Raw genomic sequence first — 115343 nt, 5'->3', positions numbered from 1 at the left:
TGAAAGGAATGTCCAAATATTCATAGGTTATCCCATCCGTAACATTCTTTAAGATATATTTATATAACTCTCCATCTGCCTCCAAGGCAGCTTGCTCTATCATTTGAATTTCGGCAGACAGTTTAGCTCTTTTCATAGCGATATTTGCTGTTCTATCAGAAAAAATGTCACCACCCTTTCCTCCAAATTTTGGGGAAGACAATTCCGTCATGGAAAGCAGTCCCTTCTTCTTTTCCCTGTACTGTCTGCAAAAATATTTTAATTCCCGATAACGATTATTGGAGATATCATACTCCGAAAGCTGTAAATCCCTTTCCTTTGCCAATGGCTTCACCTCTTAACTTTATTTAACTTCTGTCTTTTATAGAGCTCAACTTCATCATTATGAGCAATACGAGCCTCCCGAAGCTTATCCAGCTTTTCCCGTTCTTCTTTATAGCGACAGCAACTGATATGACAAAGCGGATGACGCTCTTGGCAATGGTAACAGCAAGTAATTTTATAACACATTTTAACCCCTCCCTATTGCAAAATACGCTCGAACCAACCTTTGTAGACCTCAGAAACCATGAAAAAAGAAACGACTGTCAATTTGTATGAAAAAGCTTCCCAAAAGACTTTAATTTCTACGCATAATAATTCTCTAAAATTACATCCCTGATATACCCTTAGCTAAGCCCCCTTAACTCTTTAACCTTACGAATTTCCCTTTTTACCCTGTTTCCCCAGAAGGTGTTATAACTTATAAAAGGGAAAATAGATACGCTTTATACATTGATCGCAGGCTACCCAATTATGATTAAGGACATACATCACCTCGTAATTTGTTTCACCACAGTTTGGACAAAAGGCAGTTTTTTCTTTGCAGTCCCCGCACCCATCGCATTCCTTATCCCTCAATGTACATTGATAAGACAACTTCAGCCCTCCTCACTCCGTTGGTTAGCAGTACCTTTTATATTGCTTCTACAGCCATACCACACAACTTTATTACTAGTTTCTTGTGTCTTATGTCCTCATCTTCTCTGTAAAAAAAGCGAATCACTGTCGCATAATATGCGACTATTTTGCAAAAAAAATCCTTTCCGCTTCATTTCCCTCCAGCCGCAATATTTGAACCAACTTATCTACTTCTTTTATGGTAAAGCATTTGCCAATACCATTTAATTTATTATGAAAAACATGATTTTTCACCCCCAACATTTCAGCTATTTTAGCTTCCGTGAGACCTTTCTTCTGAATTTTCTCTTTTAATTTGTTTGCATCCACCATTCTACCACCTCCTCATGTCGCATATTATGCGACAATTTAATACTAGCGAAGAATTGTAGAAAAGTCAACCTTTTTTGTAAAATTTTGTACATTCGCATTTTGCGCAACATTTTTGTCGCGTTCTATTGCATATATGCGATTTTCTGCTATACTTAACTTATGTTCCAAAAGGAAGGAGGTTACAAAATGAATGTTGGACAAAGAATTAAAGAATGTAGAATTAGAAGGGGGCTCACCGTAGATGAACTAGCGGAAAAATTGAAGAAAAATAGGGCTACTGTTTACCGTTACGAAAAAGGCGATATCGAGAACTTACCAATTACCATACTGGAACCAATTGCAGAAGCTTTGGGAACCTCTCCCGCCTTCTTAATGGGCTGGACGGAGAACAGTACACCTTTGACAGAAAAAAAGAACGTCCATGAAGTTGGAGAAATAAGAGAGGTCTTCCACCCTACCGCCCACGAGCTTGAAGTTTTGAAGGCCTACCGTAATCAACCTAATATGCAGCCCGCTGTTGATCGCATTTTAGGTGTTACCTCCAGAAATAATGTTCGTTTGGACGGCAAAGTTGCCGCAAGAGGCTTTAAGGAAACCACAGTTTCGAAAAGGATTGATAAAACACCGGAAACAATAAAATATCTTCTTGACAATGCTTCTGAAGAAGTTGATTTTTAGTCTTTTTACCTTAGTTGCACATCTCGCTTTTTACTTCCAAAATAATCCTTTATTCACTTGCTTTTATAAACATTATACTTTGATACAAAACCATAAAGGGAGTGTTATCAATGAAGTATCGTTTATATCAGCAAGCAAGAAATCTTTCATGGAAGGTTCTCCAAGACTGTGGGATTAAGCAGTTTCCTGTTAATCTTGGAGAAATCTGTAGGTTTTATAAAATTAAAACCATTCCCTATTCCAAATTCACCCTATGGGATATGGTGGATTCCCAAGCAAAAAATGGGGATGGCTTTTCTTTTCAGATGGAAAATCAGTATTATATCGTTTTTAATGACAGCATCAATTATCTTGGGCGAATCCGTTTCACATTGGCGCACGAAATCGGTCATATTTTGTTAGGCCACGTTGAGACCATCACTTTTTACCGTAACAGCGAAATAGATTCTCAAGCTGCAGAAAAAGAAACTCAGGCGAATATTTTTGCTAGAGATTTGCTCATGCCTGCTGTTGTTCTTTCTGCTCTTAATGTTCATTCAGCCACAGAAATAGCTAAGCTTTGCAATATCAGCCTGCAATCAGCCAAAATTAGAGCCAAACGAATGGAAGAGTTGTACCAACGGAACTGCTTTCAGCTACATCCCCTTGAGAGAGACGTAATACTACTATTTAAGGATTATATTGAAAATAACAATACAAAATAATTTATCCCCTGAAGATAATTAAATCATCTTCAGGGGATTTTTAAACTTTTTTGTATTAATATTTGCCCTCGGAACTATCTGCTATAGGGTCAATAAACGTGGGGGGAGTAATACTCTCCACTATAGTATCCCCTCTGCCATTGAAACCCTTTAGTCTAAATTTACCAATCAGCTCTTTTAACATCAGCGATTGCCCTGAAAGCTCTTCACTTGCTGCTGCACTTTCCTCAGCGGTTGCTGAGTTTGTTTGTACAACAACTGCTATTTGCTCTACACCCAGGTTTACCTGTGCGATTGAAGAGGCCTGTTCTTCGCTGGCATTTGCAATATACTGAATAATTTGAGTACTCTTTTCCGCATTTTTTACAACATCAGCCAACGCTGCCGCTGCTTCATTCACATGATCTGCACCTTGTTCTACCGCCCTAACTGATTTTTCAATCAAATCAGCAGTATTCTTTGCGCTTTCGGCTGATTTTCCTGCCAAGTTACGCACCTCATCCGCAACAACAGCAAAGCCTCTTCCTGCTTCTCCCGCCCTTGCAGCTTCAACAGCAGCATTAAGCGCTAAAATATTGGTTTGGAAAGCAATGTCTTCTATGGTCCTAATAATCTTTCCGATTTCTTTTGAGGTGTTACTGATTTCCTCCATAGATTGAACCATTTCATTCATTCGTTCGTTTCCTCGTTGAATGGCATTGGTGGATGCAACAGAAATTGCCTTGGCTTCTTCTGCATTTCTTGCCGTCTTACTGCTATGTTCAGAGACTTCATTTATTGATGCGGATAATTCTTGAATTGCACTGGCTTGCTCTGTTGCTCCTTGGGAAAGTGCCTGAGCACCAGCGGCAACCTGCTCAGAACCATTTGCAACTTGTTCCGAGGCAATATTAATTTGTACAAGGGTATCATTGAGCATATCCGCAGTGCCAATTAGCGCTTGCTTCACTTTCCAGAAATCCCCTTCATATGAATTTTGGAATGTTAAATTTAAATTTCCTCGTCCAATCTCTTCTAATAAATAGGAAATTTCATCAATATATAATATGTAAGTTTTCAATCTATTAATTAAAACCACCATAGATTTTGCCAACTGACCAATCTCGTCATTACTATCCATATCAACCTTTTCATCCAGATTTCCTTCGGCCAAGTTACGTGTAACCCTATTTAATCTTCCAATAGGCTTCACAATGCTTAAAACAATGTAAAACCCTAACGAACAGGAAACACCTACACAAATCAGGATGATAATAAGCAACTCTATGATAGATTCCCGAATGCTGGCTTCAACAATTTCATTTTCTTGGGCTATATAAGTATCAATAAAATCTGTATAATTACCTGTACCTAAAACCAAATCAAAAGGGGCAAAATATTCCGAATATCCTCTTTTCGGCATTGCCTCTGCTTCTCCCGGTTTTGGAAAAACAAAATCCGTATAGCCACCACCATTCAGAGCCTGCTCCTTAATGGCTTGAACAAAGGGGAAGCCTGCAGCATCTTTTGCATCCTTTCTGTTTGTTCCTTCTGTATCTTTACCCAATAGAACAACGCAGGTTCCATCTGTTTTATCGCCCCAGAAGTAACCATCCTCACCATATCTCATATTACGCAATGTTTCCAAGCCAATTTTTTCTGCCTCTTCTCGTGTATAAACGCCCTGCAAATGCGCATTATATACACTTTGTAGAACTGATACAGCACTTTCCACCTGCTCTTTAATCTTTTGGTCAAATTCTTCTCGGATTTCCTTCTCCATGGTTGCTAGAAACATATCTTTTTGTGCTTCCATTCTTAGAATAGATGTTCCTGCTACACCAATCCCCGAAAGTGCTACCAGCAACATCAAAATTGCCATTTTTGTTTTGATTTTTAGTGATTTCACTTGACCCCTCCTTTTTCTTCGTACGCATATGAATGAAATTCATACACAAATTATCCTTTTTTACCATTTTCAAGCCTTAATTTATGTAGATTAGACATATATTTAATAAAAATTATATCATGCATTCTCCATTTTGCAACATTTATTTCCAATATTTATGCAAAAATAATACTTATTTGATACTTTTAATTGTAAACATTTTATATAAAAATAAAATTTTAAAACTTTTAAAATTTGTTATGAGTTTTATTTAAAATATTTTTGTGTAAAATACTTGAAAAACAATTGAGACAAGATGAAATGAATGGATTTTAGTGGTCAACATGTTTACTATTAAATTTTCTAAGGAACAAATTTTCACTCCCTCGCATTTAATAATCATAGAGGGACATAGGAAGTCCATATTTTCACCAAAATATATTGGTTTTTATCTGTTTCTGTGATATAATTTTACAAGGTATAGTAATTTAGTATGAATAATCTCACAAAAAAGAAACACTAATTCTATACTTTCCATCTAATTTTAACATTAGATGAGCTACAAAGGCTTCGTACTATATACATATCTGAAAGAGAAGAGGTGTAACCATGCTTAGTGAATATATCGGAATCATTGGCGCAGTAGCAGGCTCTGTCAGTACACTGTTTGTTGCAGAATGCATTCGTCATATAGGAAGTGTCAAAGTCTTTCCTACGGATGTTCGAATTAAATATCATTTGAATAGTAACTTTAATAATTCAATTTATGAAGAAGTAAAACAACCTTTTCGATTGGGATATGATTTGGAAATTTATAATAGCAGTAACGTTCCCCAAATTGTGCATGAATTTAAGCTTGCATTTTATAAAGGGAATAATTTAGTATATGAAGATCGTCCAAAGTGTGACAGACATATATTAAGCATCCCTCCAAAAGGAATTCATTCTGTCACCCAGATTTATGACATGGATGATATGGATAATGTACTTGTAGGTGTAACGAAAATTGTTTTAAAATATAGAACCTTAAAAATGCGATATCGTAAATTTGTTCTTTATGAAGGTTCGGGTTTGTACCCTGACACTGGAAAAAAAGCTTAAAATGAATAAAAGAATAAGGGTGCCATCCAAGTTGGATGGCACCTCATTTTATTTAACATAGATTACTCTTTTCTTTTGAGAAAAATGTTTTCACTTAAATTTTTCTGGTTCTGCAACTCTAAAAGATAAAATATGTCCGCATTTTGTGCAAACATCAGCAATAACATTTGAACCTAGGGCAAAAAATTTATTGGTGGGTTTCATAGTGGCATAACCTGAAAATAATCCCTCGCCAATTTCATTGCATCCACAAATTGGACATTCTTTATTATTCTTCATTAAACTTTCCCCTTCCGGAAACGGTTTTTTTAAGCTACAAAATAAAAACGCTTTATCAGAAAAACCAGTCAGTTGGGACTGACTTTTCTAGAAAAAGCGTTTATGCTTATTTGCTTTCAGACCCAACAACTTAAGCCGGTGACACAGAACAGCATAATGCTATGAGGTTAAGAAATTTCATAAATAATATTGTCAATCAGTCTGGTTTTTCCAATATAAACTGCAATGGGAATCAACACAGAGCGGGTAATTTCGCCATTAATGCTATGCAAATCATCACTATCCACAACTTCCACATAATCAATTTTTGCCATTGGCTCTTGAATAATACATGAAAGCATGGCTGCTTTTAGAATAGATGCATTCCGTTCACCCTTATCCAATATACCCTTTGCCATTTCTAAGCTTCTGTTTAAAACAAGAGCGGCTTTGCGCTCTTCGTGGGATAAGTAAAGGTTTCTTGAGCTTTTAGCCAAACCATCTGACTCTCTGACAATGGGACAAGGTACAACCTCAATATCAAAATTTAAATCCTGAACCATTCTTTTAATAACAGCTACCTGTTGCGCATCCTTTTGCCCAAAGTAGGCTTTATCCGGTTGAATAATATTGAAGAATTTTGATACAACCAAACAAACACCATCGAAATGCCCGGGACGCTTGCTGCCACAAAGAACATCCGTCAAACCTGAAATGTGTACCGTGGTACTCTTATCAGGAAAATAAAGCGTCTCTGCCTGTGGGTTAAATACAACATGAACACCAACCTTTTTACACAACTGGTAATCCTTGTTTATATCTCTGGGGTATGCCTCAAAATCCTCGTTTGGACCAAACTGAGTGGGGTTCACAAAAACGCTGGTAATAACCCTATCGTTCTCCAAAACAGCCCGCTCCATTAAACTCTGGTGACCGTCATGCAATGCACCCATTGTGGGAACAAAACCCACAGAAAGCCCTTCCGACCTCCATTGCTTTATGATATTCCGTACCTCTTTTATTGATTCTACAAGCATAATTCTGTCTCCTGTTTTTTAATATAGCTTCTTTAGCTGTTCCTCATCTATTTTAAAGGTATGCTTATCCTCTGGGAAAAGGCCTTTTTCAACCTCTTCAATATACATACCAATTGCTTCCCCCATTATTTTCCCAACTGAAGCGTATTGCTTTACAAATTTAGGTACAAAATTATCAAACATGCCCAGCATGTCCTGATAAACCAAAATCTGCCCATCACACGCTCTACCTGCACCAATCCCAATGGTAGGGATAGAAACCGCTTTTGTAATCAATTCTGCAACCTTCGCAGGAATCCCTTCTAAAACAATACTAAACGCTCCGGCTTCTTCCAAGGCAACTGCATCGGCAATGAGCTGCTTTGCTGTTTCTTCACTTTTTCCTTGTACCTTAAAACCACCAAAGGCATTCACCGACTGAGGTGTCAGTCCCAAATGTCCCATAACAGGAATTTGCGCTGCTACAATTGCCCTTACCTGTGGTAAAACATTAGCGCCACCTTCCAGCTTAACTGCATGAGCACCGCCCTCCTTCACCATGCGACCTGCATGATAAATGGCATCCCCAATACTGGTATGATAGGATAAAAAAGGCATATCACTTACAATCAATGCATTTTTGGCACCTTTTTTTACTGCTTTGGTATGATAAATAATCTCATCAACCGTTACTGCCAACGTATCTTCATCCCCTTTAATAACCATTCCAAGGGAATCTCCAATTAAAATTCCATTAATTCCACTTTCATCAATGATTTTTGCCATGGAATAATCATAGGCTGTAAGCATTGTCAATTTTTTGCCTTGGGACTTTGCTTCCTTAAAAGTCAAAACCGTATTTTTCATTCTTCCAGTCCTTTCAAACAATGTTCTACCTTATCGTAACTACTCAACTTTTCCCTGTTACCCTTTGCTCTAGCCAATCTTAATAAATGAAGAGAAAGTTCTTTATAAATTCCCTGATCTTCATCCCTAACCACGTCAAGATGACGTTCTACCGTTTTCCAGTCTCCTCTGGGGACCGGGCCGGTAAGGGAGGACAGAAAGCCTTTTTCTTCAATATTTCTGATATTGCCCTTTATCAAAGGCATTGCCGCATTCACCGCTTCTTCTTCCGTTAGACCAATTTCTTGAAAATAGGACACACCTATCTCCAAAAGTGCAAGGGACAGATTGGATACAAAGACATTTGCTAGATGATACATCGCCGAAGTCTCCAGATTTCGCACAAAATAGGCATTCCCTATTTTCTTTAATATTTGCAAGACTACATCTTCATTCTCTGATGAAAACTGCCCTTCCACGGAAAAATTTACACTTTGCAGTTCCTCGAAGTCCACAGCTTTATGGGAAAATGCGTAAATTGGATGAATTGAATAAACGGTTGCTCCTGCTTCTTTGGAAAGCCGCAAAACCGTTGATGGAAGTGAGCCACTGGCGTGGCAAATTGATTTGCCTTTTACGTTCAACCTAGAAATTTCATAATCTATCTCGGGAATCGTATCATCGGGAGTTGTTATCCATAAAACATCGTTTTCTTGAACAATTTCACTCAAATTTATATATACTTTCGTATGCGTGATTTGGCAAGCTTCTTTGGTGTTTTCCAAAGTTCTACCCAAAAAACCACTTACCGTTAATCCATGATGCAAAAAATAGCGAGCAAGGTTTACACCTGCCTTGCCAGGTCCTATAAAACCAATTTTGATATCATACCACCTCCATAGGCTTCGTACAACATCCAAGTCAATCTCATTCCCGATAGATATGAGTTGAACACAAGGTAATTCGATTTTTTTACATCCTCACAGAACTTACCTTATATGACTTGATTAGGCAATTTCTATCCTGAGTTTGCAAAACATTTCACTTTGGTGCAGTTTTTTCAATACCACCCGCAGACAGAATACCACCAAAACCCTCATAACTCAACCTTTTTTTCCTTGTTGCTGGAAATTAGTAACTATTTCATAGAGAATCACCCTTAAATTTGTGCTTCAACACTCAAATACAGCTATGCCTCTACCTGGTCTGCATTGCTAATTTACTTAAAGGTAGTGGGTTTTATCTCTTCAAATTGGTTATTATAAATAGAAATCATGGCATAATCATTTGTAGCAGATGCATAAATTATTCATAAAGCTGGTTATAATCTTTAAAAAAATGCCCATAGATTATATCTATAGGCATTTCAATCATTATTTTTTATGCAATCTATTCGTTTTTCATTCAATTATAATATTTGACTATTACAAAAAAAAATAATTTTTTAAGATAGTTATGATTTGTTGTCAAAATCCATTTCACGTCATTGCTCTTTACGCTCTCGTGAATTCATTTTATTTGCTCTTTTCCGTTCCTTATCCTGATACATCAGCGCGTCTGCCAACTGAAAAGCTTCATAAATACTTTTCCCTCTCGTATCTGCCTGAAAAGCCAATCCCCAAGATGCACTTAAAAAGCTATGTTTATTAATATTTCTTTCAATAATTTCATTTCTGAGTTGATATAAATAGTTTTTTAGCTCTTCCCGCTCTCCCTTTAAAATAATTGCGAATTCGTCCCCACCAATTCGAAAGCATCTTCCGCAATTATGAAAAACTGTTTCTAAGCATTCAGACATATTACGAATCAACTGATCTCCCATCCAATGTCCATAAGAATCATTTATAAATTTTAACCCGTCTACGTCCAAAATACAAATTGCATTTTTCATGGAATCTTCAGGTGGCTCTTTTGAAATTTCTTCAAGATACATATCAAAGGCATAACGATTTTCCAATTGTGTCAGTGCATCTGTATATGCCGCTTTCTTATATGCCGCTGCTTCCATCCCAATTTTGATTAAGTCCAAATTTTTGTCCACTTCACCCTTAGCGATAATTACCAAAGCGATCAAAGTTCCACAACGAAGCAACAGGGCACTGTCAAACTGATCTGAAATATAAAAATAAATGATATTTAACAATGCGAAGAAAAGAAACACCACAAAACCAAGAAATAACAATTTATTTTTTCCAACCGATCCAACTCGGATATATTCTGCCATGGTATGCAAATATAAAATCATTGTGAGAACGATAATAATATGTGATAGCGGCATCCAATCATAAAAATCCACAAGACCCAAAGCTTGTGCAATAACCATTAAGAAAAAATTAACAATGGATACCATGGCTAATTGATCGTATATATGTTGATTTTTAGGCTTTAAAGCATTGCCGATAAATAAAATTCCCGGAATGGGCATTAAAGCAATTGAAAGAAAAACCAATTGATAAGTCAATAATACCTTGCCCAAGAAAAATTGAATGAACCTGGATTCGGCAAAAAACCATACACCCAGTAGGAATGCAAATAAGCCAAGATATAAAAAGTTTGTAGTATGTCGTATTTTGAATAAGTAAATTCCATAAAGAATTAGCATTACGGCAAATATAATGACCAATATACTCATAAAAACCGCTGGTAAGTAGTCAAATCCAATTTGAAATAAAATTGCACTCTTGCTACCCAGCATCATTTCCCCAATTTTTTCTTGATCATTATCATAGAATGGCCTGATGGAAATTTTCATGACCTGCCCAGGATTAATTTCCGGTAATGTAATGATATTCCATGCACTGCCTGGTGATTTAGGAAAGGTCAGAATCTCCATGGGTTTTTCAAAAGAATAAATTTTTACATCATCGATTGTTACAAGTACCTCTTGATGGGACGAGCGAAAAGCTAAACAAGTACCAGCTGCAACAGGTTCTTGAAAGGTTTTATATATTTGAAATGGCTTTCCTCCATCGTCGGGTATCTTACTGGGAAGAATGATATCTTTAACTTGCTTATCTTGTGTTTGATATTGCCACCCCTTGGATAAAAAAATTACATTTTCTTGATTGAAGCTTAAATCTCTAAAGTCAAATTGAATTGAAATCCCGCAAATAAATACACATAAAACCATTGCTACAGAAAATAGCAAAAGTATTACCTTTTTCATATATCACCGCCCCAACCAATCTGATTATGATTTTTCTAAACCACAAAGACAATATCACTAATTTTACCACATATTTTTATTATATTAAATATAAATTCCTTTTTTCTTACAATTTAGTCAGCGTTTTTGTAATAACATTTATCCCATATCTTTTGTATCTTTATTGAACATGTAAGAAAATGATTCATTAACATTTTCAATTCGCTTGTTATATTTTTTATTGCTAAAACCATAGCACTACATCTAAAACATAATTCGTTCTAACTATGCAAAAAAGGTGTTTTATTTAGATAATGAGCACAAAAATGCCACAGAATTTTAGATTCTGTGGCACACTGCCCTTTTTAGCTATTTAAAACTTCTAATCCTTCGTTAGTAATACCGGTAACAATATAATCGGCGCCGCAACACATATCAATTTCTATTACCTCAATAAAACCTTGATTTTCTAAAAAAGGAATCGCCTCCAAAACTTCCTTCATGGTCAAGGAAGAACTATATTTCAAAATATCCGGAACATCCATCTCTCTGCCATTTATACATTGAGATTGAATGATCTGCATAATCTCCTTTTGTTTTTCATTCATATTTTTGTCCCTCCCTGTATTCAGTATAACATAAAAGAAGGAAAAAACATATGTATCATTTAACTGTGCAATATTCTATTACGAAACGCTGAACAACAACTCACCATAAGTGGGGAATGGCCAATATTTCTCACTAACCTGCTCCTCCATGGCATCTGCAACAGCTCGTAATGCAACCATTGCTGGAATCACAGCATCTTTGTAGTGCTCTGCAACAATTTGTTCATCCTGGAAATTCTTAGCCATTGCCAATGCTTCCTCTAACGCTTTTTGCTTATCTACAAAGTCAGCACACATATCAGAAAGGGAAATCAGCAAGCCTTCTTCGCTCCTGCAGTTAATTGCAGAAGAAATTTGTTTTTTAAGTGTGATTGTTTCTGCCAGCTCTTTTACGTAAGCACTAACCCCAGGCAAAATGTTCTTTTTGGCAATTTCCAGCATGGTTAAAGCCTCAATATGAATCACCTTAATATAGTTTTCAACCAAAATTTCATAACGGGAATGAATTTCTTCTTTCGTTAAAACTCTATGTTTTGTGAATGTAGCGATATTCTTTTCTTTCAAATAATAAGGCATAACATCTACTGTTGTTTTCAGGTTCAACAAGCCTCTTTTTTCTGCTTCCACAACCCATTCATCTGCATAGTTATTGCCATTGAAAATGATGCGCTTGTGCTCAATTACAGTCTTGCGAATCAATTCATTTGCTGCCGTGGTGAAATCTTCCGCTGTTTCCAGCTCATCAGCCAACAAAGATAATTCCTCAGCAACAATGGTATTTAAAATAAAGTTAGGGCAAGCAATGGAAACAGCACTTCCTAACATACGGAATTCAAATTTATTGCCTGTAAAAGCAAAGGGTGAAGTTCTATTTCTGTCAGTTGTATCCTTGAAAAATCTAGGCAGCACATGAACGCCTACCTTCATCATTTCTCTATCCTTGCCTGCATACTCCACACCGCTCTCAATACTGTCTAATACAGCCTGCAAATCTTCTCCCACAAACATAGAAACAATGGCAGGAGGGGCTTCATTTGCGCCCAAACGATGGTCATTACCGGCGGAAGCCACAGAAAGACGCAGCATATCCTGATATTCATCTACTGCTTTAATCAAAGCTACCAAGAACAATAGAAATCTTGTGTTTTCTGCAGGAGAATCACCTGGCTCTAGCAAGTTTGCACCTTTATCTGTTGATATGGACCAGTTGTTATGTTTGCCACTACCATTTACACCGTCGAAGGGTTTTTCATGCAAAAGACAAACCAAGCCATGCCTATCCGCAACTTTTTTCATTAGTTCCATAGTAACTTGATTGTGGTCACAAGCAATATTTACCGTTGTGAAAACAGGTGCCAATTCATGTTGGGCAGGAGCAACTTCGTTATGCTCTGTTTTTGCCAAAATGCCCAGCTTCCAAAGCTCTTCATTCAAATCATGCATAAAAGCCTTTACTCTAGGCTTAATTGCACCAAAATAATGGTCATCCAATTCCTGTCCCTTAGGGGGCTTCGCACCATAAAGGGTTCTGCCACAATAGACTAAATCTTTACGTTTCAAGTAAACGTCCTTATCAATCAAGAAATATTCCTGTTCAGAACCAACTGTTGTATTCACCCGGCTTGTTTCTGTATCACCCAGCAATCTAATAATCCGCATTGCCTGCTTATTAAACGCTTCCATGGAGCGCAGCAAAGGTGTCTTTTTATCCAAGGCCTGCCCACCGTAAGAATAAAATGCCGTGGGAATGCATAATGTGTCATCTTTAATAAATGCAAAAGAGGTGGGGTCCCAAGCGGTATACCCTCTTGCTTCAAAGGTTGCACGCAAACCACCATTGGGGAAACTGGAAGCATCAGGCTCACCTTGAATCAATTCTTTTCCGGAAAACTCCATAATTACCTGCCCGTCTCCTGCAGGTGCTATAAAGCTATCGTGCTTTTCTGCGGTAATCCCTGTCATTGGCTGGAACCAGTGTGTAAAGTGGGTTACACCCTTTTCAACGGCCCAATCTTTCATAGCATTTGCAACAATATCTGCTACTTCCTTATCTAACCGTTTTCCTTCCTGCATTACCTTACACATTGTTTTATATGTGCTTTTTGGCAATCTTTCCTTCATCACATGTTCATGAAAAACCATTGATCCAAATAAATCAGGAACTTTATTTTCCATATTCTCCAGCCTCCTTTATCCTCTTTGTTAAGACACAGTTTCTTATCTAGAAGGGGCTGCAGATAAACGCTCACCCATAAGAAAAGTTTGCTAGAAACCTCTTATGGAAATGCGTTTATCCGCAGCCCCGTCGCTGTATACCACGTCATTATAGGGTTTGCGTTGTAGACTGTCAACAAAAATATTAAACTGCAAAAAAGAAAAAATGTAACGAAATTAACAGGAATGAATAAGGATTCCTTTCATTTCTTAAAATTGACTGTGCATATTTGAGCCACTAGGGGTGTACATTTGTCTTTTTTTCCTCAATTTCTGATGTATAAAATGGGATACCTTGCAAATTATTTTGTGAAATACATCTTTCTTTTGAAAAAACCATTGTCCTTTTCCAGAAAAATAACTATTGACAGCGAAATCAAGGCAGTGTAAAATACACACAAATCGAAAACGGCGTTGAGGAAGACAAGTAATATAAAAAAACCGCCCCAGTGAGCAAAGGATAGTGGAAACTTTGCGTAGGCTTTTATATGAATAACACTTCTTAGCTTCGATCTGAACCTCTATTAGGAGCAGTAGGTGAGACGGTTTGTCCCCCGTTAAGGGACACGGGTTTTATTGAACCCAGAAAGAGACTGTTTTTACAGTAATTTAGGTGGCACCGCGGATGGCAGCTATTCGTCCTAATTTTTATTATTAGGATTGTTAGCTGCATACTACATTCGGAGGTGTTTTTTTATGTGTTCAATTATGGGTTTAGAAAAAATGCAGGATTTACAAAAAGTGATGGAGTGCTTTGAACGTACTGTATCCAGAGGGCCAGATATGTCCCGTACATTAAAAGTTGGCGAAGGAATGCTTTGCTTTCATCGACTTGCCATCATGGGACTATCAGAAAGCGGCATGCAACCCTTTACCTACGAAGAGGATGCTGTGGTTTGCAACGGAGAAATTTATGGTTTTCGTAGGATAAAGGAAAGGTTGGCTGAAAAATATACCTTTGTCAGCGAATCCGACTGTGAAATCATTCTGCCTATGTATAGAGAATACGGCTTGGATATGTTTCAGCTGCTAGATGCTGAGTTTGCTTTAATTCTTTATGATGGCAAAAAGAAATCTTTCATCGCCGCAAGGGACCCCATTGGCATTCGTCCATTATTTTATGGATATTGTCAAGATGGTTCCATTGTATTCGCCAGCGAAGCAAAAAATTTAGTGGATCTTTGCGCTGAGATTATGCCTTTTCCTCCCGCACACTACTATGCGGATGGCAAATTCGTTCGCTATTGTGACTTAACAACAGTTGAATCATATTCCACTGACAGCTTAGAGGAAACCTGTACTAAAATCAGAGAATTGTTAGTAAAAGGTATTGAAAAAAGATTGGATGCCGATGCTCCTTTGGGCTTTTTATTAAGCGGCGGCTTAGACAGCAGCTTGGTTTGCTCCGTTGCGACGAAGGTTTTAAAGAAACCCATTCGTACATTTGCAATTGGTATGGCCAAGGACGCTATTGATTTGCGCTATGCAAAAGAAGTTGCAGACTATCTTCACACGGAACATACAGAAATCATTATGTCAAGAGAAGATGTATTGGAGGCCTTGGATTATGTTATTTATACCCTTGGCACCTACGATATTACCACCATCCGTGCTAGTATGGGAATGTATCTGATTTGTAAGGCAATCCACGAAAAAACAGATGTTAGAGTTTTATTGACAGGGGAAATTTCCGATGAAATTTTCGGCTATAAATATACTGATTTTGCACCTTCCCCCGGGGCATTTCAAGCAGAGGCTAAAAAGCGCTTAGAGGAGCTGTATATGTATGATGTTCTACGGGCAGACCGTTGCATTTCCGCAAACTCTTTGGAAGCAAGAGTTCCCTTTGGAGATTTAGACTTTGTACGCTATGTGATGTCCATTAACCCGGCAATGAAGCAAAACTCCTATGGCATTGGAAAATACCTTTTGCGCCATGCCTTTGAAGGAGATTGGCTGCCCCAAGCTATCCTTTATCGTGAAAAGGCCGCTTTCAGCGATGCCGTGGGCCACTCCATGGTTGATGATTTAAAAGAATATGCACAAAGCATCTGCTCCGACGAAGAATTTGATGAAAGATGCAAAAGATATGACTTTGCAACACCATTTACAAAAGAAAGCTTGATGTACCGAGAGATTTTTGAAAAGTATTATCCAGGTCAGGCAAAAATGGTGAAAGATTTCTGGATGCCAAACAAGGATTGGGAAGGTTGTAACGTAAACGACCCTTCTGCCCGTGTCCTTTCCAACTACGGCGCCAGTGGTAAATAAAAAACAATTAGGCACTTCCCTCTTTCTTGTTTAAAAGGGAAGTGCCTAAAATGCTTTTACAATTCTTATAAAAGGAAGAAACGCGTACATTTCCTTGGAAATAACTCGTAGAAAAAGCAATTTTTGATTGCCCCTGCATAGAACATTCTTTGCTTTCCAGTAAAAATCAGTCTAACAATTTAAATGTAAATTAATGACTAATGGTTATTGGTTCTTCTTCTCCACCAGCACCTCCAATATCCCTTGGGCAAAGGCAGTGGCACGTTCTGTTATTCCCTCAACTTTTAATATACTTGCTGGGTCGTTAGCCGTTTCTACCATAGAAAAACGAGGCGGTAAACGGAAGGTCTTGTTCATGCTCAAAGCACTAATCAGTTGTTCTGCAACAATATCTCCCCCACTATAGCCGGAGACCACAATGGAGAACAAATATTTTTGGTAAAACTGATTGGTGCGAAAAAGTGCAGTCAATCGGTTAATAAATGCTGTAATATTTGCGCTTAACGCATCGTTATAGTTAGGAGCGAGTATCACCATTGCATTACAAGCAAGAATTGCAGGGTAAACCTCCTTGGTAATCACGCCACCGTAATAGCAACTGGCTTTCTCACTAAAATGCATGCACATACGATAAGGACAACCACTGCAATCCTGAATGGTTCCGTTCCTTAGGGATATCTCCGTAATATCGCAATATTGCAACTGATCCTTAACCATATCCCAAAGAAGCGCTGTGTTAGAGGTGCTATAGTTGCTGGCATGAAGCACAAGAATATTCCCTCTTTTTTTAGGGTATTGCTGATACGACATTACTCGTTTTACCATTTCCTTTGCAGAAACATGATATGCAGTTAGGTTACCTGCATCCAATCTCATGGCTTGAATATTGTAGTTCAACAAATCCTTAGTGCCCTCAACCATTGCTCGCCCCGGGAAGGAACAGCCCGCTTTGTTAGCCGTAAACATCAGCCCTCTGGCCACAGATTTTGTATAAAGCTCACTTTCACCATCTATGATTATGCCCCCTACACTTCCCTCAAAAAAGGTTGGGTCTATACGCATTTTCTTTAGAAAACGAAAAAACTCTAAGTTGATACCAGAAATTCCTAACGGAATGGCGAAAATAATGCGGCAATTTTGTAATGGATGAAAGGCATCCACAGTTTCAATCACTTCCACCTCATAAGGCTCCAAAACCTCCTCCAACAGTGCAGAAAGACGCTTTGTACGAATTACATCCTCACATCGAGGATAAATTAAGGTCAGCTTTTCTTTCATTCAATCTCCTCCAGTCCATGGAAGGCATTTTCCAATCGGTGAAAAAGCTGTTTTGGTAAAGGTTGACTCTCCAATTCTAACCCCCAAGGAGTGGTGCGATTTCTACAGCCCATATACACTCCTCCTAAAAAATTGGAGCTATAATGCCATTCTCCACGTAGGGTCAAAATAAGAGAAATTGCCGCAGAGGAAATGGCAGGGGCAACATATGGCTTAAATCCCAATTCTCTGGTACGTAAATTTGCATCAATGGCAAGTTGGGTTAATTCCTTGGAAAGGGAATCATCATAAGTGAGAATGCTATTTGCGATGACCAAATCCTGCCCATGGGGACCATAGGCTCTCCCCTCCTTTAAAAAGGAAGAAAAGCGTTCCTCTTTTTTCGCATAGTAAGCGGCACGGGCATTCATGACTCCTAATCCGTAGCCTTGAATTTGCTCAGGGCGCAAGCCCTTTCCATCAAAACTCCCCTTTTCATCGATATTGCTCGCCAAAAATGCGGCCTTGCATAAAGGGTCTACAGGGTCTGAAACCACTGCAAACAAACCCTCAAATTGACACTTTCTAGCTTTTTTTGCAAAAATGGATATAATCCCCCGATTTGCCTCAAACTGCACCATACGAACATCCTTCACCTGGGAACCCACGGGAGGAATCCCTTTCGAGGCACAGAAAACGAACATATCGCAATCAAAAAGCTCATCCTCTTTTAAAATAACTACCTCTGGCAATTTATCATATTCCCAAGGGAAAGCCGCCTGATTCAACTCGCTTTCCCATCTTTTGCACACGTTTTCATTAACATCAAAAATCCCCAATGTATGAATACAGTCACCGCCTAACAGCTTTAGTGCTGTCAAAACGGTACTACCCACATCCCCAAGGGCTAAAAGATGCACTCTTTTTTTCTCTTGTTGCGGTTTTTCCAACCGCTCCTTCCATTCCTCCAACGTTCCCCAATTTAAATTCACCATGGTGGCATTGCCCTTTTCCAAATCCAATCCATATTTTTCTTTCATTTCCTCTAAAATGTCTTGACTTTTTTCCTCCAAGGCATTGCTGTCAAGGCAAAATAAGCCCTCACCTTCCGCAAGCTGACCTAAATGCGTCAATCTGCAAAAACCCTTACTGCTCTCTCGGGGAAATGATACCGGAATCATAACACCCTGTTGAAATTCACATCTCTTCATTTTGTAATCCCCCTTTTTACTTCACCAAGTGCTTCAAGCGAACCAACCGCTCAATATCGTTTTCTAAATAGACAGACGCAGGTAAATGGGTATCGTATCGGATACTACTGCCGTTATCAGGACATCTTGGCGAAATCACAACTTCGCTTAATCTGTCTAGTGTTAGACTTCGCTCAAATGCTCTTTGATATTCCATCTCCAGTGTCCGAAGAATATCTCTGGAGTTTTGCAAGCAGGTCATTGACAAATCATAAATGGCCTCCTTAGACGCATCCTGTATGAAACCTGGCATTACATAAGGCAAAATTAAGTTTACCGAATCAATCATATTACTGTTTCTACCTCTTAGCTGTTCTACACCATCCCCTCCAATAAAGGGGTACATCGTGGTTTCCACAAACCACGCCTTTAAGCAAGGAACAAAATAAGCACTTTCCACCTGTCTTCCCTGAATTTCCATTAGATCTCGACCTCGTCCGGAAAGAACACCCACAACCATGCGGTCAATATCCACTGCTTCCTCTTGAAATAAAGGATTCAGCTCCCGAATGCGATAACCTTTATGCAAAAGATCGTCCACCAAAATGACAGGGCGTCGGAAGGACTTAATCATGCGAACTTGACAATCCAGAGGCAAATACTGTGGAAATTCCTTAATCTTAAAGGACTTTATTTCTCTGTCAAATTCTTTTTCTGTATGCAAAACCTTTGTAACTGTATTGGGAATCACAATACCCTTTAAAATTTTACCAAAGGGAACACACATATTCGGGCCAAGCGTGCGTATTGCTGTTGGCTCTTTGGGAACACCATTTGCCTTTGTAATCAACTCTATCAACCGATTGTGCATCATTCCTGCATCAAAGGAAATAACCAATTCTCCCGGGTTCAGCTTTGTCAACGCTCGTTGAAAACGATGATGGGTTTCTTGAATTGTTTTTAAAACCCTTTCATTGCTGTTAAACGGCTCTTTGATTGCCGTTTGCAAATTATGATACAACGTAATTGGGCTTTTCATATCTACAACATAAATATCTCTGGTTGTATTACTAATCAGCTTTAAAAAGCCCTGCCGTTCTAAAACATCTTGAATGGTTTCACTAACAAATCCAGATCTAAGACTGAAAACACCATAGGTATAGTCCTCTTTTAAGGCTTTCGCTATGGATTCCGTAAATAAAATCTGCTCCAAATCGTCAATTTTTGAATTTTCTCTGATATAGCAGGCTTCAAACATAATGATTTTTCCTGAGGTATTCTCACGAATATAGCTTGCAGTATCAATATTTTCAAATTCACTGTAAAGCTCCGTTGTTGAGATATGGCGGTAAACCATAATACCATCAGGCTTTCCTCTACCAAACTTATCAAAAACTACAGTCATACCGCTTCCTTCACTATGGAGAGCATCCAATAAATAATTTACCATCTCCGAAGGAATGGTACTGCCAAAAATAACGCCCTCAGCCTCCTCTACGTCGGAAAAATGGGAAACCTCCACCGCTTTTGTTTCTAAAAGCTGTTTATATTGGGGTTCTCTAAGATACAAGCTATTTTCATAAATATAATTTTGGGCTACGGTATCAATGAGGTTGGTAATATCTCGATTATGGTCTATATTCTCTCGAATTCTTGTGGAGCTCACATCTTCAAAATGAGTGGGAAGTTTTAACTCCAGAACCTCATTTTGAATAGACTCATAGGTATTTTTCTTCTGTTGCACAGTGTCATCACCCGTCTCCCGTAAGAAAAGAATATGCGGGAAAGTCTGAATGGAGTCCTCCACAGGCTGAATTTTATAGGAAGATGCATTTTGCACAACGTCACTGCCTGCTACCATATAAACCTCTTTGCCAGGGAACAGTTCTCTTAAGCGCTTCAAATCTTCAGGATTTGCTATGTTTACAGGCACATTTTCGGGGAATAGATAGATATTTTCTTCGTTCGCCACAGACATATGAATAATCCGTCGTCTAACCATATGAGGCTGGGTTTTTTTCGACCAGGAAAATTCATCAATCGCCAAATAAACAATAAAGCCCAAATCCCGAATCTCTTTTGCAATTTCCTTATGCCCCAAGGAAAAGGGATCAAAGCTGCCAGGAAAGAAAGCCACCTTATTGGGCTCTTGAAAGGAAAAGCTGCCTTTTGTAAACAAATAATCGCTGATAAAACGATAGATGGCATTCCAGCTTGCGGTGTCATTAAAAAAGCCAAGCTCTGAATCCTCTGCTTTATCTGTCATAGTAACCAGCTTTTTGCTGATAAACGCAAAAATATTTTTCTTCTCCCGAAGGGTTAATCCGTTGCTTCCAAACAATTCATGGCCTACAACCCAAAAGGCTTCTCTATTTACATTGGTCTGATAGGTAGCAAAACCTCTTAAAATCATGCCCATGATTTTCTTTTTTCTTTCTTCGTAAATGGCAATATATTCAGGAAATCTAGCGCTGTATTTTTCATAATGACGCACCATGACCCCTAGGGTATCTAAAGCAACACTGGCAATACGTTCATTGGTACTGCATTGCAGGCGGCAAATTTCCAATAAGAATTCATTTAACTCCTTGGGATGCAAATACATAACATATTCCCCTAGGTATTGGGGGATATATTTAGAAAATTCAAATTCACCAATTTCAAGACCTTTGATTAACTCAATGGCAACCTCATTTCTTTGATCCCAAGATAGAAGGGGTGCAAGCTTGACCAATGTCTCCCCAGCAAAATGGCGAACCGTTACCTGTTCGCTTATCTTTAATAAATTGGATAGATGAGTGGCAACATGAAGCTTTGGCATAGATAAACCCAGATGAATACGTTCATACAAAAGCTCAATATTAATAATTTTAATTTTCCAAGGTGTGGCAGATTTTAAGTTCTCTAAAAAGATATCTGAAACCACTCGGTCATCCTCAAATATACGTCGGAAGGATACACCGCGGATAACATCTTTAATTCCGTATGCTTCCCCTATCATATAAAGCAAAAATTCTAAGCTTACATTACCCTTAATGGTCACTCTTTCCACAATTCTAATAACGCTTTCTACCAGCTTATGATTTTTCAAATAATCTGCCGCCATATCCTTCAAATTCAAGAGAATTGCTGCCCGAATTTCCAAGGACTGTTGAGCTGCATAATTCTCCATAAAGGAGAGCAGTATCCCCTGTTCCTCTTCGTTTAATAAGCCTTGAGGTATAGAAGGCAGCGTATCAATCAGAATAAACGCTGTATCCTCGCCCCAGTCTTTGCTTTTAAAATATTCCAAGAAGGAAGCAATATATTTTCCTCTTACCTCCTCCTTGCAATTTTCCAACAGAGAAGTTACCACACGCTTTAGGCCGTATCCCAGCCATCGGCGATGCCTATCTATCATTTTATGATCGGGATTAATAATCATATAGAGGTATTTTTCCCACATATCAAAGCTGGTTACCTCGTCCAAAACAATGTTTACATGGGGAGGCAGCTCCTTGGTATAGGCAATGTCATAATGGGCAATCATATTTCCCAGTAAATCTCCTGCCTGACGGCGAATATCTCCCTCTCGGTGCACCATCAATTCATAAAGAAAGCTGATGGACATCTGTTTCTGTTTTTGGTTCATATAGGTAAAGTACTCCGAGAAAATATTAAGATAAGCTCTGGAATTTTTCCAATCTCTGGCACTACGTGCTGTCTCCAAAATTGCACCAAAGGATGCCTCTCGGCTTAATCTATGCATCAAACGGATATTGTGATCCACTGCAATATTTTTAAACACATCCACTGTTTCATTGGTATCCAACAAGGCCAATTCCTTGTGGAAAACTTCGCTTAGGGTATCTTTGGTTAAATCCGTATTTACCCCAATGGAATGCATATACTGCTCAAAGTCCTCCAAACGAGAATACACATGACGATAGCGATTTTCCTTTGCCTTATCCACATTATCCAGCTTATCCAAAATCACACGGAAGGAATCCTCCAAGGAATACATTCCCATGATTTCTTTTCCATTCTCAAAGCCCTTGCTTTTTACTCGAAAATCCGCATAAATCAATATCAAAGATTCCACAGGAAGATTTTCTAATTCTAAATCCCAAGTGGAATGGTTTGCAGCGATATGCCCAATATCAGAAAGATCATTATTGTTAAACCAAATATCTGTATAGTAATAGTGCAAATACGGAATCCGTTTGACCTCATTGTCCTTACATCCATATTTTCCAAGGTCATGCCCTGCCGCCGCCCCTGAAATCAGCCCTAAATCCACAGGGACATCTGCCATGGCCAACTGCCGCCCGATATGCATGGCAATATAATGGACTCCCGCAACATGGGCAAGGGCATCAAAGGGAGTTACCTCTCGGCCAATGCGCATAATCTCGTAAATATACTGCTTATCAAAGCAATCAAGAAATCTGGCATACTGCACCTCATAAGGGCTATTATCCATTTCGACTCCAGTGGCAAAAGCAAAATCTTTATGCAAGGCAAAAGGCACGTTTTCTCTCTCGTAATTTAGAAAAAAACGCAGTACCTCCAAATAAAACGACACACTTTGTCGTTCATTGGTGTTGAGAATGATATCGTTACGATGTGGGTAAATGCCTTTAATTAAATAGCGAAATATATACGTCAGCCAGCCTTCCTCCGGCACCTCTTTTGCCAAAGAAGAAAGGATTTTTTCGCAGTAAAAAAGAACCCTTTGGCAGGATATTTCTTGGCTGTCAATGATGTCATCAATTGCCTCTAGCCAATACTCTTTTTCCAGAAACGCTATGACTGTTTTCTTTTTTAAATTAATCCTTCTTAAAAAATCTTTATTCGTAAGGACAGCAAAAAGCCCCCGATATATGGCAATCCCTCGTTTTTTCTTCATGCATAGCCTCCCTTTTTCCTCTTTTTTCAATTTTAACACCACCTTTTCACTGTTTCAATAGGGTTTCATGCTTTGTTGAAGTTGTGCGACACATTTTACATAATTTTCTCCATAAATAAAAATAACATCCCCTTTTAGGAAATGCCTTTTATAAACTAGTTTTCAAACATAGAAAAAGGGTGTAGCCTGGCTAACACCCTTTCATGCTTCATTCCTCTTAACTATTTTTATCCTCAATGGTCATCTTCAAATCGTGACCGGTCTTACCGTCTCTTACAACATGAACATCTACCGTATCCCCCACCTTTGTTTCACCAACAATTTTCACTAGGGAATCCATATCCATAACTGTGTTTCCATTAAAGCTGGTAATAATATCGCCTACCATAATGCCGGCCTTTTCCGCAGGACCGCCCTCTGCAACTTCCATAATCAAAGCACCTACAGGCAGTTTATATAGGTCTGCGTTTTCGGAAGTAATGCTGGTACCTTTGATACCGATATAAGGCCTAGGCTGTGTTCCATTCTCCAGCAAGTCTTCCACAATGGGCTTAATCACGTTGCTTGGAATTGCATAGCCCATTCCTTCAGCCATAGAAGAATTGTATTTTGCAGTATTGATACCTACTACCTCACCCGCACTGTTTACCAAGGGGCCACCGCTATTTCCGCCGTTAATTGCTGCACTTGTTTGCAAAACATTCAGCTGATTTCCTTCTACGTTTATGGTTTGTTCTGTCATACTAATCATACCATCCGTTGCGGAAAGACCCATGCCCATTGCATTTCCAATGGCAATTACGCTATCCCCAACCTGTAAGTGATCAGAATCACCAAAGCTTGCAACGCTTACATTTTTTACACCTGCACTCTTTAATGCATCCCATGATACAGTAATAACTGCAAGGTCTGATTCACTTTTCGTACCAACAACCTTTGCTGGAACGCTGGCATCGTCCTCAAAAGTAACAAAAATAGAACTTGCACCGTTAACTACATGGTTATTCGTTGCAATTGCTACTTTATCATCATCGGAGTAGAAAATTACACCACTGCCCATTCCATTGGCCTCATAAGGCACGCTAAAGGAACCAAAATAATCGGCCGCTCCTGAAACCTTCGTAGAAATACTGACAACAGAGGGTTTTACCCCTTTGATAATATCCACTGCAGAAAGCCCCGTAGTTGAAGAAACCTTTTGAGCGATAACTGGTGTGTTGCTAACAACAGGTTCATCGGCAAAATAATATTTCACCGCACCATAACCAGCCCCCATGCTTGCACCGCCAGCCACACTTACAATTAAGCATGCTGCTATAAACTTGGCCCAATTTCTTCTTTTTCTTGGAGTTTTCTTCACCTGTTCCTCATAGCGGTATTCCCGAAGGGAAGGGCCCTCTCCATTTGGAGCATTACCGCAGGAACATCCATCGGTATCCATGTCCTCTTCATCAACCTTTTGTTCCTCAGAAAGTTCATCTTCAATCACAGAGCCCTCTATTATTTCCTGCTGGGCTGCCATTTCAGATTCTTCTGCGTTCTCCGGTTCATTAGACATTTCCGGTTCGTTCAATTTAGTATCTTCTGGTTCATTATTTTTTTTATTATTTAGAATCATATCTTCAGGGTCAAACATATCATATTCCTCCGTTCATTTATTTTATGATATGAGTATAGCGCATCCTTTTGAACAAAATATGAACATGAATTAAATAATCGGTTAATATTACCGAGTTTGGAATCTATTTTTTTCAGTAAAAAACTAATTTTCACTAGAATAGACCTTTCAAAAGCCATTTTCTTTGGTTAAAAAAACCATCAGCGGATTTTTGAAGGAAAACCAACCTTCTTCTGTACTTTTGACAAAGTTTTCTCCGCAATTCTACCTGCTTTTTCAGCGCCGTTTTTAATCACGCTATCCAAGTAATCCTTATTCGCTTCCAATTCTTTTACACGCTGTTGAATTGGCTCCAATTTGGCTACAACCGCTTCACCTACAGCCATCTTAAAGTTACCATAGCCGGTATTGGCAAACTCTCTTTCTGCCTCCGCTGGAGAAACCCCTGTTACAGCACAATAAATTCCTAAAAGATTGGAAATACCAGGCTTATCTTCTCCAAAGCGCACTTGATTGTCAGAGTCTGTCATGGCACGTTTGAATTTATTCAAAATCACTGCAGGCTCATCCATCAACGCAATGGTATTATTTTTATTTTCATCAGATTTGGACATTTTTTTGGTTGGCTCCTGTAACGCCATAATTCTCGCCCCAACCTTACCGATATATGCCTCGGGTATTTTAAAGGTGTCACTATAAACACCGTTAAAACGAGCCGCAATGTCTCTGGTGATTTCCAAATGCTGACGCTGATCCTCACCCACAGGAACCAAATCCGTCTGATACAACAAAATATCTGCCGCCATCAAAACAGGATAAGTATATAATCCAGCATTGATATTGTCTGCATGCTTCGCAGACTTATCCTTAAACTGGGTCATTCTGTTCAGTTCACCCATATAAGTATAGCAATTCAAAATCCAACCCAATTCTGCATGCTGAGGTACATGAGACTGATAATAAATAATATTTTTTTCAGGATCTAACCCAACAGCAAGATATTGTGTTAATAAATCCCTTGCCTGCTTACGCAGCTTTGCAGGATCCTGACGCACCGTAATTGCATGCATGTCTACAATACAATACAAACAATCATAGTCATCCTGCAGCTTTGTCCAGTTATTCAGTGCGCCTAAATAATTACCTAAAGTAATTAAGCCTGATGGCTGCATTCCACTGAAAATCCTTTTTTTATCCTCTGCCATGTTCGTTCTCCTCTCATATCACAATGAAAAAGATGGCCTGCGAAAGCTTCCCAGTGCCACCCTTTATCTCATTTCTTTCGCAATTATTGCTTTTCTTTATACTCGCCGTCAATATAGCCTGTATCCACAGGAACCACGCATACACAAATCACATACGCCAACACACCCAAGAGAACACCTGTAAATAAGCTTACCAAAATCCAAAGCAAGCGAATCAGCGTTGGATCAATATCAAAATATTCTCCAATGCCGCCACATACTCCTGAAATTTTTACGTTTGTACTAGAACGAAATAATCTTTTTGTCATAATTGTCCCTCCATTACTTCTTTATTTAATAATTTATTCTCCAAAAAACTAAATGCCATACCATCTGCAATAATAATATGGTCAATTAACTGAACTTCTATTGCAAATAAGAGTTTTGCCAGTTTAGCAGTTGTATCAATATCATCAAAGGTTGGCTTACAATTCCCTCCAGGATGATTGTGGGTAAAAATTACCGCCGAAGCCTGTAATTTTAATGCTGCCTCCATGACAACTCTCGGGTGTATTGCTGCTGAGTTTACTGTACCTTCGGCAATCTGCACCGTATTAATCACTCTACGCTTATTATCTAAGCATACTGCATAAAAAAATTCTCTGTTTTTATACGCCATCAAGGATTTACAATATTCAACGGCAAGGCTCAAGGAATTCAGCGTGGGTCTATCACGCCATCGGGCTTGTATGCACCGCTTACTGATTTCTTTTTGCAGTGAAACCAATATAGCCGTATTTAAACCAACGCCACAAAGACGAGAAATATCCATGGGCTCAGCCTCCATCAGCGTAGGCAAAGAACCGAATTCCTTTACCATTTTATGAGCTAAGGGATTGGTATCTCCCCTTGGTACAGCATAATAGAGAAGCATTTCCAAAAGCTCGTGGTCATGAAAACCTTCGCCACCCTCTTGTAATAACCTCTGTCTCATTCGTTCCCGATGCCCACTGTGGATATCCGATGCCATAAGCTACTCCTCAATTTCCAAAACCCCACTCAACTTGGTAAAGCCATTGGTGTATATAATTTGCAAAAGGGAATCCAACCGTCTTAAGGCATCCTTGACATTTTTTTCAGAAATAATACCACTTTCTAAACAATCTGCAAGCTCTGCCAAATCTACCACCTTTACAAACCCATTTTCATATATAATTACATCCGCCAACAAATCACTAAAAATATAGGAATTTTGTTCTTTTATATATTCTGTGTCGATAATATCACAATAATAATAAACCAGTTCATTTTTATCATTTAAAAATTTACTTATTTTAAAGCCCTTTTTCATATAATAGCAAGATACGCCATGATCAAATTCTTCCTTTGGTCGAAAAACAAACCACTTTGTAATAATCACATCATCATCACGATGAAGAATGATATCATCTTTTAGAAAAATTGTTTCATTTGGAATAAACCGCTTTCGATAGAGCTTTATTTCATTCAAATTCTCACCCATCCTCATCTAAAAAGCTCACTCAAATGATACAAGTTCGCAGCGGCTTAAATGGGAATCTTCCCGCAAAGGCTGCATCTGAGGTACATAGGTCTTAAAATATTGGGAACTGGTATGGGCATCCACCGCAGCTTGGTCAACATATTTTTCAACGAAATAAAATACGTCTGCTTCGTTGGTGTCCCGAACCAAATCATAAAAAATACATCCCTGCTCTTTTCTTGTTTCCTCCACCATTTTCTGGGCAAGCTGTAAAAAAGCAGCCTGGTTTTTCTCTGTCACAACGCTTTTTGCAATTAAAACAATCATGTTCTCAGTCCTTTGTATTTATAATAATTTCATTATAAGAAATTATATCATAAAATACAAGAACGGAGCTTAAAAAGCAGCAAATAATTTAATAATATTTCTTTAATTTCTGAAACGAAACCCTAAACTTTTTAAAGGTAATTTAAATATTCAGGGAGTTTATCGGTTTAACGCCTAAACATACTGTACATTTTCATGATTCCTGTAATCCAAATTCCATCAAACGGGCTAATATTTCTTCATCTGCAGGGCAAAATGTAAATTCGGGAATCTCTTCTACCGTAATCCACCGAAAATCTTTGTGCTCCAATAATTGAGGTTCGCCTTGAACAATTTCACCCTGAAACAAGGTCAAATTTATGGTAATATCGGGATATACATGAGTTAATTCCATATAAATTTTCCCTACCTTTATTTTAATACCCAATTCCTCATGACATTCCCGTATGAGTGCATCTTCCTGACTCTCTCCGGCTTCCCGCTTGCCCCCCACGAATTCCCATAAAAGGCCTCTTTTTTTATGAGCGGGACGTTGACAAATCAAAAACCTGTCTTCTCTGCACAATAGTGCAGCCACAACCTCTGTCATTCTGTCACCTCTTAACCAAAATAATTACATTCGCAAAGCAATGCCAAACACTGATTCACCTCATCATCCTCAAACAACGTTCCATATTCACCTTTCACTATCAAGGCCTCCATGGACAAATCTAACCGCTTATTTTTCTTGAGAATTTCAAAATTATCTGAACACCCATTTCTGCTTAAGGCTCTGCGGGCTACTGATACTCCGCCATACTGCTGAATCTCCTTTAAAAGCTTTGCAGAATTATAACCTTCCATTCCTTTCGTTTGTTCTGCCTTTTTCATCCAATCCTCAGAGAATCTTTTTTCGATGTCTGTCATGATTTATATCTCCTTATTTTCATCATCTGAATGATACATATTTTTACTTATTTCTGTTACCACCATTACCAATTAGATATCAACGCCAATCCCTTGAAGAAATATGATATAATTAATCTTAGAATCAACCTTTTCTACTGGCGTAGTGTTATCGTCATGATCATAAGCCTTTTTTTAGGCAAAATCATTTCTTTAGATGATTAATCTTTAAGCTTCCCCCACCATAAGCGGGCTCGATTCCACCAATAAAAGTGGATCTAACCACCGTTTCCCTTCCGTATTTGCCACGAAGAATATCCATGGCGGCATCTGCCTGTTTTTGCTTGCTCCAATCTTCATCTAAAATGGAAAGCTGAATGCATTCGTCACTGCATAAGTGCCCAGCACGAATCCCTAGATGTCGGATGGGTTCTTTCTTCCATGCTTCGTCAAAAACTTTCTTTGCTGTCTCATAGACCGCATTGGTGCAGTCAATGGCATTCAGCAATTTTGTTTGATGGGAATAAACCTGAAAATCAGTGGTTTTAATCACAACACCAATTTCTCTGGCACAAAACTTTCCCTCTCGTAAGCGCATGGAAACAGTTTCCGATAAAGACAGGAGGATTTTATATGCTTCTTCCCTCTCCTCCACATCATAAGGAATTGTAGTGCTATTTCCAACACTTTTTACCTCTTGGACTGTTTCCACATGAGCAACGGAGGTATCATCAATGCCATTGGCATAAGCATTCAGCATTCTTCCATAACTCTTGAACTCTATCTCCAAAAGGGCAACAGGATATTTTGCCAACTCCCCAATGGTTCGGATTCCCATTTTCCTCAGTCGGGGTCCAATTCTTCTGCCCACCATAAACATTTCTTCCACAGGCAAAGGCCAAAGTTTTTTTTCCAACTCTTCAGGGTAAAGGGTGATAATTTTATCCGGCTTCTCCAATTCACCAGCCATTTTCGCCAAAAGCTTGTTTACACTAATGCCAATATTCACAGTAAAACCCAATTCCTTTTTTATATGCTCTTTTATTTTTTCAGCACCCTCCAAGGGCGTACCAAAAAGGGACTCCATCCCCGTATAGTCCAAAAAACCCTCATCAATACTGAATGGCTCAACACGGTCGGAGTATTGGGAAAGGATGCGAAACATTTCTTCAGAATTTCTGGTATACAAAGAAAAGTCAGGGGGGACACAAATTAATTCAGCACATTTTTGCAACGCAAAGCCCTTTGGTTCCCCAGTGGAAATGCCATATTTTTTAGCAGGAGTGCTTTTTGCCAGGATAATGCCTCTGCGGCTTTCACTATCTCCCGCAACGGCTGAGGGAACGGTACGCAAATCTAACATACTGCCCTCTTTCAACATCTTTACCGCACTCCAACTTAAAAACGCACTATTGACGTCAATATGAAAAATTGTTCTCATTCCATCCCTCCTTTTTGCTAATAATAAGCTTATAAACACAATTTCCATCCCTGAAAAGCTCTATCTTTTTCAATTTTCATCTAGTATAACACGAATAAAACAAGGCTTCAATCGCATATGCATTGGCTCACAGAATACTATTTTAATGTGTTGGCAAATTAATAACAAATGTAAGAGGTTGGAATGAACTTTATATCAAAGTAAATACTTGTATTATACACACTCTTGTTTTCCAACTAAAACCTATTTATAATGAAAGAAAAATGAATCTATAACGGCGGTGAACGATTTGAAATTTTTTAAGAACAAAGTCATTTGCTCTTTCCTTTGCTTGGCAGGTTTTTTATACTGGCAAAACAATGGACTTATACTGACACAAACCACATATACAAAAAAAGTCCCCAAGGGGTTTGATGGCTATAAAATTTTACAGGTTTCTGATTTACAAAATAAGTGCTTCGGTCAAAATCAAGAGAGAATCCTTGAAAAAATTAGAAATGCGGCTCCGGATATTATTGTTATCACTGGTGATTTGATTGACCGCAATCGTACCAATTTGGATACTGCCATGACCTTCGTTGAGGGCGCGGTAAATATTGCTCCTATTTACTATGTCAGTGGCAATCATGAGCATCAATCCGGTTATTTTGAGGAGCTAGCTGAGGAATTGACGGAAGCAGGTGTGACTGTTTTACAAAATGGGAAATCTGTTTTACAAAAAAACGGAGATATGATTGAGCTGATTGGCCTTGCGGACAAACGAGTCAACCCCTATTACCAAGAGGTACTTGCTACCCTATTAAAAGGGTCGGAGGAAGATGCATTTCAAATTCTTCTTTCCCATCGCCCCGAACTATTTGAAGCTTATGTAGCCAGCGGCGTAAATCTGGCTTTCACAGGTCATGCCCACGGTGGACAGATTAGGCTGCCCTTTATTGGTGGCATTTTTGCCCCAAATCAAGGTTTTTTTCCAGTTTACACCTCAGGTGTTTATGAGAAAAAAAATACGGCGATGGTAGTCAGCCGAGGCTTAGGCAACAGCACTTTTCCCTTCCGCATTTTTAACCGTCCAGAATTGGTAATGATCACTTTAAGATATGAAAATATTTAAGGAAAATTTGCGTTACCCAAGGGCATTATGTTATAATAGCCCAAGCTTTTCCCATTTTCCAAACCTTGGCAATCATTTGCATTTTACTGTATGCCATGGATTGCAATGGGTAAAAATGAAAATAGACTTTATTTTAAATGCAGATGCATGAAAGGAAGATAATCATGGCAAAAAATCCTGTTGTAACATTTGAAATGCAAAATGGCGGCGTAATCAAAGCGGAGCTCTATCCCGAAATCGCCCCCAATACTGTTAATAATTTTATTTCTTTAGTGAATAAAGGCTATTATAATGGCCTGATTTTCCATCGTGTCATTAATGGTTTCATGATTCAGGGCGGATGCCCCGATGGCACAGGCATGGGTGGCCCCGGATACCAGATTCGTGGCGAATTTTCAATGAATGGCGTAAAAAACAACTTAACACATGATAAAGGTGTGCTTTCCATGGCTCGTGCCATGAACCCCAACAGTGCAGGTTCTCAGTTCTTTATCATGCTTGAAAAATCCCCTCATTTGGATGGACAGTATGCCTCCTTTGGAAAAGTAATTGAAGGTCAGGACGTAGTTGATGCCATTGCAACTGTTGGCACTAGCCGTGGTGATCGCCCTGTTGAGGATCAGGTTATGGTGAAAGTAAGCGTTGATACCTTTGGTGAGACCTATTCCGAACCAGAAAAAATGTAATTTTTACAAATAATTTTAAAAAACTGCTTGCATTATACATTTTTTTATGATAATATAAGCAAGCAGTTTTACTTGCGGATGTGGCGGAACTGGCAGACGCACCAGACTCAAAATCTGGCGGTAGTGATATCGTGTGGGTTCGAGTCCCACCATCCGCACTCATAAAAAGTCATGTTTGAGGTTAACCTCATGCATGACTTTTTATTTTTTTATAGATAAATTTATATCGGTAATCAAACATCTAATTCATTTCTTTTTCTAGGAAAATCATTTTAAAATCCCTCAATTTCCTCTTAATAATTATAAAATAACGGCAGTCAGGTTTTTGTCCTATGCCGTAAATTTTGGATTTATTAGTCATCAGGATACTAAAACCACTTATATGGTTACCCTTTCATTTTATTTCACATCTCTTATAAGAAAAAAGTTGAACTATCACCTTGACAACTTTAGACTATCATGATAGTCTAATCATATAACAGACTATTGTGATAGTCCAAAAGGAGATGACTTGTATGGATATAAAGCTTTTTGACTCAGAACTTAAAGTCATGGAAGTTTTGTGGGAGCAAGGTAGTTTACCTGCTCGAGATATTGTAGACGTTTTGACGGAGCGTATTGGGTGGAATAAAAATACTACCTATACCGTTATTAAAAAATGTATTGAAAAAGGTGCCATTCAACGAGAAGAGCCCGTTTTTTTGTGCAAACCATTAGTTACCAAGGATGAAGTACAACGAAGTGAGACAGAGCAGCTTATTGATAAAATGTTCGGTGGATCAAGTGAACTGTTCTTTTCTGCCTTTCTGCAAAACCAGGGTATTTCAGAAGAGGAAGCAAATCGGCTTTCTAAAATAATTAAGGAGGCGAAATAAATGCTTCATTTTAGAATGGATATGCCCCTATATCTAATGGCTTTCTACGGAAGTATTATGATTGTTATTGTATTAATACTTCGGAGCTTCTTAAAAAATTATTTACCCAAATTTGTTTTTCCTATAATGTGGGGGCTGGTACTTGTTCGGCTATTAGTACCGTTTTCCTTATCCAGCCCAATCAGTGCCCCAGTGCCTGAATGGCAAATAGCTCCTACAGAGAACACTGCTGTATATAGCAGAGACATTTTATTGGAGAATACAGATGCAACTGCTACGGTTGCTTCGGAAAATCAAGCTTACACGTATTCCACAGGCTTGGATGGTTTTACAATCAATTGGGGGCTTGTGATCTCTATTATCTTTGTTTTGGGGGCGGCCGCAACAGCAAGTTTTCTTTTCTTGCAAAAGAAACAATATTCTGAAAAACTAAAAAATAGTCTGTTGGTTGAGCATAACCAAACAATTAATTCTATCCTTCGTGAAATGGGTATGGGGCATATACTTGTCTTTACCAATGATGAAATAGCCTCTCCCCTAGTCTGTGGTATCATCCATCCCTGTATTTATCTTCCGGCAGCGATGGATTTTAGACAGACTACTCTCCTTCGGCATATCCTTGCCCATGAAACCATGCACATCAAACACAAGGATAATCTGCTAAAAGCATTTTTAATACTAGTTTTGTGCATGCACTGGTATAACCCCTTGGTATGGATAATGTCAAAGTGTCTGTCCTCAGATTTAGAGGCAGCTTGTGATGGGGCTGTGCTAAGGCAAATTGATGAGGATGAAAGAAAAAGCTACGCAGTAAGTCTACTTTCTATGGCTATTAGCGGAAATCACGCCTCACTGCTTTACAGTGCTTTTTCTAAAACAGAAGTGGAACGTCGTATTAGAAGTATTTTAGATTATAAAAAAGCGACTGCCATGGTTTTATCTCTCTCTGTTCTGTTTTTACTAACCACCACTGTCGCATTTGCAACCGCTGGACAAGCTCCTTTTTCTAAACATTTGAGCAGCTACTGCGGTAGTACCTCTTCCAGATGGGGTGTAAAAGCCACCTTAACACGAGATATCTCATTAGGGGAAAATGCAGGAAAACGTGCTGATAATACAATTTTAGAGGTACTGCAAACAGATTCCTCCAATGATCCTGACGTAATTGCGGCACAAGTAAAAGCAGCGTTATCGAAAGAATTCAAAGTTGAAAAGGGAGCCTTCCAACTTGTTGTCAACCTTTGCCTGATGGAGGATGAAATCACACAAGAATATGCAAAGGTAGGGCTTAAGAAAGGATCAGACGGATTTTACTCCTATAGAGGGAACACAATAAGAACCTATGCAGATAAAATGCTTGGCTCCTATCAAACACGAGAAAAAGGAGCAGTGGATATTTCCGTACAGCGCAATCATTCCGGTGAAATTACTTCTATTCTCGTCTTTCGGGAAGGTGATGCTGAGTTTGACCGACGCACAAAGGAAATAAAACAAAATCAAAGCTATTATACAACATTTGATGAAAGTGAAGCTAATACTCAGGGGGTTGAGCAGGTGACTACTGTGGAATCAGATAGAGGAACGAGATATTTCTATGAACATTAACCAGCTTAAAATACTTGCTCTTTCCTCTATGTTTTTTGACCATTTCATTCGTATTTTCCCCCTGGTCGATTGGTTTCTACCTCTTGCAGAGTGGTTATCCTCCATAGGGCACGAAGATTTGAGTATTTGGGTTATCACATGGATTCCTCATTCCCTAGTCTATTTTGGCCGTGTAGCAGCACCAGTATTTATGTTCTGTATTGTTGAAGGTTTTTTTCATACACGAGATATAAAAAAGTATATTCTGCGTGTTTTTGCCACTGGAATTCTGGCTCAAATTCCTTATATCTTGTTTGATTTGATACAAGACAGATTGTATGGTATTACAGGTGACTGGAAAGAGGTTCCTCTTAATATTCTATTTACACTAAGTTTAGGGCTTGTTTCCCTTTGGGGCTTTGATTCATGCAAGAAAAAAGGTCATACCATGCTGGGACTGGGTATTATTGTACTTGCAGGTGCTTTAGCAAGATTACTGAAATTTGAGGGAAGTGAAGGCTACGTTTTTCTAATCTTTTTATTCTATCTAACGAGAAAACGAAGGGTATGGGAAAAAGCATTAATATTTATTGCGGGAATCCCTCTATCTCGCTATAGGCTGATTGCCTATACCACAAAAAACCCAGCTATGCTGCATTCTTGTCTCCTAAATGCAATAGGCCCTTATCTAGGAATTTTAGCCCTTTGCTTTTACAATGGAGAAAAAGGAGAAACCAATAAAAACTTTCAGCGGTTTATGTATGCTTTTTACCCTCTTCATCTACTTTTATTAGCCATGATAGGATATTTAAGAACACCTCATTTTTAATAACAGCAGCCTTTCTATAAGGCTTGCTGTTTTTATAATAATTTGGTATCTTAATAATATAAATTTAAAAATATAGAGAAGGGAAGCTATCTATGTTCAAAAAAATTGCTTTTTGGGGGAATCTTCTTTTATTGATTACTCTGTCTGCTTGCAGCCCAAAGACTGAGGAAGCAAAAAATCCATTTTCTATCGACATCAGTAAGTATAACATTCTGGCTCAATCAAGTGCAGACTATAATTCCATTGATGTTTATCAATTGGATAAGATTATCGTTATTCACGCAAAATCCGAATCAGAGTTTTTTGATGGTGCACAATTTGTAGTAAAGGCACAAAACGATTTGTCTGCCGAGGATGTATCAATCACGTGGACTACCTTAATGGGAAGTACAGAAAAAACAGAAGGAAATGACCGAGTAATCGCAGAGATTAAAATTGAGGACAACGGAACCTTAATTTTCGATAGAAAAATCAACTTTGCGAAAAAAGCCATAGATGCCGTGACCGATATATTGATTGATCGAATGGAGTAATTCTCATAAGAACTTTTTTGCTTTAATTGCTAGAACAAAAGACCACATCCAAGACTTGTTTTGGATGTGGTCTTTTGTTACGATTCATAAATCAATGCAACTATTGAAATACATTTCTATCCTTTGCAATTCTTACGATAGTATTCAGCCGCTGCCTCGGGCAAAATAGAGTTTATATAGCTTCCGGTGGCATATTCAAATCCTGCAAAACCACCTATCCTTGGCAAGATTTCCACATGCCAGTGAAAATCTCCCCCTACTTCCCCATCAATCATGCAAATATTATACCCTACATCTTTACGCAGTGACGCAACCTTAGGTAAAAGACCATTCATGATAACGGACAAAGCCTCCAATTCCTCCGCCGTTACATCTGAGAAACTTGCAATATGCCTTTTCGGGCAAATCCAAAGCTCATAAGGAAAGCGGGAAGCATAAGGTGCAATTACGACAAAGGATTGATTCTCTAACACAACTCGATTTTGTTGTTCTTTTTCATAGGCAAGCATTCTACAGAAAAGGCAATCTCCATCCTGCATAAATCCTTGCATGATGACCTCTCTTTGGGGCAAAACCGGCATCCCTACAATCTGCCAATGGGAATGGCGAATACTCATTCCTGCTGAAGGACCACAATTTTTAAATATTTGAATATATTTCACTTTTTTCGATACAATCATTTCCTTATATCGCTGTTGCAAAACTATAAAAACCCTACCCAGATGTTCTAAACTAAATTGGTCAATGGTTTCCTCATGATTTGGTGTATCTACCAAAACCTCGTGAAGCCCTTGTCCGGAAAGCTGTTGATAAAAGGAATTCTCGCAAATAGCTTTTTCTTCCGCACACACAGCAGGAAACATATTAGGAAAAACCCGAATGGTCCAGCTATCATCTGTCCCATCCTGATAAAAGGGAGCTGTGGTTTTATCTTCATTTCCACCGCAAAAAGGACAATTCCCGTTACTGCTATTTTTCACTTCAATTTTATGCAAAAATTCATAGGGACGGTTTTTTCGATTTTCAGCATAATGAGTCCATTCTCCTGTAAAGGGATTTTTTCTTAATTCAGCCATATTCCTCCCCCTATTCCTTCTTGCCTTCGAAAGTCCACTGATTCACCGAATAAAAAATATTATCCTCCGTAGGTGTAATCACACCTCCAACACGGTTAGACACAAACATGGCCTTACTGCGATAAGCAATACTAATGTATGGAAGTTCCTCCGCAATCCGTTTTTGAAGGCTACTATATGCCAACAAGGTGGCCCCTTCTCCAACAGCCTGATTGGCAGCTAACAGCAAATTGTCCATCTGCTCATCTTGATAACCAATATAATTTAAACTTCCATTACTGCCGAAAAAGTCATATAAATCTGTAACCGGAGACATCTGCCAACCTCCCACGATTAGGTCATAATCCCCACCTGTAAATTTCTCTTGATATTGGGCAAAGGGTAATATCTCTAAAGTAACATCAAAGCCCAAAAGGGTAAGTTCATCCCTCAATTTTGTTGCGGTCTGCCGCCTTGCACTGTTTTCCTGATTTGTCAATATAGAAACATGAAGGGGTTCCGGTTCATTTTCTTTTTCCAGCCTGCCATCCCCGTTTTTGTCTGTCCAGCCTGCATTCTTCAGGAGCGTTTCCGCCATAGTTGTATCATAATCAAAGGGTGCAACGTTTTCTTCATACAGCCAAGAACTTGGACTTACAGGAGTATAGGCAATTTTCGCATATTCCAAATAAACATTTTCACAGATTGATTTTTTTGGCAATGCATATGCTACCACCTGTCGCATGTTACGATCTTGAAATAAGGAACGATGAAAATTAAATCCTATAAAATCATATTGATCAGAGGTAAATTGGTGCACTCCTGTCACACCCTCATCGGCATAACGCCCTGTTTCTATGGCATCGGTCACCAAAATATCCGTCATGCCCTGATCAAACGCATATACGTCTGTCTCGGCACCACCTGTTGTGCGAACAGAGATGGTCTCTATTTTTGGCTTTCCTCCAATATAGGTTGGATTTGCAGTCAATATCATTTCCGATGCAATGGAATAAGACTTCATGGAATAGGGTCCGCTGCCCATAGGAGCCATATTGGCACCGCTTTTCGGGTCTGTTTGCCCTTGATAATATGCCGCAGAAATCACCGGAAAACTTAGGGCTGCCACATTTTTACTAAAAGGTTCTCGAAAATGAATATCGATGGAGTATTGACCCGTTTTGGAATAACTTGAAACATAATCCAAAACCTTTTTATAAACAGAATCTTCTGCAGAACCTCGAATGGTTTCAATGGAAAATGCAACATCATCTGCCGTCAAAGATGATCCATTTTGCCACGTAATATCGTTACGCAGTTCTATGGAAAGGGTTAAGCCATCTTTGGAAAAGCTCCAGTTTTTTGCAATGGAAGGAGATGGTTTACCCGTCTCATCAATGGCAATGAAGGGCTGATAAATGAGTTTTAGTACCGTATCTACTGTGGCCTCTCTATTTCGAAGAGGATTCAACGTTTCAGGAACCCGCATGGAAAGCGTTAAAATACGGCTCTCCCCTTGGGTTTTTGCCACATTCCCGGAAACATTAAAACTATTTTTTTCTCCGTTTCCATTTGTACATCCTGAAAAAAGCAGGATACAAGCAAAAATCAGAGGGATTAATTTCTTTTTCATATTTGCCTCCCAGAAGCTATAAACGATAACAAATTTTATATAGCTTTTGCATAAACACAACCTTTTTTACATAACTATTTGTTTCTGCAAAAGGAATTTCTTTTAGATGATAGCCATCATCACTATATTTTTCGTCAGCAAGCCATTGGCTAACCTTACCATGTCCTGCATTATACGCCGCCAAAACGGTTGGCTCTACCTCATGAAATTTATCTTCCAGCCATTGCAAATACCAAGTTCCCACTGCTATGCTGGTTTCCGGGTCTTTTAAATCAATGGTTTCCACATCCAAATAATCTATACGACTGGCAGCCCACCAGCCTGTTTCAGTAGTGACCTGCATCAAGCCCTTGGCTCCTGCTCTAGAATGGGCATCGGGGTCAAAACGGCTTTCACAAAAAATAACCGCAAAAATTAAAGACTCCTCAACATCATACATTTTTGCATACTTTTCAACCTGCTCACGATATTTTAAGGGCAGCACTTGGGGTAACACAACAAAATATCCAAAAACTCCTACCCCTAAGAGGAAGAAAACCCAAATGAGTATTTTCTTAATTAAACGAAACATCTCTTCACCTACGAATCTTAGATTTAAAATTTCTTTCCTTTTACTATTTCTATGCGATCAATCTTTTAATATAAGCTTAAGACAAAAGCATTGTTACAAACTAACAACTTTTGGGACACTTCCATCCATTGCATTCTATAAGAAAAAACTTCTAAAGCAAATAAAATTGATTTATAAAGGTCATCGACTAACCTGTTGAAAAAAAAGATTTTAAGCAAATTTTAACGTCAAAGCTACAACAGCTTTAAGCATATTTTTTTATCAAATTTGCTACCTGCCCTTGGACTTTTTCCAAGGTATCGCTGTTATCAATCACCTCTTGAGCATAGCTTTCGTATTCTTCCCATGATTTTTGATTTGCAATACGAGCCTTGGCTGTCTCATATGTAATGCCATCTCGCTGCATAACGCGATGGGCACGAACCTCTTCATTGGCATATACAACCCATATGGCATCACAAATTTCATTCAGTCCTGCCTCAATGAGCAATGGAGCATCTATGATAATCAGTTTTGTCTGATTTTTTTCTCTCGTCTCTTGAATCTGCTGTGCAATCTCTTGAACAATATATTTATGAGTACATATATTTAAAAATTTCAACTTCTCCTTATCCCGAAACACAATTTCACCAAGTTTTCGTCGAAATATCTCTCCGTTGTCCTGTAAAATTTGCTCTCCAAAATAAGCAACCAGCTCATCATAAGCAGGTTTCCCTTTTTTTATGATCTGATGGGCAATCAGGTCAGCATCAATAATGGCGGCTCCTGCCTCCCGAAGGCATTGGCTTACCACACTTTTTCCACTGCCTGTTCCTCCTGTTAAACCTATCACTTTCATGTCAAATCCCTCATTTTTTATTTCGCCTCAAACCACGAATGACCTTCATGAACATCCACATCCAACGGAACGGAAAGTTCTGCCGCCTGCTCCATTTTCTCTTTCAAAATTTTGGCCACTGCTTCCTTTTCCTCTTTATAAGTCTCAATCAACAACTCATCGTGAACCTGTAAAATTAAGCGGGAACGATAGCCCCCATCTTTCAACGCCTGATGAACTTGAACCATGGCAATTTTAATAATATCCGCTGCACTTCCCTGAATGGGCATATTCATAGCAACTCGCTCACCAAAGGAACGTTGAATAAAATTATTGCTCTGCAATTCAGGCATAGCCCTTCTTCTGTTCCAAAGGGTAGCAACATAGCCCAGCTTGGTTGCATTTTCAATGGTTTCATTGAGATATTTTTTAATGTTAGGATATTTTGCAAAATATGCGGCAATATACTGCTCTGCCTCTTTTCTGGTAATTCCCAAATCCTGACTAAGACTAAAGGAACCAATGCCATAAACAATACCAAAATTAACGGCTTTCGCATTGCTTCTTTGCAAAGCCGTCACCTCATCAAAAGGTACGTGGAACACCTGAGATGCCGTCAATCTATGAATATCCTGATCATTGCGAAATGCATTGATTAAGGTTTCGTCCCCCGCAATATGAGCAAGTACTCGCAGCTCAATTTGGGAATAATCTGCATCCAAAAAACAGTATCCTTCACTCTCCGGAATAAATACCTTACGAAGTTCTCTACCCAATTCCAAACGAACGGGGATATTCTGTAAATTTGGCTCTGTAGAGCTGATGCGCCCTGTGGCAGTAATGGTCTGATTAAAAGTAGAATAGATTTTCTCCGTTTTCCCATCCATGACAGCCAATAGTCCGTCGGCATAGGTGCTTTTCAGCTTTGCTAGTTGACGATAATACAATATTTTTTCCACCATAGGGTGTTCAAATCTTAATTTTTCTAAAACATCGGCGGCAGTGGAATAGCCTGTTTTTGTTTTCTTACCGCCTTTTAAGCCCATTTTTTCAAAAAGAATTACCCCCAACTGTTTTGGAGAGTTCAAATTAAATTCCTCCCCTGATAGGGCAAAAATTTCCTTTGTAATCCCTTCAATACTGGTTTCCAAATTCTTTTGATATTCCAATAAGGCTTTTTTATCTACCTTAATTCCATACTCTTCCATATCAGCAAGGACATAAATTAAAGGCATCTCTATTTCGTAAAACAGTTGATGCTGTCCATTTTTCTCTATCTGCTCAGTCATTAACTTTTTCGTTTCAAAGAAAACCCTTGCTTGGGATACAGCAAAGCCCCTTCTCTTTTCCTCAGAAAGGGTAGAAAAAACCTTTTTACTTTTCCCTTTTCCTAAAACTTCCTCCTGGGAAGGTAAAATTTGATTTAGAAAAGTCTTTGCCAAATCATCATAAGCATAAGATGTTCCTGTAGGATTTAAAATATAGGCGGCAATGGCCGTATCAAAGGAAATATCCGCGGTTTTTCCAAGCTTCTTTCGAAGTATCTTAATATCATTTTTTATATCATGACCGATTTTTACATATTCGCTGTCGCTAAAAAAATTCTCCGCCCCTTGAAACAGTTCATCTTCTGATAAATCATCGCCAACTTCAAGCCAACAGCCACCAATTTCTTCTTGATACAAAGCCAGTCCTTGACATTTTCCTTCATCCATAAGAAGATGATAGGCTGTTTCCCTTTTTTCTAAAGTTTCAAAGAAAACCTTTGCTGCTTCAAAAGAATAAATCCCCATAAAATCTTCTGTTTGTGCTGTTTGAACCTCTTCTTTTTCAAAGCGGTCATACATACTTTTCAATTCCAAGCGCTTCACTAAATCGTACGCCCCAGCATTAAACAGATCTCCAATCTTTGTTTGTTCCTTTTCAAAGGAGATGGGCATATCTCGAATAATGGTTGCCAAAAATTTACTGAGTCTTGCCTGTTCTTGAAACTCATTTAGATTTTGTGAAGCTTTTTTAGGTTTTATCTCCAAGCTATGGGCAATGGCGTTTTCCAAATCGTGATAGTCCTGAATAATCTTTATGGCAGTTTTTTCTCCAATTCCCGGAACACCGGGAATATTATCGGAAGGGTCACCCATCAGAGCTTTTACATCTATAAATTCCAAAGGTGTTACACCATATTTTTCTATAACATCCTTTGCATAATAATCCTCAGTTTCCGTGCGTCCACCCTTCGTTTTTGGAATACGCACCTTCACAGTCTCACTAGCAAGCTGTAATAAATCTCTATCTCCGGAAACAACAATAGGGATAACGCCTGATTCCTCTGCTTTTGCTGACAGGGTTCCCAAAATATCATCGGCTTCAAAGCCTTCCATCTCATAAATTTGGATATTCATAGCTATCAGCATTTCTTTTAACAGGGGCATTTGCTCCCTCAGTTCGTCGGGCATGCCCTTTCTTGTGCCTTTATAGCCATCAAACTCCACATGTCGAAAGGTTGGTGCATGCAAATCAAAGGCAACCGCCAAATAATCGGGCTTATCCTCATCCATCAGTTTAAATAGAATATTCAAAAAGCCGTAAACTCCATTCGTATGCTGGCCTTCCCTGTTGGTTAAAAGGGGCACCCCATAAAACGCACGATTTACAATGCTGTTTCCATCTATCAACATTATTTTTTCAGTCATAACTGACCTCCTATTTTCATCAAACATATTTCAATTGGCCTTTATTACTAGCCATACCAGGTGTAGTTATATTCTAATGGCAACCGCTTCAGCGATAAAAATCTTTTCAGAATGAATTACGTATTTTACCATGTTAATTATTATACACCAATTTATTATAAAAACCTATTACAAAAACTGAAATTTTTCCACCGGACAATTTGAATTTTCTACCTTTTGTGCATATAGTAGCAATGAAAACATCCGCAGGAGGTTACGCATGAAAAAATTCATATCTCTTTTATTAACAGGGGGCATGACCTTGTCTTTGCTGGCAGGCTGTACTTCCAAGCCTGAGACACAGGCCGACCTGACCCCCGTCAGACTCAACGAGGTTGTGCATTCTGTTTTTTATGCCCCCCAGTATGTAGCTCAAGAATTGGGCTTCTTTGAAGAAGAAGGATTGGATGTTACTGTTGCCATTGGAAACGGCGCAGATAAGTCCATGACTGCACTGCTGTCTGATTCCGCTGACATTGCCCTTTTGGGTACGGAAGCGGGCATATACGTTTATAATGAAGGCAAGGAAAATTATCCGAAGGCCTTTTTCCAGTTAACCCAAAGAGCAGGGAATTTTCTTGTCTCCCGAACAGATGAGCCAGACTTTAAATGGGATGATCTAAAAGGAAAATCTGTAATCGGCGGCAGGCTTGGTGGTATGCCTGAAATGGTCTTGGAGTATGTCTTAAAGGAAAATGGCCTAAAATTAAATGAAGATGTTGAAATTATTAATAACATCGATTTTTCCTCAACAGCAGGGGCTTTCACCGGTAACGTAGGCGACTATACTGTGGAGTTCGAGCCTGTAGCAACCACGCTAGAAAACAGTGGCAGCGGTCATATTGTTGCATCTTTGGGATCAGCCAGCGGATACGTTCCTTACACCGTCTATATGGCAAGGGATGAATTTATGAACAGTCATCCTGAAACTGTTTTGGCTTTCACAAGGGCGATCTATAAAGGACAGCTTTGGGTAAAGGAACACACCTCCGAAGAAATTGCCAAAGTAGTTTCCCCTCAATTCCCCGATTCAGATGTGGCAACCCTGACCACTATCATTGAACGTTACAAAGCGCAAGATACTTGGAAAGAAGACCCTGTTTTCTCAGAAGAGGGCTTCACGCTAATTCAAGACATTATGGAGCAAGGCGGTCAGCTTACACAAAGAGTACCTTTCACCGATTTGGTACGCACTGATTTTGCTCAAGATGCAATGAAAAAATCGTAAAAAATCCTTATTTCAACAACCCACTTGTTTTTGAATAAGACCCCCAAAGCTTATGAAAAACCCGCATTTTTTTTGCGGGTTTTTTGCTATAGATAATACAATATATTTGATGAGAATAATCTCAAGCTTTTATGTATTGTTAAATAGTTACGTAAAGCAAACGTAGCAATCACCAATTTTCAATATATACAAACTGTACTTTTTTTCAGGTTTACATTTCCATTGCTTTTAGAAATAATTCTATTTAGCCAAGCTTTGCTATTTATGTTTACTATGTATGTTTCAAAAACAAAAATCATATTTTCTCCAATCTTTATTCTACATTTTAATTTATTCATTTTCTGCATAGTTTTGATATATGATACCCTAATCATTCTTCATTTCTATTGTTTTAATTCACAATACTTTTCTAATCCATTGAATTATAGGCATATTTTCGTAAATAATCCCTTTTTATATATTTATATTATGAATTATTTTCTATTGACGAAAAAACAATTTATTGATATATTTTATAAATAGAAAAGTATAGCTTACTATCATAATAACTATACACAGGGGGGATTGCATGATTTCTTTCAATCAAAAAAACAATTTATTGGAACTTAGACAGTATAAATACAGTTTACAAAACTTAGATGAACCAAATCTTTATCGTGATAATTTTAATTATGATGAAATTCCAAAGTGCACCTTCAATCATCGTTTGGTTCCTATGAATCCACCTGATGAAATTTGGATGACAGATACTACTTTCCGTGATGGTCAGCAGGCAAGAACACCTTATACCGTAGAGCAAATTACTACCCTTTATGAAATGCTCAGCCGCTTGGGTGGACCAAAAGGAAAAGTTCGCCAATGTGAATTCTTCGTTTATAGCGAAACTGACCGCAAAGCAATTCGTGCTTGTCAGGAAATGGGGTTAAAATTCCCCGAAATTACTGGATGGATTCGTGCCACCAAAGAAGATTTTAAATTAGTGAAGGATATGAACCTTCAGGAATGCGGAATTCTGGTTAGCTGCTCTGATTATCACATTTTTCATAAGCTGCATAAAACAAGAGAACAAGCCCTACATGATTACTTGGAAATCGTAAAAGCAGCTTTAGACTATGGCATTCGTCCTCGCTGCCATTTTGAGGATGTTACAAGAGCAGACTATTATGGCTTTGTAGTTCCTTTTGCTACAGAATTGAAAAAGTTGATGGATCAATATCAGATTCCCGTAAAAATCCGATTCTGTGATACAATGGGCTATGGTGTTCCCTACCCCGGTGCAACCCTTCCCCGAAGTGTTGCTGGTATTATTTACGGCATTAACCACTTTGCACAGTTCCCCAGCGAGTTAATCGAATGGCATGGTCATAACGATTTCTATAAGGCTGTTGTAAATGCCACAACCGCTTGGCTTTATGGTGCAAGCTCCATTAACTGTTCCCTTTTGGGCATCGGCGAAAGAACGGGTAATACGCCATTAGAGGCTATGGTAATTGAATATGCGCAAATGCGCGGAACACTGGATGGCATGGATCCTACAGTGATTACTGAGATTGCAGAATATTATGAATCCCATTTGGGCTATTCCATTCCCGATAGAACTCCCTTCGTGGGCAGAGATTTTAACGTAACCCGTGCAGGCATTCATGCTGACGGTATGGCGAAGGATGAAGAAATATACAATATTTTTAACACAGCAAAGATTTTAAACCGCCCCATTGGTGTTGAAATAAACAAGAACTCAGGCTCCGCAGGTATTGCCTATTGGTTGAATCAATACCTTGGTTTAAAGGATGATGAAATGATTCATAAAAACTCTCCTGAAGCAACAACTTTATTAGACTGGGTAGATGGCCTTTATGCAGATGGTCGTGTTACCTTTATCAGCAAAGAAGAATTGGTTGAGGCGATGAAAACCCTTACACCTCATCTATTCGCATTAAAAAAGATCAAGAAATAAGGAGGAACCAACTATATGAACCTAACTGAAAAGCTCATCAGCACCCATCTGATTAGCGGAAACATGATTTCAGGAAAAGAAATTGCCATTAAAATCGACCAAACATTAACACAAGATTCCACAGGAACCATGGCATACCTGCAGTTTGAAGCAATGGGTATTCCCAGAGTTAAAACAGAACGCTCCGTTGCCTACATCGACCACAATACCTTGCAAACAGGCTTTGAAAATGCCGATGACCACAAGTATATTCAAACGGTAGCAAATAAACATGGTATTTATTTTTCAAAACCAGGCAACGGCATTTGCCATCAAGTACATTTGGAGCGTTTTGGCAAACCCGGTAAAACTCTTTTGGGTTCCGACAGCCACACACCCACAGGCGGCGGTATCGGCATGCTTGCCATTGGCGCAGGTGGTCTTGATGTTGCAGTAGCCATGGGCGGTGGTGCCTATTACTTAGCAATGCCTAAGGTTTGCCGTGTGAATTTAGTTGGTTCGTTACAGCCTTGGGTAACTGCCAAGGATGTAATTTTAGAAGTGCTTCGTCTGCTTTCGGTAAAGGGCGGCATAGGCAAGGTTATGGAATACAGTGGCGAGGGTGTAAAAAGCCTGAGTGTTCCCCAAAGAGCAACCATTACAAACATGGGCGCAGAATTGGGTGCAACCACTTCTGTTTTCCCCAGTGATGAAGTGACAAAAGCCTTCTTAAAAGCACAGGGGCGTGAGGAAGATTGGATAGAACTTTCCGCTGACCCTGATGCTACATATGATGAGGAAATCACCGTTGATTTAAACAAGATTGTTCCTTTGGTGGCTTGTCCTCACAGCCCTGATAATATCAAACGAGTAAAAGAGATTGAAGGTTTGGCAGTGGATCAAGTTGCCATCGGCAGTTGTACCAACTCTTCCTATACGGATATGATGACCGTTGCCGCTTTGTTAAAAGGTAAAACCGTAGACCCTAACGTAAGCTTGGTTATCGCTCCCGGTTCTAAGCAGGTTATGAATATGCTGGCGGCAAATGGCGGTCTCGCAGATATCATCTCTGCCGGTGCTCGTATTCTGGAATGCGGCTGTGGTCCTTGCATCGGTATGGGACAGGCTCCCGCAACCAATGCAGTATCATTAAGAACCATCAATCGTAACTTTGAAGGCAGAAGTGGCACAAAATCTGCTCAGGTTTATATCGTAAGCCCCGAAACAGCCGTTGCCAGTGCCCTTTCAGGAAAGCTGACCGACCCTAACTCGTTGGGCGATGCTCCTTTGATTTCCATGCCTGAGCACTTCTTGGTAAATGATAATTTAATTATCCCACCCTCCCCTGAAGGAGAGATGGTCAACGTGGTTAGAGGGCCAAACATTCAGCCCTTCCCTAAAAACACCAAGGTTCCCAAGGATATTCGTGGTGGCGCATTGATTAAGGTAGATGATAATATTACCACCGATCATATCATGCCATCCAACGCAAAACTGCTCCCTTACCGTTCCAATGTTCCCTTTTTGGCGGATTATTGCCTAACACCATGCGACCCCAAATTCCCTGCTCGTGCCAAGGCTGCAGGCGGTGGTTTCATCGTAGCAGGTCAGAACTATGGACAAGGAAGCAGCCGTGAGCATGCTGCATTGGCACCCCTACAATTGGGTGTAAAAGCTGTTCTTGCAAAATCCTTTGCTAGAATTCATATGGCAAACCTCATTAATAACGGTATTTTACCCTTGGTTTTCGCCAATGAATGGGACTATGATTCCATCCAGCTGGGAGATGAATTTATCATAAAATATGCAGCAGATCAAATTAAAAGTGCTGTAGATGGTCAGGATGTTATTGTGACCCATGTGCGCAAAGGTGAAGAAATTGCAACTCGTTTGAATATTTCTGCAAGACAAAGAGATATTCTATTGGCGGGCGGTCTTTTAAACTACACCAAGGAATCAAACTAAGAGAAATTATATTTTTTAAAAAATTAACCTATATTTTTAGTTCACATCATGAGTAGGAATTGGGCATTGCAGTACATAATCATTCATTCTAAGAAGGACTTTTTGCAGATTGCAATGCCCATTCTAAAGGCAGTTTCTAAAACCCTTATTATTGCAGGAGGAAAGAAAAAATGGCACATCATGTTACTTTAATTCCAGGTGACGGCAGCGGCCCTGAGGTAATTGCTGCGGCAAAAAAAGTTGTGGAAGCAACAGGCGTTGACATACAGTGGGAAGAAGCCCATGCCGGAGCGGCCATGATTGAAAAATATGGAACGCCCCTTCCCGACGAAACCATTGCATCCATTCGTAAAACGGGAGTCGCTTTAAAAGGACCTGTTGCAACCCCTGTGGGCACAGGATTTCGCAGTGTTAATGTTGCAATGAGAAAAACGTTTGATTTGTATGCAAACGTTCGCCCTGCGAAAACCTATCCCGGTGTTATTACAAAGTTCGAAAACATTGATTTGGTTATCGTGCGTGAGAATACCGAGGATCTTTACGCCGGCATCGAACGTATGGTGGATGAAGATACCGCAGAAAGCATCAAGCTTTTTACCAGAAAGGGTTGTGAACGAATCATCCGTTATGCCTTCGAGTATGCCGTTAGAGAGGGCAGAAAAAAAGTAACCGCTGTTCATAAAGCCAATATCATGAAATGTACTGATGGTATGTTCCTTGATATTGCTAGAGAAATTGCCAAAGAATACCCTCAGATTCAGTTTAACGATAGTATTGTGGATGCCATGTGCATGCGCTTAGTAATGCATCCTGAGGATTATGATGTGTTGGTTTGCCCCAACCTTTATGGAGACATTGTTTCCGACCTTTGTGCCGGTTTGGTCGGCGGACTAGGTCTAACCCCTAGCGCAAATATCGGTGTAGATGGCGCAATTTTTGAACCCATTCACGGTTCTGCACCTGATATTGCAGGTCAGCACAAAATCAACCCAACTGCAGCAATTCTTTCTGCATCTCTTATGCTTGCTCACTTAGGCGAAGGCAAGGCAGCAGCGAGCATTGAAAAAGCTGTAGAACAGGTTATCGGCCAGGGAAAAGTTCTTACCGTTGATATGGGAGGAACCGCTTCTACTGATGAATTTGCAGATGCAATCATTTCTGCATTGTAAGGTTTACCAATTCCTAAAGAAGGAATATAGCACAAAAAAAGACTGGTGAAAATCAGTCTTTTTTATTGGGCTATTTTAATAAAATAAAGCCTAACCGTAGAAATACATACTCTATTCATATGCCAGTCAAAGGCTTTTGAGATAAACCAAATTTCAAAAAAAGATATTACCACTTTCTTTTTTAAAGTATGTATGCACTAAACAACGCGAATGACTTTGCCGGGCTTCCCTTCGGAGAATACGTGAGTTGCGCAGGAAACACAAGGATCGAAGGAGCGTATAATTCTTCCAATCTCAACAGGAGCATCCACCGAACTGACATGGGCTCCCATGATTGCCTGCTCCCCAGTGCCCTTTATATCTCCTGTTTGGGTGGATAAATTCCATGCAGATGGCGTTATAATTTGATAAAATGCTATCTTTTTATTCTCAATTACAAGCCAATGACCAAGAGCCCCTCTGGTTGTGTCAAGCAACCCTCTGCCCATGGCATTATCCGGAACACGATATTCTTCTTGCATAGGAACATCCGGAATTAAATTTCCAATCAATACCTTCATAATCTGAACGATTTTTTTGGCTTCCAATACTCTGGCAATGGTTCTATCCATTGCTGAAATACCATTTCTGTATTCTCCGCTGAGCCATTGTCTTGCCAAAGGTCCCACTTCAAAGGGCAAATCATTGTATCTTGTTGCTTTGATCCATGAGTAAGCCTTTTCTTTTTGAAAATCTGGTTGGTCATTTTCGTTAAACCATGAAAAATCATTTGCCTGAGAGATTTCTTCCGGATGAAAAGGAGTTATAATATTATTTGAATATACAAGAGGATCCACATATAATGTCCCCAATTCCCTATAGTGATCAAAACATCCATAACTTAATAAGTTCCCATACCCTTTTCCCATATAATAATACTCAGAATAATACTCCCCAATTTTATATACATCTGGAATCATTCTATCATTAATAAATTGCTCAATCCCATCAAGAAGAGATGTAAGAGCAATAATTTTGCTAACAGTGACGGGAGAAGTAATACCTCCAATAAAAACACCATGGTTATGGGGTGCTTTTCCTCCCAATATCGCCAGCATTTGATGGGCATTACGGCTGAACTCAAGAGACGTAAAATAGTCCTCTACCATACGGTCATTGGTTTCTTTCGGAAGACGGTAATCATTATGATCAGTCTTAAACAATGGGTAATTTTCAGGAAGCTTTACATAATCAGGAAGTGTATATTGATAGAAATGCCTTAAATGATTTTGAAGGAACTCACAAGCATGGGTGATATCCCGAAGATATCTCCCCTGCTCAGAGGGAACAAAATTCATAGAGCTCTCCAAAGCAAGGGTTGCTGCAACGGAATGTGCAGTGGAGCAAATTCCACATATTCGTTGTGTGAAGTAAACAGCGTCAAAGGGATCTCTTCCCATCAACATTTTTTCAAAACCACGAAACATAAGCCCTTTTGTTTTTGCATCCACCACTACATTATTTTCTACCTCCGCCTCTATTTCCATAAAACCGCTAATGCGAGTTACGGGGTTTATTGTTATTTTCTCCGCCACGTTTACTCCCCCCTCGTTGATTTAAAAGTAATAAACGGTTCCATGGCATCGGGGAACCCAAATTGCGCACAACCTATGCAAATAGAATCATCTTCAACAGGCCAATTCACATGACCATTCCACTGCCTAATTGGGCAATCAATTTGTGTTACTGGGCCGCGGCAGCCCATTTTAAACATACAAGTTTTTTCTCCAAGCTTACTTGCAAATATCCCTTGGTCGAAATAAGACCTTCTGGGACATCTATCATGTATGGTAGTACTGTAAAACATCAACGGACGATTTCTGCTGTCCAAAGGTGGTTCTCCATATAGCATGATATAAGCAAGGGTTCCCATAAACCAATCGGGATGGCAAGGACAGCCTGGCAGCTGTATCACCTTTCTTTGCAAAACCTGATACACCCCAACACAACCGGTGGGATTGGGCCTTGCTGCCGATACTCCACCATGGGAGGCACATGCACCTACGGCAATCACATGCGCCGCATTTTCCCCCAGTTGTCTCACTGCATCCAATCCCGTTATCAATTGTCCATCGTGCCGGCCTATCAAATTATAAATACCCTCATCTTTTCGTGAGACTGCACCTTCCACCGCAAGAATATAATCAGAACCTATTGCATTAAATAACTCATCCATTGCCTCCGTTCCCTCTGCGGCAAGTAAGCTATTGCTATAAACCAAATTTGCCATTTGGGTAAGCAGAAACTGAAAATCCGGATTTTGACCATTGAGCAATGAAATGATGTTGCCAGCACACCCATTTAATTCAAGCCATACAAGGTTTACTTTTTTTAGTTGATTATTCGTAATTTCATGATTCGCCCTTTCAACCAGTTTTGCTGTGGAATGCAGCTTACTTTCCTGATAAGGACACTGAAAATTTTTTGTTTCCAATTTATCACCAACTTTGCATTTAGGATAAAAAACCAACGATAGGCAATGATGCTAAAAAAACAGGATCCCCATGGCAAGCATAAAATTGCTGTGTCAAATCCTTTCCCGCCCTTAAACCAAAATGAATACCCGACGCCCAAGCGGCCCGACTTGACACATCATATACAAATCCATTAACTGCCACATACGCAGGATGACCATCTCTTCCATCATTCAGCGCCAATTCCTCCAACGTGAATTGTCTTGTATTATTGGGTTGGCTTCCCTCAGGGGGATTCACTGGTGGGGTTGGAATAGCACTCTCTTCTGCAATTAGTTCGTTTGATGCTTTGTATTTTTGCAGTTTTCCATTCAAAATCATGGCTTCTCTGTTTAGGCGCTCTAAAACCTGATGGACATCCTGTTTCTTATTCATATCAAGTTCATCTATATCAGCATTTATTTGCCCCATGCTTTTACGAATAGACTCAATCAATAACTCCAAATCCATGAAAACACTCCTCCCATATACCCATTCATATGGTTAATCAACAAATTCGTGGTACTGTCTGGCTCTCTAAACTTGGAAGCACCCGTTTTCCACCAATCTTTGTCTGCATATAAACTAACTTTTGTCTATCTGACGTAAAGCAACCAATCATTTGTGCCTCTCTACAGCCGCAAAAATCCTGTAACAACTGCAATATTTCGCTTCCGTAACCCTTTTTGGCTACAAGAAGCATCCTACCTTCACATGCTAGATACAGAGGATCAATACCCAAAATCTCATTGACAGCCTTAACTTGAGGATGAATTGGTATGTTATTTTCAAGAAGCTCAACATTAAAACCAGCAAATTCCGCTATTTCGTTCAAAACTGTGGCAACCCCTCCCCTTGTGGGGTCTTTCATTAGTTTTATGTAGGGCAGTATTCTCTCTAAGTCGGAAATAAGGTGACTTAAGGCGCAACAGTCGCTCTTAATGCTGGTTTCAATGGCAAGGTCGTAGCGATCAAGCAAAATGGCAGTGCCGTGTTCTGCAATGGTTCCCGTTATGATAATCTCATCCCCCGGTTCAATTTCACAAGGAAAATACTGCTCAGACACAACGCCAATGCCTGAAGTATTGATAAATATACCATCCGCACTTCCTTTTTCAACAACCTTGGTATCACCCGTGACAATCCTCACATTGTTCCTTTTACATACTTCACCCATTGAGCAGGCAATTTGGCGCAATGCTTCTATATCAAAGCCCTCTTCAATAATGAAACCGGCACTGATGTACAGGGGTTTTGCCCCCGCCGTGGCAAGGTCATTTAATGTGCCGCAAATTGCTAGTTTCCCAATGTCACCACCACGAAAAAACAATGGTTGAACTACAAAGCTATCAGTTGTATAGGCAAGCTTTGAGGCTTTCGTGGTAAAAACAAAGGAATCACTTAGAGAAACTTTGCCTACTTCTCCATAGCTTTTTAAAAATATCTCTCGTATTAGCTCATTTGTTTTTACTCCACCATCACCATGATATAGTTGAATTTTGTTTATCAAAAGATAACCCTCCCGTATTTATAATGGGCTGAGCAAGCCCCTTCTGAAGATATCATACAAGGCCCTAATGGATTTTCAGGCGTACAGTTCACTCCAAATTGACTACATTCATAAGGAGCCTTTCGACCAAGAATAATTTCACTACATTGGCAAACCGAGGGTTTAAGCGTAATTTTCTCCGAAATAGGAAACCTTTTTTTCGCATCCAGTCTTTGGTATTTTTCTTTTAATACCAAGGCAGAATCCCCGACCTCTCCTATGCCTCGCCAAAATCCATCCTCCGTTTCATAAACCTCATTTATAAATTCCTTTGCCAATGGATTGCCCTGGTTTCGAACACAATTAGGGTATAAATTCAAAAAGGTTACAGGTTGTTTCCCCTCAATTTGGTCTAGGAGGCTATAGACTCCCTTTTTCATATCTTCCCCCTGAAATCCACAAACCACAGCAGGAAGATTAAATTCTTCAGTTACAAATCGAAATGCGTCCCCTCCTAAAACAGATGCGACATGACCGGGACATATAAGCCCGTCTATCCTGTTTTCTTCATTCTCAAGAATGAAGCGAAGAATGGGCTCCATGCGCTTTAGTGCAGTTAGAAAAAGTAAGTTCTCTGGCCCTTGCTCAAATACATTTTTAATCGTTGCCCCAATAATTGGCGCCGTTGTTTCAAACCCCACCGCCAAAAAAACAACGGTCTTATGGGGATATTTTCGTGCCAATGTAATTGCATCTTCTGGAGAATAAACGGTAAAAATCGTATCCTTTCTTTTTATTTCAGAAAGGCTTGCATAGGTTCCTTTGACCTTTAACATGTCACCAAAGGTAGCTAAAATCACATTTTGATAAGAAAGCAAGTCTATTGCACCATCAATATAGCTTTCATGGGTAACACAAACAGGGCAACCTGGGCCTGACAACAGCTTTACATGCTTTGGCAGTAAATACCGTATGCCCGATTTTGCAATTGCTTGTGTATGAGTACCACAAACCTCCATAATCCTTACTGTCTTTTCAATTTCCGGCTTCATTTTCATCATCGTTTATCATCTCATTTAATATGGTATTTAAAAATACATATTCCCCTTGGTCAATCTTTTCAATGGCAAAGCCCGCATGTAATAACACAAAATCCCCTGCCATGGGACTTTCTATAAGCTGAACATTGATTTTCTGGCCCACACCCATGGTTTCAACGTAGGCATACTTTCCATCAACTGAAATAATTTTCGTTGGAACTGCCAGACACATAAGCCCTCTCCTCCAAAATGGAAGCCGCCACAGCTGCCTGACCATAAGACAAGCCTCCATCATTTAGTGGTACCGTTTGATTGTAGAAAACCTGAAAATTCCTTTTCTTCAATCCAAAAATAATACTCTTTAAGAGGTATGTATTTTCAAATACGCCTCCCCCTAAAAAAACATTGTCCAATAAGTACTTTTCTCTTATTCTGCAAGCACAGTCTATGGTTGCTTTAGAAATTGTATTGTGAAATTTAGAAGATATGACAGAAATAGGCTCGTGTTTGCTCAAATCCTCTAATACACACTCCAAAATGCCTTTATAGCCTAATATGAAAGCTCCCCCACTTTCAGATATGGAAAAGGTGTATGATTCGGTTATGCTGTCATCCACCAAGCTTTCCAGTTCAATGGCTGCCTGTGCCTCGTAAGAAATATGACTGCATCCCAATAATAAAGCGGCAACACAATCGAATAATCTGCCCATACTAGAAGATTGATAGCAATGCACCTTTTTCTGCAATGCTTTTTCTACAACCTGTATCTCCACTTTGTCTAAGTTAGGGAAAAAAGACTCTACGCCTTCGTGCATTGTTTCAAGAAAGGATAAGGCGCATTTCCATGGTGCCTCTATGGCAGAATCTCCGCCCTGCAATGTAACGTATTCCAAATGTCCTACTCTTTTATATTGAGTTCTACTGCCTATAAAAAATTCTCCGCCCCATATAGCACCGTCTTCTCCCATGCCGGTTCCATCAAAGATAATACCGATACCTTTACCATTAAAATTGTGCTCCGCCATACATGCCGCCATATGGGCATGATGATGCTGAACGACGATGGTTGTAATTTCCTGTCTCTTTGCATATTGTGTTGAATAATAATTGGGGTGCAGATCATGGACAATGGCTTTGGGTGATGCATTTAAAAGTCTGGATAGCCTATCTATCACCGAAGTGTATTCCTTGCAAGCCTCTAGAAAATGAAGTTCTCCTAAATATTGGCTGATGTGTGCCAACTGATTATGCACAAAGCAAAGGGAAGCTTTTTGATTTCCCCCGACAGCCAATATTTCATCGGGAGAATTTAACGGCAATGCCAAGGGCGCATACCCTCTGCCACAACGGCTTAATAACACGGTATCATGGATAACTTTGACAACAGAGTCATCTATGGGTGTCATAATTTCACGGTCATGTATGAGAAAATAGTCAGCTACATCCTTCAATTGCTCTAAGGCATCCTCATCCTTATAACATATGGGCATTCCACTGATATTCCCACTGGTCATTATCAAATACTTTAAGTTCTCGTCAAATAAAAGATAGTGCAGAGGGGAATAGGGAAGCATCACACCGTAATGGCAAAGCTTCGGTGCAATATTATCTGGTAGAAAGGTGCCGTCCTCTCTCTTAAGTAATACAATAGGACGCTTGTTATTGGAAATCGTTTCTTTTTCCTTTGAGCTTACAGAACAAATCCCCATTACATCCTCAATTCTGCACGTCATCATTGCCAAAGGCTTATGAGGGCGTTTTTTTCTCTTGCGTAAGGTTGCAATGGTCGTTTCATTCTCTGCATTACAAACAAGGTGATACCCACCAATTCCTTTGATGGCTAAGATTTTTCCTTCTTTTAAAACCTGTTTCCCTTTTTCAATGGGGTTATCACATTCAACTTGATCACCATTTACATGCAATAAAATATACCTGGGGCCGCAAACGGGGCAAGCATTAGGTTGGGCATGAAATCGCCTATTCTCAGGATTTCTGTATTCCTCATAACAGTCCTCACACATAGGAAATGACCTCATGGTTGTATTTGGGCGGTCATAAGGTAGGTCTTTTATAATAGAATATCTGGGGCCGCAATTTGTGCAATTTGTAAACGCATAGGTAAACCGCCTATTCTTTTGGTTCAGAATATCATCCAAACAATCCTGACATATACCCAAATCAGGTAACAGACAGCCTTGCATCTTTTCATCCTCTGCACTATGTAAAATTCTAAAATCCTGAAAATACAGCTTTGGGTGAGAAGAAATATCTATATGATGGAGCACCGCATTGGGTGGGGGATTGTTGGTCAATTCATATAAAAAGCCATCCATATCCCTTTGCTCCCCCGAAAGCACAATAAGCACAGAGGCTCCTTTATTTTTCACAAAGCCGGTAAGATGGAAGGCATTAGCCGTTTTATAAAGAAACGGGCGCATACCCACGCCCTGCACAGTTCCATGAATTTGAATCATAAGGCTTTGGGGTTCATTCATTCCTTTTTCTCACCATCAATCTGTTCAATGGTTGCAGTTAACGGTTCAATTTCCTTTTTATCCACAACAATATTTGTCCATTCTCCAATAAGCTTGCTTTTTCTATCAGCAAAATGCTCACGGATACTTTTTTCGCTAATATGGCTATGGGTATGCACCGTAATAACCAGCTTGGTAATCTTTTCGATTGCGTTTTCTTTGCATAAGCCCCCAATGGATTCATACAAATTTTGATTTAAAAAAGTATCATGCATAATTGATTTCCTCCAATATAATTTTTGATAAATTCTTTTCCACTTCTATACAGATTTCTTGAAACCGATCCTGTAAAACAGAACTAAGTCCTTCCCCAAAGCCCACCTCAGAAATCTCAACACCAATCAAATAACCCTTCCATTTACAATGATAAAGACGCATCATATCAATCATGCTCATATCATGCTGCATGGGCGATGATGAAGATTTCCCTATGGCTTCTTCTAAGCTAAGCATATGAATGGTTCCCGGCTCTCCGCCCTCATAAAATGCATCCAATATAAAAATAAAATCCTCTTGATGAATAGAATAAAAAGCACTTTGACAATCCGTTTCCCCAATAATGACATCAATTTTTTGCTTTTTTAGCCATTCTTCCAAATACTCTGCAATCTCAATGGCAATTCCATCATCCTTCATAAACCGATTCCCAATGGCAACTAATTTTATCATGACCCAACCCCATTTTCAGACTGTATCTTTGATTGACATACTACCTGCCTACATTACGAAGACCTAATTCTTACGGGGAACTCCCCACAGATTCTTCACAACTGCAATTAGCATCCACACAATAAATCCACAAACAACAACTGTGATTCCTAATAAGGTTGCATCCATGGAGATTTCTAAAAAAGCTCCTCCTTCCGTGAGATAGGCAACTACATGGTCGACTAACCACATCAATGTTGCACCCCAGTATATTAAGCAAAGGGTACTTAACTGAAATTTGTCCTCGGATATGCTGCGCCAACCAATTGTGGTTAAAATCGCTGCCAGCGCCGTAATGATAAAATACATAGAATCCCTCCCTTAATTTCTCTCACATTTTTTATGCAAAGTTTGTTTTAATTTGTTTTCCGCAACATAAACCATAACCACCCATACCAACGTTACAAAAACCGCCATGGAAGTTCCAATGGTCGCCATTTCGTGAAGCATAATTGGTATTTCACTTGGATTGTTCATGGCAGTCAAAAATGGCGGCCATAGAACAACTTCACCATGCCAAATATGTTCGATGGCCAATAAAAAAACACCACCCCATAATAGCTGATTCAACCAACTCAGCTTTTGCTCCCAGTCAATTTTTGTTTGATTGAGTTCCTTGGATTCTCCATCTAAAAATGTAACATCCTCTGCTCCTACAGAAGCAGTGTTCTCTTTCTTCTTTTTCACAACTTTTTTGACGATTGATACCACGATAGCCTCCGCCATTGGTACAACAAAACATCCCATAATAATCCTCCTTTTGAATGAAGCATTGATTCATTTAGGTTTTGCTATGCTTATCCTAAATACATCCTATGCTTGTTTTGGCTTTTTATTACCGTTGAAAATAGAATGCAGTACAAACTGATATATCCTCCGAATATTGATTTCACGATGGAAAAAAAGAGTACATTAACACCTTGTGTTATAGTCCATTACTGTTTGATTATTAATTGACAGACGTGAACAGAGACTAAAAATAATTGAAGAAAAGATTTGCTAAATTTTTTTAATATAAATTGAAGGGTTTAAAAAGCACAAGAATTTTGGATGAGAAATCACCGAAAAGAGCTTTTTACAGGAGATAACTTATGCACATTTGTGATATGCTCTAATTTTGAGATAAATTTTCCTGAGATGAAATATATTCCATTTTTTTCCACTTAAATATAATATAATTTATAAAATGACTATATTCTTCAATAAATAAAAATATTATTGACGTATTGACTGTTTTATTGTAAGGCGATATAATTGTATAAAGTCACACTTTGAAGAGGTAATCACTTATGAATAAATCCATCTCACTAACAAAAAATGAGCAAGAGATTATGGATCTTTTATGGAAAGAGAACAAACCCTTATCTCGTTCTGATATCATTAATTTGTCAACAGAACGTTCATGGAAAGCCAGCTCTATTCATATTTTGCTGAATCAGCTTTTAGAAAAAGGAGCAATCTGTGTAAATGGGTTTGTAAAGACCGGTAAAAATTACGGAAGAACCTTTTCCCCAGCGTTTACCGAAGAGGAATATCATGTTATGCAATTTCAGAGCAGCGGCTGTTATCAGCAATCAAAAGCAGCTTCTCTGGTTGATTTTGTTTCTGCATTTATTCAAGATGAGGAGATTGATCGCAACACCATTGACCGCTTAGAGGCCTTGTTGGATGAAAAAAGAAAGGGATTGAAATGAGTTTGTCCGTATTTTCATTTCTTATGGCCGTTCTTTGGTGTAATATTTTTATCATTTTTCTATCTATCATGAGAAAACAAACCGGGTTTATTGCCCACTTTAGCGTTGCACCGTTGCTTCTCTTTTTAGGAGTCTGTTTATTTCGCTTATGCTTTGTTTTTGAGCTTCCCAATGCCATTGTCATTCAATCCCAATATATGTTTCCAGCAATTATTGATGGTTTAACAATGGGCATTTTCTCAATTATGGGTTATGAGCTTTCTATTCTTGACATATTTCTATTCCTTTGGATAGCAGGTGCCGTATTCTTTGTTGTAAAATACGTGATAGAAGCGAAACGATTGAAAAATATTCTCCGTATGAAAACAGTCCTAAAAAATCAATGTGCGATTAAGATTATGAATGAAGTTCTATCTCATTCTAAGAAAAAACCTAAGGTTGAATTGGTTGAACTAGCCGGTATTCCGTCTCCAATGGTTTCGGGATATTTTCATCCTACCATCTACTTGCCTAAAATTCCTTTTACTGAGGACGAGTTGCGTTGCATTCTTTTGCATGAACTAACCCACTTTTTAAACAAAGACGCGTGGATAAAATTATTTATGCATTTTATTTGCGTCATTTTTTGGTGGAACCCAATGGTACATATTTTAAAAGGTAATTTGGTTCATATTCTGGAGTTGCGCTGTGATGCAAAGCTGATTTCCCAATTAAGTGAGGAAGAAAAGTTTAAATATTTAGAATCAATCACTATGGTTCTTAGATATCAACTTTCAAGCAGACAAGCCCTCCAGCCAACTATGGATGCAGCGACCACATCGGTTTTAGTGAATGCAGGTCAAATGAGTAATGTGGAGCAACGTTTTCACCTGATTCTTGAAAAGGATTATGCAAAGAAATATCAGCCTATGGTGTACGGTGTTTATTTTTTAATCACAATGCTGTTTCTCGTTTCGAATCTGTTTGTCATTCAACCAGTATTTTCTTGTGAAGATCAAGAGACATATGCTATAACACCTACTGCAGCATATTTACTAGACAATCACGATGGTACTTATTCATTGTATGTAAATGAAGAGTTTGTGAGTGTGCTTGGAGAGGAATATCTGCTGAACGAGCCATTTACTTCATTACCGGTTAAATAATTTAGGAGGAATATTATGCTAAAGAAAACATTACTAATTTCTTGTTTTAGCCTTACCTTGCTTGCGGGAAATTTATCTACACCTGCTTATATTGCTTATGGGGCGGATACTACGGGTGTTCTCACAAGTGACTTAGATGACATCGTGATTACACCGATGGCAGAACAAACGGAATGGAGATATCGTCTTGTTGATGGTGACTGGCAGAAGAGACTATGGTCACTCACATATGGAAAATGGCTTACAGAATGGGAATGGATAATACCGAGATAATTTATTTTTAAGAGCACTATTTAAATTAAAAATATAACAGTGCAGAAAATTTCAAATTGATATTCCTTATGCAGACTACATAATCGAAAATATGTGCTAGTCTGCTTTTTAATGCCCTTTTATTATTACTTTGCTCATCAAAGATGTTACAATACAAATTGGATATTGGATATTTGTAACTAAACAGGTACTCGCTTTACATCAATCATAACAAGATTTGAAAAGTTCAATATTTCTAAATGATTTCAAATAATGAACAGGGCGTTTATTCCCTTCATATTACCTGACCAAATCTAAACCACATACAAAAAGCACTCAAGACATTATATTTAGTATCTTGAATGCTTTTTTTCAATTTTAAATAATGTACATAACTGATTTTATGTTTTAGGTCTATTCCCTTCCCCAAAGGGCAATCTGGCGAATATCATCAGGCGTTGTTCTGCAACAACCACCAATCAGGCGAGCCCCCTTTTCAAACCAATGCTTGGCAATATCACCGTAACACATTCCTGTTGAACTGCCATGCCAAGTTTTTGTTACTGCATCATATTGTTCTCCCGAATTTGGATAAACAATGATGGGCTTATTTGATCCCTTGCGAATTTCTAAAATAAGAGACTCCACAAATTCCGGGGCAGTGCAGTTTATACCAATCGCCGCCACTTGGGGAAACCCATCCAGTAAACGGGCACAGTCCTCTATCCGCTCCCCGCTGTTAATGCAAGTGCCGTCCTTGGCACTGAAACTTATCCATGCAGTCATTTCGGGATGCTCTCCCAAAACATTCACAATTGCCTGTGCCTCAACAAAGCAAGGAATGGTTTCGCAGGCCAATATATCTGGCTTTGCCTCAATCAACGTTGCCATTCTTTCTCGGTGAAATTCCTCCAATTGCTCTCTGGTCAGTCCATAATTCCCTCTATATTCAGAACCATCAGCAACAAAAGCACCGTATGGGCCAACAGAGGCCGCAACCAGAGGTTTCGGTCGATTAGCCCTATTTTGGGGGTCAGCCCAAAAGCTATCCCGTACTTTCGTTGCAATGCTCACGGAAAGTTGAATGAGCTCCTTTGCCTCCTGCTTTGTTAGCCCTCGTCTCATAAAACCTTCGAACGTCGCTTGATAACTGGCAGTGATAGCACAATCCGCTCCCGCTTTAAAATAATCCTCATGTACTGCCCCAATCATATCAGGATTTTCCATAAGAACCTTTGCCGACCAAAGGGGATCATTCAGGTCACAGCCCCGTCGTTCCAGTTCAGTAGAAAAGGCTCCGTCTAATATCATCAATGGATATTCAGCCAAAATTCGTTCAATAGGGTTCATAAAAGGCCTCCTTGTAAATTGAAATTCTTAAATCTCTTATGTAACTTCATTTTTTAATGATATTCATGTTGGCTCCTAATTTAAAATAATTGGAGATACATTGGATTTCATTGAATGAGCGAGCAGGCAAGAATAAATCAGCTATACTAATTTCAAATAATCAGCAAAATGCATAATCCCTGTTCATTTTTTATCCTAAAATAACTGATAAAACGAAAAAACTCTTTCAAAAAAATTGAAAGAGCAAAATACTATCCAGTAAATAAACACCTTTCTCAATCCGCAACTCTTGATAAGCATTTCGTAGTAATTTCATAAAGCTTACCATACAACCACTATTGACGTCAACCGCTTGAATGCAGCTTCCATATCTCTTTTGAAATATTTTTAGAAAGAATCGTATTCGATACTTTCCGAATCTATAAAAATATAAAGGCAGTATTCTTCTATTTTTTCTGAATAAAAAATATTAGAATTTTACTTAAATTAATTTATAGTCTTCCTATCATCTATTTGGATTATTGTATTCAGAGCTGTATTATGTAAATCTTAATGGGCAAATATAGAAAAAATAGAGTCTATGATTTATGTCCATCATATTGCAAAATCTGCAGCAAAATCAGGAATAGATAAGATAATGAAAGTACACATGGTTGAAAAAAGCTCAACGAAAATATGAAGAAGCCCTTTGTTTAAGTGCACAAAATTAAGAAACGCCAAAGTTTTATTTCAATTCTTTTCTTTTTTTATTTAGTAACTCTTCTAAGCTGTCAATGATATCACTATCAATTTCTTCTCCTTGAATAAATGCAGAAACAAAATCAACTAAAGATGCTCCCTTTGATTGTTGATAACATCGACTGTTTTGAAATTGCATTACAAAATATTCCTCTTCAGAAAATGAAGGCGTGAAGGTTCGCCCATAATTTTTCCCTGTTTTAATAAATCCATATACCTGAATTGCACCTTTTTCCAAAAGCTGATTTAATAAAATGTGAATAGAACTGGCTTTCCAAGAACGGTCTGTTGAAAGATTTATAATGTCGGAACGAGACAAAGGCCGATTCTCTTTCCACAAAAGATTCATTATTTCCTGTTCATTCTTCGTCAGGACCTGTGATTTACCTTGCATATTCTTTCCCCTTTCTCCCTTAGTCTAAGAATTTAAACATTCCTAATATTTTAATATATTACCTATAATAAGTCAACGATAATCCAAAACATTTATTTATTAATAATTATTTTTAGATAAAGTATTATTAAGTTATGTTTTATATTACATTTAATAGTATTATTTTTGAAAATAAAACATTTTTTTCCATATTTTAGATAAAGGTGAGTTCAGACAAAAATTCACTCTATTATTTAAAAAGCTTTTCAAATATCTAAACTTTTAATAAAATCTTATTTGTTCATCCCATGTTAGCTTAAATATTCTAAATTCAATCTGCAAAAAACTTTATCTGGCAATGCCCTAGATATGTACCCTATTACTAATATAAATCATATCTCTAGATTTGGTCAAAAATTTTGCTTTTTCTAGGTAGCGGTCAAATGTGAGTAATGAGATAGAAAAAAATTTGTTTCATTCATAAGAACTTTATTGTCATTTATTTCATTGGTTTTCTCTTTGCTCACTATTTCTTTTTACTCGACTTTCCTGCCTCCTCTGCGTAATTCTGTCTTGCCTGTCCGCCCAACGGTTAAAGATTGTCATGACACCGCAAATGCCCAATTCCGTACCGAAAACCGTCAGTGCACTCCCAACAATCGTAGAAACATCAACCCCAATATATGCCAAAACCATACCCGCAATTACCACCCCAACGCAAAAAAACAATGATGATACCACAATGGTTGTCATGGTATCATCATTAATTCGAAAACGCTTCCGCTTTTTTCGTTCAAACAATTTTCTCCACCGCCTTTCGATGTAGAAAGTTCTTTAGATCATGCTTCACAGTCGTGGTGTAACATAACGCCTCTGTCATATCCCCGTTGCAATGGGCATCAGGAATCCGCTGTACTGCCTTTGCCGTTGCCTCCCCCAAAGCAATTGATGCATTTACTGCCGTCAAAAGCTTGTACTCCATCTCTTCTCGCTCTTGCTCCCGCCTTTGGGCGGCTTTCTCCCGTTTGGATAAACTCTGCTGTAAAAACCAAATCCCCATGGCGGTTATTAACGCTTGTATCATACCAATCGCTATTATGTCCACACACTTCCCCCCCTTTCAGTAAGAAAAGCCCAGATTAGTCTGGGCTTTTGGTTACTCTGTGTATTTGTTATGCTGGTAAATCCTCGCCGGTGATTTGTTTGTATTCCTCGGCAGAAATCTTGCCAAAACCAACAAACTTTTGAAGCTGATCCTTCCTTACAAAATTCTTTTCATACCTCATTTTCAAATCATCAAACATTGGGCTTTTTGTCTCTGTATTCATTAAGTATTACCTCCTAATATTAACAATTCAAGTTCTGCCATTTGCTGTGCTAAAAGTCCTTGATTTTGCTGAGTTTTTAGATCACGTAATTCTACGTCAGACATTACTTGCATAATTTTTTGGATATCTGTTTGTTCTTGTTCAATCGATGAAACTTCACTTTTCTCGAGTTTATTCAGTTTTTTCCAAATACCACTATTGTATTGCAAGCCTAAAACTTCCGCATCATCGCTAATTGATATCATATTTTCTGCATCCACTTCTCCTGAAAGTAGGGAAATCCCCACACATATTTTTCTCTGATTTAACTGAGCATATCGATACATAATTTAATCCTCCTTAATAGAATTCAATAACTTGCCATGAAAAAGTTCCTTCACTAATAACATTTATACTTGTTGTTGTTATGCTATTAAGATAGGGTGCGGAGACTCTATCAACAAATGTTGCATGATATCCAGCACTAGTAACTTCTCTTGTCGTTCTACTATAAATTCCATCTAGCAAAACTATGCATTTAGAGGGATTTATGCTGGCTATAGAAATATTTTGTGATGATGATACTCCTTTTTGAACACTTTTAATTATTATGCCATTCATCAAACTGTTTAGCTTGCTATTAGCGGTATTAGTTGATGAATAGATAGAAGATAAGTATGTACTTACCTGAGAAATAAGATAATTTAACTTCCCCATTACAGATCCTGATGTAGCATTACCTTGTTTATCGTTCGTATTACCTATTCCTAAAACATAATTATAAACATCAGTTAAATTGTTACTCCCATGAGTAACCAAAAAATTCAACTTCCCCATGACTGTTCCTGTGGTTGCTGTGCCTTCGCTATCATTGGTATTACCAATTTTGCCCACGAGTGTATTAACCCACGAGTAAATGGTAGCCAAATAACTACTCACCTGAGAAACCAGATAATTGATTTTCCCAAAAACACTTCCTGCGGTACTGCTTCCCCCTGTGTCCGTTGTACTTCCTATTTTTCCTTTCACCTCATCCAGCGTTTCCTTATCCGCCAAATAAAATTTATCTCCACTTGCCATAGTCTACACCTCCTCTAAAAATAACCCGCCTACATCCATTCCCCATTTAAACTTCTCTCCTGAGGGAGAAATAATATATTTTGCCCCTGCCAAAGCTACATCAATTTTATCCATGTTCTTATTCTGCACTTCTACATTATAAAAATCACTCTGGGCAGGCTTTTCCAGATTATAATTTGCCGTAAAATCAGCCATTTCCAAATGCCTCCTCTCTTAAACCATCATGGGTGTATACCCTCATTGCCCCATGGGTCAACTGCCGTAGTTCTTGATGTTGGTTATACAGCAATTCCACGGTCAACAGCATATTCATAGGCACAATCCGCTCCAGCATTTCCTCCACGGCTTCAAAATTCTTTTTGTTTGTCAGCTCCAGCTTTGTTTTTAGGCTGAAAGCACCATAATCGATTTCCAGCCGATACCCCTTTTCCCCACAAAGAATGGAAAGCTGACTTTGAAGCGTCCGTAATGTATAAGGCAAATTCTCGTTATACCTTGCCATTAACCGAAACTTTCTCTCTTCTAAAGTCTCCGTGGCCTTAGGGGTAATTTTTAGCATCCGTTCTCGCCTTGCCACCCCGGTTTTGGTAGCCGTATCAATAAATTGGTTATCCAAAACCTGTTCCAACTCATCCCATAAAAAAAGAAGCTCAGGATTCTCAGCTATTGCCAGCTTTTGAAACTCCTTCACCTCTTTCAATAGGTCAGGAAAATAACTCTGTATTTCAGCCATGGAACTCACCCCTTATGGGAATGCAATTTTCATCCAGCATCAGGTTTTTTGCTTCTCCGTTAATGGTTGTATTCCCAATATCCAAAATCCCATCCATATCCAACAATCTGGATTCAATCTGAGAAATTCGTACTACAAGATTTCCGCTATCTGCCCAACCTTTACTTAATTCCATAAAATATAGGTCTATAATCTCCTCGATATAAGGTTTACACTCTAACAAGCTCCATCCACTTTCATAAGTAATGGTACTAGCAATAGCAATAGGAGTTTCCGTCACCCCTTCGATGGTCACCACATGGTCAATGGGGGCAATGCCTAAGCCGCCCCCTGCATTCTGGGTAGGGTCAACGGTAGTCTGCACATCCTCTATCAGACTCTTACTAGGCTTCTGATACTGAGAATTCAGCACAACACATTTCACAGTTCCACCGCCATTCCATGCACGATATACCTTACAGCCCCCCACGCCGGATATAGCATTTATTTTTTCTAGATAATCAGCTCGATTTCCTCCAAATGCCTGCCTATCAAAGCTATTTAAGTACCGCTTTCTCAGACTTTGTGTGCTTTCTGCATCTTCCCCAGGGGTCAACACCTCCACCAATTCTGCCTTAGTCAACCCTTGGATATATTGTATGGGAATCAGCGTACCCAAGTTATGATTTGCATCACTTCCAACCGTTTCGCAGATGACTTTGTAGGTAAAGGCCTGGGAAGATATTGCCTCAGTCACCTGGTAGTTAAAATCTCCTAAATTAAACCGACCGCCTACGGGAACGACACAATTAAAAACTGCCTTTCCAATTGCTTTTGTGGCTTCATAGGGTGTTATCCCTCTTTCCTTTGCTCTAAGAATCAAATATTCCCTACTTGCCGTATCCGCAAAAGTTTCATTCAGAACAATATCAAGGTCAATATACATCTGGCAAAGCTCCGCCGCCGCAGGAGCAAGAGCATCATAAATAATACTCCCTTCCCGCTTATCTATATCAGAGGAAACCCGATTCAGCATACGATCTAATACCGTCTCAAACGTCATATCTTCATACATTTAAGTTCACCTCACTTTCAAAAACCCCCACTGTTGATTCCACCGTAAAAGTCACATGAAGGGTATTCCTTGTCTTCTCAAAAGAGAAATCCCGAACCTTTTTAATGCGATCATCCTGTAACAAAGCCTCTTCAATCCTTCTTTTCACCTCAGGATAAATTGTGGTCATCTGTTTTCCAAACAGCTCATTAAGCTCTGAACCATAATTCCAAGAATAAATCATCCAAGCATACCTTTCCGTAAGCAGCACCTTATACACAGCCTGCTTCACTGCCTCCACCCCATCACAGTATCCAATAATCCGATTGTTTTCTCTGTCCAAACGATAGGTTTTTGAGGGTATTGACAGCCTTACAAAGGTACTTGCCAATTCTTCGTTTACTTTGGGTGTCATAATGTGCCACCTCCTACTATATCAAGTACAATAAATTTTTGTCCGCCATGGGCCCGTAACAAAATAACATAATCCCCAACCTTTAACTTATTATGGATGGTAAAGCTCTTTGTTCCCACATATGCATGATTATGCGTATGGGGTTGGGTTGTTCTAGTGATGCTATCATCCTGATAGGTATGGCTGTGCGTATGGGTTTCTGTGGTGTGGTTCACCGTCATATCGACCGAATAATCTACCACCGCCTTTGTTAGAATCAAAAAGGACTCCGTCAAAGTAATCTTGGAGTCCAATTTAATCTTAAGAGGTGCCGCAGAAACTACCTCTCCTATAATAATATCCATAGGCTTAGAGGAATCCATCTGATCCTTTGCCGCCTTTTTAATCAACTGCGCCAACTCAGACAAGAATATCTCCTCCTCTCAAAGTAAGATCCATCAAATGCATATCCTCTCGAAAGGTATGGGTAACCTTCTCGCAGACAAAGTAATGGTTTACATTAATGTCTCCCAGCTTTAACGCTACCTGTAGGCTGCATCCAGCACGGACATTGGGTGAGCCGAAGGCATTTTTGATGCTTAGAGTTCTTGTTTTACGGTTGTAAAGGTCTAAAAGTGCATTTGCCTTCTCCTTTACTCCCACTTCAGTTTTTGATTTTTCATAATACTGCAAAACGCCCCATTTTTTAATATTTTCCTCGTCCTGAACCACGACACCATCTTGAATTCCTTTTTTCTCCTTGCTATCAAAAGCTATCTTAATCTGGTTATAAGTTTCCCCGTCAATACTGCTGACATAATCAAAATTCTCCGCTGTTTTCTCATCCAGTAAAATATCCAGCTTCATATCCTCAATATTTTTTAGTGCCAACTTGCCAAAATCGTCATACAAAACATAGAGTTTTTTGGTATTCATCAATGTCGTATCCAATACTTCTTGAATCATATCAAATAAGGTTTTATTATCCAGAACCCCTTTTTCAATGATGTATTGAGTATCCGCAATTTCGCCCCTCTTTAGTGAAAAATACTTTACAACCCTGTCAATAAATTCCGTTGCAGTTAACTTCTCAAAAATAAAGCTGTCCTTATTTTTCAAATATCTCAATTGGTCATAAGCAGTTACACTAATTATTTCACCTTTACTCCTTTTTTTCTGAAAAACATAGCCTAAAAAAACTGGAGTTTCATCAACACAAAGCTTTACTAAATTCCCTTCATGAAAATTTAATTCGCCCTCTTTTACAACATCAAAAGTTAAGCTTCCTGGTACACCCGCTCGCTCTGTTGACCATTTGATGTCCCCTGCAACAATAGGTGTATATTCCTTGTCGCCGTTTACAATTTTAAGCATTACCAAGCTGAATCACCTGCCCCGGATAAATTAGATTGGGATTGGAAATGCCATTTTGTTTTGCGATTTCCTTAAACTTTGCACCATCCCCCAATTGTGCCTTGCAAATTTTCCAAAGACTATCCCCATTTTTTACTGTATATACATTATTTTTCTTCTTTTCGCTCTTACGCTCTGTTACTTCTTTTACTACAACACCATCCTCTGTCGCCTGCACAGGTTTAACCTGGGTGCTTTTATGCTTATTAAATTTCTTTAGTGTTACATTAGCAATGAAATCCAGACCGTTGCCTGTATCCTCTGTAATCGTATAATCCTCCAATGTTACTGTCTCACTAGTTTGAAATTCTGTTTTCCCATTGGGCAGTTGTCGTTGGATATCTAATTGAAACCACTTTCTATCTTTTTTCATCAATTCTAGTGCGTCAATATACATCTGTGCAGTTTGAAACCCTTCAGGATAATAGGCAAAGGGGTACTTCACATGGGGAATCAAAAACTCAAAGTTAAATTCTGTTAGTCCCGGTGTTCTAATAAAATTGATTTCACTTCCATCAATCAATTCCATTGTTTTGTTGTTATTTTTTGTCTTCATAGTGATTTTACTTGGAGCTACAGGAAGGGAGATATTCCCAAAACTAACCTTATACAATGGCATGCACCTCCTCTGCTTGGGTAAAGATTGCCTCACGGAGCACATCTGTGAACTTATTCATTACACCGTCAATATCCATATCAGAATTTATTGTTGCTTCATTTTTAAAATCCACACTGACCTGTGCCGTGGTAAAACGATTGATGGCATCTCTTTCGGAAATATCTCGGAGATACCGTATATCCTCCTGTGAAATTTCCATGTTATCTGTCATCGCCCCTGTATTTGCGGCAGTATTTGCCGTGTTTTGTAAAAGCTGATCCATACCGCCGTCCCCAGCTTTGTCGCCACTAAAAACCCCCACAACTGTATTCTGTAATCGTTCTCCTTTGTTATACCCACTATTGAATGCATTACCATAATCCTTATATTCAAGTGTCTGCATTACATCTTCAAAACCAGCTTTATCTTTTATATCTTGAGATTTTTTCTCTAGCTCATTTAAAAGACTGTCTAAGTTACTGGTAATATCCAATTCCAATCCAGGGATTTTATTCAATAGAGCCTCAATTCCTTCTGCAATTTTACGAATGAAACCAATAACAGTAATAGCTAAGTCGTAAAATAACGTTTTAATTGCCGCAATTGGATCTTGAAAAACATTATATAAAAAGTTCACAAAAATTGCGACAATATTCCAGATAAATGCAAAAATATTAAATATACCTGCTCCCAGTACTGCAAAAGCACCAAAAATAATCCCTGTAGCAGAAATACTCGTCTCTGCAAATTTGTTAATTACCGCAATAGCAATATAAAAAATTAACAATAGCCAAGTTAAGGGGCAAGTTAAAATTGCCGAATTAAGCCCAACCTGTGCCGCTGTCTGCTCTTGCACTGAGGTTGTCCACATCTTATTAAAGGCTGCTCCAATTACTGTGGCAGCTGCTTGAAGCACTTGAATCACCTTACCTGCATCCATAGCAAGATTGTACAAATTCATTGCTGCCGCCGCTCCCGTCACAACAGGTGCAAAGCTGCTCCAGCTATTTGCTAAAAGATCAGTCACCTTTATGGCTTCAACTTGTTCTCCCGTCACACCAGACCAAACAGAACCTAAGACTTGGGAAAGCCCGCTGAATTTCGAATCTATTTCATCCGCGGCGGCGAACATTGAATTTTTCATCTCATCGGTGGAAGTATAGCCTTGAGGTATTACACTGCTTAATGTTTCAACAGCCGCATTGACTTTATTGTTGTTTGTCTGCTTTGCTTTTTCTTCAGGAAATTCTGCACCTGTCCCAAGGCTCAAATTTCCTGTGCTGTCCTCTACACCAGATGAAATATTAGAGCTTCCAAGCGTTTTCTGTCCCATAGAGGAAATATCTGCTCCATTACTATCTAGTATACCGCTAGCCTTTTCTTGATTGGAAAATATACCGTCCGATATCTCCCCACTTGCACTTATTGTTTTGTTAAATTTTTTCTGTTGTTCCCCCGCCGCTTTGATAGATTCTTGTATTTGCTGAAATGATGACTTTGTCATATTCAACTCTTCCCTGCCTTCTCTCAAAGAATCGGTATCAATGCAATTGGAGGATGCCCGTTCTAGGGCTTCAAAACCAAGAACTGCTCGATTTAAAGCATTTGCAATGTCCAATAGCCCTGGCGTGGCCCCATCAAACAATTGAATCGAGGTTTTAATCGTTCCCATTTTTCTCACCTTCTTTCCAAACAATAGAAAAGCACTCAGCAAATGCCGAATGCTTTCTATTTAACTATTTTATTTCCCAAGAAATTTTAGTAAATTAATCTGATTACTTTTTCTTCATTTTTTTGGATTCTCTCTTTTCTTTCTCTGCTTTTAACTGTATGGAAGCAATCACAAAAGCCTTTTCTTCTCTTGGAAGTTTTAAAAAATGTGAGGGTAATAGGTGCAGCTGATGCAGGCAGTAATATGCATAGTTGCTTTCCCCATCGCCCCCGTCAATTAGTTTTTTGCCTCTTCCACCAATTCATCCATGGAGGAATCATATCCATTTAGCTCTTGAACCTTGGAAACGTATTGGGTATACTCCCCTGCATGAAGCATGGTCTTCAACAAATTGTCCGCTCCCATCACACCATATCCATTTTGCAACTCAACGTCGTTCAAGTTGGGATAAACAGTACAAGAAACCGCCAATAAACCCAAATATTTGTTTAAATCTGTTTCCTGGCTAAACTGACCTTTTCTTCCGGCAATGGGCATCCTTTTGGTGCAGGCTTTGCGGATTGCCTCATCCTCATCTGCCGTAATGGTTCTCAATTCCCATTCCACAGGCTTTCCGTCCTCACCAATAAAACGCTTGCTGGCTACAATCTTGCAGGCTTCTTCCTTAACAGGATTCAAAAATGCTGATAAACTCATATATCATTCCTCCTCTTTTTTACATTCCGCTTAGCATTTGAAATGTTTCAGGCATTTCAAAGCTTTCATATGTGAACTCCATTTCCTCGTCTAAGTATTCGCCGTCAGCGTCAAACTTGGCAATCACCATACTATCAATGTTACAATCACGAAGGATAATTGTCTGTCGGCCAACGTTAGAGGTAGGGTCTTCGTTGGTGATCTGCATATCAAAGTAAACATCCTCTCCAGTATCTTGATAACGCTTCATCAATTCACGGAAAATAGATGTGTTATAGTGGAAGGTGGCACTGCCTGTACCATTTGCCCCCACTGCCTTATGTCCCTTGTTCATTCTACCTAAAATAGGAACTTCCGCCTTTGTCTTCTCCATTTTTGCCTCTACGGAAATGGCACTCATGAAGTTGTAACGGTTCCCTTCAATGGTAATGAAGCACTCTGCTTTTTTTGCAGAAATAGCATCTTTGCTTAGCATTGTAATATTACTCATCTCTCTGCCCCCTCTCTTATTCAACAACAACAGTCATATACAGTTTCGTCATGGCGCAAACTGGTGTCACGGGATTCACCACAACCACGGATTTTTTATCATTGCCCTTTTTTACAATCAATTCATCAGAAACAAAGTTTTCAATTGCCTGAATTTGTTCCATCTGCTTATTGTAAGAAACCAACTCGCTCCAAAAAGCGATTCTGCCCGATTCATTGTTCTGTACTTTCCCCATATAACGGGTATTAAAAAGTACAGCAATATCATTGCCGATTTGGTCAATGACTCTGATAACCTGATTACTTGTAAAATCTTCGTTTTTATCTGTGGTAACGGAAACAAAGCTGTTAATATCGTCTAATACCCTCACCTCATCACCGATTTTATGGAATACAAATTCACCTGCATCCAATGCCGTTGCATATTGGCTCTGTTTGTAGGCAGTATCTACCAAAAACTCGCCGTCGTACTCCTTATTGGCAATAGATTTATTTACAGCACAGCCTGCGGATGCTCCTGTCAGCCAATAAACAAGACTAGTCTCTTCACCATCTGTCACCTTGTTTTTCAAATTGATGATGCCTTCATAATCTGCCGCCTTGTTAAACATAACAGTCTGAAATTTAATACCCATTTCATCTCTTAAACGCTTGGTAAAGGCAACAAAAAGTCCTTTGATGCTCTCTTCCTTGGAGAGACAACCCAATGTATTAAAGTTATAGGCTTCCGCCTTATCCAAAAACACCTGATAAGATGCACCAGTTGTTTGACCATTTGTACCGCCTGCCAATGGAGTTGCCGCTGTTTCCTCTAAAATGCCATCCTTTTTAAAAACAACGAAATCATTGTCCTTTAATTCTGTCGCCTCAGCCACAGTCTGAATATCTACTTTTGTGTTTTCCAATAACGTAACCACATCAAATTTTGTGGGCTCGTCCACATTGGCAGAAATCACAATTTTAATGTCATTGCCACGAATGCCACTATAACGTGCTGTTGCAAAGGGGCTTACCGCCTTATTGCCGCTGTTTAAGCGATAAGCGTATAATGTTTTGGCATTGCAAAATAAATCTCGCAGCCCCTTGAGCTTTTCATGGCTGTAATCGTAACCAAGAATTTTTAAAGATTCTTTTTGGAAATCTCCATTCTCAATGGTGAACATTTCACCATCAACACCCCAGTCCAATTCTAAAGCCATTGCTGCATACCCTCTGTCCGAGAGTGTGGCAGAAGCTCTTGCCGCAGAAATAAAGTTAATGTATGCCCCCGGAAGGGTCTTGTTTTGTACCAAATATGTACCGCCGCCTAATCCCATTTATTTCACCTTTCCTTTCTGAAATTCATCAATTGTGTTGTCAATCTCCATAGAGGTATATAACTTATCGTCCGCCAATATCGCAAAAAGTAAATCGCCGTGGGATCTGTATTTCTGACTTTGCAAAATTGCCTCCTTGGAAAAATATTTTTCCTCTTTTTTATTTTCCTGCTTCCCTTGTTTTGCCATACACCGTCACCTCTTCCATAAAATCTACTGCATCCTGCTGTCGCATCATAGGTATGTTATAATCCATTACAAAATGTAACACACCGTTGTCAACTCTATAATTGCCATTGCGCCCCTGCATCAAATCCTCCTCTAGGGAGATTACATCTAAAAGTTCCCTCAGCTTTTCTGCCACTCCCCAGCACTCGTTATTGCCACTGCCTGAGAAATATTGCACCTCAAAGGAGGTGTTAAGAATAAATCTGTCTCCAAGCTTTGCATTGCGGCTTTGGCTTATACAAAGAATAAAGAAACAAGGGGAAACTCGCTCTGTTGCCTCAGTAAATATTTTGTAGGTAGTTTCAGGGAATTCCTTTCGTATAGCTTGTTCAATCCCTGTCATCAATTTGGAAATCATGGGATACTCCTCCTTAAAACTTCCATCAGCTTTTCTTCTATTGCCTTGTCAGCATCTTGTCGCAGCTCCTCTTCCGAAAGATGTAGCATAAAGCGTCCGGGTATTAAAGTCTTTCCGTCCTGCGCTAAATACCCCCATTCAACGGAATTGGCATAAATGCAGCTATTGTATACCTCAATGCTGTAGGCTCCGCCTTCGTAACGCACGTCGCCAATGCCCCAACCTGCTCTTATCCCAGGGGAATCCTTAGGGTCTGTGGGGGTGCGCTTTAACGCCTTTAGTACTAGTCTGGTGGCCATCTCTCTTACCAATTTCTCTTGAAACTCGGGAAATTCCTCCTTAGAGAGCTTGTTCACTTCATCTCGTAGTTTGGTCAACTGTTTATAGTCTACCTTAGCCAATCTTGCCATTTCGCCCACCTAACCTTTGAAATATACCTTCCCTCCACCTTCTGTTCTTCATTTTCCTTGAAAAATCCCCTCCCTTATTGAATTTTGGAACAAGTATCTGTGCAGGCCTGTCCACAGAAACAAGATATCAATAAACAATGCTCTCTTTTGATTTATATTTTTATAAATATTACATCGTCGGTATATAAAATGCCCATATGAGCTTGTTTGCAAATATCTATGGTAGAATAATATCATTAATGTATGTCCCCTTAGTTACCCTTTTTGCTAATATTTGTAAAGTAATCTCGAACATTTGCAATCACACCTTAAATCAAGGGCTATTATTTCTCCGTTTTCCCTGCCTTAAAACTTTTTTAAAGCTTGCTTTTCTAATTGTTTATTGATTTTGCCAGAACAAATAGCAAAAAAATAAACCGTTTGCAAATTTGCAAACAGTCTATTTTAATGAGGTTTCTTGCCTCAATTTAAATCAAATTTTCATCTATATATATTCATAGGCAAGAGGTGAGCCACAGTATTCACACTCATAGTTATTTCCTGTGATACTATTCATACCACCACAATTGGAGCATTTCACTGTCCTAGATTTAAGTTTTTCAGGTTCTTCTTTCATCTGTGTTTTGTTTTTATAGTCAATAACCCATTTTTTAATATATGGAGATATAACACAATTTGTTGACTCATCAATATAGCTGTTAGGCAATGCACCACATCGAATCAATTCTACAATATCCATATAAGCTTTATCATAGGTAAACCCTAAGGATGCTGCAATGTCCCTTATTGACCCATCATTGCTATTCTTAATACATGTGAGATATTTTGAAAACAGCATCCCTCTTTGTTTGTACTTTCTTCCGTGACGAACCAGAGCAAAGCCACCCCCACAGCAAAAAGCCACTCCACTGAGTATTGAACCAACACCACTGTTTGCGGCACTATCAGATAGGCAACTAAACAAGTATAAAATACCAGACACAAATAGTATCCAACCAACGATTATTGTATTATTTCCATTGGATGTATAGTTAAATGGATCTTTATGAAGCTTAACTAACATAACAATAATCCCTGCTGGTAAAAAAAGAATTAAAAGTACGATAATAAATGCCCATCTTGCTCCCTTACTTTTCATTACTTTGCCTCACTTTCATTGTTGATTAAAATGTTAAGCATTGCCCAATTTATTTAAATGCTTACCCCTGAAGCAAAGAGCCACAGTATTCACACTCTGCCGATTGTCCTTTGGGAATGGCGTTTACACCGCCGCAACCTTTACAACACACTGTAACAATTCCTTGAGAGACTCCTGTAAAGGCGCTCACATCCCCTGCAGTGGATGCAACGCCCTTTGTCTCTCCTTGTTTATATAAAACAATACAATTTTTCCTTTTATCTATATATGCATTTGAGAAATATTTTTTTTCTATCATCTTATTCAAATTCACTGAGATCACATCTTCTGAAGTACCCATGGCATTAGCTAAGTTTAAAATAGATCCGGTAGGATCATCCGATAGTGCGGATACATATTTCTTAAAATCAGTGTTTAATTTATGTCTCTTTCTGCTATAGTAAATTAACAGAATACATAAACAGTCCACAACAAGGCAAAACGCAAGAAATCCATCAGAAGCTAGCTCTGCATCTGCAAACGACACCACAGTGCACAACCCAAACAAGAATAGAAATATAATTCCTGCAATAAATTGTATCTTTTCAATAATGATACTCATAACAATTGCCGACTTCGAATTTTTCATATCTAAATGATTCCTTCCTTAATGGTCTTAGATTGTATCTTTCTTTTTTCAATCAATTTGGCTAATTTGGTGCATCTTTCTTGAATTAATTTTGCTGACCTAAATATAGTTTCTTTTTCAAACTCTAACTCCAATTCAGAAATGATATCGTTTATCTCCTCATCCACTGATACCAAAGCAGAGACGTCAGTAAAGCGTAATGCCTCAGAAATCGTTTTCAAGTCAAGTCCATAACTCTCTTCCTCGCCCGCAGATACTGCAAGGGTATTAATTCGACTGATATACGAATTTATTTGTATAATATCATGCATTGTATTCTGATTGGCGGAACGAATAGCTTTACTCGCTGAATAAAGGGCAATCAGTAGAATTGCAGTGATCCCAGCCAATACTAGTTGAACGCTGATAAAGAATTTCCATTCAGGTTTAAATTTAATAAGAAAAAGAACTGATAATCCCCCACAAACAAAGGAATAAATTGTAAGTAGTGGGATAAAGGAAGCCTGTAACACCAGCTGCTGTGTCTGTGAACTGATTTTCTGTTGAAAAATCAAGCCTCCGAAAAATACAATTTCTGCCCAAATAAAAAACACTGCCGCAAGAGGCGTAAGACCGCCCCAATCATTGATACACAGTAGCAAAACAATAACAGAAATAACTACGGTGATAATGCCCGAAATGAGCAAAGCTTTACTGTATCTATTCATACATTTTCCCTCCTCTATAGCTTCTCGCCACATTCAGGGCAGAATTTTGGAGTACCTTCAATGGCCACATCACACTTCGGACATTTCTTCAAAAGTACCTGCCCACACTCAGGGCAAAATTTCGCTTTGGGAGAAATGGATGAACCACACCCCGGACAAGCTGTGGGTATTTCATATCCACATTCTGAACACACTTTGGCACTATCAGGCAAATCTATTCCGCAGTTGGGACAGGGGTTTATTTTTCTGCCACACTCAATGCAAAATTTGATGCTGTCTGAAAGAGGAGATCCACATTCAGAACAACATAATTTGCGTTGCTCTTCCTTTTTGCTTCCCGCTGTATTCGAATCAAAACCACAAATACCACAAAATCGTTGTTGTACTGGCATCTTCCCATGACACTCAGGGCATTCTTTTTCACTGGCATGGTTGGTAATTTGAATTTCTTCGGCCATTCCCCCAAATCCTGCGCCCACAGTTTTTCCCATACCCAATCCCATACCTAAGCCCATTCCCGCTCCCATAAGGGGAGCAGCTGTAGAATGTTGATTTTTGGCTGCACCTTCTAGTGTATTAAAAGAACGCTCCTGCTGATAGCTGTAGCCAATAATGTTCATTTCTGCTCTTTTTGATAGAGCATCTTTCAGCTTTCTCACTGCAGAATCCTCTTCTGGAACACTAATTTCATTGACATAGAAATTCACTAGTTGAATTCCAAATTCTTCCATAGTTGGTTGTATGTTTTCTTTCATAAATGCTGATAGCTCATCAATATATGCATTGATTTCCAATATGCTAATCTTATTATGTATTAAGTAAGTGGAAATTGCGTCCTTCACTTTTGCAACATAAATCCCTCTAAAATATTTGGTTACTGACATTTTATCAAATACCTGCATGGTACCAACCAATTTAACCAAGAATTTTTTAGAATCCACAATTTGAATGCCAAAAGTACCATTAGAGCGAACAGGGGCAAAAATTCCATATTTGGGGTCTTGAATTTGAATTGGTGTAGGCGTTCCCCACTTGATATCTAAATTGAATGCCTTATTGATATACCAGATCTCAGCAGTAAAAGGAGATCTTCCACCAAAGGGCAAGTTAATGATATTATTCAATAAAGGAATATTGGCGGTTTCTAGCGTGTGCCTTCCGCTCCCGAAAATATCCAACACTTTCCCGCTTTTAACAAAAACAGCTTCTTGTGATTCATTTACAATCAACTGTGTCCAGGTTCCTAACTCTTCACTAGGATATTTCCAAGCAAAAACGTCTGGTCCACCATTATATTTTATAACCTCTACAATTGCCATTTGTTATCTCACCTTTCTAATATCTACCTTCTAAAAATTATCCCTACTATATATATGAATCCAAACTTGTTTACTTTATTAATTAAATTAAGCTGCTCTATCATATTGTTTTATAAAATAACACCACGTGTTAATTTCAATTCTTCTTTATAACGATATCCACTCTTTTACTTGTATGCAAATGAACATTCTAATTCATAATTATACAATTTTTAACAAAATTTTTCAACTCATCTTTACGTATTCCTATAAAATAATCGTGTGAATCTACTCATCATGTACCTATAACATTACCCCTATTCGTTTCTGCTTAAAATAAAAAGAACCTCCTGTGCTATCGTAAATCGTGTCCAATAAGACACAATTACACAAGAGGTCTTCCCGTAATTCTTATTTCATCTTAAAAAGCAGTTTTTCTTAATCAATCATACCTATATTAATCTGGATTTTAACATCTTTACTCAAAGAACTCCTTATGACTAAAAATATTTATATAAATAATCGTCCAAATTCAAATTCGCACATTCTGCAACTATAAAGCATTTAAATTGTAAGAACAAAAATATTTCCATTCACATTCTCCACTCTTAAATCTACATCATACACTGTCTTTAATATTTTTTCCGTGGCAATATCTCTCGGGCTCCCTTGGGCAATAATTTTCCCATCCTTCATTGCAATAATTTCGTCGCTGTATTGGATTGCCTGATTAATATCATGGAGCACAACAAGCATTGTCATTCCCAGCTCTGAATTCAGCCGTTTCACCAGCTTTAATATCTCAATTTGATACCGAATATCCAAATATGTAGTAGGTTCATCTAAAAACAGTATCTTTGTATTTTGTGCCAGTGCCATGGCAATCCATACTCTTTGTCTCTGTCCACCAGATAAATCAGAGATCTGCCTGTCTTTCAACTCTGTTATACCGGTAACTTCCATGGCCCAATGAATGAATTTTTCATCCTGCTCCTTGTCTTTTTTGCCAAAACCACGGTGAGCAATTCTTCCGTAACCAATGAGCTTCTTCACAGTCAAATCATTAGGCGAAACATTGTATTGGTGTACAATAGAAACCTCCTTTGCAAACTGCTTTAGAGGAATTTCGTTTATGTTCTTTCCATCAAGAAAAATCTTTCCATGTTGTGCCCTTAAATTCTTTGTCATTACATGAAATAACGTTGATTTTCCACAGCCATTTGCTCCAATCAGTGTTGTTATTTTACCTTTTGGAATTTGTAAAGATATTTGATTTAATACTTTAATCTTTCCATAGGAAAAATCCAGCTCTCTAACCTCCATAGGTTCTGTCACTCCTTTTCAGCAGTACAATAAAGAACGGTCCGCCTATGACCGACATAATAATCGCAGCAGAAATTTCATAAGGATAGGCAATCAAACGACCCACAGTATCAGCCAAAAGCATAGTAAAGGCTCCAAAAAGCATTGAAAAAGGGATTAAAAATTTATGGTCACTCCCCACCATAAGCCTGCCAATATGAGGGACAATTAAACCTATAAAGCTAATCGAACCGGCAACTGCCGTAGTAATTGAAGCAAGCAGTACTGCAATTATAGAAATAGCGGCTCTTAAAGCATTCACATTCACCCCAAGGCTCCGAATGGTTTTATCCTCTAGTGCTAGAAGATTGCACCTTGTGGCTGCAAATATGGCAAGAATCAGTCCAAGGGTAACATATCCTGACAATAGACGTACATCCTTCCATGTTTTCATAGAGATATTTGCATTCACAATTGCCGCAGCACCTGAATAATTTTGCCCACTCATTGATCCAAAGGATTCCATGAGACCCGTAAAGACAGCATTGATAGCTACGCCCACCAAAATAATTCTAAGGGGTGAAAACCCCGCTTTCCACGAAAGAGAATATACCAATAAACAAGCAAGAATTCCTCCTAGAAAAGAAAACAACGGCGTAAAAAAGTACCACATAGGGAAAAAGGCCACAATTAATACGGAAACAAAGGCTGATCCTGCGGAAATGCCAATAATACCCGGGTCTGCCAATGGGTTTTTTAGCACTGCCTGAAAAAGCACCCCGGAAACTGCCAATCCAGCCCCTGTCACCATTGCAATAATTATCCTGGGAAATCTTAAATCATAAATGGTTGCCACTTTTTCGTTATATTCTATAAATAGTCCTCTAAAAAGTTCTCCATAGGTCACCTTGATGCTTCCTAGGTTGACCGACACAATAAAAAGTCCCAAAAGCAAAATCGTCAATATAAAAAAAGCAGATATTTTTCTTTTTTTCATTTTAATCACCAAAAAGCATAGGCTCTAAATCAGAAAGAGCTTGAGGATAGTCAAAGGTTGCACTCATGCCAAAGATCATATAGTCCACATCAAAAACCTTTCCATCCTGCACCGCTCTAAAATGCTTCCAAATATCATTTTCCGAAAATTCCTTTGCAAACATTTTAAGTGCTTCTTTCGGCAATCCATGGGCTGTACGAATAATAATATCAGGATCAGTCTTCAAAATTTCTTCTGGGTTCACATTGAGAAAATCCTTCTCGTTACTGGGGAATACGTTTACACCTCCAGCAAGCTCCACCAAAGACCCTGCATAAGATTTATTTGTCGCTACAAGATAGCTGCCTGGAAGCCCCATAAGTACTAATACCTTAGGCTTTTCCGTAACAACATGCTTTGCCTTATAATCCTTCATGAAGGTGTTGTAGTCCTCAATCAAGGCCTTTGCCTCTTCTGCTTTCCCATACTTATTGCCTAACAAAGTTATGCTGTCATATAAGCCTTTCACACTTTTTAAATCGATAAATGTAGAGGTAATCCCAATGTTATCATATTTTATTTTTAAATCCTCTTTTAGCGTATCTGGTCCTATAACATCAGTGGGTTTCAAAGATTTGATGATTTCCAAATCTGGTGCCATGGGCGTTCCAATGCGAGTTGCCTTGTCGTAACGAGATGGAATTGTAGAAACAGTGGTATTTGGCACACCAATCAATTCTATCCCCAATTTATTCATTATCTCGCAGGTTGCCGCCGATGTTGCAATAATACGAACTTCATCAGTTACAACGTTCTTGTTACCTTCTGTGGTCTGAGCCTTGGCATCCACTTTCTTGGTCTGTTCTTTTTTTACATCCAGAGAACCATCCGCGGGCTGTTTTTCAGCGTCCTCTTTACTAGTTTCAGTCTCTTTTTGTGTGTTTTCTTCCACCTGTTTTCCTGCTACTATTTCAGCTGACATTGTTTTTGTAACTGCCTTTGTTTCTTTTGCGTTAGCTCCGCTTTGATCCACACAAGCTGTGGCAGAAAACATCATAAGTCCAAGGATTAGAATTAGCATCCTTTGCTTCAATCTTTTCATGTTCTTCCCCTTTCCGCAACATTTCAAGCAAACCTGCTTGGGAGTTTAGGACTAAATTGATTTGTAATTGATCTGAATATTCGTTTTTTCCAACTTCATAATCTAAATTCCTACAGTCCCTATCGTCCATAACTCTGGTATTTTATCTGAGCATAAAGCTGCTTATTTTTCAGCTCCGTTAACCATATTCATAACCATAGATGCCACATCAGCTCTGGTGGCTGAGGATTTAAATTGGAATCCATTTGTATTTTGGCTTGAAATTATCCCTGCCAATCCGGCCTTTTCCACGCTCTTCTTCGCCCATGAGCTTACTGAATCCATTTTTGTCACAGAACCGTTGGTTTTAAAGGGAATTCCCTTGTATTCCATATACTTTACCAAAATTGCCGTCGCCTGTTCACACGTCACTGGTGCATTGGGCTGAAATGTTGTCTCTGTCACACCGGAAACAATTCCTTTTGCATTTGCCCATCCAATATATTTTGCATAATACTGATTTGCACCTACATCCCGAAATTTTCCGCTGTTGTATTTAGAAACATCCTCTCCGCTCAATCTGCCTAATACGGTTACAAACATTCCTCTTGTCATTGCAGTATCAGGGCTAAAGGTAGAATCGCTTGTTCCACTGAAAAGCTTCTTTGAAACAACACTCTCAATATCAGCTTTTGCCCAGTGAGAAGAAATATCTGTAAATCCCTCCTTCTTTGTTGTTTTTGTTCCTAATTTAATTGTTTTAACAAAATCAGCATTTCCGCTTTGGGCTGTTGATGCATCTACCTTCCAATAAAAACAGACATCTCTGCCCATTGGTGCGACATACATTTTTGTTTTTACAAGGCAATCTGCTGAGGGCACCTCAAAGCGCAAATCCCCGCTATCATTTGTGGAATTCTCCGCCATAACAGAATACTTTACCTCAGTGTAGGCTCCCTTTGGTGTATTCTGAGTATAGATTCTGATATTAGATATATGGCTGTATAAAAGCATTCTTAAACTAACCCATATCTTTCCATCCTGTTGCTCGACCAATGCCTTTTCATATACAGCACTTCTGCACATTCCCTCGCCGATTTCTGCATTTCCCGTTCCACCGTCATCAGTCTTTTCTGTGTCAGGATTGATATAATAGGTAAGGGTATCCGCCGTATAAATACCGTCACTTAGGGCAAATGCATTTAGCTGCATACAGCTGCAGAAAATCACAGCCATAAAAATAGAAATTACTCTTTTCAAGCTTCTATCTCTCATTTTTTACCTCCGCTTTTATTGACAGTCAGCCCCTCCTAAAGGAAGGGCTCTGCCTATTTTATTGTGTGAAACAAAAGGGGACGAAAGCACTACATCTTTTAAATGTTTTCAGTTTCTAACGCTTTCTGCGAAATCATGTACTCCTCCATAAACTTCACCAAAATAACTGCTACTTCCGCTCTGGAAGCGGCATCCTTTGGCGCAAAGGTTCTATTCTCACGTCCACTGAGAACACCTGCCTTTGCAAGGGCCTCTACACTATCCTTTGCCCAATTACTAACGTCAGTACCATCAGCAAAGTCGTGATTTCCGTCACTTTTAAGCTCTAACCCTTTCATCTGGGCATACTTTGAAAGCATAGCAGCCACCTGTTCCCTAGTAATTGTTGCATTCGGAGCAAAATGATTCTCATCAATCCCCCTTGCAATACCCGTATCAGAAGCCCAAAGCACAAAGGAAGAATAATAATCCCCATCCTTTACGTCACTGAATTTATCTCCTCTATAGGTTTTTGATGTGATCCCTTCCATTTTCCCGAGAACTGTAACAAACATCCCTCTTGTCATTTTTGCATTTGGTTCAAAGCTTGAGTCGCTAATCCCATGGAAAATTCCCATTCCAACAGCTTTTTTAATGTATTCCTTAGCCCAGTGCCCAGAAATGTCATCAAACAACTCTTTTTCTTCAAACACTTCAGCAACAACAGGAACATTTAAAACCTCATCCGTTTCAACTATCACAAATAAGCCAAGTTTGTCAGTCTCAAATTCAAAATAAATTGGTTCCCCTCCACTTGCCGCTGGAATTAATCCACCATGATTCACAGTTCCACGAACCAGAGTCTTTGTTCCATCCTCATTCACTCTGTATAAAGCAACCCTTTGTTCATCAAAGCCCTCAGGGATGGGAATAAATATTTTTACATTTCCTAATGGTGTTGTTTCTTTTTCATCCAGCATTGCAAAGATACTAAATGCAGTAAACTTGGTAAATTCATCCCCCATGGCCTTCTGTACCAGTTTAAACTGAGCTCCCGTCTTAATTTCTGCAACGGCAAGCGTTGTGCCCTCCATTAAAACATCAGCCGGAGCCACAAGACGAATTCCCGTTTTAGGGTCAGTTGCATCAATGGGATTACTCTTAATGGCAATTGTACTTTCCGCCACAGAATCGCTGGCACGAAGCTCATCAGAATCCTTGGCAGCAGTAATACCGCTCCAATCAATTTTCAGTCTTGCAGGAATTGCATTATCCCCCACTGCAGAATCCATGATGGTATAGGGTACCTTCACCTTTACATCAATAAAACTATCTGTAACACTTGGTAAAGTAAATTCAAATTTTTTCAAATAATCAAAGGAATAGTCAACTCCGTTATAAGTGGTTTTAATCTCCTTTGTGTCCAATGCCGTAGCAAGCTGATATGTTCCTCCAGCATTTTTAAACTGAAACTCTTGTAGAGCGGAATAATAGGGAGGAATCTTTACAGGATTTGAACCCATCTGAATCACTGACTTTCCGCCACTTGTTACAATAAGAGCCTTTGAATTATTCTCAAATGCTACATTGCCCATGGAAAGCTCATTATCATTGGCTTTGTAAAGGCTTACATATACCCAATATTTTCCATCCTTTGTAACATCAACCTCCCCCTCAATCGGCTTGGTAGGATCTATAGCTGATGTATTAAAAGTGAACTTTTTTACATTTATAAGAGAATCTATGTATCCGTTCTTTACGGCCACTGCAAGTACATTTACTGTATCATCTATCCCGCCAAAAGCAGCCGCCTCAGATTTGCTAATTGTAAATGCCCCTGAATACTTATTTTTTGTTATCTTATCAACAACAGCATCATCTTCTCCACTAACAATATAGTAAATGTCAGCATCCTGCACTTCACTGGCTGATGGCAAAGAAATTGTAATTGTCATAGCATCGCCTTTTGCGCTTAAGACTCCGTCAATGATAGGTGACTCAACTTGTTTTTCCACCACCACAACATCGCCTGTAACAGCTTCAATAACCTTGGAATAATCCAAGGATAAAGTAGCCCTTTGCTTACCCATAGCCTGAAAATCCGATTCAATACCAACGGATACCTTGGAATGATTGTTAAATAAAGGTATGGTTACCGTTGCAATCTTGCCTGAAACGGAATATGTATAGTTACCTTGAATCTTCGTTTCTTTCCATTTATCTTCTGCCGTTGCTTCTTCATTCTCAAAGTACCACATATCAATCAAGTAACCTAAACCGGCACCCATATTAATGCCCTGAAAAGGCACTGTTAAAAAGTGATTTCCCTCTGCATCCACTTTTAAGACCGCCTTACCCGTCAATGCTCCATTTCCCATAGATAGAAGGCTATTATTGGCAAAGTTCAACATCTTAATCTGCACTGCGTAGCTATAACCTGGCTCCATGTTATCCCACCAATTTGATGAAAACTCAATGGTTTTCTTTGCAATCTCAGAAGCATTGACATTAGCACCCACAGCAATTGCCTGAATGACTGTGGGCGCACCATTGGTAATGGCGGGCACCTCAAAGCTTGTTGTATATAATGCACCATTTTGTTCCGAAGGCATAGAACCATCCGTAGTATAATAAACCGATGTTCCATCAGTTGCACTTGATATGTTCACAGTGTAGATGCCATTTGCAGCTGTATCCCCACTTTTGTATTTTGCAAAAATAATCGGTTTTTCTGCGGTTATTGCAGCCATCCCCTCTTTGTGAAAAGATATCTTAAATTCCATAATGTCTGAGGTGATATATCCACTTTTCACCGTAACTGCACGAATGGTAAATATCTCTCCTTCTTTGTTTTCTGTGGATAATTCAAAGGTATTCTTATAAATTTGGCTTGCCTTTGTTGTATCAGGATCTATCCCTGTATTTCCACTGGTACAGGTATAGTAAATTTTTGCATTTTCAGATGCAGTGGCTAAGGACACAACGGCCTTACCATCATTCACATAAGTGGTGGCTCCTGTTGCAGTTGTCATTTTCGGCGCTTGCGTAGGTATCCCTGTTGCCGAGGTAACACTGCTGTAATCCATTTCTATGATTCCGTACTGGTTTTTTCCTGCCGAGGTTGTAAAATACACATTTAAGTAAGCCTTTTTTGTAGTTATGGGTATTTTAGCTAGTTTTACATATTTTTCACCATTTACTGTATAGGTTTCCTCAGCCGCCGCTTTCACATATTCATTCTTTGTATAATCATAGTAATAAAAATCTTTTACATACTCCCCATTTTTGTTTGCAAGGGGAAGATACAAATATTTTGAATAAGTTCTGATATCCAGCATTGCATATCCCTGCTGGTACTTGTTGTCTATCATATCCTCATATTCATTGGCTTCAAACTTATTATTGCCGTCCTTTAGTCTTGCATTTGCATAATAATATCCGTTTGCCAGAGCGGGCATGTCAGCATTCTCTCCTGCAACCAACACATAAACCCCATCAGGATATTCATTTGTTATTCTATACATCCCATAGCCTATTTCATTACTTCCAGCATATAGAGGAAGTAATATGGCCTCCGTTCCGGCTTTATTGATGTGATATACCGAAACCGCTTCCACAGGGAACCCTTCGGTTTGTGGAATACTAATAAAAGACTCCTTAAATTCTCCATAAGCATCCAAAACCTTCACTTGCCCACCGCTAGGTGTTGCCAAAGTAATATTTAGTACCTTTTTTTTGCTACTACCATGTTCCGAATTTACCTGCGAAATCAAGTTAGAATAAATCTCTGTTTTAGTTTTATCCACTTCGGTATCCACTTTAAAAACTGTATCATATGGAATGGTATATCCTAAGTCACTTTTCCCATCACGAAACGTTCCGGTTGTGGTCATCTTTGTGCCCGTTCCATTGGCATCTACAATTTCACTTGACAAAGCCCTTGCATTAAATTTTAAAGGAATAGAAATTTCATCTGTCCACCCTAAACCTTCAACATAACCTTTCACTCTTATATTCAGGATATGTGGTGCAACATTTTTGGTAAATATTTCATATGCATCTTCAGCCGCTCCTTCATAATTTGTAGCAACCGTTAAAGAATTTACAACTGGTAAATTCGTTGATCTGGATTCAAAACCTATTTCCTCTGTATCATCTGCTGTAAAATAATAAACCATAGGTCTTGTTGCTGAATAACCTTTGTTTTGAAAATAAATGTCAATTTTGGATTTGCTTTGTCTATATCCATCATAACAGAATGCCTTGCTATCTGTTTTTAATGAATAGCTGAGAACCGAATTGTCTATTGCTTTTATTGAAACCGGCTTTGGCTGTGAATTTAGGGTGAACACAAAATCTACCCACACACCGCTGTTATTTTGAAATTGCACTGGAACATCAGCGGAAAGGGACTCCATAGGCAGCGATACTGTTTTTATAATATAGGTGCTGTTTGAACTATACATATAAGACTTTGTCTCCAATGGTTCTTCAAAAACAAGGTCTGTTTCATCACCTTCATGACTCACCATTTTTGCAGATTTGAACTTGTAAGCTTCAACTGCTTCAGTATCGGTAGTTTTCTCAACAAAACGTATTGTAAGGCTCATTTTACCGTCACTATCTACATTAATCTCAACATCCTTGGTGTCTATGTAATCCTTCAACCATGCATTGTTTCCATCATTGCATTTTATTACAAAATCAGCTATATAATTCCCTTGCGTTAGTATCAAATCTTCATTTGGTTTAAAATATATTTCCTTAGTGGTTATAGAAGATAAATATTTATCATCCTTCACAGCTGCAACCTTAATGGTTACCTTACCTCCGGCCTGGGATGGAGCTTTAATACCCATAATTCCTGTGCTACTATCATAAGCGCTGCCCTCCAAGGTCGGGTCTATTCCATCAAGGGTATAAACATATCTCAACTTTGAATCATAATTTGTAATATTGGCAGTAACCTCTGTCATATTCTTATATTTTGATTCACCATTTTCCAATGGGGTGAAAGAAAGCTCAGGTGCAGCAATATCTTCCTGCAAAAAATTCAGAGTAAGTTTTCTGGGAGATGTATATGTTTTTTGTGTACCGTCCATTATCTCAACCGTGACTCTAACCACCACGGCCTCAGCTGCTAGACCGCTGGCAGTTATTGAAAATTTATCCGTATAAACTAATGCTGTTTCACTCTCCCTTGGATCGGTATCGTCTAAGGTATACAATATTCTACTTGAGGCATCGTTTGGATGGGTAATTTCAATCACAACCGTTTCATTGTTAGCTATATTAGATATACTCTTCTGCAGTGATGATGTTGTTGTAACCGTACCGCTTACTTTCTGCGTAGCTTTTATTGTCGGGTTCTTTAATGTTGCCGCAGCTCGAAATACAATGGAACTACTCACTAAATCAGAATATACATAGATCATTTCTCCATTGCCACACTCAACCCCTGTTCTTACCACCGCCTTTATTTCTGTTGTTCCTCCCGACGTGTATTGTGCCATAGGAAGTGATACTGTAAACGAACCTTTATAAAGCTGTTTTGTGTCACTTTGAATAGGGTCAGTGCCATCTGTTGTAAACAATACCTCTGTATTAAAAGGTGCAGCAATCTCAACCGTTACTGGTGATAAATAAGAATAACTATCCTGAGAATCTCCGCTGCTGTCATATGCTTTAATCACAGGCTTCGACACATCAACTGCTGCAATAAAGCATATCTCCTTTGAAATCAATTCTGAATATTGGGTTGTTGTGTTCTCTTCTCCTGTTACCTCCTGCGTAGCAACAGCTTTTATTGTCAGTACTTCTGCATCTGTGCCCGATGCAGTCACATTAAATACCCCACTATAAAGCTGTCTTGATCCACTGTCTGCTGGATCTGTACCATCTATTGTATAATATACCTGGGTATCATCGGGTACTGCTATATCAACACTTACTGTTGCATTGTTTGCATAGTAGGTCTGACTGATATCATAGCTATCATGGGTTGTAATAGCAGGTGCCTCTACAATAACAGTACTGGATACCAAGCTAGCTTCAAGCACACTTACTTCCTGTATGGGGGCTTCCTCGCCCTCTTTTATATTTTCGGATTCCTCCGTATTTTCCGTACCTTCTGCTGTTTCTGTTTCCCCTTTTCCTGTTTCCTCATTCTCTGTGCTGCCTGTTTCTGTTTTTCCCGACTCTATTTCTCCCGTTTCTTTCTCGACTATTTGTGAATTACCTCTTTCTGTATTGCTTGCTTCTTTATCGCTTGTTTCTGCTTCATTTGTTTTTGTATCCCCCGTTTCTATTTCCTCTCGGACTGCATTACCTGTCTCTACGCCCTCTGATTCTGCTTCAATCTGGGGTTCCCCTTTATCTGCTTCTTCTACTACTGTTTTGTCAATATCTGTTTGCCCAGAACCCTCCTGCTGTTCAACCTGCTGTTCGTATGAATCTGCAAAAATTTTCGACGGCGATGATGAAACCACCAATGTACCCGCCAAAAACATTGTCAAATACTTTTTATATTTCAATTTGGTTCACTCCCCCTATATTGAGTTTCTCAATAACTTCTTTAACAATAAGTTCCTTAGAAAACCTTGCTTGAAGTATTTCAATATACAATAAAAAATGGAGCCAAAAGCCGCTAAGCCTTCGGCTCTTAAAATAATTTAGTGAAAAGGATGTATTGGTTATTCAGAATATGTCAACTGTGAGTCTGTAATAGCTAGATTTACTGAAGAAGGCATATCAAACTTAATTCCCCATAATAGTTCGACCTCCGCTTCTATCTTTGCATCATATTTGGCAGAATTACCGTTGATTACAAGATTTGTTGGAACAGATACAATTAACTTATCACCACCATTGGTTACCGAGGCAGTAATACCTGCATTCTTAGCTGCGGAACCTAATGCAATACCTGTCATATAACCCTCGCCCGATACCCCCATTTTTGTCATTTCAAAGGTTTGAAGATTAATGGTGTAAACATAGTTATCGCCCACCTGAACCTTGCTGGAATAGTCAGCGATGGCTTTTTGTGTCATTGAAACTGCAGTGCTGCTGCCACTTTTGAAGAATGTCACATACCCGGGTGCCTCTTGGGCAAACGCTACCACTCCCATGCTCAAAGCCATCATTGTTGCCATACCCAAACCTGTAATTTTCTTTAATAAATTTCTCATAACAATTCCTCCCTTTTATAAGTAAATATTAAGTTATCTTGACTGCCCACTTTTCGGCGAAAACCGGTTTTTGCTTTGTTGCTCTATTATGTTGCGATTCTTTCCGTTTTTTCTTTAATACCTCCTTTTATATTCTATTTTTATAATCAAACCGAAGTACTTGAATTGTTTCATCAGTGTTCACCTCGGCCATTATAAACATTTTCCAGCTTAATTTTTGTACACAACTCCGATTGTTATCTTAAGCTAACTTCTATGTATCATATAAAATCTGCTGACACTGCATTCGTAAGTTTATCATACCTACCTTTATATTTTCCTAGGCTGCCAAGCATTAGACTAGGCTAATTTCCCGTAAAAATAGTACAAGGAACGACACAAAGGTCATTCCTTGAAAATTTACGTTTTTTATGGCAGCAACAATGTTATAATTGATGTAATACCTCGCCCGTTTTTCATCAATTTACAAAATTGTAAGTATGATATTTCCAATTTGTTAGTTTTGACTAACTTATAGATAAACTATATCATACCAAAAGATTGTTGTCAAACCTATTTTCTAATTTTTCCCTATAAATTTTACCGGTCTTTCTATGTATGAACCTCTAACTCGTAAAACAATACTATAATAATATAATAGATGGCACATTACCACCAACCACTATGTTTTTATCTACTGTTTATTTCAACAGCTGTTAAGTCAAGCACTAAATCCGCTTCTGCTTCCGCCATATGAAAAACGCCCACAGTTGCTCTTGCCATAATTCTGATTACACCGGTTATGATTTTTCCTTGTGAATCATATTTACATTTCATTTCACTTAACGGTAATCTGTATACAGAATGGGTACACTCCACAGATTGGTATGTATCTGTCTTCCTATTTTTAAACTTCATAGAGCTTAATTTTCCATAAAGGCATTTTCCTAAAATAGATTTATAAAAAATATCCCTTGATTTTAATACTACCTCTTGTTTTTCGTTATTAAACACCAAAATACAAGGATGTTCAAATCCTTTATTACCCATGGATATCATGTCGCTATCAGCCTTTAAAATTGTAAATGGAATGAAATAACTGCCATCACCTGGACTCTCCCATTGCTTTGCGTCATAAATCTCTTCACGAAAACCATCCTCTTCACAAAGCCCATTAAATTTAACCTCCAAAAGAGACACCACTTCTGGCTCTAGCTTCCCAAGAAGCTTCTCTACCTGACGCTGAGCTGTCTCCGAATCTGTTCCCAATTGCTGGGTTAACAGTCTGTACATCATATATTGCTGATGCTCCAGCATTGCAGCAATACTATTTCCAAACTCCGTTAAAAAAACTCTCTTAAATCGGTTGCTTTCATCTGTTTTTAGTACACCCATATCTTTTAGTTGATAAATCATCCGACAAGCACTGGGTTTTTTCACACCCAAATTTTCCGCAATGCCAGTCAGCGTGGCATAGGAATCCTGCAGTGCACTTATGATTAAAATATACTTCAGTTGGGCTTCTGTAAAACCATCTAAAACCGTTCTTTCTTTCATTCTCAATCTCCTCTCTTTTTTGTTATTTTATTACACCTTCATTTGGCAATTTCTAAACCTGAAAATTTCTAATATTAATCAATTACAAACTTTCAAGACTGTTCTTTTTCTCCCAGTTTTCTTATACTAACTATTTATGCTTTGAAAATAACACTCCTTGTTTCTTTTGTCAACACCTCTCGAAGCAAAGTCTCTCTTTTTTAAATTGACATCAAACTATGAATATGCTATAGTCTTGCCATAAACCTCGCCCGTTTAAATTTTAAGAAGTACGCACAAACTAGCGTATCACTTTTTATTTAGGAGGGCTTTTTTATGTTTCACAAGCGTCTTTTGGAACTTGCCCCAAATATAAAAAAATATATTGTGGCAACAGTTCTTTTACAATGGTTTAGTCTGATTTGCAATATTTTCATCATGCTTTCCATTTGCGTTTTAATAGATTCAACCTATCAAAATAGAACTATCGATATGTCCTTGGCGCAGAAAACAGGTGGTATAATAATACTTTTTGGTATTCTTCGTTTTTTAGCCAACTTATTCTCATCAAAAACAGCCTTTCAATCTTCAAAAAATGTGAAACGCCTTTTGAGAGAAAAGATATATACAAAGCTTACACAAATTGGCACCAGCTATAAGGATAAAATATCTACAGCCGAGGTTGTGCAAATTAGTACCGAAGGGGTAAATCAGCTTGAGATTTATTTTTCACAATATTTGCCTCAACTTTTTTATAGCTTGATTGCTCCAATTACATTGTTTTTTGTTCTCTCCACCATCTGTTTCAAAGCATCTGTTGTTCTGCTTCTATGTGTCCCTTTTATTCCTCTTTCGATTATTGCTGTTCAAAAGTTTGCAAAAAAATTATTAAGCAAATATTGGACTGCATACACTGACTTGGGAGATTCTTTTTTGGAAAACTTACAGGGAATGACTACTCTGAAAATCTATCAGGCAGACGAGATGAAACAAAAAGAAATGAATGGGAATGCAGAAACTTTTCGTAAAATCACAATGAAAGTTCTCGCCATGCAACTAAACTCAATCTCCGTTATGGATTTGGTTGCCTATGGTGGTGCTTCAATGGGAATTCTTCTTGCTGTTTTAGAATTTTCCCATGATAAAATTGGGTTATTTCAAACAATGGCAATCATTTTGCTATCCGCAGAATTCTTTATCCCCCTCAGACTTTTGGGCTCTTTCTTTCATATTGCAATGAATGGGATGGCAGCGGCAGACAAAATTTTTACAGTTTTAGACACACCCATTTCTCAAAAGGGTACTGAAACAATTGAAGGCCTTGATATTCTTTTGGAAAATGTCTCCTTTCAATATGAGAATGAGAAAAAAATTCTTCAGAATACCTCTTTAAAGATACCCAAAAATACCTTTATTTCGTTGGTGGGAAAAAGCGGCTGTGGTAAATCTACATTGGCAGGGCTTTTGAAAGGTGCTTTAATGGATTATAAGGGAAGTATACAAATTGGTGGAATTGAGTTAAAAAGATTAAGTGAAAAAAGTCTGATGGAGAGCATTACTTTTGTGAACCATAATAGCTATCTGTTTCAAGGAACAATTGCTTATAATTTAAGAATGGCAAAACCAGATGCAACTGATGAGGAGCTTTATTCTGTTCTCCAGCGAGTAAATTTTTTAGACTTTATTCAAAATGAAAAAGGGTTAGAAACTCCTATTGCTGAGCAAGGAAGCAATCTATCTGGCGGTCAGCGGCAACGTCTGGCTTTGGCACGGGCATTGCTTCACAATACCCCTATTTATATCTTTGATGAAGCTACTTCAAATATCGATGCAGAGAGTGAAGCCTATATCATGAAAGCCATTGAGCAACTGACAAAGACAAAAACAGTGATTTTAATCTCTCATCGCCTTGCCAATGTTGTAAATGCCAATTGTATTTATGTTTTGGATGAAGGGCGTATTCTTCAAAATGGCACCCATAATGAACTGATGGAAACCCATTCTCTCTATTCCCAGCTATTCAATCAACAGAAGAGCCTGGAGGAATATGGGAAAGGCGGTGCACAATATGCGTAGAAGTGGGATTAAAATTATGGCAGGCCTCATTGGGCTTATTCGTCCTCTGCTTCATTTCATGCTCTTAGCAATCATTTTAGGAGTGCTTGGCTTTCTCTGCTCTATTTCCTTAACCATTCTAGGAACAAGTGCAGCACTGAAACTCCTTGGCTTCGAAGTTTATTTCACCCTGAATACCATCTTCTCTCTGCTGATTCTTTTCGCTGTATTACGCGGTTTCTTTCGCTACGGTGAACAAAGCTGCAATCACTACATTGCTTTTAAGCTATTAGCCATTATACGAGATAAAGTATTTTCTACATTGCGCCGCTTATGTCCAGCAAAGCTGGAAGGAAGAAACAAAGGAAATCTAATTTCTATTATCACAGAAGATATTGAACTGTTAGAGGTTTTTTATGCCCATACCATTTCACCAATTGCAATCGGCGTAATTACTTCTATGCTTTTTGTAATCTTTATTGGCAGCTTTTCCCTCACGCTTGGGGTCATCGCCGCAAGCTCCTATATTTGCATTGGTGCTGTCATCCCCATTTTAAATGGGAGAAAAATAAAAGCCTATGGGATGGAGTATCGCAATACTGTTGGCAATTTGAACGCTTCTTTTTTGGAAAGCCTACGTGGTCTAGATGAGCTTCTACAATATGGTCAAACGATTACCCGCCTGAATGAAATCAATGACCTAACAAATGCCTTGTCTGAAAAACAGAAAAAACTAAAAGAAGCGGAAGGCTTTACAAAAGCAATCACGGAAATCACAATCCTTGGATTTACAGCAATCATGCTGTTTTCGTCAATGACACTATTTTCTAATGGGATTCTTTCATTTGAAAAGGCTTTACTTGCGACAGTAACCCTAATGAGCTCCTTTGGACCTGTTGTTGCTTTAAGTAATCTCTCCAATAATCTAGCCCATACCCTGGCTAGCGGAGAACGTGTTCTTTCCCTTCTGGAGGAAACCCCTGAAGTTCTAGAAAAAACAGATGGACAAAATATTTTCTTTGAAAATGCCCGATGCCAAAATTTAACCTTTGCTTACAATGAAGAAAATATATTAGAAAATCTCTCCATTGACATACCAAATGGATGTATTATCGGTATTCATGGAAAAAGCGGCTGTGGAAAATCCACCCTGTTAAAACTGCTCATGCGGTTTTGGGACAAAAATTCAGGAAGCATCACTCTTTCTGGTACCGAGATAGAAGAAATTAATACCAAATCCCTGCGTAATAGTGAAAGTTACTGCACACAGGAAACCTACCTCTTTCATGATACCATTGGCAACAATATTCGCCTTGCAAAGGCGAATTCCACTGAAGATGAAATAATAGCGGCGGCAAAAAAGGCCTCCCTCCATGAATTTGTGGAAACACTTCCCAAGGGTTATGAAACCTCCATCGGAGAATTGGGGGATAAGCTTTCAGGTGGGGAAAAACAACGCATTGGTCTGGCAAGAGCATTTCTCTCAGGGGCACCTTTTATGCTTTTGGATGAACCCACCAGTAATCTTGATAGTTTAAATGAGGGAATCATTTTAAAATCCCTTTATGAAGCCGAAAATGTTACAATCCTTTTGGTTTCCCATAGAAAATCAACTTTAGGTATTGCTTCAAAAATTTATTCAGCCGAAAGGGGGCGACTCAGCTAGGATTGCAGATTCCAGATATATATTAAAAAAAGCACTGGATTTTATTAAGAGGGATATAAATACAAATTCAAAAAAATGTTTCTGGTGCTTTTTTAAATATTCTGCCTCCTAGAATGCTATGAATCATATAAAAAAAATCAATAAAGAAAAACAAATGGTTCTTTGCATGATCAAATTGTATTGTGTTAAAAAACATGAAACATCCTTAAGTTTGTGTGAAGATTGTAATAATCTTCTTTCCTATGCCTATCAAAGAATTGAGCACTGTCCTTTTATGGAAACAAAGACATTTTGCAGTAGTTGCAAAGTACATTGCTACAACCCCTCCATGGGTAAAAAAATAAAGGAAGTGATGACTTTCTCTGGCCCACGGATGCTTTTATATCATCCCATTGCCGCCCTAAGTCATTTAATCCATTCTAAAATTTTAAGGAGATGATTAATCTGAAGTACATATATATTGGGTTGGGTTTTTTATTTTTTGGCATTGGCGCAGTTGGTGTTGTTGTTCCCCTTCTGCCCACAACCCCCTTTTTGCTTTTGGCCTCCTTTTGTTTTGCAAAAGGCTCAGAACGTTTCAACAGATGGTTTAAATCAACCAAAATTTATAAAAACAACTTGGAAAGCTTTGAAAAAAACCGCTCAATGACATTAAAAACTAAACTATGTATTTTGATTCCTGTATCTTGTATGCTTATACTTGCTTTTCTTATGATGAGCAATACCTATGGTAGAGGCTTTATTGTTTTTTTGATTCTATTCAAATATTACTATTTTATCTTTAAAATTAAGACAGCTCCCGCCGCCGTTTTGGAGCAGAATCGGCAAACAAAGAGCCCCTACCTTGATTAAAATATCTTCCCTGTTCATTCATAAATTTATATTATACTTGGCTGTTGCATTTTCTCTTAACAAATAGGATGGGATAAAAACTCTCATCCTATTGTTTTTGTTTCTTCCACGCTTCAAAAATAAGGGGAAATGATGAAACAAATATCTTTAATCAATCATTCAGACTTATGTTTATATATAGGGAAAAGTTACCATTTATTTTTTTTTGCGTTTTTTGGATAATATGGTATAATATTCATAGATTTTGACGATTTTTTTGTTATGAAGTGATTTTTAGGCATGGCTTGCCTTGCAAACTGAATCAAGAAAAGCCTGAATTGAGAAAGAACCAGCACCAGCATGGGTTCATTTTTTCTGCCTAGGGTAAATATATACTCTAATACTACAAGCCCCTATTAAACGAAATAATAAAATATCATACACAAATATTCGTATTTTCATCATAATTATACCGTTTTTTTGTATTTGAGGAATATTTTTCTATCTATCAGATAAGAATATGACCAATCCTTCTATACAAAAGTTTGTACTGCAGGGCCTATTGAAGGAACAATCTACTTCCTCCAAATTATATAGCTCAAAAAAAGTTTGATATTAAAAACAGAAAGGATGATAGCATGAAGCGGTTTGTCGCAGTAATCATGATGCTGCTTATGGCAATGAGTGGCACCATGCCCGTCTTTGGGGCAATCGTGACAAATGCTGATCCATGGGCAAAAACTTCCATGGAATTTGCATATAACCAGGGATTGATTACAGAAGAGAACCTTCTGGATGCCAAAAGAGAAATAACAAGACTAGAATTTTGTAAAATCGTAGTGCTTCTATACGAAAAAAGTAAAGGAGAAACATTGATTCCGAAAAACGAAAGTCCCTTTACAGACTGTAATAATCCATCGGTTATCGCAGCTTATGAAGCAGGAATCATCAGCGGAACAGAACCAACGAAGTTTAAGCCAAATGATAACTTAACACGAGAGCAATTGGCTATACTGCTCCATCGAATTTTAAAAGTTTGGGGTATCACATTAACCCCAGGAACAGAAAAATATGCTTTTTCTGATATTTCTATCTTGGAAAAGCCTTCGATTGAAGTCATTGGCAAAATCAAGAATGCTGGTATCTTAGTAGGAGACGATGACGGAAAATTTTATCCTATGAGAGGCTTAACCTTTCAGGAAGCAGTCATTGGTTTGGTAAAGATATGCCATTATGCAGAAAATAAAACAGAACCAACTGATGTCAAAAATGAAACAACTGATGAAAATAAGCAGCCTTCAAAAGTGGTTGAAGAAATGGCACCTGAAAAAGCGAATCCTACCTCAGAAATTGACCAAAAGACTTTAAACATTTATGAAACAGTCTATATTAAAGATAAGGTTGTTTTTCTTGGGGAAACCACCAATCAATTGAAAGAAAGCTGGGGCGAGCCCAGTAGAATTGATACCACCGTTTATGCTTTAAAAAGATATGTTTATGTCAATGATTATGAGAATTATTTCTTCGTAACATTAAAAGATGATAAGGTTGTAGAAATTTTTGTCCCCACAAAATATTTCTCTTATCTTGGCACCAATGGGGAGGGTACCTCGGCAAATATTAAGCAGCTGAATTATATCAGCATGGTAGAGCATAGTGGCATTGTTGAAACAAGTACAACTTACGCCAGCATCCCCTTAGATTATGAGGGTACTATTCGAGGTATTTTGTTGCAAGAAAGAGCATTTACTTTAGGCAACAATGAGAAAAGCGGCTTAACCATTTCAGAACGGGAGACCCTAGAAACCCAGTTGTTAGATTTGATTCAGGTAAAACGTAAGGAGCAAGGTCTGCCGCTTTTGACAAAAGCTCCTAAACTTTCAAGTGTTGCATTGGCTCATAGTAAAGATATGGTGGATAATAATTATCTTGGCTATACAGGAACCAATGGCAGCACCCCATTTGCAAGAATTTCAAACGAAAATATCTCTTTTACCAGTGCATCTGAGATTATTGCAAAACAAAGGGGTGACATTACCAACATCTATCGCCAATGGATTAGAACAGCGGCACAATTTCAAAGCTTGCTTGATCCCAATGTGGATTCTGTAGGTGTAGGTGTTAGTCAAAAAGGGAAAGACCTTTATGTTACTGTGGATTTTTGCGGTGGATATAAAGATAAATAATAAAAATAATCAAAAGGTATTTCAGTAGGCAGGGTATTCCCTTGCCTACTTTTTTTATTCAAATAAGTATTTTTCTTAAATGATACCTAAGTCTATGCTTTGGAAACAATTTAAGCATCAACCCTTCATATGCTATAAAAAACTACCGCCCTTCCGTTTACTATGGACTATAGTGTTTTATTAAAAATCATTTGCATAATAAATAGACAAGAACAATAAGTATTTGGTAAAATTAATCTACAAGACCAAATCATACCAAATTGCTATATGAATATGGAATAACAATTCCTCATGGAAAGCTCAGAACTTTTACAAACTATGAGAAACTCTCATTAATGCCTTCTGAGATGCTTTCATTCAAAGTAATACATAAAAAAGAAAGCTATTTAAAGATAATCGGGTTTAAATCATCTAGTGCTTAGAAGGGAGTCGGAACACTATGAATGAAAGTAATAATACAAAAGAAAGAAAAGAAAAAAATATGACTAAGAAAATTACAACAGGTATCTATCTATCTCTTTATTTATGTTCCTTTTTATTGATGGCCTATATTTTATATCATGAGACCACGACCATAGGAAAAATGCAGATAAACACAGTGGTACTCAATGGAGTTCTTGTTCAAATTCAGTTTTTGGCGATGATTGGATTCATAACCTGCCATGCTACACGAAAAAGATTTCTCATTGCTTATATGGGCAATCTATTTCTTTTTACCATGACTGCTTTTTCAGTCTTCATAAATCATCAGGAGGATGGAATATTGGGCTTTGTCGTTGCCTTGACTATTCATTTCATTCTTTGGATTATGGAAAAATATACAAAAAGAATGAAACAACTAAGCATTGCCGAGTTAAAGCTTCATTTAAAAAAGGAAGAAAATGAACAACTTCGTCTGTATTCCAGTGTAATTGAGCAATCTCCCCTATCTATTGTAATAACTGATGAACAAGGAAATATTAAATACGTAAACCCATATTTTACAGAAGTAACAGGATATACTTTAGACGAAGTAATTGGGAAGCACACCCGTATTTTAAAATCCAATAAAAATCAGCCGGATACATATAAAACCCTGTGGAAAAACATAACTCGAGGTGAAAAATGGATTGGAGAATTCACCAATATAGATAAAAATGGAAATGAATTCTATGAGCGTGCAGTAATTTCCCCCATTATCGGAGAGGATGGCGAAACTGCCTATTACGTGAGTATCAAAGAAAATATCACAGAAGCACTGCTTTTAAAAAATACTCTTGATGATCAAAGCCGTTTCATTAGTCAGTTGATTGATGTAATTCCAAGTTCTATCTTTTACGTAGACAAAGAAGATATTTTTCTTGGGGCAAATTCAGAATTTACAAGGGTATATCAAACGGATCCCAATCTACATCATGGATTAAAGCTCAAAGATACCCCTTGGATGGATGAACCCAAATACCAGAGGTTTACTGAGATGCGGCAGGAGTCAGTAACAACTGGAAAACCTACCATTCGGCAAATTGTCTCTAATCTAAATGGAAAAGAAACAGCGATGTTATATTGTGTGAATGCCTATTATACTTCCAACGGAGACATTGGTGGCTATATTGGCATTCTGACTGATATTTCAGAGCTAAAGGAGAAGGAAATTGAACTTCAGAATGCATTCATTCAGGCAAATGCTGCTACAGAAGCGAAATCTTTGTTTCTAGCAAACATGAGCCATGAAATTAGAACCCCCATGAATGCCGTAATAGGAATGTCCTATTTAGCATTACAAACTCAGTTAACAGATAAACAAAGAGACTATCTTTCCAAAATTAACAATGCGGCCACTTCCCTGCTTCGTATCGTCAATGATATTTTGGACTTTTCAAAAATAGAGGCTGGAAAGCTAAAAATGGAAACACTGGAATTTAATCTGGATGAGGTTCTCTCAAAATCCATTGAACTTTTGATACCTAAGGCGAGAGAGAAAAATTTAGAAGTCATTTATCATCTTCCTTGTAATTTACCTGCACAAATTATTGGCGACCCCTTACGCCTAGGGCAAATCATTACGAATCTGATGAGCAACGCCATTAAGTTCACTCATAACGGTGAAATCCGTATTGATGTGACTCAAGAGGATCAAAAAGAAAAAAAAGTTTGCTTGAAGTTTCGTGTATCTGATACTGGTATTGGCATATCCAAAGAAAATCAGGAAAAATTATTTGAAGCGTTTACGCAATCTGATAATACAATCACACGTCAATATGGCGGAACAGGGCTAGGTCTTACAATTAGTAAGACTCTGGCTGAAATGATGAATGGAAGGTTGTGGCTGGAAAGTGAAGAAAATGTAGGTAGCACATTTTCTTTTACAGCGTGGTTCGATATTGGGGAAACTTTATCCCCTAAAAAATGTATTACCCTACAAGATATTAAAAAAATTAAAACACTTGTTGTAGATGATAACCCTATGGCAGGAGAAATCATGAAAGAGTACATGGAAAATATGGGTGCCTCAGTGGAATTAGCTGCATCCGGAAGACAGGCAATCGAATTGATTCAAAAGAATGGTTTTGAATCGCCATATCAACTGCTCCTGATTGATTGGAATATGCCGGACTTGGACGGAATGGAGACGGTAAAATGCATAAATGCATTATCAGAAATAAAAATTAAGCCTTTGGTAATATTGGTTACTGCTTATGATTTGGAGGAAATGAAAAAATCCGCACAAAATTTAGGCATTGCTGCTTTCTTAACCAAGCCAATATCACAATCCAGTTTATATGATACTATTGTAAACATTTTTGCCAAAGATCTCTCCATATCGCAAAAAGAATCCCTCCCATATGAAACAACCTTATTACATGGGGTTAATATTCTTCTGGTGGAAGACAATGAGGTAAATCAGCAAATTGCCTGCGAGCTATTGCAAAATCAAGGATGCAAAGTAGCAATCTCAAATAACGGATTACAGGCAGTGCAACGTTTTAAAAGTAGAACAGAGACCTATGACTTAATTTTCATGGATATTCAAATGCCTGAGATGGATGGCTTTGAAGCTACAAAAAAGATACGTGAAATAGACGCTGAAATACCTATCATTGCAATGACTGCCAGAAATATGTACGACGAAAAGGAGAAGTGCTACCAAGTGGGCATGAATGACCATATTGCCAAACCCATTGATCCGGAACTGCTGATGGAAATGGTCTCAAAATGGGCAAAAAATACATCAAATAAAGATTATTCTAAAATCTCGCCTGATAAATCAGCAGAAAGCATGGAAAAATCCTTCCCTAGGATATATGGAATTGACACCCAAAAGGGTATACACCGTCTGTCCGGCAATATGGAGCTTTATGAAAAACTTCTCTATAAATTTGCAACCGAGCAGATTGAAATCGTAGAAAAAATAAAAAATAATTTAGAAGATTATGAACTGCTTCAAAGCCAAGCTCATCTTTTAAAAGGAGTTGCTGGTAATATAGGTGCCACACAGGTATATCAGCTTTCTGGTCAGCTTGAAAGAATGGCAGAACTCAAATCACCTCTGAGTGAATTAAAAGCAATCGCAGAAGATGTGGTGCAAGAATTCCACAAAGTTTCCACGGAAATCGTGTTAATGGTAACCAATAAAGAACAAACCATATCTACTGAAGCTGTGAATAATGAAAACATAGATGAGATGATTGTTAAGCTAGCAGATATGTTAAAAAGGGGTGATGTAGAAGGAATAACCTATTTTAACAAAATACGCCCTGCCCTAAAGGACATATTAGGAGAAGGTCTATTTCAAACAATAGATGCTTATATCACTAGATATGAATTTGATGAGGCGGCGGTTGCAATTGGGAAATGGAGGGAAACAAATGAATACTAGAGATAGTGATGCAAAATATACCGTTATGGTTGTTGATGACGTACCGGATAATATCACTTTATTCTCGGAATTATTAAAAGATCAATATCATGTTAGAATTGCTTTAAATGGTGATCGTGCGTTAAAGCTGATTAAAGAAGAGCCACCGGATATTATATTATTAGACGTTATGATGCCGGTTATGGATGGCTATGAAACATGTCGCAGGCTAAAAGAGAATGAAGATCTAAAAGACATTCCAGTTATTTTTCTAACCGCTAAAAGCGAGCCAAAAGATGAGAATATTGGCCTAACTCTTGGCGCCGTTGATTACATAACAAAGCCGGTCAATCCCCAAATTTTTTTATCCAGAATTAAAGCACATCTATCTGCTAAACTAGCAAATGATATTTTGAAAAACAGAAATCAATACCTAGAAGATGAAGTCAAAAGAAGAACAAAAGAAGTAACTGCTTTACAAGAAATAACCATTATGGCTATGTCAAGCCTCGCAGAAATACGAGATAATGAAACAGGAAATCATCTCCAAAGAACTAAATTATATGCTAAAAAATTATGCCTCTTTCTGGCTAAGGAATCAAAATACGCACACGTTTTAGATGAAAAAACAATTGAAAATCTAGTTAATGCTGTTCCTTTACATGATATTGGAAAAGTTGGTATTCCTGATGCTATTTTATTAAAACCGGGCAAACTCACCTTTGAAGAATTTGAAATCATGAAAACCCACACGATTTTAGGGAAAGAAGCCATAGAAAAGGCAGAAAAATTAGTGGATTGCCCTGATGATTTTCTCCAGATTCCTAAGGAAATTGCATATAGCCATCATGAAAAATGGGATGGTAGCGGTTATCCCAACGGACTTTCGGGTGAAAATATTCCCCTATCCGCTAGAATTGTGGCTTTAGTCGATGTATATGACGCTCTAACCAGTAAAAGGGTTTATAAACTGGCCTTTACCCATGAAGAAGCAATTAAAATCATTTGTCGAGACTCAGGAAAGCATTTTGATGAAGAGCTTGTTCAAGCTTTTTTAATCCTTGCAGATGATTTTAAGGTTATCAGTGAAAAATACAAAGATGATTAATCTCTGCTTAACCTTCACACCCACTAATAGGGTTTTTCTAACATAGAAGCTTATGAAAAATACGTTTTTCTCGTTTTTTATATGCTATGATGACGCGTTTTATAAGTGAAAACAAAAGTCTTATACTTAAAACTCACCACCTGAAGTACAGGTGGTTTTCTTTAATTAAAAAACCCCTGTTTTTCACAGGGGTTTTTATTATTTTACATTTATTTATTAATTGGAAATCAAGATTTCATTTCCTTCAGACCCATTAAGCCTTCTGCAAACAATGCAGCATCCATCAATTTGATTTCGCCGTTTGCATCTCTGTCAATAATAGGTTTGAAATCCATAACATCAAGAATCTGTGTCTGCAAATCAATACCAGGCGCAATTTCAGATAAATGTAAACCATCTTCCTTCAAAAGGAATACGCATCTTTCTGTAATATAAGTAACCTGCTGCTTATTTGCAAGAGCAACATCACCATTGAACGTAATCTGTTCTACAGACTTCAAGAATTTTTTCTGCTTGCCTTCTTGAACAATAATAACCTTGCCATCTTCGATTTTAACCTTTAAGCCACCTGCTGTGAAAGTACCACAGAAGAATACCTTAGGTGTGTTTTGTGTAATGTTGATGAAACCACCACAACCAGCGATACGAGGGCCAAATCTTGAAACGTTGATATTGCCTTTTTCATCGCATTCAGCTAAGCCTAAATAGCAAAGGTCTAAACCGCCGCCATCATAGTAATCGAATTGATAACCTTGATCAATAAGTGCATCAGCATTATAAGAAGCACCAAAGCGAACGCCACCAGCAGGAACACCACCAATTGCACCACTTTCAGCAGTTAAAGTCATAAAGTCAACAATGCCTTCTTCATCAGCAACACTTGCTACATATTCAGGCGCACCAACACCTAAATTTACAGCAACATCTTTTTCTAATTCGATGGCACCACGACGACCAATAACTTTCTTTGCACTCAAAGGAAGTGGTTCTCCAACAACTTCAGGTCTTCTGTGCTCGCCAGATAAAGCAGGATCATATTCACAATCTAAAGATTGCTGATGATCTTCTGGATCAGCAACAACAACATAGTCAACATAAATTCCTGGAACTTTAACATGACGAGGATCAAGAGTACCAGCTTTTACTACTCTTTCAACCTGAACTACAACGATACCGCCACTGTTTTTAACAGCCTGGCATACAGAAGTTCCTTCCAAGGGAGCAACTTCTTTCTCAAATGTGATATTTCCGCTCTCATCAGCGTAAGTACCACGAATCAAAGCTACATGAATAGGAAAAGCAGGGTAGAATAAATATTCCTGGCCCTTAATCTCTACTAATTCAACAATATCTTCTTTGGTGATATCATTAACTTTACCGCCACCATTTCTGGGGTCAATAAAAGTACCGATACCAACCTTTGTAAATACACCTGGTTTATGAGCTGCAATATCACGGAACAAATGGCACAATGCACCCTGAGATACATTATAAGCTTCCATTTTATTTTCCATGGCCATTTTGCCCAAAGCGGGAACTGTAGCCCAGTGACCAGCGATGTAACGTTTTAAAAGGCCTTCATGAGCAAAGTGCTCAGCACCTCTTCCGTCTCTGTTACCTTGAGAACCACAATAAACATATGTAATGTTTTTAGGTTCGCCTGTTTCTAAGAATCTTTTTTCTACAGCTCTATCAAGAGCCTCAGGGATTGCATTTCCAACGAAACCACTTGTTGTAACTGTATCACCGTCTTTAATGAGCTTTGCAGCTTCGTCTGCGGTAATAATGGGAACCTTTCTCATTGTCGAAAATCCTCCTAAATCATATCGATTTTTACTTATTTGCTTATTACAATACACTGGAGCAGTCACCCACCCCAGTGTACAGTTTTTTAGCAAACGATTGTTCAAATTACAGCATTTCTACGAAAGACTGCAGTCTTGTTTTGATCTGTTCGAAAGAAGAAACTTCCTGATCAACTTCGATCATCAGACTCTTAACGCCTTTTTCTTCAAATTCTCTGTACATTACAGGGTAATCCCATTCTTCAGGATCACAGAATTTCATCATTGCAACAACGATAGCATCTGCACCTGTCTGAATTGTTTTATTGATCAGCATTCTGCCGCGGCCTTTCTTTGTATCAGTTGCAAGAGAGCAACCGTACATTTGCTGCCAAGCCTTTGCCATTCTGTAAAGAGGGCCACCTTCGCCATCCAGAACGTCAACACGAATCTGTCTGGATTCCTGAGCCAAATCGTCATCAACGATAGCAATTTTGAATTCATTGAAGATATCAAGCAATTCGTTGGGCTCAAGTAAGATACCTGTAACAACAACTTTCTTGCCATCCCAAGGCTGAACAGGCATAGCCTTAATTTCAGCAATAAGCTCTTTTACAAGTGCTGTGTGTTTTTCTTTCAACATGAACTGTCTTGCTTTGAAAACAGCATGACGGCTAACTGCATCAATTACCTGAGGGTAATCAGCTGCAACCTTAACAAAATCACGCATAACTGCTCTGTTTTCATTGTAAATTGCAATGGAATTTTCCAAAGCAGCGTTTGAAATTTTTACACCCAAAACTGATTCAAGCTGTGCTTTTACCAATTCATATTCTGTTACTAAGAACTGGTTTGCAGCTTCTAAACCTCTATTCTGAGGATGTGTAAATACGATTACAGGGGATGTGCCTTTCCATTTCTGGCTTAAGCACTTTAATGTATCACAAGGTACAGAGAAAATTACAGCAGAAAGGTCATCATAAGCGCCTTCACACTGCAGTTCCATAACCTGCTGCATAATTGAACAAGCAAATGCAGGAAGATATGTACGAGCCTTGGAAATTGTTTTGCCTTGTGCACCCCAGATACCCATAGGTAAATAACCAGCTGCGTGCACCATTTCTTCAGGAGAGTAAATAGGCATAATACCTACTGCACCCTTACCTGTTTCCGCCTTATAGTCATCCATTGCTTTTTTAGGATTTGCGGCAACGTCTTTTAATTGGGATAAAATAGCTTCTACTCTACTCATCGTTTTCTCCTCCTTCTTATTCTGCTGCAGCCATATTGGCTTCCATCATTTCAACCAGTGCCTGAACACGTGTATCAAACTGTGCGGGAGAGAATACGCGAGGATCTGTCTGGTCACCATCGATGCTTACATAAGGCAAACCATTCTTTTCTTTGATAATTTCAGCTGTTTCAACGTTCAGGAAGCTCATTAACTTACAGCTTCTGTTCAAGTGGTAAACTGTACCGTCAACCTGGCCTTTTTCCATGATGCCCAACAAAACTTCAACTTTGTTCTGTAAACATGTGTTAATATAAATTCTTGTATAAGCTTCTGCCATAGAGTGCATAGATTCATCGTTTGCATCATAGTGCAAATCCCAAAGTGCAGGGTAAGCTGTACCTGTCATGATAGAATTGAGGTTCTTCATGGACTTGAATGTGTGACCCAAGTGAGGCCATACAGCAATACCTTCCCATTGGAAACGAGTCTTTTCAGCGCCCTTGAATGCATAGATACCAGCTTTCAAGTTTTCTTCTAATTCATCAGCAAATGCTTTGAATGTAATTTCAGCATAATCCAAAGAACGGCAGGCAACGATCAATGCCATGTAGTTAAACAAGTCGAAGCCATTCAAAGGTGATGGTTTATATTTAGCCATTTCTGCAATTCTGTTCCAGTGGAATACAGAACGCTGTGTCTGATCTTTTACTTCTTTAAACTTCTTCCAGTCAAAAGGTCTACCACAGATTACTTCCAGCTGAGAAATTGCATTTCTGAACTGGTCTGCGATGTAAGCCTTTGCATATTCAGGAATAGGCATTGTGTGGTTGAAAGGAACGTCGATAACGATGCAAGGAATATCTAATTCTGCTGCAAGGTTTTCATACCATTTCAACAATGTATTACAAATGTTATTACATGTGATTACCAAGTCAGGCAGAGGAACGTCTGCTGCAGGAGAGTTGACCAAAACCTCAGGTTTTACACCTGTAATTGCAGCTTCCTTCAGGCATTCCATGTAGCCCATGTTTACTCTGCCGTAAGAACAGCAGTCAACATTGTAGCCTTTTCTATCAGCAACTTCCAACATGTCCATTGCGCCTTTTCTTGCGCCAATACCTGCTGCATGGGTTTCAGGATAAATCATTGCGATACCCATTGTTACGCAGAATTCAGGGGGAGCTACGGAAGCAGACCAACAAACAAGTTCGCCTCTTGCTTTTGCTTCTCTTGCATCTTGATCAGCCTTTCCCTGAAAGTAGGCTAACAACTGTTTTGCTTTCATGCCTTGTGTTAAACTCATTCTAATCCCTCTTTCTTATTTTTTTTGTGCCGCTTCATATGCGAACAATGCCGCACCCAGCGCGCCTGTCGTTTGTGGATTTGGTGCCACAATTACGTCTGTTTTCAATACACCAGCCACCGCTCTAACTACGCCTGCGTTTTTTGCAACACCGCCTGTCATTACGACGTCTTTTTCCAAGCCGCCTCTGTAAGCCAAGCCGCAAGCTCTGCTGGCAACTGAAAGGTGAACACCTTTGATGATGTTATTTCTACTTACGCCATTGGATAACTGAGAGATAACCTCAGATTCTGCAAATACTGTACACGTGCTGCTGATGGGTGCAGTATCTGTAGCTTGTTCATCCAATTCGGCCATTTCATCCAGGGTAGTTTCCAATACTCTTGCCATTACTTCCAGGAAACGCCCTGTACCTGCCGCACATTTATCATTCATAAAAAACTGCTTGATACCACCCTTGTCATCCAGACGGATTGCTTTCGCATCCTGCCCGCCAATGTCAATGATGGTGCGTGCAGTGGGTACCAAAAAATAAATTCCTTTGGCATGACAGCTGATTTCGCTGATTTGCTTATCCGCATCAGGAAAATTAAATCTGCCATAACCGGTTGCGACTGTATAAGAGATATCCTCTTTTTTCAGCCCACTTACCTCAAAGGCCTTATCAAGTGCCCTCTGAGGACCAGAAGATCCTGTTCCTACCTGAACAACCTCCGCAGCCACAACGTCTTTTCCGTCCTTCAAAATTACAGCCTTTGAAGAAGCGGAGCCGACATCAATACCTAATGTGTACATTGTCTTTTGTCCTCCTCCATATTTATCTCATACGAATAAAACACTCGCTAATTTCGATTTTTTCGGCTATCAAAAAGCCTCAATATGGTTAATAAAAAAACTTTCTTCCATAATGACAACAGAAAAAACCTATATCCAATATTATTACAGAATATAAGCTAATTTATTTATACTGCAACCTAAAAATTTCGTTGCATGAACCCTCCTGTTATCGTCTTGATTATAACACTATTCATTTTTTATTGCAACCTAAATTGTTAAAAAATTATTATTATTTGAAAAATTTTGGACTTTTTCAAAATAAAAAAATTTTTAATAATTGAAGCTTCTTTATTTTTACAAAATATTGAGAGAAAAAACGTAGTTTTTTGTCAATAAAAACTTATTTTTAACCAAAATCATTTCTTTTTTAGCTATTTTGACTTTGTTAATAAAAAATTTACTGATAAAAAATAACTTATTCTCTCTCCATATCTGAATCAAATTTGATGTCCTAAACTTACTCTTTTTCATAATAATGTTCTTTCTATCTGCTTTTTTGTTAAAAAATATGCAAAAAAGCCTTTCACACTATGCATAAATTGTGTTGATATTTAACTGTTTTAATCAAAAATATACATAAACCGAGCGGTCTTTCTTCATGAAAAACCGCTTTGTCTGATAAACGACTTAAAAAAGTGAATTTTGTTTCTTTTTCAATACAAAATTTTATTTCAACTTGTATTTGTGTAGGAAAAGTCACCATATGAACATACTTTCTAGATATAATTTATGGTACAAATCCCAATAAACCGAGAATTTATTCATTCTCTAGTTGATTCAAAGCCTCTTTTATCACCTTTCCTGCAATCGGTGTGGCACTGCCGTATGCTTTAGAATTTTCAATAACCACAGCAACTGCCACCTTTGGATCCTCAGCCGGTGCGAAACCAACAAACCATGAATGATCATTTCCTGTCGCATTCTCAGCTGTGCCAGTTTTTCCCGCCACAGTGATGCCTTTTACTGATGCTGCAGTCCCCGTACCGTTTTCTACAACAGAAACCATCATATCCCGAAGAACAGAAGCTTCTTCGGTGGTACAAATTTCTGACAGCTTTTTCGGAACCGTCTGCTTTCCCGCCTTACCATTGCTGTATTGAATATGATCTATTATATAAGGCTGCATCATAATGCCTTCGTTTGCAATAGCAGATGCCAGCATCGCCATATACAATGGTGTTACCGCTGTTTTCCCTTGACCAATTGCTGTTTCAACCAATTCACTTTCCGTAGCGTCTGCATTCAATCCGATTTTATTTTGGCTATATGCCAAGTCAAATGAAGAAGGCGTTTCCATACCCACCCGCTCCATAACACCTTTCAACTTAGATGCACCTATTTCAGTTGCCATTTGGGCAAAATAGCAATTGCAAGAAACCGTTAATGCTTGTTTTAAGTCAACAGTTCCATGAGCCTTATTGTTGTAGCAATGAATCACCTTGTTTTCGAATTTGGCTTCACCAGTGCATTCATAGGTTCTTGTTTGCCAGTCATTTAGGTTCTCCATCACAGCTAGAGAGCTGACTATTTTAAAGGTAGATCCGGGAGGATACAAACCTTGAGTTGCTCGGTTTACTAGGGGGCTATTCTCATTATCCTTCAAGTTGTCCCAATTGGCAGCAACAGTATTTGGGTCAAAATCAGGATATGCCTGTAATGCCAAAATCCGACCAGTGGATGGTTCCATCACAACCACAGCACCCTTGGCATTTCCCAAAAGATCCCCCGCTTTTGTTTGTATATCCATATCAACTGTAACAACAACACTGTTTCCTACCAGCTCTTTTCCAGTAGCAACAGAGAGTACCCTTTGAAAAAATTCGTTATGCAAAGTCATCATTTGAAAATTTTCTGCAGCCTCAACCCCTGTTTTTCCAACAGTGCTATAACCTGTAATGTGGGCTGCCATGCGGGAACGTAGATATTTTCTCTCATATGTGCCGTCCTTTTGCAATACGCTGGTAGCCAAGACTTCACCATCTCGATCAATGATATCTCCACGGCGAATGGTATTATCCACATAGCGCAAACGGGCATTATAGGAATTGGCGGAAATTCCATCACGATCCATTAAAACCAGTTTACCCATGTATCCAAGTAAAAGAAAAAAACAAAGAACCAAAAGCCAAAAAATTCGTCTGATACTTCTTTTCATATTATTCATAGCCTTCCCCTCCCTCAACCTCAAAAATAGGAGGAGCTTCTTCATCAACGCCATGCTGCTCGCAATAAACACAAACCCACTGCAAAAGACCTATCATCATAAGGCTAACTAAAACAGATGTGCCACCATAGCTAACAAAAGGTAGGGTCACCCCCGTTAAAGGAATAAGCTTGATAACACCGCCAATAATGATAAAGGCTTGAAAACAAAGCATTGTTGTAACTCCTATGGCTAAAATACTATAGTATCTTCGTTTAGAATCCAAAGCAATGCGCACACCCCGATATAGCAGCATAATAAAGATGCAAATAACCCCTGCGCCAAACAGCCCACCGAATTCCTCACAAATTGCAGCAAAAATAAAGTCACTTTCCACTACAGGAATGCTTTTCGGCATTCCCTTAGTCAAACCGCTGCCTAACAGTCCCCAGGTAGTAATGGCAAATAAAGAGTTTACAATTTGATATCCACCCTTGTCAATATCCGCCCAAGGATTTTGCCAAGCAGCAACACGCACTCGAACATGGGAGAAAATCTTGTATGCCAATGTAGCAGCAAAGCATGCTGCTCCCATGCCCAACAAAAACAAAAACTCATTTGCAGTAGCGATATAAAGCATAACCATATAAGTCATAAAGAAGATTAATGCACTGCCTAAATCCTTTTGTAAAACCAAAAGCATAACCACCCCTGCACTGAGCACACCGGTAATTATGAATTCTTTCCATTCAATCCTTTTACGAAAAACGCTTGCAAGATAAAAAATAAATAAAAACTTAACCAATTCTGAAGGCTGAAAGGTAATCCCGCTGATACTCAGCCAATTTGTGGAGCCATGACGTTCTACACCGAAAATTTTTGTGCACAATAATAAACCGAAGCAAAAAATTATATATGCCCATTCAAAAACCTCAAAGCGTGGTATCAAACGGAAAAAGAAAGGAAGCATTAGCATTCCAGCTAGCCCTATAACCATCCACATTAATTGCTTATAGGCTAAGCTTGGATCAATCCTTTGTAGCATAATTAAGCTTAAATCCATCAAAAAAAGCGTTCCCGTCCAAATCAAAGGACATCCTTCATAATAAAATCGGTCTAAAAAATGTATTGATGCCAGCAAAAAAACACATCCCGCCGCCCCAAACACAACCGTTCTCCAATCATATATTCCAGAATCCCGATTAAAAGCCAAAATCAAAAAGGCTGTTATGTGCATTAAAATAATAAGGCGTCGTTGGATAGAAACCGCATGATAAGGGCTGCCCAAAAAGCCGCCCTGCTCATACGCAATATAAACAATGCCCTGCCATAAAAAGAATCCGATATAAAAGATAAACAGATATCTGCTCAACATGATCAACAGATCAAACATATCCTCACTCCACTCCGCGGAAGAAATGTCCTTTCGTATTCCCTTTTTCCTTCATTTCTTCCAATAGGCTTCTTGTTTCTGAGCTAATTTTGTTAGGGTCTTGGGTCATTTCAGCATATGCCTTGGTTATTCTTGCAGCACGTCCAATCCCTTCCTTGGTAAATTCCAAGCGCACACTTCCTGTTACACTTTCTAATATTTCGTCATAAAATTTCAGTGTAAATAATGGTTTGCTATTTAATACCGTACATACACAACGCTCACAATCTGTCATTAAAGGAAACTTAAGCCCCTTTCTATCCTTTAAGAAATACAGCTCCGTATTATTCTTTTCAGAACAATAAAAATGCCCTTCTTTCCCTCCTGCAAAGTTGCCGATGGGACATTGTTGCGTTTTCATAAGGGGAAGATATCCATAAACCACCATTTCGCAGTCCTTATCTCCCATGGCATTGATTTCCTTTAGATTCGCTTCCACAGACAAACATACACTGTCGGCACCCTGTTGTTTCCAGAAAGCGACACCTTCTTCGTTCATAACATTCAAAGTGTAATCCACAGTAATTTTCTTTTCGCTGTCTTTTACTAAGCCAAATTGACCTGCAGAACGCACTAAAAATCCATCAATTTCTGTTTCTTTCAAGCGTTCCACCATGGCATCCTCTATATCCTTGCGCCATTGTCTGCTGATTTTGGGCAAAGCAGCATATAGACTAACATCAAAACTATTGCATAGCTTTAATGCTTGAGGTAACATTCTCTCCATTTCCCCAGAAGCTTCAAAATAAATTACCTTAAGTCCCTTTGTACCCACTATGGCCTCTAATTGTGAAAACTCCGTAACCAATGCATGGAGTTTTTTCTGAAGAACATAAGGGCTTTTTTCTTTTTCCTCTGTAATTCCCTTTTGAACCTCTTGTCTTTTTGATTTTTTCAAAATAGCTTCTTCCAAAGCCTCAACAGCCGTTCTTCTCAATTGATTCAATGCACCAACGCTCACATAGATATCGTCATCCCCATCAATCTCCAATGCCTCCAGCATAAAAGAGGTTGCCCCCATTTTCTCTACTTGCTGTTTTAGCTTTTCCAAAGAAGTAGGTTGATTTCCAGCTGCTTCCACCATATCTCCTGTTACATAAATATTGCTTCCATACATATCCCATAGCTGTAACGCCAATGGCTGGCCTTTTTTAGCTTTCAGCAGTCCCCAAATCGATTTTTTGCGACTGTCCTTCTCCCAAGTCTTTCGCAATGCGTCATTTAATGCCTTTCCATACGTACGATAAACCACATCGTTTTTTTGAATGTCCCCTTCAATTGCTAGAGAAATCACTTCTCCCGCTTTAGAAGCTTTCGAAATATTGGTGCCAACATGGGGTTCCTTGGCCGTCCAAATTTCGATGCCATCCCCTGGTACCAAGGGTTCTCTGGTACGTATAGTAACACGATTATGCTTGGGAATATAGCTATCCACAATACCAACTTTCAAGCCCCACGTCTTGGGTCTTTCAAGGCTCATCATATCTTTGCCGCCGGCAGAGGTATAATACCCCTCAGTGAATCCTCCACGGTTAAATAGCTGAGTCAAAGACTTTATATCTTCAGAAGATACCTGATAATGCTCAGGATCATCAAAATACAAATCGATATATTTCCTGTAAATGCCGGTAACTCCTGCTACATATTCAGGATTTTTCATCCGTCCTTCAATTTTCAAAGAGGCAATTCCGGCCTCTATCAGCTGGGGCAAAATCGTAACTGTCTGAATATCCTTTGGTGAAAGCAGATATCCCTCTTGCAATTTGTCCGCGCCCTTATAAAGGGTATAGGGTAGTCGGCAGGTTTGGGCACACCGTCCACGGTTGCCGCTTCTACCTCCCAAAATACTGCTCATGAGGCACTGTCCGGAATAACAAACGCACAACGCTCCATGAATAAAGGTTTCAATTTCTGCCTCTGTCTGTTGTGTAATTTCACTGATTTCTTCCAAGGAGAGCTCACGGCTTAACACAATTTTAGAAAATCCAAGGCTCTCCCAATAACGAACATCTTCCAAAGAGTTCGCTGTCATTTGAGTACTGGCATGCAACGGTAACTCAGGATAGTTCTCCCGAATTATTTTTGCCGCTCCACTATCTTGAATAATTAGAGCATCAACGCCCATCTTGTATAGTTTCCCTACAAAATCCAGCAATTCTTTCAGTTCTTCTACCTTATATAATGTATTGATCGTAACATATACCTTTACACCTCTTAGGTGACAATAGTCGCAAGCCTCTTCCAATTCCTCTAACGAGAAATTCCCTGCGAATTGTCTCGCACTAAAAAGCTTTCCTCCCAAATAGACGGCGTCACAACCATTGTTTACTGCCGCCTTCAAACTCTCCATAGAGCCTGCTGGAGCCAATAATTCAGGCTTATTCCTTGCAGACATTTTCATTCTCCTCTCTAAAAAAGCGTTTACTGAAAATTTGTATTTCTATAAATAAACGCTTTACTAACATCATATCAAATTTTATTATTACCAAAAAAGCAAATCACCTTTCGTTTTATAATAACGAAAGGTCTGATGCTTTTATTTTTTATTATTCAGATAATTTATTTCATTTAGCTCTTTTATAAAAAAGTAAAATCTACTTTCTGCGGCGTTTTTCTCTTTTTGCTTTTTGAATCATTAACCTCTCTGCCCGTCCCCCTTTTAATCCCATGGGATAATAATGGGGTTTTTCCTCTGTTTGTAAAAGAGGTTCAAGTTTCGGTTCCTCTTGCTCTTCCGATTTTTCCTCTTTGCTATCTTCAACTGCCTCTTCCTTCATCTCATCAAACTTTTCTTCAAAATCTATTTCAAATACTTCTCCAAACTCCTCAAGAGATGGTTTCTCTATTGCTTGAATCTCTTTCGCAGCCTGATTAGATTTCTCCTTTAATTCTGCAATCTCCAGTCGCGCTTCATCCACCTGAAAAACCAGCTCCTCAAGCCTGGTGCTCAAACCTAAATTACGACCCTCAAGCTCGGCAACTTTTTCTTTTTCTTTAAAATAATCATCTGCCACATTTAAAGCCGCCAAAACATAAGCTAGACTTGTATCCATCTTCACTGCCGCTGCATTTTTACGAATTTCCACTATTTTATTATCTATGTATGAGGCAACAGCCTGCATATGTATTTCCGTCTCTTCCCCCACAAGCGTAAAGGACTTTCCATCTACAAAAATTTTAATTCTGTTTTTCAAAAAACTGCACTCCTCTCCCTCGCCCTTTACAAAATATGTAAAACTCGCACAAGTTTTTAAAATACCCCCAAAAGACTTGTTCCAAGCGTACTCGTATTTATCTTAAAATAAA

103 protein-coding genes, 1 tRNA gene and 1 other annotated feature (1 of these 105 running past the window's edge) are annotated in these 115343 nt (G+C 38.6%); of the genes, 25 read left to right on the top strand and 79 right to left on the bottom strand.

What is annotated here, in order from left to right; translation table 11 throughout:
* The 3 genes from NE558_RS02100 to NE558_RS02090 form a co-directional block, all read right to left on the bottom strand.
* Positions 1-325, bottom strand: the 5' portion of a protein-coding gene (locus tag NE558_RS02100; protein WP_256148259.1) for a hypothetical protein. The gene continues 62 nt to the left of window position 1, outside the view; only the first 325 of its 387 coding nucleotides appear in the window; the start codon lies at positions 323-325; its stop codon lies off the left edge, out of view.
* A gap of 5 nt (positions 326-330) precedes the next feature.
* Positions 331-510 (bottom strand): hypothetical protein, encoded by a 180-nt coding sequence (locus tag NE558_RS02095; protein ID WP_256148258.1) that lies wholly within the window; start codon positions 508-510, stop codon positions 331-333.
* 552 nt (positions 511-1062) lie between these two features.
* On the bottom strand, positions 1063-1272 hold the full coding sequence (locus NE558_RS02090) for a hypothetical protein (protein WP_256148257.1): 210 nt from the start codon (positions 1270-1272) through the stop codon (positions 1063-1065).
* Between the two features lie 186 nt (positions 1273-1458).
* On the opposite strand from NE558_RS02090, the gene NE558_RS02085 reads away from it, so the two are divergent.
* Both NE558_RS02085 and NE558_RS02080 read left to right on the top strand, forming a co-directional pair.
* On the top strand, positions 1459-1950 hold the full coding sequence (locus tag NE558_RS02085; protein ID WP_256148256.1) for a helix-turn-helix domain-containing protein: 492 nt from the start codon (positions 1459-1461) through the stop codon (positions 1948-1950).
* 110 nt (positions 1951-2060) lie between these two features.
* Positions 2061-2654 carry an ImmA/IrrE family metallo-endopeptidase gene (locus NE558_RS02080; protein WP_256148255.1) on the top strand — a complete coding sequence of 198 codons (594 nt, stop codon included), beginning with the start codon at positions 2061-2063 and terminating at the stop codon, positions 2652-2654.
* 55 nt (positions 2655-2709) lie between these two features.
* On the opposite strand, the gene NE558_RS02075 is transcribed toward NE558_RS02080, so the two are convergent.
* Positions 2710-4542, bottom strand: a complete 1833-nt coding sequence (locus NE558_RS02075; protein WP_256148254.1) for a methyl-accepting chemotaxis protein — start codon at positions 4540-4542, stop codon at positions 2710-2712.
* A gap of 588 nt (positions 4543-5130) precedes the next feature.
* On the opposite strand from NE558_RS02075, the gene NE558_RS02070 reads away from it, so the two are divergent.
* The gene (locus NE558_RS02070; RefSeq protein WP_256148253.1) at positions 5131-5622 is read left to right on the top strand and encodes a hypothetical protein; all 492 of its coding nucleotides are present in this window, start codon (positions 5131-5133) and stop codon (positions 5620-5622) included.
* A 90-nt stretch (positions 5623-5712) separates the two neighbouring features.
* Here NE558_RS02070 and NE558_RS02065 read toward each other — a convergent pair whose 3' ends face one another.
* From NE558_RS02065 to NE558_RS02035, 7 genes are all read right to left on the bottom strand, one after another.
* Positions 5713-5901, bottom strand: coding sequence for a transcription initiation factor TFIIIB (locus NE558_RS02065; RefSeq protein WP_256148252.1), 189 nt, complete (start codon positions 5899-5901; stop codon positions 5713-5715).
* A 167-nt stretch (positions 5902-6068) separates the two neighbouring features.
* The gene (panC, locus tag NE558_RS02060; RefSeq protein WP_305144947.1) at positions 6069-6917 is read right to left on the bottom strand and encodes a pantoate--beta-alanine ligase; all 849 of its coding nucleotides are present in this window, start codon (positions 6915-6917) and stop codon (positions 6069-6071) included.
* Positions 6918-6935: 18 nt separating this feature from the next.
* The gene (gene panB / locus NE558_RS02055) at positions 6936-7763 is read right to left on the bottom strand and encodes a 3-methyl-2-oxobutanoate hydroxymethyltransferase (RefSeq protein WP_256148251.1); all 828 of its coding nucleotides are present in this window, start codon (positions 7761-7763) and stop codon (positions 6936-6938) included.
* Positions 7760-8662: a Rossmann-like and DUF2520 domain-containing protein gene (locus tag NE558_RS02050; protein ID WP_256148250.1), complete on the bottom strand. Its 903-nt coding sequence runs from the start codon at positions 8660-8662 to the stop codon at positions 7760-7762. The genes panB and NE558_RS02050 overlap by 4 nt, the downstream gene beginning before the upstream one ends.
* Positions 8663-9225: 563 nt before the next feature.
* The gene (locus tag NE558_RS02045; RefSeq protein ID WP_256148249.1) at positions 9226-10908 is read right to left on the bottom strand and encodes a GGDEF domain-containing protein; all 1683 of its coding nucleotides are present in this window, start codon (positions 10906-10908) and stop codon (positions 9226-9228) included.
* Positions 10909-11252: 344 nt separating this feature from the next.
* A complete protein-coding gene (locus NE558_RS02040) occupies positions 11253-11495 on the bottom strand; it encodes a hypothetical protein (protein WP_256148248.1) in 243 nt (80 codons plus the stop codon).
* Positions 11496-11573: 78 nt separating this feature from the next.
* The gene (locus tag NE558_RS02035; RefSeq protein ID WP_256148247.1) at positions 11574-13670 is read right to left on the bottom strand and encodes a glutamine synthetase III; all 2097 of its coding nucleotides are present in this window, start codon (positions 13668-13670) and stop codon (positions 11574-11576) included.
* 444 nt (positions 13671-14114) lie between these two features.
* Positions 14115-14356: a binding site (T-box leader), on the top strand.
* A 49-nt stretch (positions 14357-14405) separates the two neighbouring features.
* On the opposite strand from NE558_RS02035, the gene asnB reads away from it, so the two are divergent.
* On the top strand, positions 14406-15980 hold the full coding sequence (gene asnB, locus NE558_RS02030) for an asparagine synthase B (RefSeq protein WP_256148246.1): 1575 nt from the start codon (positions 14406-14408) through the stop codon (positions 15978-15980).
* A 204-nt stretch (positions 15981-16184) separates the two neighbouring features.
* On the opposite strand, the gene NE558_RS02025 is transcribed toward asnB, so the two are convergent.
* The 12 genes from NE558_RS02025 to NE558_RS01970 all read right to left on the bottom strand — a co-directional run bounded on the left by NE558_RS02025 (position 16185) and on the right by NE558_RS01970 (position 30271).
* A complete protein-coding gene (locus NE558_RS02025) occupies positions 16185-17258 on the bottom strand; it encodes a flavodoxin family protein (protein WP_256148245.1) in 1074 nt (357 codons plus the stop codon).
* Positions 17255-18448: a lactate dehydrogenase gene (locus NE558_RS02020; protein ID WP_256148244.1), complete on the bottom strand. Its 1194-nt coding sequence runs from the start codon at positions 18446-18448 to the stop codon at positions 17255-17257. The genes NE558_RS02025 and NE558_RS02020 overlap by 4 nt, the downstream gene beginning before the upstream one ends.
* A 16-nt stretch (positions 18449-18464) precedes the next feature.
* Complete coding sequence (locus NE558_RS02015; RefSeq protein ID WP_256148243.1) at positions 18465-23315, bottom strand: nicotinate-nicotinamide nucleotide adenylyltransferase; 4851 nt, start codon at positions 23313-23315, stop codon at positions 18465-18467.
* A gap of 217 nt (positions 23316-23532) precedes the next feature.
* Positions 23533-24951 carry a S1C family serine protease gene (locus tag NE558_RS02010; RefSeq protein WP_256148242.1) on the bottom strand — a complete coding sequence of 473 codons (1419 nt, stop codon included), beginning with the start codon at positions 24949-24951 and terminating at the stop codon, positions 23533-23535.
* A 182-nt stretch (positions 24952-25133) separates the two neighbouring features.
* On the bottom strand, positions 25134-26138 hold the full coding sequence (gene trpS / locus NE558_RS02005) for a tryptophan--tRNA ligase (RefSeq protein WP_256148241.1): 1005 nt from the start codon (positions 26136-26138) through the stop codon (positions 25134-25136).
* An 83-nt stretch (positions 26139-26221) separates the two neighbouring features.
* A complete protein-coding gene (locus NE558_RS02000; protein WP_256148240.1) occupies positions 26222-26446 on the bottom strand; it encodes a PspC domain-containing protein in 225 nt (74 codons plus the stop codon).
* Positions 26443-27147 carry a RadC family protein gene (gene radC / locus NE558_RS01995; RefSeq protein ID WP_256148239.1) on the bottom strand — a complete coding sequence of 235 codons (705 nt, stop codon included), beginning with the start codon at positions 27145-27147 and terminating at the stop codon, positions 26443-26445. Before radC ends, NE558_RS02000 begins: the two co-directional genes overlap by 4 nt.
* A gap of 3 nt (positions 27148-27150) precedes the next feature.
* A complete protein-coding gene (locus NE558_RS01990; protein WP_256148238.1) occupies positions 27151-27627 on the bottom strand; it encodes a DUF402 domain-containing protein in 477 nt (158 codons plus the stop codon).
* 27 nt (positions 27628-27654) lie between these two features.
* Positions 27655-27945 (bottom strand): putative quinol monooxygenase, encoded by a 291-nt coding sequence (locus tag NE558_RS01985; protein ID WP_256148237.1) that lies wholly within the window; start codon positions 27943-27945, stop codon positions 27655-27657.
* A 193-nt stretch (positions 27946-28138) separates the two neighbouring features.
* The gene (locus NE558_RS01980) at positions 28139-28534 is read right to left on the bottom strand and encodes a (deoxy)nucleoside triphosphate pyrophosphohydrolase (RefSeq protein ID WP_256148236.1); all 396 of its coding nucleotides are present in this window, start codon (positions 28532-28534) and stop codon (positions 28139-28141) included.
* Between the two features lie 11 nt (positions 28535-28545).
* A complete protein-coding gene (locus NE558_RS01975) occupies positions 28546-28851 on the bottom strand; it encodes a hypothetical protein (RefSeq protein WP_256148235.1) in 306 nt (101 codons plus the stop codon).
* A 184-nt stretch (positions 28852-29035) separates the two neighbouring features.
* Entirely contained in the window at positions 29036-30271 is a 1236-nt protein-coding gene (locus NE558_RS01970) for a DNA polymerase Y family protein (protein WP_256148234.1), read from the bottom strand.
* Positions 30272-30560: 289 nt separating this feature from the next.
* On the opposite strand from NE558_RS01970, the gene NE558_RS01965 reads away from it, so the two are divergent.
* The 7 genes from NE558_RS01965 to NE558_RS01935 all read left to right on the top strand — a co-directional run bounded on the left by NE558_RS01965 (position 30561) and on the right by NE558_RS01935 (position 35889).
* Positions 30561-31382, top strand: a complete 822-nt coding sequence (locus tag NE558_RS01965; RefSeq protein WP_256148233.1) for a metallophosphoesterase — start codon at positions 30561-30563, stop codon at positions 31380-31382.
* Positions 31383-31546: 164 nt separating this feature from the next.
* Positions 31547-32068 carry a peptidylprolyl isomerase gene (locus NE558_RS01960; protein ID WP_256148232.1) on the top strand — a complete coding sequence of 174 codons (522 nt, stop codon included), beginning with the start codon at positions 31547-31549 and terminating at the stop codon, positions 32066-32068.
* Positions 32069-32142: 74 nt separating this feature from the next.
* Positions 32143-32226: transfer RNA gene (locus NE558_RS01955), tRNA-Leu, on the top strand.
* Positions 32227-32583: 357 nt separating this feature from the next.
* Positions 32584-32943, top strand: coding sequence for a BlaI/MecI/CopY family transcriptional regulator (locus NE558_RS01950; RefSeq protein WP_256148231.1), 360 nt, complete (start codon positions 32584-32586; stop codon positions 32941-32943).
* The gene (locus NE558_RS01945; RefSeq protein ID WP_256148230.1) at positions 32944-34548 is read left to right on the top strand and encodes a M56 family metallopeptidase; all 1605 of its coding nucleotides are present in this window, start codon (positions 32944-32946) and stop codon (positions 34546-34548) included.
* Positions 34538-35356, top strand: coding sequence for a TraX family protein (locus tag NE558_RS01940; RefSeq protein WP_256148229.1), 819 nt, complete (start codon positions 34538-34540; stop codon positions 35354-35356). Before NE558_RS01945 ends, NE558_RS01940 begins: the two co-directional genes overlap by 11 nt.
* 92 nt (positions 35357-35448) lie before the next feature.
* Positions 35449-35889, top strand: coding sequence for a hypothetical protein (locus NE558_RS01935; RefSeq protein WP_256148228.1), 441 nt, complete (start codon positions 35449-35451; stop codon positions 35887-35889).
* A gap of 116 nt (positions 35890-36005) precedes the next feature.
* Here the strand turns inward: NE558_RS01935 and NE558_RS01930 are convergent, their stop codons facing one another.
* From NE558_RS01930 to polA, 5 genes are all read right to left on the bottom strand, one after another.
* Entirely contained in the window at positions 36006-36965 is a 960-nt protein-coding gene (locus NE558_RS01930; protein WP_256148227.1) for a DUF4931 domain-containing protein, read from the bottom strand.
* Positions 36966-36975: 10 nt separating this feature from the next.
* The gene (locus NE558_RS01925) at positions 36976-38577 is read right to left on the bottom strand and encodes an ABC transporter substrate-binding protein (RefSeq protein WP_256148226.1); all 1602 of its coding nucleotides are present in this window, start codon (positions 38575-38577) and stop codon (positions 36976-36978) included.
* A gap of 16 nt (positions 38578-38593) precedes the next feature.
* On the bottom strand, positions 38594-39148 hold the full coding sequence (locus NE558_RS01920; RefSeq protein ID WP_256148225.1) for a lytic transglycosylase domain-containing protein: 555 nt from the start codon (positions 39146-39148) through the stop codon (positions 38594-38596).
* Positions 39149-39392: 244 nt separating this feature from the next.
* Positions 39393-39986 (bottom strand): dephospho-CoA kinase, encoded by a 594-nt coding sequence (coaE, locus tag NE558_RS01915; RefSeq protein ID WP_256148224.1) that lies wholly within the window; start codon positions 39984-39986, stop codon positions 39393-39395.
* Between the two features lie 17 nt (positions 39987-40003).
* Positions 40004-42658 carry a DNA polymerase I gene (gene polA / locus NE558_RS01910; RefSeq protein WP_256148223.1) on the bottom strand — a complete coding sequence of 885 codons (2655 nt, stop codon included), beginning with the start codon at positions 42656-42658 and terminating at the stop codon, positions 40004-40006.
* 259 nt (positions 42659-42917) lie between these two features.
* Here polA and NE558_RS01905 point away from each other — a divergent pair, with 259 nt between their 5' ends.
* From NE558_RS01905 to NE558_RS01890, 4 genes are all read left to right on the top strand, one after another.
* Positions 42918-43925 carry an ABC transporter substrate-binding protein gene (locus NE558_RS01905; RefSeq protein ID WP_256148222.1) on the top strand — a complete coding sequence of 336 codons (1008 nt, stop codon included), beginning with the start codon at positions 42918-42920 and terminating at the stop codon, positions 43923-43925.
* 568 nt (positions 43926-44493) lie between these two features.
* Positions 44494-45882, top strand: a complete 1389-nt coding sequence (locus NE558_RS01900; RefSeq protein ID WP_256148221.1) for a 2-isopropylmalate synthase — start codon at positions 44494-44496, stop codon at positions 45880-45882.
* 15 nt (positions 45883-45897) lie between these two features.
* Complete coding sequence (locus NE558_RS01895; protein WP_256148220.1) at positions 45898-47826, top strand: aconitate hydratase; 1929 nt, start codon at positions 45898-45900, stop codon at positions 47824-47826.
* A 170-nt stretch (positions 47827-47996) separates the two neighbouring features.
* The gene (locus NE558_RS01890; RefSeq protein WP_256148219.1) at positions 47997-48995 is read left to right on the top strand and encodes an isocitrate/isopropylmalate dehydrogenase family protein; all 999 of its coding nucleotides are present in this window, start codon (positions 47997-47999) and stop codon (positions 48993-48995) included.
* Positions 48996-49192: 197 nt separating this feature from the next.
* On the opposite strand, the gene NE558_RS01885 is transcribed toward NE558_RS01890, so the two are convergent.
* The 11 genes from NE558_RS01885 to NE558_RS01835 form a co-directional block, all read right to left on the bottom strand.
* Positions 49193-50569: a nickel-dependent hydrogenase large subunit gene (locus tag NE558_RS01885; RefSeq protein WP_256148218.1), complete on the bottom strand. Its 1377-nt coding sequence runs from the start codon at positions 50567-50569 to the stop codon at positions 49193-49195.
* A gap of 2 nt (positions 50570-50571) precedes the next feature.
* Positions 50572-51468: a hydrogenase small subunit gene (locus tag NE558_RS01880; RefSeq protein WP_256148217.1), complete on the bottom strand. Its 897-nt coding sequence runs from the start codon at positions 51466-51468 to the stop codon at positions 50572-50574.
* 19 nt (positions 51469-51487) lie between these two features.
* A complete protein-coding gene (locus NE558_RS01875) occupies positions 51488-51958 on the bottom strand; it encodes a cytochrome b5 domain-containing protein (RefSeq protein WP_256148216.1) in 471 nt (156 codons plus the stop codon).
* 37 nt (positions 51959-51995) lie between these two features.
* Positions 51996-52997 carry a hydrogenase expression/formation protein HypE gene (hypE, locus tag NE558_RS01870; RefSeq protein WP_256148215.1) on the bottom strand — a complete coding sequence of 334 codons (1002 nt, stop codon included), beginning with the start codon at positions 52995-52997 and terminating at the stop codon, positions 51996-51998.
* Positions 52994-54037 carry a hydrogenase formation protein HypD gene (gene hypD, locus NE558_RS01865; RefSeq protein WP_256148214.1) on the bottom strand — a complete coding sequence of 348 codons (1044 nt, stop codon included), beginning with the start codon at positions 54035-54037 and terminating at the stop codon, positions 52994-52996. The genes hypE and hypD overlap by 4 nt, the downstream gene beginning before the upstream one ends.
* The gene (locus NE558_RS01860; protein WP_256148213.1) at positions 54012-54248 is read right to left on the bottom strand and encodes a HypC/HybG/HupF family hydrogenase formation chaperone; all 237 of its coding nucleotides are present in this window, start codon (positions 54246-54248) and stop codon (positions 54012-54014) included. The genes hypD and NE558_RS01860 overlap by 26 nt, the downstream gene beginning before the upstream one ends.
* The gene (gene hypF / locus NE558_RS01855; RefSeq protein WP_256148212.1) at positions 54211-56511 is read right to left on the bottom strand and encodes a carbamoyltransferase HypF; all 2301 of its coding nucleotides are present in this window, start codon (positions 56509-56511) and stop codon (positions 54211-54213) included. The genes NE558_RS01860 and hypF overlap by 38 nt, the downstream gene beginning before the upstream one ends.
* A complete protein-coding gene (locus NE558_RS01850; protein ID WP_256148211.1) occupies positions 56508-56765 on the bottom strand; it encodes a hypothetical protein in 258 nt (85 codons plus the stop codon). Before NE558_RS01850 ends, hypF begins: the two co-directional genes overlap by 4 nt.
* Positions 56758-57219, bottom strand: a complete 462-nt coding sequence (locus tag NE558_RS01845) for a hydrogenase maturation protease (RefSeq protein WP_256148210.1) — start codon at positions 57217-57219, stop codon at positions 56758-56760. The genes NE558_RS01850 and NE558_RS01845 overlap by 8 nt, the downstream gene beginning before the upstream one ends.
* Before the next feature lie 63 nt (positions 57220-57282).
* Positions 57283-57567, bottom strand: a complete 285-nt coding sequence (locus NE558_RS01840) for a hypothetical protein (RefSeq protein WP_256148209.1) — start codon at positions 57565-57567, stop codon at positions 57283-57285.
* Positions 57568-57579: 12 nt separating this feature from the next.
* Positions 57580-58005 (bottom strand): hypothetical protein, encoded by a 426-nt coding sequence (locus NE558_RS01835; RefSeq protein ID WP_256148208.1) that lies wholly within the window; start codon positions 58003-58005, stop codon positions 57580-57582.
* Positions 58006-58547: 542 nt separating this feature from the next.
* On the opposite strand from NE558_RS01835, the gene NE558_RS01830 reads away from it, so the two are divergent.
* From NE558_RS01830 to NE558_RS01820, 3 genes are read left to right on the top strand one after another with little or no spacing between them, the layout of a single operon-like run.
* Entirely contained in the window at positions 58548-58952 is a 405-nt protein-coding gene (locus NE558_RS01830) for a BlaI/MecI/CopY family transcriptional regulator (protein ID WP_256148207.1), read from the top strand.
* Positions 58949-60097, top strand: coding sequence for a M56 family metallopeptidase (locus NE558_RS01825; protein ID WP_256148206.1), 1149 nt, complete (start codon positions 58949-58951; stop codon positions 60095-60097). Before NE558_RS01830 ends, NE558_RS01825 begins: the two co-directional genes overlap by 4 nt.
* A gap of 15 nt (positions 60098-60112) precedes the next feature.
* Positions 60113-60370 (top strand): hypothetical protein, encoded by a 258-nt coding sequence (locus NE558_RS01820; RefSeq protein ID WP_256148205.1) that lies wholly within the window; start codon positions 60113-60115, stop codon positions 60368-60370.
* Between the two features lie 393 nt (positions 60371-60763).
* Here NE558_RS01820 and mmuM read toward each other — a convergent pair whose 3' ends face one another.
* The 32 genes from mmuM to NE558_RS01660 all read right to left on the bottom strand — a co-directional run bounded on the left by mmuM (position 60764) and on the right by NE558_RS01660 (position 91644).
* Positions 60764-61699 (bottom strand): homocysteine S-methyltransferase, encoded by a 936-nt coding sequence (gene mmuM / locus NE558_RS01815; protein WP_256148204.1) that lies wholly within the window; start codon positions 61697-61699, stop codon positions 60764-60766.
* A gap of 724 nt (positions 61700-62423) precedes the next feature.
* Positions 62424-62831 (bottom strand): BlaI/MecI/CopY family transcriptional regulator, encoded by a 408-nt coding sequence (locus NE558_RS01810; RefSeq protein WP_256148203.1) that lies wholly within the window; start codon positions 62829-62831, stop codon positions 62424-62426.
* 483 nt (positions 62832-63314) lie between these two features.
* Complete coding sequence (locus NE558_RS01805) at positions 63315-63611, bottom strand: hypothetical protein (RefSeq protein ID WP_256148202.1); 297 nt, start codon at positions 63609-63611, stop codon at positions 63315-63317.
* Positions 63604-63915 (bottom strand): serine/threonine protein kinase, encoded by a 312-nt coding sequence (locus NE558_RS01800; RefSeq protein ID WP_256148201.1) that lies wholly within the window; start codon positions 63913-63915, stop codon positions 63604-63606. Before NE558_RS01800 ends, NE558_RS01805 begins: the two co-directional genes overlap by 8 nt.
* A 67-nt stretch (positions 63916-63982) precedes the next feature.
* Positions 63983-64138 carry an XkdX family protein gene (locus tag NE558_RS01795; protein WP_256148200.1) on the bottom strand — a complete coding sequence of 52 codons (156 nt, stop codon included), beginning with the start codon at positions 64136-64138 and terminating at the stop codon, positions 63983-63985.
* A complete protein-coding gene (locus tag NE558_RS01790; protein ID WP_256148199.1) occupies positions 64138-64464 on the bottom strand; it encodes a hypothetical protein in 327 nt (108 codons plus the stop codon). Before NE558_RS01790 ends, NE558_RS01795 begins: the two co-directional genes overlap by 1 nt.
* Before the next feature lie 13 nt (positions 64465-64477).
* Entirely contained in the window at positions 64478-65197 is a 720-nt protein-coding gene (locus NE558_RS01785; RefSeq protein WP_256148198.1) for a hypothetical protein, read from the bottom strand.
* A 3-nt stretch (positions 65198-65200) separates the two neighbouring features.
* Positions 65201-65392 (bottom strand): hypothetical protein, encoded by a 192-nt coding sequence (locus tag NE558_RS01780; protein ID WP_256148197.1) that lies wholly within the window; start codon positions 65390-65392, stop codon positions 65201-65203.
* A complete protein-coding gene (locus NE558_RS01775; RefSeq protein ID WP_256148196.1) occupies positions 65385-65930 on the bottom strand; it encodes a putative phage tail protein in 546 nt (181 codons plus the stop codon). The genes NE558_RS01780 and NE558_RS01775 overlap by 8 nt, the downstream gene beginning before the upstream one ends.
* Positions 65923-66984, bottom strand: a complete 1062-nt coding sequence (locus NE558_RS01770) for a baseplate J/gp47 family protein (RefSeq protein WP_256148195.1) — start codon at positions 66982-66984, stop codon at positions 65923-65925. Before NE558_RS01770 ends, NE558_RS01775 begins: the two co-directional genes overlap by 8 nt.
* Positions 66977-67378, bottom strand: a complete 402-nt coding sequence (locus NE558_RS01765; protein ID WP_256148194.1) for a DUF2634 domain-containing protein — start codon at positions 67376-67378, stop codon at positions 66977-66979. Before NE558_RS01765 ends, NE558_RS01770 begins: the two co-directional genes overlap by 8 nt.
* Positions 67375-67785, bottom strand: coding sequence for a DUF2577 domain-containing protein (locus tag NE558_RS01760; RefSeq protein WP_256148193.1), 411 nt, complete (start codon positions 67783-67785; stop codon positions 67375-67377). Before NE558_RS01760 ends, NE558_RS01765 begins: the two co-directional genes overlap by 4 nt.
* A complete protein-coding gene (locus NE558_RS01755; protein ID WP_256148353.1) occupies positions 67778-68731 on the bottom strand; it encodes an XkdQ/YqbQ family protein in 954 nt (317 codons plus the stop codon). Before NE558_RS01755 ends, NE558_RS01760 begins: the two co-directional genes overlap by 8 nt.
* Positions 68724-69383 (bottom strand): LysM peptidoglycan-binding domain-containing protein, encoded by a 660-nt coding sequence (locus tag NE558_RS01750; RefSeq protein ID WP_330643355.1) that lies wholly within the window; start codon positions 69381-69383, stop codon positions 68724-68726. The genes NE558_RS01755 and NE558_RS01750 overlap by 8 nt, the downstream gene beginning before the upstream one ends.
* Positions 69376-71040, bottom strand: a complete 1665-nt coding sequence (locus tag NE558_RS01745; protein ID WP_256148191.1) for a hypothetical protein — start codon at positions 71038-71040, stop codon at positions 69376-69378. Before NE558_RS01745 ends, NE558_RS01750 begins: the two co-directional genes overlap by 8 nt.
* A 276-nt stretch (positions 71041-71316) precedes the next feature.
* Positions 71317-71736 (bottom strand): phage tail assembly chaperone, encoded by a 420-nt coding sequence (locus NE558_RS01740; protein ID WP_256148190.1) that lies wholly within the window; start codon positions 71734-71736, stop codon positions 71317-71319.
* A gap of 19 nt (positions 71737-71755) precedes the next feature.
* The gene (locus tag NE558_RS01735) at positions 71756-72226 is read right to left on the bottom strand and encodes a phage tail tube protein (RefSeq protein ID WP_066048144.1); all 471 of its coding nucleotides are present in this window, start codon (positions 72224-72226) and stop codon (positions 71756-71758) included.
* A gap of 16 nt (positions 72227-72242) precedes the next feature.
* Positions 72243-73541, bottom strand: coding sequence for a phage tail sheath family protein (locus tag NE558_RS01730; protein ID WP_256148189.1), 1299 nt, complete (start codon positions 73539-73541; stop codon positions 72243-72245).
* Positions 73542-73730: a hypothetical protein gene (locus tag NE558_RS01725; RefSeq protein WP_256148188.1), complete on the bottom strand. Its 189-nt coding sequence runs from the start codon at positions 73728-73730 to the stop codon at positions 73542-73544. It abuts the gene before it with no gap.
* Complete coding sequence (locus tag NE558_RS01720; RefSeq protein WP_256148187.1) at positions 73702-74127, bottom strand: phage tail terminator family protein; 426 nt, start codon at positions 74125-74127, stop codon at positions 73702-73704. Before NE558_RS01720 ends, NE558_RS01725 begins: the two co-directional genes overlap by 29 nt.
* A complete protein-coding gene (locus tag NE558_RS01715) occupies positions 74124-74537 on the bottom strand; it encodes an HK97 gp10 family phage protein (RefSeq protein WP_256148186.1) in 414 nt (137 codons plus the stop codon). Before NE558_RS01715 ends, NE558_RS01720 begins: the two co-directional genes overlap by 4 nt.
* Positions 74538-75021: 484 nt before the next feature.
* The gene (locus NE558_RS01710) at positions 75022-75675 is read right to left on the bottom strand and encodes a hypothetical protein (protein ID WP_256148185.1); all 654 of its coding nucleotides are present in this window, start codon (positions 75673-75675) and stop codon (positions 75022-75024) included.
* Between the two features lie 61 nt (positions 75676-75736).
* A complete protein-coding gene (locus tag NE558_RS01705) occupies positions 75737-76303 on the bottom strand; it encodes a hypothetical protein (RefSeq protein WP_256148184.1) in 567 nt (188 codons plus the stop codon).
* 2 nt (positions 76304-76305) lie between these two features.
* Positions 76306-77010: a hypothetical protein gene (locus tag NE558_RS01700; RefSeq protein ID WP_256148183.1), complete on the bottom strand. Its 705-nt coding sequence runs from the start codon at positions 77008-77010 to the stop codon at positions 76306-76308.
* A 14-nt stretch (positions 77011-77024) separates the two neighbouring features.
* On the bottom strand, positions 77025-78329 hold the full coding sequence (locus NE558_RS01695; protein ID WP_256148182.1) for an SPFH domain-containing protein: 1305 nt from the start codon (positions 78327-78329) through the stop codon (positions 77025-77027).
* A 543-nt stretch (positions 78330-78872) separates the two neighbouring features.
* A complete protein-coding gene (locus NE558_RS01690) occupies positions 78873-79631 on the bottom strand; it encodes an ABC transporter ATP-binding protein (protein ID WP_256148181.1) in 759 nt (252 codons plus the stop codon).
* Positions 79621-80607 (bottom strand): FecCD family ABC transporter permease, encoded by a 987-nt coding sequence (locus NE558_RS01685; RefSeq protein ID WP_256148180.1) that lies wholly within the window; start codon positions 80605-80607, stop codon positions 79621-79623. Before NE558_RS01685 ends, NE558_RS01690 begins: the two co-directional genes overlap by 11 nt.
* A gap of 1 nt (position 80608) precedes the next feature.
* Entirely contained in the window at positions 80609-81688 is a 1080-nt protein-coding gene (gene isdE / locus NE558_RS01680; protein WP_256148179.1) for a heme ABC transporter substrate-binding protein IsdE, read from the bottom strand.
* Between the two features lie 162 nt (positions 81689-81850).
* Complete coding sequence (locus NE558_RS01675) at positions 81851-82942, bottom strand: heme-binding Shp domain-containing protein (protein ID WP_256148178.1); 1092 nt, start codon at positions 82940-82942, stop codon at positions 81851-81853.
* A gap of 98 nt (positions 82943-83040) precedes the next feature.
* Complete coding sequence (locus NE558_RS01670) at positions 83041-89454, bottom strand: S-layer homology domain-containing protein (protein WP_256148177.1); 6414 nt, start codon at positions 89452-89454, stop codon at positions 83041-83043.
* A 159-nt stretch (positions 89455-89613) separates the two neighbouring features.
* Complete coding sequence (locus NE558_RS01665; protein WP_256148176.1) at positions 89614-90108, bottom strand: hypothetical protein; 495 nt, start codon at positions 90106-90108, stop codon at positions 89614-89616.
* Positions 90109-90777: 669 nt separating this feature from the next.
* The gene (locus NE558_RS01660; protein ID WP_256148175.1) at positions 90778-91644 is read right to left on the bottom strand and encodes a hypothetical protein; all 867 of its coding nucleotides are present in this window, start codon (positions 91642-91644) and stop codon (positions 90778-90780) included.
* A 315-nt stretch (positions 91645-91959) separates the two neighbouring features.
* Between NE558_RS01660 and NE558_RS01655 the strand changes: the two genes are divergently transcribed.
* The 7 genes from NE558_RS01655 (at position 91960) to NE558_RS01625 (ending at position 103304) form a co-directional block, all read left to right on the top strand.
* Positions 91960-93699, top strand: a complete 1740-nt coding sequence (locus NE558_RS01655; RefSeq protein ID WP_256148174.1) for an ABC transporter ATP-binding protein/permease — start codon at positions 91960-91962, stop codon at positions 93697-93699.
* A complete protein-coding gene (locus NE558_RS01650) occupies positions 93692-95344 on the top strand; it encodes an amino acid ABC transporter ATP-binding/permease protein (RefSeq protein WP_256148173.1) in 1653 nt (550 codons plus the stop codon). Before NE558_RS01655 ends, NE558_RS01650 begins: the two co-directional genes overlap by 8 nt.
* 118 nt (positions 95345-95462) lie before the next feature.
* Complete coding sequence (locus NE558_RS14655; RefSeq protein ID WP_256148172.1) at positions 95463-95783, top strand: nitrous oxide-stimulated promoter family protein; 321 nt, start codon at positions 95463-95465, stop codon at positions 95781-95783.
* Positions 95780-96196 carry a YbaN family protein gene (locus NE558_RS01640; protein WP_256148171.1) on the top strand — a complete coding sequence of 139 codons (417 nt, stop codon included), beginning with the start codon at positions 95780-95782 and terminating at the stop codon, positions 96194-96196. The genes NE558_RS14655 and NE558_RS01640 overlap by 4 nt, the downstream gene beginning before the upstream one ends.
* A 617-nt stretch (positions 96197-96813) precedes the next feature.
* Positions 96814-98361 (top strand): S-layer homology domain-containing protein, encoded by a 1548-nt coding sequence (locus NE558_RS01635; protein WP_256148170.1) that lies wholly within the window; start codon positions 96814-96816, stop codon positions 98359-98361.
* Positions 98362-98800: 439 nt separating this feature from the next.
* Positions 98801-102217: a response regulator gene (locus tag NE558_RS01630; RefSeq protein ID WP_256148169.1), complete on the top strand. Its 3417-nt coding sequence runs from the start codon at positions 98801-98803 to the stop codon at positions 102215-102217.
* Positions 102207-103304: a response regulator gene (locus tag NE558_RS01625; RefSeq protein ID WP_256148168.1), complete on the top strand. Its 1098-nt coding sequence runs from the start codon at positions 102207-102209 to the stop codon at positions 103302-103304. Before NE558_RS01630 ends, NE558_RS01625 begins: the two co-directional genes overlap by 11 nt.
* 227 nt (positions 103305-103531) lie before the next feature.
* Here the strand turns inward: NE558_RS01625 and NE558_RS01620 are convergent, their stop codons facing one another.
* The 8 genes from NE558_RS01620 to NE558_RS01585 all read right to left on the bottom strand — a co-directional run bounded on the left by NE558_RS01620 (position 103532) and on the right by NE558_RS01585 (position 115231).
* A complete protein-coding gene (locus tag NE558_RS01620) occupies positions 103532-105106 on the bottom strand; it encodes an acyl CoA:acetate/3-ketoacid CoA transferase (RefSeq protein WP_256148167.1) in 1575 nt (524 codons plus the stop codon).
* Between the two features lie 109 nt (positions 105107-105215).
* Complete coding sequence (gene lcdB / locus NE558_RS01615) at positions 105216-106340, bottom strand: lactoyl-CoA dehydratase subunit beta (protein WP_256148166.1); 1125 nt, start codon at positions 106338-106340, stop codon at positions 105216-105218.
* Between the two features lie 16 nt (positions 106341-106356).
* Positions 106357-107625, bottom strand: a complete 1269-nt coding sequence (lcdA, locus tag NE558_RS01610; RefSeq protein WP_256148165.1) for a lactoyl-CoA dehydratase subunit alpha — start codon at positions 107623-107625, stop codon at positions 106357-106359.
* A 15-nt stretch (positions 107626-107640) separates the two neighbouring features.
* A complete protein-coding gene (locus NE558_RS01605) occupies positions 107641-108420 on the bottom strand; it encodes an acyl-CoA dehydratase activase (protein ID WP_256148164.1) in 780 nt (259 codons plus the stop codon).
* Between the two features lie 799 nt (positions 108421-109219).
* Positions 109220-110626 carry a peptidoglycan D,D-transpeptidase FtsI family protein gene (locus NE558_RS01600; protein ID WP_256148163.1) on the bottom strand — a complete coding sequence of 469 codons (1407 nt, stop codon included), beginning with the start codon at positions 110624-110626 and terminating at the stop codon, positions 109220-109222.
* Positions 110619-111998 carry an FtsW/RodA/SpoVE family cell cycle protein gene (locus tag NE558_RS01595; RefSeq protein WP_256148162.1) on the bottom strand — a complete coding sequence of 460 codons (1380 nt, stop codon included), beginning with the start codon at positions 111996-111998 and terminating at the stop codon, positions 110619-110621. Before NE558_RS01595 ends, NE558_RS01600 begins: the two co-directional genes overlap by 8 nt.
* A gap of 4 nt (positions 111999-112002) precedes the next feature.
* Positions 112003-114432: a DUF3656 domain-containing U32 family peptidase gene (locus tag NE558_RS01590; protein WP_256148161.1), complete on the bottom strand. Its 2430-nt coding sequence runs from the start codon at positions 114430-114432 to the stop codon at positions 112003-112005.
* Positions 114433-114631: 199 nt separating this feature from the next.
* Positions 114632-115231 (bottom strand): cell division protein ZapA, encoded by a 600-nt coding sequence (locus tag NE558_RS01585; protein WP_256148160.1) that lies wholly within the window; start codon positions 115229-115231, stop codon positions 114632-114634.
* Positions 115232-115343 lie beyond the last annotated feature (112 nt).

The sequence above is a fragment of the Anaerotignum propionicum genome (assembly GCF_024461735.1).
Taxonomy (GTDB): domain Bacteria; phylum Bacillota; class Clostridia; order Lachnospirales; family Anaerotignaceae; genus Chakrabartyella.
Note: the sequence above shows the minus strand (reverse complement) of the source record. Positions and strands in the feature narration are given on the sequence as shown.

Bases quoted from the DNA above. Each gene is read 5' to 3' on its own strand.
- NE558_RS02095 (WP_256148258.1), bottom strand. From the start codon at position 510: ATGTGTTATAAAATTACTTGCTGTTACCATTGCCAAGAGCGTCATCCG.
- NE558_RS02090 (WP_256148257.1), bottom strand. From the start codon at position 1,272: ATGGTGGATGCAAACAAATTAAAAGAGAAAATTCAGAAGAAAGGTCTC.
- NE558_RS02085 (WP_256148256.1), top strand. From the start codon at position 1,459: ATGAATGTTGGACAAAGAATTAAAGAATGTAGAATTAGAAGGGGGCTC.
- NE558_RS02080 (WP_256148255.1), top strand. From the start codon at position 2,061: ATGAAGTATCGTTTATATCAGCAAGCAAGAAATCTTTCATGGAAGGTT.
- NE558_RS02070 (WP_256148253.1), top strand. From the start codon at position 5,131: ATGCTTAGTGAATATATCGGAATCATTGGCGCAGTAGCAGGCTCTGTC.
- NE558_RS02065 (WP_256148252.1), bottom strand. From the start codon at position 5,901: ATGAAGAATAATAAAGAATGTCCAATTTGTGGATGCAATGAAATTGGC.
- panC (WP_305144947.1), bottom strand. From the start codon at position 6,917: ATGCTTGTAGAATCAATAAAAGAGGTACGGAATATCATAAAGCAATGG.
- panB (WP_256148251.1), bottom strand. From the start codon at position 7,763: ATGAAAAATACGGTTTTGACTTTTAAGGAAGCAAAGTCCCAAGGCAAA.
- NE558_RS02045 (WP_256148249.1), bottom strand. From the start codon at position 10,908: ATGAAAAAGGTAATACTTTTGCTATTTTCTGTAGCAATGGTTTTATGT.
- NE558_RS02040 (WP_256148248.1), bottom strand. From the start codon at position 11,495: ATGAATGAAAAACAAAAGGAGATTATGCAGATCATTCAATCTCAATGT.
- NE558_RS02035 (WP_256148247.1), bottom strand. From the start codon at position 13,670: ATGGAAAATAAAGTTCCTGATTTATTTGGATCAATGGTTTTTCATGAA.
- asnB (WP_256148246.1), top strand. From the start codon at position 14,406: ATGTGTTCAATTATGGGTTTAGAAAAAATGCAGGATTTACAAAAAGTG.
- NE558_RS02025 (WP_256148245.1), bottom strand. From the start codon at position 17,258: ATGAAAGAAAAGCTGACCTTAATTTATCCTCGATGTGAGGATGTAATT.
- NE558_RS02020 (WP_256148244.1), bottom strand. From the start codon at position 18,448: ATGAAGAGATGTGAATTTCAACAGGGTGTTATGATTCCGGTATCATTT.
- NE558_RS02015 (WP_256148243.1), bottom strand. From the start codon at position 23,315: ATGAAGAAAAAACGAGGGATTGCCATATATCGGGGGCTTTTTGCTGTC.
- NE558_RS02010 (WP_256148242.1), bottom strand. From the start codon at position 24,951: ATGTTTGACCCTGAAGATATGATTCTAAATAATAAAAAAAATAATGAA.
- trpS (WP_256148241.1), bottom strand. From the start codon at position 26,138: ATGGCAGAGGATAAAAAAAGGATTTTCAGTGGAATGCAGCCATCAGGC.
- NE558_RS02000 (WP_256148240.1), bottom strand. From the start codon at position 26,446: ATGACAAAAAGATTATTTCGTTCTAGTACAAACGTAAAAATTTCAGGA.
- radC (WP_256148239.1), bottom strand. From the start codon at position 27,147: ATGGCATCGGATATCCACAGTGGGCATCGGGAACGAATGAGACAGAGG.
- NE558_RS01985 (WP_256148237.1), bottom strand. From the start codon at position 27,945: ATGATTGTTTTAATTGCAAAAAGCGTTGTGACAGAGAAAAACCAGGCT.
- NE558_RS01980 (WP_256148236.1), bottom strand. From the start codon at position 28,534: ATGACAGAGGTTGTGGCTGCACTATTGTGCAGAGAAGACAGGTTTTTG.
- NE558_RS01975 (WP_256148235.1), bottom strand. From the start codon at position 28,851: ATGACAGACATCGAAAAAAGATTCTCTGAGGATTGGATGAAAAAGGCA.
- NE558_RS01970 (WP_256148234.1), bottom strand. From the start codon at position 30,271: ATGAGAACAATTTTTCATATTGACGTCAATAGTGCGTTTTTAAGTTGG.
- NE558_RS01960 (WP_256148232.1), top strand. From the start codon at position 31,547: ATGGCAAAAAATCCTGTTGTAACATTTGAAATGCAAAATGGCGGCGTA.
- NE558_RS01950 (WP_256148231.1), top strand. From the start codon at position 32,584: ATGGATATAAAGCTTTTTGACTCAGAACTTAAAGTCATGGAAGTTTTG.
- NE558_RS01945 (WP_256148230.1), top strand. From the start codon at position 32,944: ATGCTTCATTTTAGAATGGATATGCCCCTATATCTAATGGCTTTCTAC.
- NE558_RS01940 (WP_256148229.1), top strand. From the start codon at position 34,538: ATGAACATTAACCAGCTTAAAATACTTGCTCTTTCCTCTATGTTTTTT.
- NE558_RS01935 (WP_256148228.1), top strand. From the start codon at position 35,449: ATGTTCAAAAAAATTGCTTTTTGGGGGAATCTTCTTTTATTGATTACT.
- NE558_RS01930 (WP_256148227.1), bottom strand. From the start codon at position 36,965: ATGGCTGAATTAAGAAAAAATCCCTTTACAGGAGAATGGACTCATTAT.
- NE558_RS01925 (WP_256148226.1), bottom strand. From the start codon at position 38,577: ATGAAAAAGAAATTAATCCCTCTGATTTTTGCTTGTATCCTGCTTTTT.
- NE558_RS01920 (WP_256148225.1), bottom strand. From the start codon at position 39,148: ATGTTTCGTTTAATTAAGAAAATACTCATTTGGGTTTTCTTCCTCTTA.
- coaE (WP_256148224.1), bottom strand. From the start codon at position 39,986: ATGAAAGTGATAGGTTTAACAGGAGGAACAGGCAGTGGAAAAAGTGTG.
- polA (WP_256148223.1), bottom strand. From the start codon at position 42,658: ATGACTGAAAAAATAATGTTGATAGATGGAAACAGCATTGTAAATCGT.
- NE558_RS01905 (WP_256148222.1), top strand. From the start codon at position 42,918: ATGAAAAAATTCATATCTCTTTTATTAACAGGGGGCATGACCTTGTCT.
- NE558_RS01900 (WP_256148221.1), top strand. From the start codon at position 44,494: ATGATTTCTTTCAATCAAAAAAACAATTTATTGGAACTTAGACAGTAT.
- NE558_RS01895 (WP_256148220.1), top strand. From the start codon at position 45,898: ATGAACCTAACTGAAAAGCTCATCAGCACCCATCTGATTAGCGGAAAC.
- NE558_RS01890 (WP_256148219.1), top strand. From the start codon at position 47,997: ATGGCACATCATGTTACTTTAATTCCAGGTGACGGCAGCGGCCCTGAG.
- NE558_RS01875 (WP_256148216.1), bottom strand. From the start codon at position 51,958: ATGGATTTGGAGTTATTGATTGAGTCTATTCGTAAAAGCATGGGGCAA.
- hypD (WP_256148214.1), bottom strand. From the start codon at position 54,037: ATGATGAAAATGAAGCCGGAAATTGAAAAGACAGTAAGGATTATGGAG.
- NE558_RS01860 (WP_256148213.1), bottom strand. From the start codon at position 54,248: ATGTGTCTGGCAGTTCCAACGAAAATTATTTCAGTTGATGGAAAGTAT.
- hypF (WP_256148212.1), bottom strand. From the start codon at position 56,511: ATGAATGAACCCCAAAGCCTTATGATTCAAATTCATGGAACTGTGCAG.
- NE558_RS01850 (WP_256148211.1), bottom strand. From the start codon at position 56,765: ATGCATGATACTTTTTTAAATCAAAATTTGTATGAATCCATTGGGGGC.
- NE558_RS01845 (WP_256148210.1), bottom strand. From the start codon at position 57,219: ATGATAAAATTAGTTGCCATTGGGAATCGGTTTATGAAGGATGATGGA.
- NE558_RS01840 (WP_256148209.1), bottom strand. From the start codon at position 57,567: ATGTATTTTATCATTACGGCGCTGGCAGCGATTTTAACCACAATTGGT.
- NE558_RS01835 (WP_256148208.1), bottom strand. From the start codon at position 58,005: ATGGGATGTTTTGTTGTACCAATGGCGGAGGCTATCGTGGTATCAATC.
- NE558_RS01830 (WP_256148207.1), top strand. From the start codon at position 58,548: ATGAATAAATCCATCTCACTAACAAAAAATGAGCAAGAGATTATGGAT.
- NE558_RS01825 (WP_256148206.1), top strand. From the start codon at position 58,949: ATGAGTTTGTCCGTATTTTCATTTCTTATGGCCGTTCTTTGGTGTAAT.
- NE558_RS01820 (WP_256148205.1), top strand. From the start codon at position 60,113: ATGCTAAAGAAAACATTACTAATTTCTTGTTTTAGCCTTACCTTGCTT.
- mmuM (WP_256148204.1), bottom strand. From the start codon at position 61,699: ATGAACCCTATTGAACGAATTTTGGCTGAATATCCATTGATGATATTA.
- NE558_RS01810 (WP_256148203.1), bottom strand. From the start codon at position 62,831: ATGCAAGGTAAATCACAGGTCCTGACGAAGAATGAACAGGAAATAATG.
- NE558_RS01795 (WP_256148200.1), bottom strand. From the start codon at position 64,138: ATGAATACAGAGACAAAAAGCCCAATGTTTGATGATTTGAAAATGAGG.
- NE558_RS01790 (WP_256148199.1), bottom strand. From the start codon at position 64,464: ATGTATCGATATGCTCAGTTAAATCAGAGAAAAATATGTGTGGGGATT.
- NE558_RS01785 (WP_256148198.1), bottom strand. From the start codon at position 65,197: ATGGCAAGTGGAGATAAATTTTATTTGGCGGATAAGGAAACGCTGGAT.
- NE558_RS01780 (WP_256148197.1), bottom strand. From the start codon at position 65,392: ATGGCTGATTTTACGGCAAATTATAATCTGGAAAAGCCTGCCCAGAGT.
- NE558_RS01775 (WP_256148196.1), bottom strand. From the start codon at position 65,930: ATGGCTGAAATACAGAGTTATTTTCCTGACCTATTGAAAGAGGTGAAG.
- NE558_RS01770 (WP_256148195.1), bottom strand. From the start codon at position 66,984: ATGTATGAAGATATGACGTTTGAGACGGTATTAGATCGTATGCTGAAT.
- NE558_RS01765 (WP_256148194.1), bottom strand. From the start codon at position 67,378: ATGACACCCAAAGTAAACGAAGAATTGGCAAGTACCTTTGTAAGGCTG.
- NE558_RS01755 (WP_256148353.1), bottom strand. From the start codon at position 68,731: ATGCTTAAAATTGTAAACGGCGACAAGGAATATACACCTATTGTTGCA.
- NE558_RS01745 (WP_256148191.1), bottom strand. From the start codon at position 71,040: ATGGGAACGATTAAAACCTCGATTCAATTGTTTGATGGGGCCACGCCA.
- NE558_RS01740 (WP_256148190.1), bottom strand. From the start codon at position 71,736: ATGAGTTTATCAGCATTTTTGAATCCTGTTAAGGAAGAAGCCTGCAAG.
- NE558_RS01735 (WP_066048144.1), bottom strand. From the start codon at position 72,226: ATGAGTAATATTACAATGCTAAGCAAAGATGCTATTTCTGCAAAAAAA.
- NE558_RS01730 (WP_256148189.1), bottom strand. From the start codon at position 73,541: ATGGGATTAGGCGGCGGTACATATTTGGTACAAAACAAGACCCTTCCG.
- NE558_RS01725 (WP_256148188.1), bottom strand. From the start codon at position 73,730: ATGGCAAAACAAGGGAAGCAGGAAAATAAAAAAGAGGAAAAATATTTT.
- NE558_RS01720 (WP_256148187.1), bottom strand. From the start codon at position 74,127: ATGATTTCCAAATTGATGACAGGGATTGAACAAGCTATACGAAAGGAA.
- NE558_RS01715 (WP_256148186.1), bottom strand. From the start codon at position 74,537: ATGGCAAGATTGGCTAAGGTAGACTATAAACAGTTGACCAAACTACGA.
- NE558_RS01710 (WP_256148185.1), bottom strand. From the start codon at position 75,675: ATGAAAAGTAAGGGAGCAAGATGGGCATTTATTATCGTACTTTTAATT.
- NE558_RS01705 (WP_256148184.1), bottom strand. From the start codon at position 76,303: ATGAAAAATTCGAAGTCGGCAATTGTTATGAGTATCATTATTGAAAAG.
- NE558_RS01700 (WP_256148183.1), bottom strand. From the start codon at position 77,010: ATGAATAGATACAGTAAAGCTTTGCTCATTTCGGGCATTATCACCGTA.
- NE558_RS01695 (WP_256148182.1), bottom strand. From the start codon at position 78,329: ATGGCAATTGTAGAGGTTATAAAATATAATGGTGGACCAGACGTTTTT.
- NE558_RS01690 (WP_256148181.1), bottom strand. From the start codon at position 79,631: ATGGAGGTTAGAGAGCTGGATTTTTCCTATGGAAAGATTAAAGTATTA.
- NE558_RS01685 (WP_256148180.1), bottom strand. From the start codon at position 80,607: ATGAAAAAAAGAAAAATATCTGCTTTTTTTATATTGACGATTTTGCTT.
- isdE (WP_256148179.1), bottom strand. From the start codon at position 81,688: ATGAAAAGATTGAAGCAAAGGATGCTAATTCTAATCCTTGGACTTATG.
- NE558_RS01675 (WP_256148178.1), bottom strand. From the start codon at position 82,942: ATGAGAGATAGAAGCTTGAAAAGAGTAATTTCTATTTTTATGGCTGTG.
- NE558_RS01665 (WP_256148176.1), bottom strand. From the start codon at position 90,108: ATGAGAAATTTATTAAAGAAAATTACAGGTTTGGGTATGGCAACAATG.
- NE558_RS01660 (WP_256148175.1), bottom strand. From the start codon at position 91,644: ATGAAAGAAAGAACGGTTTTAGATGGTTTTACAGAAGCCCAACTGAAG.
- NE558_RS01655 (WP_256148174.1), top strand. From the start codon at position 91,960: ATGTTTCACAAGCGTCTTTTGGAACTTGCCCCAAATATAAAAAAATAT.
- NE558_RS01650 (WP_256148173.1), top strand. From the start codon at position 93,692: ATGCGTAGAAGTGGGATTAAAATTATGGCAGGCCTCATTGGGCTTATT.
- NE558_RS14655 (WP_256148172.1), top strand. From the start codon at position 95,463: ATGAATCATATAAAAAAAATCAATAAAGAAAAACAAATGGTTCTTTGC.
- NE558_RS01640 (WP_256148171.1), top strand. From the start codon at position 95,780: ATGATTAATCTGAAGTACATATATATTGGGTTGGGTTTTTTATTTTTT.
- NE558_RS01635 (WP_256148170.1), top strand. From the start codon at position 96,814: ATGAAGCGGTTTGTCGCAGTAATCATGATGCTGCTTATGGCAATGAGT.
- NE558_RS01630 (WP_256148169.1), top strand. From the start codon at position 98,801: ATGAATGAAAGTAATAATACAAAAGAAAGAAAAGAAAAAAATATGACT.
- NE558_RS01625 (WP_256148168.1), top strand. From the start codon at position 102,207: ATGAATACTAGAGATAGTGATGCAAAATATACCGTTATGGTTGTTGAT.
- NE558_RS01620 (WP_256148167.1), bottom strand. From the start codon at position 105,106: ATGAGAAAGGTTCCCATTATTACCGCAGACGAAGCTGCAAAGCTCATT.
- lcdB (WP_256148166.1), bottom strand. From the start codon at position 106,340: ATGAGTAGAGTAGAAGCTATTTTATCCCAATTAAAAGACGTTGCCGCA.
- lcdA (WP_256148165.1), bottom strand. From the start codon at position 107,625: ATGAGTTTAACACAAGGCATGAAAGCAAAACAGTTGTTAGCCTACTTT.
- NE558_RS01605 (WP_256148164.1), bottom strand. From the start codon at position 108,420: ATGTACACATTAGGTATTGATGTCGGCTCCGCTTCTTCAAAGGCTGTA.
- NE558_RS01600 (WP_256148163.1), bottom strand. From the start codon at position 110,626: ATGAATAATATGAAAAGAAGTATCAGACGAATTTTTTGGCTTTTGGTT.
- NE558_RS01595 (WP_256148162.1), bottom strand. From the start codon at position 111,998: ATGTTTGATCTGTTGATCATGTTGAGCAGATATCTGTTTATCTTTTAT.
- NE558_RS01590 (WP_256148161.1), bottom strand. From the start codon at position 114,432: ATGTCTGCAAGGAATAAGCCTGAATTATTGGCTCCAGCAGGCTCTATG.